Annotated in this window: 114 protein-coding genes, 3 tRNA genes, 1 other RNA gene and 1 pseudogene (1 of these 119 running past the window's edge); 56 read left to right on the forward strand and 63 right to left on the reverse strand. The window is 74.2% G+C overall.

Annotation, left to right across the window (positions count from 1 at the left end; all coding sequences use genetic code 11):
- Window positions 1-91 precede the first annotated feature (91 nt).
- From ACIQVD_RS15840 to ACIQVD_RS15860, 5 genes are all read right to left on the reverse strand, one after another.
- Window positions 92-913 carry an MBL fold metallo-hydrolase gene (locus tag ACIQVD_RS15840; protein ID WP_400683683.1) on the reverse strand — a complete coding sequence of 274 codons (822 nt, stop codon included), beginning with the start codon at window positions 911-913 and terminating at the stop codon, window positions 92-94.
- Between the two features lie 49 nt (window positions 914-962).
- Window positions 963-1,154 (reverse strand): hypothetical protein, encoded by a 192-nt coding sequence (locus ACIQVD_RS15845; protein WP_400683681.1) that lies wholly within the window; start codon window positions 1,152-1,154, stop codon window positions 963-965.
- A gap of 122 nt (window positions 1,155-1,276) precedes the next feature.
- Window positions 1,277-2,119, reverse strand: coding sequence for an NUDIX hydrolase (locus ACIQVD_RS15850; protein ID WP_400683679.1), 843 nt, complete (start codon window positions 2,117-2,119; stop codon window positions 1,277-1,279).
- A 151-nt stretch (window positions 2,120-2,270) separates the two neighbouring features.
- Window positions 2,271-2,735: a RidA family protein gene (locus tag ACIQVD_RS15855; protein WP_100837500.1), complete on the reverse strand. Its 465-nt coding sequence runs from the start codon at window positions 2,733-2,735 to the stop codon at window positions 2,271-2,273.
- A 2-nt stretch (window positions 2,736-2,737) separates the two neighbouring features.
- On the reverse strand, window positions 2,738-2,893 hold the full coding sequence (locus ACIQVD_RS15860; protein ID WP_014136749.1) for a DUF4177 domain-containing protein: 156 nt from the start codon (window positions 2,891-2,893) through the stop codon (window positions 2,738-2,740).
- A gap of 258 nt (window positions 2,894-3,151) precedes the next feature.
- Between ACIQVD_RS15860 and ACIQVD_RS15865 the strand changes: the two genes are divergently transcribed.
- Window positions 3,152-4,162 (forward strand): ArsA-related P-loop ATPase, encoded by a 1,011-nt coding sequence (locus tag ACIQVD_RS15865; RefSeq protein WP_282206540.1) that lies wholly within the window; start codon window positions 3,152-3,154, stop codon window positions 4,160-4,162.
- A gap of 121 nt (window positions 4,163-4,283) precedes the next feature.
- Window positions 4,284-5,480 carry an ArsA family ATPase gene (locus tag ACIQVD_RS15870; protein ID WP_400683675.1) on the forward strand — a complete coding sequence of 399 codons (1,197 nt, stop codon included), beginning with the start codon at window positions 4,284-4,286 and terminating at the stop codon, window positions 5,478-5,480.
- A 76-nt stretch (window positions 5,481-5,556) separates the two neighbouring features.
- Here the strand turns inward: ACIQVD_RS15870 and ACIQVD_RS15875 are convergent, their stop codons facing one another.
- Window positions 5,557-5,880, reverse strand: coding sequence for a WhiB family transcriptional regulator (locus ACIQVD_RS15875; protein WP_030919726.1), 324 nt, complete (start codon window positions 5,878-5,880; stop codon window positions 5,557-5,559).
- A gap of 400 nt (window positions 5,881-6,280) precedes the next feature.
- On the opposite strand from ACIQVD_RS15875, the gene ACIQVD_RS15880 reads away from it, so the two are divergent.
- Complete coding sequence (locus tag ACIQVD_RS15880; RefSeq protein ID WP_400683672.1) at window positions 6,281-8,542, forward strand: transglycosylase domain-containing protein; 2,262 nt, start codon at window positions 6,281-6,283, stop codon at window positions 8,540-8,542.
- Between the two features lie 164 nt (window positions 8,543-8,706).
- Here the strand turns inward: ACIQVD_RS15880 and ACIQVD_RS15885 are convergent, their stop codons facing one another.
- Window positions 8,707-9,162: a GatB/YqeY domain-containing protein gene (locus ACIQVD_RS15885; protein ID WP_402289541.1), complete on the reverse strand. Its 456-nt coding sequence runs from the start codon at window positions 9,160-9,162 to the stop codon at window positions 8,707-8,709.
- Between the two features lie 131 nt (window positions 9,163-9,293).
- Here ACIQVD_RS15885 and ACIQVD_RS15890 point away from each other — a divergent pair, with 131 nt between their 5' ends.
- The gene (locus tag ACIQVD_RS15890) at window positions 9,294-10,238 is read left to right on the forward strand and encodes a metallophosphoesterase (RefSeq protein ID WP_400683668.1); all 945 of its coding nucleotides are present in this window, start codon (window positions 9,294-9,296) and stop codon (window positions 10,236-10,238) included.
- 88 nt (window positions 10,239-10,326) lie between these two features.
- Window positions 10,327-10,400 (forward strand) — tRNA-Pro (locus tag ACIQVD_RS15895).
- A 77-nt stretch (window positions 10,401-10,477) separates the two neighbouring features.
- On the opposite strand, the gene ACIQVD_RS15900 is transcribed toward ACIQVD_RS15895, so the two are convergent.
- From ACIQVD_RS15900 to ACIQVD_RS15955, 12 genes are all read right to left on the reverse strand, one after another.
- Window positions 10,478-11,635, reverse strand: coding sequence for a tyrosine-type recombinase/integrase (locus tag ACIQVD_RS15900; protein WP_402289544.1), 1,158 nt, complete (start codon window positions 11,633-11,635; stop codon window positions 10,478-10,480).
- Entirely contained in the window at window positions 11,632-11,835 is a 204-nt protein-coding gene (locus ACIQVD_RS15905) for a helix-turn-helix domain-containing protein (RefSeq protein ID WP_402289546.1), read from the reverse strand. Before ACIQVD_RS15905 ends, ACIQVD_RS15900 begins: the two co-directional genes overlap by 4 nt.
- Window positions 11,832-13,238 (reverse strand): replication initiator protein RepSA, encoded by a 1,407-nt coding sequence (repSA, locus tag ACIQVD_RS15910; RefSeq protein ID WP_402289548.1) that lies wholly within the window; start codon window positions 13,236-13,238, stop codon window positions 11,832-11,834. The genes ACIQVD_RS15905 and repSA overlap by 4 nt, the downstream gene beginning before the upstream one ends.
- A gap of 75 nt (window positions 13,239-13,313) precedes the next feature.
- Complete coding sequence (locus ACIQVD_RS15915) at window positions 13,314-13,496, reverse strand: hypothetical protein (protein WP_402289551.1); 183 nt, start codon at window positions 13,494-13,496, stop codon at window positions 13,314-13,316.
- A gap of 101 nt (window positions 13,497-13,597) precedes the next feature.
- Complete coding sequence (locus ACIQVD_RS15920; protein ID WP_402289554.1) at window positions 13,598-14,137, reverse strand: GGDEF domain-containing protein; 540 nt, start codon at window positions 14,135-14,137, stop codon at window positions 13,598-13,600.
- Window positions 14,138-14,215: 78 nt separating this feature from the next.
- Entirely contained in the window at window positions 14,216-14,752 is a 537-nt protein-coding gene (locus ACIQVD_RS15925) for a hypothetical protein (RefSeq protein WP_402289556.1), read from the reverse strand.
- An 11-nt stretch (window positions 14,753-14,763) separates the two neighbouring features.
- Entirely contained in the window at window positions 14,764-14,961 is a 198-nt protein-coding gene (locus ACIQVD_RS15930) for a hypothetical protein (RefSeq protein WP_030919755.1), read from the reverse strand.
- A 13-nt stretch (window positions 14,962-14,974) separates the two neighbouring features.
- The gene (locus tag ACIQVD_RS15935) at window positions 14,975-15,166 is read right to left on the reverse strand and encodes a mobile element transfer protein (protein WP_376053250.1); all 192 of its coding nucleotides are present in this window, start codon (window positions 15,164-15,166) and stop codon (window positions 14,975-14,977) included.
- 11 nt (window positions 15,167-15,177) lie between these two features.
- Window positions 15,178-15,864 (reverse strand): DUF2637 domain-containing protein, encoded by a 687-nt coding sequence (locus ACIQVD_RS15940; RefSeq protein ID WP_402289560.1) that lies wholly within the window; start codon window positions 15,862-15,864, stop codon window positions 15,178-15,180.
- A gap of 97 nt (window positions 15,865-15,961) precedes the next feature.
- Window positions 15,962-17,350: an FtsK/SpoIIIE domain-containing protein gene (locus ACIQVD_RS15945; RefSeq protein WP_402289563.1), complete on the reverse strand. Its 1,389-nt coding sequence runs from the start codon at window positions 17,348-17,350 to the stop codon at window positions 15,962-15,964.
- 4 nt (window positions 17,351-17,354) lie between these two features.
- Window positions 17,355-17,696 carry a hypothetical protein gene (locus ACIQVD_RS15950; RefSeq protein WP_030919767.1) on the reverse strand — a complete coding sequence of 114 codons (342 nt, stop codon included), beginning with the start codon at window positions 17,694-17,696 and terminating at the stop codon, window positions 17,355-17,357.
- Between the two features lie 137 nt (window positions 17,697-17,833).
- Window positions 17,834-18,616, reverse strand: coding sequence for a GntR family transcriptional regulator (locus tag ACIQVD_RS15955; RefSeq protein WP_402289566.1), 783 nt, complete (start codon window positions 18,614-18,616; stop codon window positions 17,834-17,836).
- Between the two features lie 17 nt (window positions 18,617-18,633).
- Between ACIQVD_RS15955 and ACIQVD_RS15960 the strand changes: the two genes are divergently transcribed.
- The 8 genes from ACIQVD_RS15960 to ACIQVD_RS15995 all read left to right on the forward strand — a co-directional run bounded on the left by ACIQVD_RS15960 (window position 18,634) and on the right by ACIQVD_RS15995 (window position 27,027).
- Window positions 18,634-19,116, forward strand: coding sequence for an NUDIX hydrolase (locus ACIQVD_RS15960; RefSeq protein WP_402290067.1), 483 nt, complete (start codon window positions 18,634-18,636; stop codon window positions 19,114-19,116).
- Between the two features lie 634 nt (window positions 19,117-19,750).
- Window positions 19,751-20,110, forward strand: a complete 360-nt coding sequence (locus ACIQVD_RS15965; RefSeq protein WP_402289569.1) for a type II toxin-antitoxin system RelE/ParE family toxin — start codon at window positions 19,751-19,753, stop codon at window positions 20,108-20,110.
- Window positions 20,107-20,568 carry a helix-turn-helix domain-containing protein gene (locus ACIQVD_RS15970; RefSeq protein WP_402289571.1) on the forward strand — a complete coding sequence of 154 codons (462 nt, stop codon included), beginning with the start codon at window positions 20,107-20,109 and terminating at the stop codon, window positions 20,566-20,568. Before ACIQVD_RS15965 ends, ACIQVD_RS15970 begins: the two co-directional genes overlap by 4 nt.
- 933 nt (window positions 20,569-21,501) lie before the next feature.
- Window positions 21,502-22,332: a hypothetical protein gene (locus ACIQVD_RS15975; RefSeq protein WP_400683624.1), complete on the forward strand. Its 831-nt coding sequence runs from the start codon at window positions 21,502-21,504 to the stop codon at window positions 22,330-22,332.
- Window positions 22,333-22,493: 161 nt separating this feature from the next.
- Window positions 22,494-23,969, forward strand: coding sequence for an APC family permease (locus ACIQVD_RS15980; RefSeq protein WP_282206198.1), 1,476 nt, complete (start codon window positions 22,494-22,496; stop codon window positions 23,967-23,969).
- Window positions 23,970-24,018: 49 nt separating this feature from the next.
- A complete protein-coding gene (locus ACIQVD_RS15985; RefSeq protein WP_400683622.1) occupies window positions 24,019-24,453 on the forward strand; it encodes a hypothetical protein in 435 nt (144 codons plus the stop codon).
- 10 nt (window positions 24,454-24,463) lie between these two features.
- A complete protein-coding gene (locus ACIQVD_RS15990) occupies window positions 24,464-25,822 on the forward strand; it encodes a dipeptidase (protein WP_400683620.1) in 1,359 nt (452 codons plus the stop codon).
- An 86-nt stretch (window positions 25,823-25,908) separates the two neighbouring features.
- Window positions 25,909-27,027: an aminopeptidase P family protein gene (locus ACIQVD_RS15995; RefSeq protein WP_402289574.1), complete on the forward strand. Its 1,119-nt coding sequence runs from the start codon at window positions 25,909-25,911 to the stop codon at window positions 27,025-27,027.
- Between the two features lie 46 nt (window positions 27,028-27,073).
- On the opposite strand, the gene ACIQVD_RS16000 is transcribed toward ACIQVD_RS15995, so the two are convergent.
- Window positions 27,074-27,961, reverse strand: a complete 888-nt coding sequence (locus ACIQVD_RS16000) for a LysR family transcriptional regulator (RefSeq protein WP_400683616.1) — start codon at window positions 27,959-27,961, stop codon at window positions 27,074-27,076.
- A 134-nt stretch (window positions 27,962-28,095) separates the two neighbouring features.
- On the opposite strand from ACIQVD_RS16000, the gene ACIQVD_RS16005 reads away from it, so the two are divergent.
- Both ACIQVD_RS16005 and ACIQVD_RS16010 read left to right on the forward strand, forming a co-directional pair.
- Entirely contained in the window at window positions 28,096-28,452 is a 357-nt protein-coding gene (locus ACIQVD_RS16005; RefSeq protein ID WP_400684177.1) for a YybH family protein, read from the forward strand.
- A 162-nt stretch (window positions 28,453-28,614) separates the two neighbouring features.
- Window positions 28,615-29,832 carry an Ig-like domain-containing protein gene (locus ACIQVD_RS16010; RefSeq protein WP_402289578.1) on the forward strand — a complete coding sequence of 406 codons (1,218 nt, stop codon included), beginning with the start codon at window positions 28,615-28,617 and terminating at the stop codon, window positions 29,830-29,832.
- 95 nt (window positions 29,833-29,927) lie between these two features.
- Here the strand turns inward: ACIQVD_RS16010 and ACIQVD_RS16015 are convergent, their stop codons facing one another.
- The 3 genes from ACIQVD_RS16015 to ACIQVD_RS16025 all read right to left on the reverse strand — a co-directional run bounded on the left by ACIQVD_RS16015 (window position 29,928) and on the right by ACIQVD_RS16025 (window position 32,105).
- Window positions 29,928-30,857 carry a GlxA family transcriptional regulator gene (locus ACIQVD_RS16015; protein WP_402289580.1) on the reverse strand — a complete coding sequence of 310 codons (930 nt, stop codon included), beginning with the start codon at window positions 30,855-30,857 and terminating at the stop codon, window positions 29,928-29,930.
- Between the two features lie 124 nt (window positions 30,858-30,981).
- On the reverse strand, window positions 30,982-31,533 hold the full coding sequence (locus ACIQVD_RS16020; protein WP_402289583.1) for a GNAT family N-acetyltransferase: 552 nt from the start codon (window positions 31,531-31,533) through the stop codon (window positions 30,982-30,984).
- Window positions 31,530-32,105: a helix-turn-helix domain-containing protein gene (locus tag ACIQVD_RS16025; RefSeq protein ID WP_282206206.1), complete on the reverse strand. Its 576-nt coding sequence runs from the start codon at window positions 32,103-32,105 to the stop codon at window positions 31,530-31,532. Before ACIQVD_RS16025 ends, ACIQVD_RS16020 begins: the two co-directional genes overlap by 4 nt.
- Before the next feature lie 580 nt (window positions 32,106-32,685).
- Here ACIQVD_RS16025 and ACIQVD_RS16030 point away from each other — a divergent pair.
- Window positions 32,686-33,468 carry an SURF1 family protein gene (locus ACIQVD_RS16030; RefSeq protein WP_400683607.1) on the forward strand — a complete coding sequence of 261 codons (783 nt, stop codon included), beginning with the start codon at window positions 32,686-32,688 and terminating at the stop codon, window positions 33,466-33,468.
- A 22-nt stretch (window positions 33,469-33,490) separates the two neighbouring features.
- Here ACIQVD_RS16030 and ACIQVD_RS16035 read toward each other — a convergent pair whose 3' ends face one another.
- Complete coding sequence (locus tag ACIQVD_RS16035; RefSeq protein ID WP_400683605.1) at window positions 33,491-34,144, reverse strand: hypothetical protein; 654 nt, start codon at window positions 34,142-34,144, stop codon at window positions 33,491-33,493.
- A 31-nt stretch (window positions 34,145-34,175) separates the two neighbouring features.
- Complete coding sequence (locus ACIQVD_RS16040) at window positions 34,176-35,999, reverse strand: prolyl oligopeptidase family serine peptidase (RefSeq protein ID WP_400683603.1); 1,824 nt, start codon at window positions 35,997-35,999, stop codon at window positions 34,176-34,178.
- A gap of 152 nt (window positions 36,000-36,151) precedes the next feature.
- On the opposite strand from ACIQVD_RS16040, the gene ACIQVD_RS16045 reads away from it, so the two are divergent.
- Window positions 36,152-36,727: a hypothetical protein gene (locus ACIQVD_RS16045; RefSeq protein WP_402289586.1), complete on the forward strand. Its 576-nt coding sequence runs from the start codon at window positions 36,152-36,154 to the stop codon at window positions 36,725-36,727.
- Window positions 36,728-36,793: 66 nt separating this feature from the next.
- Here the strand turns inward: ACIQVD_RS16045 and ACIQVD_RS16050 are convergent, their stop codons facing one another.
- Complete coding sequence (locus tag ACIQVD_RS16050; protein ID WP_402289589.1) at window positions 36,794-37,627, reverse strand: helix-turn-helix transcriptional regulator; 834 nt, start codon at window positions 37,625-37,627, stop codon at window positions 36,794-36,796.
- Window positions 37,628-37,842: 215 nt separating this feature from the next.
- On the opposite strand from ACIQVD_RS16050, the gene ACIQVD_RS16055 reads away from it, so the two are divergent.
- Window positions 37,843-38,601, forward strand: coding sequence for an SDR family oxidoreductase (locus ACIQVD_RS16055; RefSeq protein WP_402289592.1), 759 nt, complete (start codon window positions 37,843-37,845; stop codon window positions 38,599-38,601).
- A 50-nt stretch (window positions 38,602-38,651) separates the two neighbouring features.
- Here the strand turns inward: ACIQVD_RS16055 and ACIQVD_RS16060 are convergent, their stop codons facing one another.
- The 8 genes from ACIQVD_RS16060 to ffs all read right to left on the reverse strand — a co-directional run bounded on the left by ACIQVD_RS16060 (window position 38,652) and on the right by ffs (window position 46,559).
- Window positions 38,652-39,782, reverse strand: a complete 1,131-nt coding sequence (locus tag ACIQVD_RS16060) for a hypothetical protein (RefSeq protein ID WP_402289595.1) — start codon at window positions 39,780-39,782, stop codon at window positions 38,652-38,654.
- Window positions 39,775-40,302 (reverse strand): SigE family RNA polymerase sigma factor, encoded by a 528-nt coding sequence (locus ACIQVD_RS16065; protein ID WP_199847139.1) that lies wholly within the window; start codon window positions 40,300-40,302, stop codon window positions 39,775-39,777. The genes ACIQVD_RS16060 and ACIQVD_RS16065 overlap by 8 nt, the downstream gene beginning before the upstream one ends.
- A 269-nt stretch (window positions 40,303-40,571) precedes the next feature.
- The gene (locus ACIQVD_RS16070; protein WP_400683592.1) at window positions 40,572-41,855 is read right to left on the reverse strand and encodes an aspartate kinase; all 1,284 of its coding nucleotides are present in this window, start codon (window positions 41,853-41,855) and stop codon (window positions 40,572-40,574) included.
- A 251-nt stretch (window positions 41,856-42,106) separates the two neighbouring features.
- A complete protein-coding gene (locus tag ACIQVD_RS16075) occupies window positions 42,107-42,778 on the reverse strand; it encodes a DUF5063 domain-containing protein (RefSeq protein WP_111553729.1) in 672 nt (223 codons plus the stop codon).
- Entirely contained in the window at window positions 42,771-43,370 is a 600-nt protein-coding gene (recR, locus tag ACIQVD_RS16080; protein ID WP_100838613.1) for a recombination mediator RecR, read from the reverse strand. The genes ACIQVD_RS16075 and recR overlap by 8 nt, the downstream gene beginning before the upstream one ends.
- 325 nt (window positions 43,371-43,695) lie before the next feature.
- Window positions 43,696-44,010 (reverse strand): YbaB/EbfC family nucleoid-associated protein, encoded by a 315-nt coding sequence (locus ACIQVD_RS16085; protein WP_370447598.1) that lies wholly within the window; start codon window positions 44,008-44,010, stop codon window positions 43,696-43,698.
- Between the two features lie 205 nt (window positions 44,011-44,215).
- Complete coding sequence (locus ACIQVD_RS16090; protein ID WP_402289598.1) at window positions 44,216-46,402, reverse strand: DNA polymerase III subunit gamma and tau; 2,187 nt, start codon at window positions 46,400-46,402, stop codon at window positions 44,216-44,218.
- A gap of 66 nt (window positions 46,403-46,468) precedes the next feature.
- Window positions 46,469-46,559, reverse strand: an RNA gene (ffs, locus tag ACIQVD_RS16095) — signal recognition particle sRNA small type.
- A 132-nt stretch (window positions 46,560-46,691) separates the two neighbouring features.
- Here ffs and ACIQVD_RS16100 point away from each other — a divergent pair.
- The 4 genes from ACIQVD_RS16100 (at window position 46,692) to ACIQVD_RS16115 (ending at window position 49,951) form a co-directional block, all read left to right on the forward strand.
- Window positions 46,692-46,776, forward strand: a tRNA-Ser gene (locus ACIQVD_RS16100).
- Between the two features lie 94 nt (window positions 46,777-46,870).
- Window positions 46,871-47,149, forward strand: coding sequence for a CopG family transcriptional regulator (locus ACIQVD_RS16105; RefSeq protein WP_402289600.1), 279 nt, complete (start codon window positions 46,871-46,873; stop codon window positions 47,147-47,149).
- The gene (locus tag ACIQVD_RS16110) at window positions 47,146-47,565 is read left to right on the forward strand and encodes a hypothetical protein (RefSeq protein WP_402289602.1); all 420 of its coding nucleotides are present in this window, start codon (window positions 47,146-47,148) and stop codon (window positions 47,563-47,565) included. Before ACIQVD_RS16105 ends, ACIQVD_RS16110 begins: the two co-directional genes overlap by 4 nt.
- Window positions 47,566-47,863: 298 nt before the next feature.
- Window positions 47,864-49,951 carry a histidine kinase gene (locus ACIQVD_RS16115; protein ID WP_402289604.1) on the forward strand — a complete coding sequence of 696 codons (2,088 nt, stop codon included), beginning with the start codon at window positions 47,864-47,866 and terminating at the stop codon, window positions 49,949-49,951.
- A gap of 20 nt (window positions 49,952-49,971) precedes the next feature.
- Here the strand turns inward: ACIQVD_RS16115 and ACIQVD_RS16120 are convergent, their stop codons facing one another.
- Window positions 49,972-50,580, reverse strand: coding sequence for a DNA-binding response regulator (locus ACIQVD_RS16120; protein ID WP_402289607.1), 609 nt, complete (start codon window positions 50,578-50,580; stop codon window positions 49,972-49,974).
- A gap of 85 nt (window positions 50,581-50,665) precedes the next feature.
- On the opposite strand from ACIQVD_RS16120, the gene ACIQVD_RS16125 reads away from it, so the two are divergent.
- A complete protein-coding gene (locus tag ACIQVD_RS16125; protein WP_402289609.1) occupies window positions 50,666-51,400 on the forward strand; it encodes an ABC transporter ATP-binding protein in 735 nt (244 codons plus the stop codon).
- Window positions 51,400-53,856: an FtsX-like permease family protein gene (locus ACIQVD_RS16130; RefSeq protein ID WP_402289612.1), complete on the forward strand. Its 2,457-nt coding sequence runs from the start codon at window positions 51,400-51,402 to the stop codon at window positions 53,854-53,856. The genes ACIQVD_RS16125 and ACIQVD_RS16130 overlap by 1 nt, the downstream gene beginning before the upstream one ends.
- Before the next feature lie 338 nt (window positions 53,857-54,194).
- Here the strand turns inward: ACIQVD_RS16130 and ACIQVD_RS16135 are convergent, their stop codons facing one another.
- A complete protein-coding gene (locus ACIQVD_RS16135; RefSeq protein WP_402289614.1) occupies window positions 54,195-55,487 on the reverse strand; it encodes a TerD family protein in 1,293 nt (430 codons plus the stop codon).
- A 303-nt stretch (window positions 55,488-55,790) separates the two neighbouring features.
- Between ACIQVD_RS16135 and ACIQVD_RS16140 the strand changes: the two genes are divergently transcribed.
- Window positions 55,791-58,244 (forward strand): helicase C-terminal domain-containing protein, encoded by a 2,454-nt coding sequence (locus tag ACIQVD_RS16140; RefSeq protein WP_402289616.1) that lies wholly within the window; start codon window positions 55,791-55,793, stop codon window positions 58,242-58,244.
- 45 nt (window positions 58,245-58,289) lie between these two features.
- On the opposite strand, the gene ACIQVD_RS16145 is transcribed toward ACIQVD_RS16140, so the two are convergent.
- Window positions 58,290-58,667, reverse strand: a complete 378-nt coding sequence (locus tag ACIQVD_RS16145) for a MerR family transcriptional regulator (RefSeq protein ID WP_400684173.1) — start codon at window positions 58,665-58,667, stop codon at window positions 58,290-58,292.
- 147 nt (window positions 58,668-58,814) lie between these two features.
- On the opposite strand from ACIQVD_RS16145, the gene ACIQVD_RS16150 reads away from it, so the two are divergent.
- Window positions 58,815-59,480 (forward strand): class II aldolase/adducin family protein, encoded by a 666-nt coding sequence (locus ACIQVD_RS16150; protein ID WP_402289618.1) that lies wholly within the window; start codon window positions 58,815-58,817, stop codon window positions 59,478-59,480.
- Window positions 59,477-59,887 carry a carboxymuconolactone decarboxylase family protein gene (locus tag ACIQVD_RS16155; RefSeq protein ID WP_400683563.1) on the forward strand — a complete coding sequence of 137 codons (411 nt, stop codon included), beginning with the start codon at window positions 59,477-59,479 and terminating at the stop codon, window positions 59,885-59,887. Before ACIQVD_RS16150 ends, ACIQVD_RS16155 begins: the two co-directional genes overlap by 4 nt.
- Before the next feature lie 10 nt (window positions 59,888-59,897).
- Here ACIQVD_RS16155 and ACIQVD_RS16160 read toward each other — a convergent pair whose 3' ends face one another.
- A complete protein-coding gene (locus tag ACIQVD_RS16160; protein ID WP_402289620.1) occupies window positions 59,898-60,584 on the reverse strand; it encodes a hypothetical protein in 687 nt (228 codons plus the stop codon).
- 108 nt (window positions 60,585-60,692) lie between these two features.
- Between ACIQVD_RS16160 and ACIQVD_RS16165 the strand changes: the two genes are divergently transcribed.
- A complete protein-coding gene (locus ACIQVD_RS16165; protein WP_402289623.1) occupies window positions 60,693-61,328 on the forward strand; it encodes a TetR/AcrR family transcriptional regulator in 636 nt (211 codons plus the stop codon).
- A gap of 307 nt (window positions 61,329-61,635) precedes the next feature.
- Here ACIQVD_RS16165 and ACIQVD_RS16170 read toward each other — a convergent pair whose 3' ends face one another.
- Window positions 61,636-61,857, reverse strand: coding sequence for a hypothetical protein (locus ACIQVD_RS16170; RefSeq protein ID WP_400683551.1), 222 nt, complete (start codon window positions 61,855-61,857; stop codon window positions 61,636-61,638).
- 450 nt (window positions 61,858-62,307) lie between these two features.
- On the opposite strand from ACIQVD_RS16170, the gene ACIQVD_RS16175 reads away from it, so the two are divergent.
- Both ACIQVD_RS16175 and ACIQVD_RS16180 read left to right on the forward strand, forming a co-directional pair.
- The gene (locus tag ACIQVD_RS16175) at window positions 62,308-62,511 is read left to right on the forward strand and encodes a cold-shock protein (protein ID WP_030918248.1); all 204 of its coding nucleotides are present in this window, start codon (window positions 62,308-62,310) and stop codon (window positions 62,509-62,511) included.
- A 305-nt stretch (window positions 62,512-62,816) separates the two neighbouring features.
- Window positions 62,817-64,235, forward strand: coding sequence for a DEAD/DEAH box helicase (locus ACIQVD_RS16180; protein ID WP_402289626.1), 1,419 nt, complete (start codon window positions 62,817-62,819; stop codon window positions 64,233-64,235).
- 62 nt (window positions 64,236-64,297) lie between these two features.
- On the opposite strand, the pseudogene ACIQVD_RS16185 reads toward ACIQVD_RS16180, so the two are convergent.
- Both ACIQVD_RS16185 and ACIQVD_RS16190 read right to left on the reverse strand, forming a co-directional pair.
- Window positions 64,298-64,504: pseudogene (locus ACIQVD_RS16185) on the reverse strand (SpoIIE family protein phosphatase); the annotation flags it as partial.
- 162 nt (window positions 64,505-64,666) lie between these two features.
- A complete protein-coding gene (locus ACIQVD_RS16190; RefSeq protein ID WP_400683545.1) occupies window positions 64,667-65,548 on the reverse strand; it encodes a ketopantoate reductase family protein in 882 nt (293 codons plus the stop codon).
- A 209-nt stretch (window positions 65,549-65,757) separates the two neighbouring features.
- On the opposite strand from ACIQVD_RS16190, the gene ACIQVD_RS16195 reads away from it, so the two are divergent.
- The 3 genes from ACIQVD_RS16195 to ACIQVD_RS16205 all read left to right on the forward strand — a co-directional run bounded on the left by ACIQVD_RS16195 (window position 65,758) and on the right by ACIQVD_RS16205 (window position 69,387).
- The gene (locus ACIQVD_RS16195; protein ID WP_400683541.1) at window positions 65,758-66,702 is read left to right on the forward strand and encodes a LysR family transcriptional regulator; all 945 of its coding nucleotides are present in this window, start codon (window positions 65,758-65,760) and stop codon (window positions 66,700-66,702) included.
- A gap of 44 nt (window positions 66,703-66,746) precedes the next feature.
- The gene (locus tag ACIQVD_RS16200; RefSeq protein WP_402289628.1) at window positions 66,747-67,970 is read left to right on the forward strand and encodes a hypothetical protein; all 1,224 of its coding nucleotides are present in this window, start codon (window positions 66,747-66,749) and stop codon (window positions 67,968-67,970) included.
- Between the two features lie 166 nt (window positions 67,971-68,136).
- Window positions 68,137-69,387, forward strand: coding sequence for a metallophosphoesterase (locus tag ACIQVD_RS16205; protein WP_402289630.1), 1,251 nt, complete (start codon window positions 68,137-68,139; stop codon window positions 69,385-69,387).
- Window positions 69,388-69,394: 7 nt separating this feature from the next.
- Here the strand turns inward: ACIQVD_RS16205 and ACIQVD_RS16210 are convergent, their stop codons facing one another.
- Window positions 69,395-70,321: a LysR family transcriptional regulator gene (locus ACIQVD_RS16210; protein ID WP_402289632.1), complete on the reverse strand. Its 927-nt coding sequence runs from the start codon at window positions 70,319-70,321 to the stop codon at window positions 69,395-69,397.
- A 299-nt stretch (window positions 70,322-70,620) separates the two neighbouring features.
- Here ACIQVD_RS16210 and ACIQVD_RS16215 point away from each other — a divergent pair, with 299 nt between their 5' ends.
- Window positions 70,621-72,555, forward strand: a complete 1,935-nt coding sequence (locus tag ACIQVD_RS16215; RefSeq protein WP_402289634.1) for a lamin tail domain-containing protein — start codon at window positions 70,621-70,623, stop codon at window positions 72,553-72,555.
- A gap of 143 nt (window positions 72,556-72,698) precedes the next feature.
- A complete protein-coding gene (locus ACIQVD_RS16220) occupies window positions 72,699-73,391 on the forward strand; it encodes a DUF6882 domain-containing protein (protein ID WP_402289637.1) in 693 nt (230 codons plus the stop codon).
- Window positions 73,392-73,395: 4 nt separating this feature from the next.
- On the opposite strand, the gene ACIQVD_RS16225 is transcribed toward ACIQVD_RS16220, so the two are convergent.
- Window positions 73,396-74,190: a helix-turn-helix domain-containing protein gene (locus ACIQVD_RS16225; protein WP_402289639.1), complete on the reverse strand. Its 795-nt coding sequence runs from the start codon at window positions 74,188-74,190 to the stop codon at window positions 73,396-73,398.
- A 254-nt stretch (window positions 74,191-74,444) separates the two neighbouring features.
- Here ACIQVD_RS16225 and ACIQVD_RS16230 point away from each other — a divergent pair, with 254 nt between their 5' ends.
- From ACIQVD_RS16230 to ACIQVD_RS16240, 3 genes are all read left to right on the forward strand, one after another.
- Window positions 74,445-75,113 (forward strand): DUF4097 family beta strand repeat-containing protein, encoded by a 669-nt coding sequence (locus tag ACIQVD_RS16230; protein ID WP_400683521.1) that lies wholly within the window; start codon window positions 74,445-74,447, stop codon window positions 75,111-75,113.
- Between the two features lie 92 nt (window positions 75,114-75,205).
- Complete coding sequence (locus ACIQVD_RS16235; RefSeq protein ID WP_402289641.1) at window positions 75,206-76,210, forward strand: ATP-binding cassette domain-containing protein; 1,005 nt, start codon at window positions 75,206-75,208, stop codon at window positions 76,208-76,210.
- Window positions 76,207-76,983: an ABC transporter permease gene (locus ACIQVD_RS16240; RefSeq protein WP_100837418.1), complete on the forward strand. Its 777-nt coding sequence runs from the start codon at window positions 76,207-76,209 to the stop codon at window positions 76,981-76,983. The genes ACIQVD_RS16235 and ACIQVD_RS16240 overlap by 4 nt, the downstream gene beginning before the upstream one ends.
- Window positions 76,984-77,474: 491 nt before the next feature.
- On the opposite strand, the gene ACIQVD_RS16245 is transcribed toward ACIQVD_RS16240, so the two are convergent.
- Both ACIQVD_RS16245 and ACIQVD_RS16250 read right to left on the reverse strand, forming a co-directional pair.
- Window positions 77,475-78,311, reverse strand: coding sequence for a hypothetical protein (locus tag ACIQVD_RS16245; RefSeq protein ID WP_402289644.1), 837 nt, complete (start codon window positions 78,309-78,311; stop codon window positions 77,475-77,477).
- Window positions 78,308-78,886 (reverse strand): SigE family RNA polymerase sigma factor, encoded by a 579-nt coding sequence (locus ACIQVD_RS16250; RefSeq protein WP_402289646.1) that lies wholly within the window; start codon window positions 78,884-78,886, stop codon window positions 78,308-78,310. Before ACIQVD_RS16250 ends, ACIQVD_RS16245 begins: the two co-directional genes overlap by 4 nt.
- A gap of 214 nt (window positions 78,887-79,100) precedes the next feature.
- On the opposite strand from ACIQVD_RS16250, the gene ACIQVD_RS16255 reads away from it, so the two are divergent.
- Window positions 79,101-80,339 (forward strand): serine hydrolase domain-containing protein, encoded by a 1,239-nt coding sequence (locus ACIQVD_RS16255; RefSeq protein WP_402289649.1) that lies wholly within the window; start codon window positions 79,101-79,103, stop codon window positions 80,337-80,339.
- Window positions 80,340-80,469: 130 nt separating this feature from the next.
- Here ACIQVD_RS16255 and gap read toward each other — a convergent pair whose 3' ends face one another.
- The 5 genes from gap to ACIQVD_RS16280 all read right to left on the reverse strand — a co-directional run bounded on the left by gap (window position 80,470) and on the right by ACIQVD_RS16280 (window position 85,073).
- Entirely contained in the window at window positions 80,470-81,468 is a 999-nt protein-coding gene (gene gap, locus ACIQVD_RS16260; protein ID WP_400683504.1) for a type I glyceraldehyde-3-phosphate dehydrogenase, read from the reverse strand.
- A gap of 138 nt (window positions 81,469-81,606) precedes the next feature.
- Window positions 81,607-82,563 carry a GlxA family transcriptional regulator gene (locus ACIQVD_RS16265; protein ID WP_111553706.1) on the reverse strand — a complete coding sequence of 319 codons (957 nt, stop codon included), beginning with the start codon at window positions 82,561-82,563 and terminating at the stop codon, window positions 81,607-81,609.
- Window positions 82,564-82,700: 137 nt separating this feature from the next.
- Complete coding sequence (locus tag ACIQVD_RS16270; RefSeq protein WP_402289653.1) at window positions 82,701-83,372, reverse strand: NAD(P)-dependent oxidoreductase; 672 nt, start codon at window positions 83,370-83,372, stop codon at window positions 82,701-82,703.
- Window positions 83,373-83,408: 36 nt separating this feature from the next.
- A complete protein-coding gene (locus tag ACIQVD_RS16275) occupies window positions 83,409-84,311 on the reverse strand; it encodes a sigma-70 family RNA polymerase sigma factor (protein ID WP_402289655.1) in 903 nt (300 codons plus the stop codon).
- A 165-nt stretch (window positions 84,312-84,476) separates the two neighbouring features.
- Window positions 84,477-85,073 carry a DinB family protein gene (locus ACIQVD_RS16280; protein WP_402289658.1) on the reverse strand — a complete coding sequence of 199 codons (597 nt, stop codon included), beginning with the start codon at window positions 85,071-85,073 and terminating at the stop codon, window positions 84,477-84,479.
- Window positions 85,074-85,235: 162 nt separating this feature from the next.
- On the opposite strand from ACIQVD_RS16280, the gene ACIQVD_RS16285 reads away from it, so the two are divergent.
- Together ACIQVD_RS16285 and ACIQVD_RS16290 are read left to right on the forward strand one after the other, a co-directional pair.
- Entirely contained in the window at window positions 85,236-86,222 is a 987-nt protein-coding gene (locus ACIQVD_RS16285; protein ID WP_400683492.1) for a helix-turn-helix transcriptional regulator, read from the forward strand.
- The gene (locus tag ACIQVD_RS16290; protein WP_100837408.1) at window positions 86,219-86,599 is read left to right on the forward strand and encodes a MerR family transcriptional regulator; all 381 of its coding nucleotides are present in this window, start codon (window positions 86,219-86,221) and stop codon (window positions 86,597-86,599) included. The genes ACIQVD_RS16285 and ACIQVD_RS16290 overlap by 4 nt, the downstream gene beginning before the upstream one ends.
- A 22-nt stretch (window positions 86,600-86,621) precedes the next feature.
- Here the strand turns inward: ACIQVD_RS16290 and ACIQVD_RS16295 are convergent, their stop codons facing one another.
- Window positions 86,622-87,197, reverse strand: a complete 576-nt coding sequence (locus ACIQVD_RS16295; RefSeq protein WP_402289661.1) for a TetR/AcrR family transcriptional regulator — start codon at window positions 87,195-87,197, stop codon at window positions 86,622-86,624.
- A 106-nt stretch (window positions 87,198-87,303) separates the two neighbouring features.
- Here ACIQVD_RS16295 and ACIQVD_RS16300 point away from each other — a divergent pair, with 106 nt between their 5' ends.
- The gene (locus ACIQVD_RS16300; RefSeq protein WP_402289663.1) at window positions 87,304-88,278 is read left to right on the forward strand and encodes an NADP-dependent oxidoreductase; all 975 of its coding nucleotides are present in this window, start codon (window positions 87,304-87,306) and stop codon (window positions 88,276-88,278) included.
- Window positions 88,279-88,306: 28 nt separating this feature from the next.
- On the opposite strand, the gene ACIQVD_RS16305 is transcribed toward ACIQVD_RS16300, so the two are convergent.
- The 5 genes from ACIQVD_RS16305 to ACIQVD_RS16325 are packed head-to-tail and all read right to left on the reverse strand — an operon-like array spanning window position 88,307 to window position 91,575.
- The gene (locus ACIQVD_RS16305) at window positions 88,307-89,446 is read right to left on the reverse strand and encodes a hypothetical protein (RefSeq protein ID WP_402289666.1); all 1,140 of its coding nucleotides are present in this window, start codon (window positions 89,444-89,446) and stop codon (window positions 88,307-88,309) included.
- Window positions 89,443-89,736, reverse strand: coding sequence for a helix-turn-helix domain-containing protein (locus tag ACIQVD_RS16310; protein ID WP_199847011.1), 294 nt, complete (start codon window positions 89,734-89,736; stop codon window positions 89,443-89,445). The genes ACIQVD_RS16305 and ACIQVD_RS16310 overlap by 4 nt, the downstream gene beginning before the upstream one ends.
- Entirely contained in the window at window positions 89,733-90,482 is a 750-nt protein-coding gene (locus ACIQVD_RS16315; protein WP_402289668.1) for a hypothetical protein, read from the reverse strand. Before ACIQVD_RS16315 ends, ACIQVD_RS16310 begins: the two co-directional genes overlap by 4 nt.
- Window positions 90,479-90,769, reverse strand: coding sequence for a hypothetical protein (locus ACIQVD_RS16320; protein WP_402289671.1), 291 nt, complete (start codon window positions 90,767-90,769; stop codon window positions 90,479-90,481). Before ACIQVD_RS16320 ends, ACIQVD_RS16315 begins: the two co-directional genes overlap by 4 nt.
- Complete coding sequence (locus tag ACIQVD_RS16325) at window positions 90,766-91,575, reverse strand: hypothetical protein (RefSeq protein ID WP_402289673.1); 810 nt, start codon at window positions 91,573-91,575, stop codon at window positions 90,766-90,768. The genes ACIQVD_RS16320 and ACIQVD_RS16325 overlap by 4 nt, the downstream gene beginning before the upstream one ends.
- A 261-nt stretch (window positions 91,576-91,836) precedes the next feature.
- Here ACIQVD_RS16325 and ACIQVD_RS16330 point away from each other — a divergent pair, with 261 nt between their 5' ends.
- Window positions 91,837-92,523, forward strand: a complete 687-nt coding sequence (locus ACIQVD_RS16330) for a Crp/Fnr family transcriptional regulator (RefSeq protein WP_402289676.1) — start codon at window positions 91,837-91,839, stop codon at window positions 92,521-92,523.
- A gap of 7 nt (window positions 92,524-92,530) precedes the next feature.
- On the opposite strand, the gene ACIQVD_RS16335 is transcribed toward ACIQVD_RS16330, so the two are convergent.
- Complete coding sequence (locus ACIQVD_RS16335) at window positions 92,531-93,007, reverse strand: DUF3307 domain-containing protein (RefSeq protein WP_402289678.1); 477 nt, start codon at window positions 93,005-93,007, stop codon at window positions 92,531-92,533.
- Window positions 93,008-93,202: 195 nt separating this feature from the next.
- Here ACIQVD_RS16335 and ACIQVD_RS16340 point away from each other — a divergent pair, with 195 nt between their 5' ends.
- Both ACIQVD_RS16340 and ACIQVD_RS16345 read left to right on the forward strand, forming a co-directional pair.
- Window positions 93,203-94,702 (forward strand): amidase, encoded by a 1,500-nt coding sequence (locus ACIQVD_RS16340; protein ID WP_402289680.1) that lies wholly within the window; start codon window positions 93,203-93,205, stop codon window positions 94,700-94,702.
- A 242-nt stretch (window positions 94,703-94,944) separates the two neighbouring features.
- Window positions 94,945-96,078, forward strand: coding sequence for a hypothetical protein (locus tag ACIQVD_RS16345; RefSeq protein WP_402289682.1), 1,134 nt, complete (start codon window positions 94,945-94,947; stop codon window positions 96,076-96,078).
- A gap of 229 nt (window positions 96,079-96,307) precedes the next feature.
- Here the strand turns inward: ACIQVD_RS16345 and ACIQVD_RS16350 are convergent, their stop codons facing one another.
- Together ACIQVD_RS16350 and ACIQVD_RS16355 are read right to left on the reverse strand one after the other, a co-directional pair.
- Entirely contained in the window at window positions 96,308-96,901 is a 594-nt protein-coding gene (locus ACIQVD_RS16350) for a hypothetical protein (protein ID WP_402289685.1), read from the reverse strand.
- 27 nt (window positions 96,902-96,928) lie between these two features.
- Window positions 96,929-97,438 carry a SixA phosphatase family protein gene (locus tag ACIQVD_RS16355; RefSeq protein WP_400683471.1) on the reverse strand — a complete coding sequence of 170 codons (510 nt, stop codon included), beginning with the start codon at window positions 97,436-97,438 and terminating at the stop codon, window positions 96,929-96,931.
- 111 nt (window positions 97,439-97,549) lie between these two features.
- Between ACIQVD_RS16355 and ACIQVD_RS16360 the strand changes: the two genes are divergently transcribed.
- Entirely contained in the window at window positions 97,550-98,044 is a 495-nt protein-coding gene (locus tag ACIQVD_RS16360; protein ID WP_402289687.1) for an FBP domain-containing protein, read from the forward strand.
- A 6-nt stretch (window positions 98,045-98,050) separates the two neighbouring features.
- On the opposite strand, the gene ACIQVD_RS16365 is transcribed toward ACIQVD_RS16360, so the two are convergent.
- Window positions 98,051-98,572, reverse strand: a complete 522-nt coding sequence (locus ACIQVD_RS16365; RefSeq protein WP_100837395.1) for a YbhB/YbcL family Raf kinase inhibitor-like protein — start codon at window positions 98,570-98,572, stop codon at window positions 98,051-98,053.
- 150 nt (window positions 98,573-98,722) lie between these two features.
- Window positions 98,723-99,568, reverse strand: coding sequence for an alpha/beta hydrolase (locus ACIQVD_RS16370; RefSeq protein ID WP_400683465.1), 846 nt, complete (start codon window positions 99,566-99,568; stop codon window positions 98,723-98,725).
- 94 nt (window positions 99,569-99,662) lie between these two features.
- On the opposite strand from ACIQVD_RS16370, the gene ACIQVD_RS16375 reads away from it, so the two are divergent.
- From ACIQVD_RS16375 to ACIQVD_RS16385, 3 genes are all read left to right on the forward strand, one after another.
- On the forward strand, window positions 99,663-100,826 hold the full coding sequence (locus ACIQVD_RS16375; RefSeq protein ID WP_402289691.1) for a hypothetical protein: 1,164 nt from the start codon (window positions 99,663-99,665) through the stop codon (window positions 100,824-100,826).
- Window positions 100,827-100,959: 133 nt separating this feature from the next.
- Window positions 100,960-101,256, forward strand: coding sequence for a type II toxin-antitoxin system VapB family antitoxin (locus ACIQVD_RS16380; RefSeq protein ID WP_014136828.1), 297 nt, complete (start codon window positions 100,960-100,962; stop codon window positions 101,254-101,256).
- A gap of 225 nt (window positions 101,257-101,481) precedes the next feature.
- Window positions 101,482-102,189, forward strand: a complete 708-nt coding sequence (locus ACIQVD_RS16385; RefSeq protein ID WP_402289693.1) for a LytR C-terminal domain-containing protein — start codon at window positions 101,482-101,484, stop codon at window positions 102,187-102,189.
- A gap of 112 nt (window positions 102,190-102,301) precedes the next feature.
- Here ACIQVD_RS16385 and upp read toward each other — a convergent pair whose 3' ends face one another.
- Window positions 102,302-102,937 carry a uracil phosphoribosyltransferase gene (upp, locus tag ACIQVD_RS16390; protein ID WP_111553690.1) on the reverse strand — a complete coding sequence of 212 codons (636 nt, stop codon included), beginning with the start codon at window positions 102,935-102,937 and terminating at the stop codon, window positions 102,302-102,304.
- Window positions 102,938-103,625: 688 nt separating this feature from the next.
- On the opposite strand from upp, the gene ACIQVD_RS16395 reads away from it, so the two are divergent.
- From ACIQVD_RS16395 to ACIQVD_RS16425, 7 genes are all read left to right on the forward strand, one after another.
- Entirely contained in the window at window positions 103,626-104,186 is a 561-nt protein-coding gene (locus ACIQVD_RS16395; protein WP_402289695.1) for a hypothetical protein, read from the forward strand.
- 29 nt (window positions 104,187-104,215) lie between these two features.
- Window positions 104,216-104,764, forward strand: a complete 549-nt coding sequence (gene tadA, locus ACIQVD_RS16400) for a tRNA adenosine(34) deaminase TadA (protein ID WP_402289697.1) — start codon at window positions 104,216-104,218, stop codon at window positions 104,762-104,764.
- Window positions 104,765-104,816: 52 nt separating this feature from the next.
- Window positions 104,817-104,906, forward strand: a tRNA-Ser gene (locus ACIQVD_RS16405).
- Between the two features lie 503 nt (window positions 104,907-105,409).
- Window positions 105,410-105,574 (forward strand): hypothetical protein, encoded by a 165-nt coding sequence (locus ACIQVD_RS16410; protein ID WP_199528079.1) that lies wholly within the window; start codon window positions 105,410-105,412, stop codon window positions 105,572-105,574.
- A 76-nt stretch (window positions 105,575-105,650) separates the two neighbouring features.
- On the forward strand, window positions 105,651-105,944 hold the full coding sequence (locus ACIQVD_RS16415; protein ID WP_400683453.1) for a Dabb family protein: 294 nt from the start codon (window positions 105,651-105,653) through the stop codon (window positions 105,942-105,944).
- 203 nt (window positions 105,945-106,147) lie between these two features.
- The gene (locus tag ACIQVD_RS16420; RefSeq protein WP_402289699.1) at window positions 106,148-107,005 is read left to right on the forward strand and encodes an RNA polymerase sigma factor SigF; all 858 of its coding nucleotides are present in this window, start codon (window positions 106,148-106,150) and stop codon (window positions 107,003-107,005) included.
- A 181-nt stretch (window positions 107,006-107,186) separates the two neighbouring features.
- Window positions 107,187-108,020: an RNA polymerase sigma factor SigF gene (locus tag ACIQVD_RS16425; protein ID WP_400684167.1), complete on the forward strand. Its 834-nt coding sequence runs from the start codon at window positions 107,187-107,189 to the stop codon at window positions 108,018-108,020.
- Between the two features lie 81 nt (window positions 108,021-108,101).
- On the opposite strand, the gene ACIQVD_RS16430 is transcribed toward ACIQVD_RS16425, so the two are convergent.
- Window positions 108,102-108,800: the 3' portion of a tyrosine-protein phosphatase gene (locus ACIQVD_RS16430; protein WP_100837370.1), read on the reverse strand. It continues 150 nt past the right edge of the window; 699 of the gene's 849 nt are visible here — the last part of the coding sequence; its start codon lies beyond the right edge, outside the window; the stop codon is at window positions 108,102-108,104.

The following is a 108,800-nucleotide window of genomic DNA, read 5'->3' on the forward strand; positions in this document are numbered from 1 at the left end:
CAACTCACCACGGAGCCGCTCCACATCCCCCAGCTTCACACCCGAAGAATGCCCACCAACAGGCAAGATCACCCAACGTAACGAAGCACTACTAGATCAGGCCCCGGTCCTCCAGGTACGTGAGCTGCGCGCGCACCGACAGCTCCGCCGCGGGCCACAGCGCCGGGTCGACGTCGGCGTACACCCGGGCGACCACCTCGGCCGCCGTGCGGCACCCGTCCTCGACCGCGGTCTCCACCTGGGCGAGCCGGGACGCCCGGTGGGCCAGGTAGTAGTCGACGGCGCCCAGCGCGTCCGCGAGCACCGGGCCGTGGCCGGGCAGCACGGTGCGCACGCCGTGCTCGGCGGCCATCGTGTGCAGGCGGCGCAGCGAGTCGAGGTAGTCGCCCAGGCGCCCGTCGGGGTGGGCGACCATCGTGGTGCCGCGGCCCAGGACGGTGTCGCCGGTGAGGATCGCGCCGTCCGCGGGCAGGTGGAAGGTCAGCGAGTCGGAGGTGTGGCCGGGGGTGGCGACCACCCGCAGGTCGAGGCCGCCGACGTCGAGGCGCTGCCCGCCGTGCAGGCCCTCCTCGCCGAGCCGCAGCGCCGGGTCGAGGGCGCGGACGGCGGTGCCGGTGAGTTCGGCGAACCGCGCGGCGCCCTCGGCGTGGTCGGGGTGGCCGTGGGTGAGCAGGGTGAGCGCGATCCGCTTGCCCTGCCGCTCGGCGGTGTCGACGATCCGGCGCAGGTGGGCCTCGTCGAGCGGGCCGGGGTCGACCACGGCGGCCAGCTCGGAGCCGGGCTCGGAGAGCAGCCAGGTGTTGGTGCCGTCCAGCGTCATCGGGGACGGGTTGGGGGCGAGCACGCACTGGGCGCGCGGGGTGGCGACCCCGCCGACGGTGTCGGCGGGGTCGCCCGGCAGCAGGCCGCTCACGCGGCGTCCTCGGTGGCACGGCGGCCCGGGGCCGCCCGGTGGGGTGCGCTCATACGGCGTCCCTTTCGACGAGGCCGAGCCGGCGCGACGGGAGCGGGCGGTGCAGGGCCCGTCCGGGCAGGTCGCGGGTCAGCAGGCGGGCGGTCTCCGCAGGTGCACCGCCGTCGCGGGCGGCGGCCCGGGGGGTGACGGTGCGGACGGGGGTGGCCGAGGTCCGGCGAGCCACGTCGTTGTGGGCCATCGGAGTCTCCTTCCGAGGTCGGAGCAGTCGGTGCGGTTGCTGGTCGACGGTACGGGCCGACGCGCGGACGGTCCGGAAGCGGTCCTCCCGGCGGGGCCGGTGATCGCTCCGGGGGAAGGTTCTCACGCCGGGAACACGCCGTCGATAGTCAGCTCGTCATACCCGTCCCAGCGCACCGTCATGCGGTCCCCGACCACCTCCGCCCGGCCCAGCACCCGCTCCACCCGGCGCCCCGCCGCCACCGCCGTCGCCTCGGCCGCGGTGCGCAGCGGCAGCAGCTCGCGCAGCACCGTGACGGTCGGCGGCAGCATGCCGAACTCGCCCGCCTCGAACCCGGCCACCGCCTCGGCGGGGGTCAGCCAGGCGACCCGGTCGGCCTCGCCGACGGTGTCCGCGGCGGCCTGCCCGGACGGCAGCGCGGCGACGAAGAACCAGGCGTCGAAGCGGCGCTCCTCGAACTCCGGGGTCACCCAGCGCGCCCAGGGCGCCAGCAGGTCGCTGCGCAGCACCAGCCGGTGCGCGGTCAGGAACTCGGCCAGCGAGACCTCGTGCCGCTCCAGCGCGGCCCGCTCGGCCGCCCAGTCCCGGGGCTCGACCAGCGTCCGCCCGTCCGGCCCGGCCAGCAGCACCCCGGCCTCCTCGAAGGTCTCCCGGACGGCCGCGCACAGCACCGCGCAGGCGGTCGGCCCGTCCACCCCGAGCCGCTCGGCCCACCGCTCGACGGACGGCCCGGCCCACGGCGGGCGCACCTCCCGGTCGCGCGGGTCGACCCCGCCGCCCGGGTAGGCGTACATCCCGCCGGCGAAGGCCATGGTGGCTCGCCGCCGCAGCAGGTACGCCTCCGGCCCGGCCGGGCCCTCGCGCAGCAGCACCACGGTGGCGGCGGCCCGGGCCGGGACGGGGGTGAGCTCCCCGGCGGCCAGGGCGCGGATTCGGGCGGGCCAGGACGGCGGCATCTCCAGCATGTTCACGGATGTTAACCGCCGCCGCCCCGCCCCGGAACAACCCGCCGCCCGGCGCCCGGCGCCCGACACCCCGGCACCCCCCGGCCCGCCGCCCGGCACGCGAAGGGCCCGCCACCGCGGAAGCGGTGACGGGCCCCGGCCCGTGCCCGGATCAGTCCCGGACCCGGACCGTCAGCTCGACCTCGACCGGCGCGTCCAGCGGCAGCACCGCCACGCCGACGGCGCTGCGGGCGTGCACGCCGCGCTCGCCGAAGACCTTGCCCAGCAGCTCGCTGGTGCCGTTGACCACGCCGGGCTGCCCGGTGAAGTCGGGGGCGGAGGCCACGAAGCCGACCACCTTGACCACCTGCTCGACCCGGTCCAGGTCACCGACCACCGACTTGACCGCGGCCAGCGCGTTCAGCGCGCAGACCTGCGCCAGCTCCTTGGCGTCCTCCGCGGTGACCTCGGCGCCGACCTTGCCGGTCAGCGGGAGCTTCCCCGCGACGAACGGCAGCTGCCCGGAGGTCAGCACGTGCACGCCGTCGCGCACCGCCGGGACGTACGCGGCGACCGGGGCGGCGACCTCGGGCAGCGTCAGCCCGAGCTCGGCGAGCCTCTGCTCGACCTGGCCCATGACTACTCCTTCTCGCGCTTGAGGTACGCGACCAGCTGCTCCGGGTTCGGCCCGGGGACGACCTGGACGAGCTCCCAGCCGTCCTGGCCCCAGGTGTCGAGGATCTGCTTGGTGGCGTGCACGAGCAGCGGCACGGTGACGTATTCCCACTTGGTCATGGGGGTGACTCTAGCCGCCCGGACCGGTGTGAGGTGGGACACAAAGGGGGCATGATTCGCCGGGGTGCCCGGGATGCTCCCGGCATCCGGAGCGCTCGCTGGTTACCCTCGCGGTGAGGGGTGCCCCGGGGCCCCGACCGAGAGCGACGGACAGCGACGGACAGCGGCGGACGGAGAGCGGGCGTGGCGGGCACCAGCGGTACGGCGGGGCCGACCGAGCAGGCAGCGCCGCGCGAGCCGGACTGGGAGGGCGTCAGGCTGCACGTGGTCAGCGGCAAGGGCGGCACCGGCAAGACCACGCTGGCCGCCGCGCTGGCCCTCGCCCTGGCCGCCGACGGGCGCCGCACCCTGCTGATCGAGGTGGAGGGCCGGCAGGGCATCGCCGAGCTGTTCCAGATCGCCGCGCTACCGTACGAGGAGCGCCGGGTGGCCACCGTGACGCCCGCCCAGCTCGGCCTGCCCGGCAAGGGCCACGGCGAGGTGCACGCGCTGGCGATCGACACCGAGCAGGCGCTGCTGGAGTACCTGGACATGTTCTACAAGCTGGGCCGGGCCGGGAAGGCCCTGCAGAAGGTCGGCTTCGTGGACTTCGCCACCACCGTCGCCCCGGGCGTGCGCGACGTGCTGCTCACCGGCAAGGCGTGCGAGGCGGCCCGCCGCAAGGGCCCGGACGGCCGCCGCCGCTACGACGCGGTGGTGATGGACGCCCCGCCGACCGGTCGGCTGACCCGTTTCCTGAACGTCAACTCCGAGGTGGCGGGCCTGGCCCGGATAGGGCCGATCCACTCCCAGGCGCAGGCGGTGATGCGGGTGCTGCGCTCCCCCGAGACGGCGGTGCACTTCACCACCCTGCTGGAGGAGATGCCGGTGCAGGAGACCGTGGACGGGATCGCCGACCTGCGCGAGTCCGGCCTGCCGGTCGGCGGCGTGCTGGTCAACATGGTGCGCCCGCCGATACTGGACGCGGCGGCGGTGGCGGCGGCCGACGGCGACCACCGCGAGGAGGTGGCGCTGGCCCTCGGCGAGGTCGGCCTGGGCGGGCGCTCGCGCAAGCCGGAGACCGTCCGGGCGCACGTCGAGCCGCTGCTCGACCCGCTGCTGGAGCAGGCCAGGGAGCACGCCGAGCGGGTCGAACTGGAACGCGCCCAGCGCGCCGACCTCCAGCAACTGCGGCTCCCCACCTACGAGTTGCCGCTGATCGGCGAGGGCATGGACCTGGCCGGGCTGTACCGGCTGGCGGGCGAGCTGAAGCGGCAGGGAGCGGCGTGAGCGCGGCGGACGGCACGAGCACGAGCACGGCGAACGGTGCGAGCACGAGCACGAGCACGAGCACGGCGAACGGCGCGAGCACGAGCACGAGCACGGCGAACGGCGCGAGGCAGGGAGCGGCATGACCGGGCTGGACATCGACACCCTGATCGACGACCCGGAGACCCGGATCGTGGTCTGCTGCGGCTCCGGCGGCGTCGGCAAGACCACCACCGCCGCGGCGATCGGCCTGCGCGCCGCCGAGCGCGGGCGGCGCGTCGTGGTGCTGACCATCGACCCGGCCCGCCGGCTGGCCCAGTCGATGGGCCTGAGCGAGCTGGACAACACCCCGCGGGTGGTCAAGGGCACCCGCGGCGAGGGCGAGCTCCAGGCCATGATGCTGGACATGAAGCGGACCTTCGACGAGGTCGTGCTGGCCCACGCGGAGCCCGAACGCGCCAGGGCGATCATGGAGAACCCGTTCTACCAGTCGCTGTCGGCCGGTTTCGCGGGCACCCAGGAGTACATGGCGATGGAGAAGCTCGGCCAGCTCCGGGCCGAGGACCGCTGGGACCTGATCGTCGTCGACACCCCGCCGTCGCGCTCCGCGCTGGACTTCCTGGACGCCCCGAGCCGGCTCGGCTCCTTCCTGGACGGCCGGGTGATCCGGCTGCTGACCGCCCCCGCCAAGGTCGGCGGCCGCTCCGCGATGAAGTTCCTGAACGTCGGCGTGGGGCTGATCAGCGGCACCCTCGGCAAGATCTTCGGCGCCCAGCTGCTCACCGACATCCAGACCTTCGTCTCCGCGACGGACTCGATGTTCGGCGGCTTCCGGGAGCGCGCCGACCGCACCTACCAGCTGCTCAAAGCCGAGGGGACCGCGTTCCTGGTGGTCGCCGCCCCGGAACGGGACGCGCTGCGCGAGGCCGCCTACTTCGTCGACCGGCTGGCCGCCGACGAGATGCCGCTGGCCGGCCTGGTACTCAACCGGGTGCACTCCACCGGCGCCCCGCAGCTCACTGCCGAACGCGCGCTGGCCGCCGCCGAGGCGCTGGAGGAGAACGGCACGCCGCACGCCACCGTGGCGGCCGAGACGCTGGCCGCCGGGCTGCTGCGGCTGCACGCCGAACGGATGCAGGTCATGACGAGGGAGCGGCGCACCCGCAACCGCTTCGCCTCGGTCTACCCGGACGTGCCGATCGTCGAGGTGGCCGCCCTCCCCGGCGACGTCCACGACCTGGACGGCCTGCGGGCCGTCGGCGAGCTGCTCGGCACCCCCACCGAAGAACCCGCCGAAGCACCCGCCGAACCCGCCGGACCGCGCGAGCCCACCGGGTGAGCCCGGACCGCCGCCCGGACCGTCGAGCCCGCCGGGCGGGTCGACGACCCGCCCGCCACGGCCTCCTGACGGAGCGTCAGACCGCCTGGGCGTAGTCCCGCAGGACCACCCCGGTCGCCAACGACTCCTCGTACTCGGTGCGCGCGGTCTCCAGCAGCCGGCGCCAGGAGTCCACGGTCGGCCGCCGGCGCAGCAGCGCCCGCCGCTCGCGCTCCGTCATCCCGCCCCAGACGCCGAACTCGACCCGGTTGTCGAGCGCGTCCGCGAGACACTCGGTGCGCACGGGGCACCCGCTGCACACCGCCTTGGCGCGGTTCTGCGCCGCCCCCTGCACGAACAGTTCATCCGGATCGCTCGTGCGGCACGCCGCCTGCGCGCTCCAGTCGTCCACCCAGCCCATCCCGGCGCCGTCCTCTCCCGATTCGGGGCTCCCCCACGGCGGCAACGGCATATTCACCGTTGCCAGTTGAGGACGTTACGGAAGAACGGCACAGCGCAACAGCCCCTGTATGCCCAATCTCGAATGACCCAATCGGACTATGGGTGTCCAGCAGCTCACTCGTTGGAGTGATTGCAGGTCGGGGGGCTTGCCGGGGCCGGAAGGGGCGTTTTCGTCACGGTGCGCGACAGCGACCCGCCGCGCATCCGTCCGGATCACGGACAGAACCCCGCGAATCGGACAAAGCTCATCACTCACAAGAGTGATGACGATGGACAGAGCGAAGCTGTCGCAGTTCTGTGACAAGCGTAGGCGAACACCTGCCCCCCTGTACGGGATTCCGGCACGTAGGGTTCTCTCCATGGCACCCACGCGATCCACCGGCTCCCTGATGGACAAGGCAGGCAACGGCGTCAAGTTCCTCGGCGGCTCGATCCTGGCCGGCGTCCTGGTCGCCGGCATGGCGCTGCCCGCCGTCGGAGCGTTCGGCCTGACCGCCAAGGACACCGCCGACTCGTTCGACAACATCCCGGACGACTTCAAGCAGCCCACCCTCTCCCAGGCGTCGATGATCTACGACGCCAAGGGCGGCCTGATCGCCAAGGTGTACGACCGCGACCGCACCATCCTCACCGCCGACCAGATGGCCCCGGTGATGCGCCAGGCCCAGGTCGACATCGAGGACGCCCGGTTCTACGAGCACGGCGCCGTCGACCTCAAGGGCGTGCTCCGCGCGATCACCAAGAACGCCGAGTCCGGCACCACCGCGCAGGGCGCCTCCACGCTCACCCAGCAGTACGTGAAGAACGTCTTCGTCGAGCAGGCCGGCGACGACCAGGCCGCCTTCCTCGAAGCCACCAAGAAGAGCCTGGGCCGCAAGATCCAGGAGCTCAAGTACGCCATCAAGCTGGAAGAGGACCTGAGCAAGGACCAGATCCTCACCAACTACCTGAACATCACGTTCTACGGCCACCAGGCGTACGGCGTCGAGGCCGCCGCCAACCGGTACTTCAGCAAGAGCGCCAAGGACCTCACCGTCCCCGAGGCCGCGATGCTGGCCGGCCTGGTGCAGAACCCCACGGCGTACGACCCGATCGCCCACCCGCAGGCCGCGCAGACCCGCCGCAACACGGTGATCAACAAGCTGCTGGAGTACAAGCACATCACCCCGGAGCAGGCCAAGGCCGCCCTGGACGCGCCGCTCGGCATCAAGTACTCCGAGCCGCAGAACGGCTGCATCACCGCCGACCAGGGCATGGGCTTCTTCTGCGACTACGTGCGCCACGTGGTCAAGCAGGACCCGGCGTTCGGCGCCACCGCGGCGGACCGCCAGAAGCTGTGGTCGCAGGGCGGGTTGAAGATCAACACCACCATCGACCCGGACAAGCAGAAGGCGATGTACAACGCGGTCACCAAGAAGGTCTACGTGACCGACCCGGTGTCCTCGGCCGGCACCATGATCGAACCAGGCACCGGCAAGATCCTCGCCATGGCCCAGACCCGCCCGTACGGCCTGGACACCTCGAAGAACCAGACCGTGTTGAACCTCAACGTCGGCGCGTCCATGGGCGGCGGCAACGGCTTCTCCCCCGGCTCGACCTTCAAGCCGATCGTGGCCGCGGCCGCGCTGGAGTCCGGCGTCCCGATCAGCCAGGAGTACCCCTCGCCCTACAGCATGGAGTACCCCAAGATGACCACCTGCGAGGGCACCACCCACGACCCGCAGACGCTGACCAACGAGTCCACCAGCGAGCACGGCCCGTACAGCCTGCAGATCGCCATGCAGAAGTCGGTCAACACCTACTTCATCCAGCTCGAACAGCAGATCGGCCTGTGCCCGGTGAAGCAGATGACCGACAAGCTCGGCCTCGGCACCCTGGCCAACGGCAGCAAGATCCAGCAGGTCGCCTCGATGACGCTCGGCACCCAGGAGGTCAGCCCGCTGCAGATGGCCACCGCCTACGCCGCGTTCGCCGCCCGGGGGCTCTACTGCTCCCCGGTCGCGATCACCTCGGTGACCAACGGCGAGGGCAAGCAACTCGGCGTCCCCGGCGCCAACTGCACCCAGGCGATGTCCCAGACCACCGCGGACGGCATCAACACCCTGCTGCTCGGCGTGACCGAGAAGGGCACCGGCTCCGCCCTCGGCCTCGACGACGGCCGCCAGATCGCCGGCAAGACCGGCACCACCGACAACCGCTACGCGGCCTGGTTCACCGGCTACACCCCGAACCTGTCCACCTCGGTCTGGCTCGGCGGCGTCGGCGGCAACGTCTCGATGCGCAACATGCACATCGGCGGCCACCCCTTCAGCGCGGTCTACGGCTCCGACGGCCCCGGCCCGATCTGGCAGATGGCCATGAACGACGCCCTGGACGGCAGCCCGGTGTCCAGCTTCCAGAAGGTCGACATCCCGCAGCCCAGCCAGCCGTCGACCACCCCCAGCGACACCCCCTCCGCCCCCTCCGGCGACAACGCTACCCAGACCGGCAACACCACCCCCAACACCGGCAACACCAACACCAACCTCCCCGGCTGGCCCACCGGCGGCGCCACCAACGGCGGCATCAGCCTCCCGCCGGGCATCATCGGGGGGAACACCGGCAAGCCCGGCCGCCACTAGCCGCGGCGGCCCCCGGAACGCACTGCCGCCGGAACGCGCGAACCGCCCGCGAGGAATCTCCTCGCGGGCGGTTCGGCGTTCACGGCTCCCGTCAGCCCTTCAGCTCTTCGGGCTCCTCTTCAGGTCGCTCCCCCAGGCCACTCCCCCAGGCCACTCCCCGGCGCTCAACCGGCCAGGGCGGCCTTCACGGCGGCGGCCACCCGGCCGCCGTCCGCCTTGCCCTCCACCTGCGGGCGCACCAGCTTCATCACGGCGCCCATGCCCTGCGGGCCGCTCACCCCGGACTCCGCCACGGCGGCGGCCACCACGGCCGCCAGCTCCTCGTCCGTCAGCTGCTTCGGCAGGAACTCGGCCAGCACCTCGCCCTCGGCCCGCTCCCGCGCCGCCTGCTCGACCCGGCCGGCACCCTCGAAGGCGGTCGCCGCCTCCCGGCGCTTCTTCGCCTCCCGGCCGATCACCTGCTGCACCTCGTCGTCGGACAGCGTGCGCTTCTCCTCGCCCGCCACCTCCGCGCCGGTGATCGCGGACAGCGTCAGCCGGAGGGTGGACGAGCGCAGCTCGTCCCGTGCCTTGATCGCAGCCGTGAGGTCCTCCTGCAGCTGCTCCTTGAGCGTCGTCATGCCGTCGATTCTGGCACCTGCCCCGCCCCGCCGCCGCTCCTTTACCGTCCGCCCCGGCCCTGACGACCCGTCGGACCGCCCCACCCCCGGGTGCCCGTCGGCCCGTTCGGCCCGTCTGCGACCATGGACCGATGCGACCGCTGTACTCCGTCCCGCTCGGTGTCGCCGCCACCGGCGCCGCCTGTCTCGTCTACGCCGCCGGGTACGAGGTCCGCTCGTTCCGCCTGCGCCGCGTCGAGGTCCCGATCCTGCCCGCCGGCGCCCGGCCGGTCCGGATCCTCCAGGTCTCCGACATCCACATGGTCAACGGCCAGGCCAAGAAGCAGCGCTGGCTGAAGAGCCTGGCCGGCCTCCACCCCGACCTGGTCGTCAACACCGGGGACAACCTCTCCGACCCGCTCGCGGTCCCCGCCGCCCTGGACGCCCTCGGCCCGCTGATGGACTTCCCCGGCGTCTACGTCTTCGGCTCCAACGACTACTACGGCCCCACCCCCAAGAGCCCCACCCGCTACCTCAAGGCCCTCCGCAGCGGCGTCCACGGCCTCAACAACCCCGACGGCAGCGGCCGCCGCGGCATCAGCGGCGCCGTCCACAACCCCTGGCAGAAGCTCCGCGACGGCTTCGACCAGGCCGGCTGGCTCAACCTCAACAACGCCCGCGGCCGCCTCACCGTCGCCGGCCTCGACATCGAGTTCACCGGCCTCGACGACCCGCACATCCGCCACGACCGCTACGCCGCCGTCGCCGGCGGCCCCTCCCCCGACGCCGACCTCTCCCTCGCCGTCGTCCACGCCCCCTACCTCCGCTCCCTCGACGCCTTCACCGCCGACGGCTACCCCCTGATCCTGGCCGGCCACACCCACGGCGGCCAGCTCTGCATCCCCTTCTACGGCGCCCTGGTCACCAACTGCGACCTCGACACCGACCGCGTGAAGGGCCTCTCCACCCACACCACCCCCCACCACCGCTCCTACCTCCACGTCTCCGCCGGCTGCGGCACCAACCGCTACACCCCCCTCCGCTTCGCCTGCCCCCCCGAAGCCACCCTCCTCACCCTCACCCCCGCCCCCCGCTGACCAGCCCCGAAACCGGATTTCGTCTCTGGCCCCACCTCCTGTAGAGTTCTACTCGTTGCGCCGGACACGGAAGGCAACACCGCAGGACCGGGGTATAGCGCAGCTTGGTAGCGCGCTTCGTTCGGGACGAAGAGGCCGTGGGTTCAAATCCCGCTACCCCGACTTCGTAGGAGTAGGCAAGGGCCCTGCCGGAGAGATCCGGCAGGGCCCTTCCTCGTTGTGCGGGTCTATCTGAGTGACTACCTCTCCGGCGCGTGTCCGAAGACGTCGTCCATGACGGTCGCACCGGTCTGGATCACCGGGCGGATCTGCTTCCGGTAGACCTCCTCCGTGACGCTGGTGCTGGAGTGGCCGACCAGCCGGGAGATCTCCTCCAGCGGGACGCCCCGGTCGGACAGGATCGACACGGAGCTGTGCCGCAGCTCCCGGGGCGTCCAGTCCGCGGCGTTGATCCCCTCCGCCTTGGCGATGGCCGTCCGGAAGGCGCGGCGGACGTGCGACGGGTCCAGCGCGGTGCCCACGGCGGAGTGGAAGACGAGGCCGTTCTCCTGACAGTCGTCGCCTGCGGCGAGCCGGTCCCAGCCCTGATTCACCCAGTGGTCCAGCAGGGCTTCGACGCACCGGGCAGGCAGCGCGAGAGTGCGCCGGGACTTCCGGGTCTTGGTGTCGCCCCCGGCCCGGACCGAGCGCCAGACCGCGATGTGCGGCGGGACGCCGGCCGGGGTGCCCTTGAGGAAGGCGTGGTCCCAGGTGAGCGCCCGCAGCTCCTCGGTCCGGGCGCCGGTCAGCAGCGAGACCACGATGTAGGCGTACATGCCGGTCTTCTCGGCCGCCTTGAGGACCGCCTCCGCCTGAGCCAGCGTCAGCGCCTTGGAGGGCCGTCCAGGGCGGCCGGTGGGCACCGTGCAGAGCTCCACCACGTTGCGCTTCACCTTGTCCCGGGCCATCGCCCGCTTCACCGCCCGGTTGAGGCAGGAGTGGAGCGCCTGGAGGGTACGGGTGCTCAGCTCCTTGGCCTTGGCCGCCAACCAGCGGTCGATGTCCTCCGCGCCCAGGTCGCGGAGCTTGCGGGCGCCCAGCGCCGGGATCACGTGAGTGCGGCAGAGGGTGGTGCAGGTTTCGACGGTCCCGGCATCTCGGCCAGCCAGCCCGTAGGTCAGCCAGTCGTTCACCGCGTTGCCCACGGTGTAGTTGGTCGGCGCGATGGCGAGGCCGTCCTCGTGGTCGCGGAGGATCTCCTTGAGCTTGGCCTTCGCCTCGGTCTTGGTCCGGCCGCTCCCCCGCTTGACGATGCGCTTCCCGGCCGGGTCGAACCCGAGGCTCGCGCTGGCGATCCAGCGCTGGCGCTTCTCGTCCCAGTGGAGGCCGCCGTCCCCGCGGCTGCGGCGGGTGGTCACTGCTGCCCCCTGGCTTCGCGTTCCAGGAGCGCTACGTAGTCGTTGATGGCGGAGGCCGGGACCAGGCGCGAGCGCCCTTCCTTGACCGTGCGGAGGCGGCCGGCGCGGATCAGGTCGTAGACCACGGTGCGGCTCAGTCTCAGCAGCTGCACTACGTCGTCCACCCGGTAGAGCACCTGCAGCTCGGTAGCGGTGGTCATCGGTCCTCCCCTTCGGCCGCGAGCTGGGCCAGCAGTTCCTGTCGGTCGTTGGTGCGGCGGTCGTGCAGCTCGCGTGCGACGGCGGCGGCGAGCATGGACTCGCCGGGGCTGTTGCCTGCCCCGGCGAAGGACCAGTGGGCGACGACGAGGGTTTCGGCGTCGGCCAGGTCGTCGAGGTCGGGAAGGCCGGCGGCGAGAAGGCGTGCGCGGAGGTCGTCGCGGGCCTGCTCGGCGCGGAAGTCGGCGCGGACCTGGCGGAGCGCGCCGAGGGTGGTGGAGTAGCCGGGCGACTTGGACGAGAAGTGGCCGCGGAAGCCGAGCGTGTGCGACCAGTGCGCGAGGAGCCGTTGCGGGTAGAGCGGATCGAGGTCCCAGCAGGCTTCGATCAGGCGGCGGGTGTGGTCCGGGAGGTCGTGGCGGTCGAGTTCGTGGCGCTCCAGGACGCGGCGGTCGACGGTCCCGGTGGTCTCGGCGCTCTTGGTGGCGTACTTGGCGACGTACGAGGCGACGGCCTGTTCGCTGATCTCGCCGGAGCCGAACGCGCCGATCGGCCGGACGTCGAGCTGCTTGCCCCAGCGCAGCACCCGGGCGGGAAGGTCACCGGCGGCGGCCAGAGGGACGCCGACGCGGCGGGCGGCGGCCCGGATGGCGTCGTCCAGCAGCGGGACGGTGGCCCAGGAGGGCGGGGCGGTGTCGGCGCCCTCGGGCCCGTCGAGGCGGATCACTGCGTGGAAGTGGACCGCGCCCCGGCGCTGGTACTCGGCGACCTTGCCGAACGAGACCTTGGCCGTCTCGCGGAACTCACCGAGCGTCAGGCCGGCGCGGCGGACGACTTCGCGGCGCAGGTAGATGGTGAAGCGCCGCCACAGGTCGGGGGCGTGGTTGTTCCAGAGCACGGCGTGCGCGTAGTCGTAGGCGTCCGGGTCGAGCGGGCTGCCGAGGACGGGTGAGCCCGCCGGGTGGGCAGTGCCGCAGCGGCAGTGGCCGTGGTCGGGGCGGTTGTGGACGGGGCCGAACGAGGGGGCGGTGAGGGTGGCGAAGACGCGGGGGTGCGAGCGCACCGTCTCCGGGACGCCCTTGGTGTCGTCTCCGGCGAGTCCGGCGCGGATCAGGTGGTAGGTGTCGGCCGAGTAGGTGCGGGCGCACGCGGGGCAGCAGGAGGCCCGGCGGTTGCCGCAGGCGACCTTGAGGCGGTGGCCGGGCTCGTGGTCGGTGGAGTAGCGGTGCCACACGGCCTTCGTCGGGGCGTGCAGGAGGGTGCGGAAGCCCTTGAGGTGGATCGGGTGGGCGCACCCGCCGGTCCGACGGATCTGGTCTTCGAGCTGGGGCAGGTCGCCGCGAGCGGCGAGCCGGGCGAGGTCGAGGAGAGCGAGGTCGGGTCGCTCGGTGAGCTGGTTCTTCACGGGCACCTCCCTTGGCGGGGAAGGCCCGGGGCCGGCGGAGTGTGCCAGCCCCGGGCGCAGGTCGATGGGGGCTGGTCAGCTCTGGATGGCGGTGAGTGCGGCCCGGCGGGCGGTGCCGCTGCCCTGGCAGGCCGGGCAGGTAACCGGGGCGGTGGTGCGGCTGCCGTCCGGGCGGCGGGTGCCGGTGGCGATGGCGACGCGGGGGAAGCCGTCGCAGTTCGGGCAGATGCGGCCATGGGCGTGGCGGTGCTGCGTCATGATGGTGGTCTCCTTCGCGGACTTCGGTTCGGGGAGGGTTGAGGTGCCCGGCGCGGCGGGATGCTTGGCGGCTTGCTGCCGTGCCGGGGACCGGTTTACGTTCAGCGGCGGCGTGCGGTGCGGTCGCCGGGCTTGGCGGCGTACATCTGGCGGTCGGCAGTCGAGAGCGCCTCGGTGAGCAGCAGCGTTGCCGGGTGCGAGGTGCCAACGGAGGCGCCGACGGTCAGCAGCTCGGTGCCGAACGGGACCGGGTGGTGGAGCTGGTCGTTCAGGTCGGGGAAGCGGTGTTCGGCGTCCAGGACGACGGCCGCGAACTCGTCTCCGCCGAGGCGGGCGGCGATGCCGTCGGTGCCGCACCAGGCGGTCAGGCGGCGGGCGGTGGCGGCGAGGACGGCGTCTCCGGCGGCGTGGCCGTGGGTGTCGTTGACGGCCTTGAAGTCGTCCAGGTCGATCAGCAGGACGGTGGTGCGCTCGGGGTGGCGGCGGATGAGGCGTTCGGCGCGGGTGGTGAAGCCGTCGCGGGTCAGGAGCCCGGTGAGCGGGTCGCGGCGAGCGGTGGCCAGGCGGCGGGCAAGAACGGTGCTGTGGGTGGTCCAGCCGAGCAACGGGACGCCGGCGGCGAGGAGCGGGGCGAGTTCCATGGCGGTCCTTCCGGAGCGGGTCGAGGTCTCCGGGGCGGCGGGATGGCTTGGCGGCTTGCTACCGCCCCGGGGACCGGTTCAGATGCCGAGGGAGAGCGCGCGGGCCGAGGCCCGGTCGAGCAGGCGGTGCACGTCGGCCTGTCGGGTGCCGGGAGCGTCGTTGAAGGCGTCCGGGGAGGCGACAGGCCGTCCGCTGGTGTGCAGGACTTCCATCACCTGGGTGCGGGCGCGACGGACGGTGTACGGGGTGCCGTAGCCGTTGAGCAGGACGGCGGCTTGGGCGCCGAGGAGGCAGACGCGGCCGGCGGAGTTCCACAGGGCGCCCTGCACCCAGCCGACTTCGGCGAGGTAGCGGGAGGTCAGCCGCAGGTGGTCCGCGACGCTGACGGCGACCGGTCGGGCGGGGCGGTGAGCGAGCCGGTCCAGCACGGACAGCCGCGACTGCGGAAAGCCCGCGTTCCACCGCTGGGCGGTGCTGCCGTAGTCGCAGATCAACGGCATGACCGCGCGGGCCTGGACGGGCAGCGTGGCGAGGTACGCCTCGATCTCCGCGACCAGGGCCGAGCCTTCGGGGGTGAGCGACAGCGAGTCCGGCAGCAGGAGGGTGGCGTTCACGGTCGCCCCCGTCACTTCTGCTGGGTGGTGTTGATGACGTCGACGCCGGAGCGGGTGGTGCCGTCGATGACCGGGGCGAGGAAGGTGTTCGCCAGGTAGAAGCCGAACAGGCCGATGACGACGGCGACCCAGATGCGGATGTTGAGGAAACGGACGACGGCCCAGGCACCGACGCCGAGGACGAACACGAGCGGAAGGGTGACGTTCATGGCAGGTCTCCTGTCAGCGGACGGTGCAGCGGTGGGTGCGGGCGGCGATCTCGGCGGCGGCGCGGCTGTCGTAGTCGGCGGAGAAGCCGCAGCGCGGGGCGGTGCAGGCGGCGGTGTGCTTCTCGCGGCCGCGGTTGTCGAAGTACGTGCCGACCTGGACGGGGCCGATGCGGATCACGTTGCGCAGGCGGATCGGGCGGGGCATGAGGTGTCCTCTCAGGTGAGCTGGGCGGCGATGGCGGTGGCGAAGTGCGGCGGGACGCCGAGCCGGACGCGCAGGGTCTCGGTGTCGATCGGCTCGCCGGTCCGGGCCCGGTGGTCGTCGGCGACCTTGCGGGCGTGGTCGACCAGCGCGGCCGGGACGGCGACGGCGGGCGTGGGTGCCGGGGCGGGAGCGGCCGGCAGTGCGGCGGGGGCCGGAGGCGCTTCGACGGCTTCGGGCTCGGGTTCGGCGTCCGGGAGATCGGCCAGCTGATCGGGCTCGTACACCGGCAACTCGACTTCTTTCGTGGCGAGTTCGGGCTCTGTCGCCGTGCTGTTTCCGTGGGCGAGCAGGGTGCCGCCGAAGAACGCGAGGGCGGGCCAACCGGCGACCAGGATGCGGAGCCAGGCCGGGACGTGGGCGAGGTCAAGCAGTCCGGCGGTGGCGACGTTCGCGCCGAGTGAGGCGGCGAGCGCGATCCCGAACCAGGTCCAGGCCGAACCCACCGGCTCCCCGACGGACTTGAGGTGGCGCATCCGCCGCCAGGCCGCGACCAACAGCAGGTCGACGGAGACGGGGTACGCCCACGCCTTCCAGTCGTGCTGGCCGGCGGCTTCGGCGACGTCGTGCAGGTGGGCGAAGGACAGCGCACCGGCGATGGCGGCTTGGATGAGTACAGCGTCCGGGCGCGGGAGACGCATCGTCCTTTCCTCCGTTCGCAGTTGGGCCCGGCTTCGGGCATGGCGGGGGTAGGGACCTGGCGCGGAGCGGTCGCGCCGACCGTGGGGTGCGGGCGGGTTACTCGGTGACCGGCGAGGCCGAGAAGCGCGGCGGGAAGGACGGCTTCGGCGGGACGACAGCCGCAGGCGGAACGTAGGGGCGGAACCGTTCCAACTGGTCGATCACGGGAGTCCGGTGGGCGTTCGTCCGGCAGACGGCAGCCGCTTCGGCGAGCGTCAGGTGCGGGGTGCGGATGCGGGACCAGCCGCCGGAGGAGTCACCGGCGACCGCGACGCCGGGCAGGTCCGGCGGGATCTGAGTGGCGGCGAAGACGGCGTCCGGCGAGACGTCGCCGAGCCCCATCTCGGCCGTGGCCTTGTCGTTGACGCGGTGCACGACCCGGCCGGTGAGCTGGGCCCTGAGCATGGTCGCTCCCTTGCCCAGCTCGGCCCCGAAGCGTTGGCCGCAGGCTTCGACGTACATGTGCGCGGCCCGTCCGAGCTGGGCGAGGCGGATCAGCTGGGTGACCATCCGGTCCCGTCGTTCCTCGTCCTTGCGGGTGGCGATCAGGAACAGCTCGGCCACCTCGTCCACCAGCAGGACGACCGGCACCGGCCGGAGCTCGGCCGGAAGCCCCCAGACGTCCGAGGTGATCTCCTCTGACGGGACCCCGGACGGGATGCTCTGGTACGAGCGGATCAGATCGTAGCGCTCCTCCATCAGCTCAACGAGCTTGTCCAGGAGGTCACTTGCCGTCATTGGGTCGGTCGCCAGCGCCGTCAGCCGGGAGGCGAACGGAGCCTGTTCGACGCCGCGCTTGCAGTCGATTCCGACCAACGCGAATTCGGTGCGGGCGAGCTGGGCGACCAGGTTCCGCAGGTACATCGACTTGCCGGACAGCGTGGCCCCGAGCGTCAGCGCGTGCGGCACCGCCCGGTAGTCGCGGACGAAGGCCGTACCGTCCTCACGCAGGGCCACGGGGACGACCAGCTCACCGGTCGGCGAGGTGCGCGGCATCCGCACCTTGCGGAGCACGTCGTACCCGGTCATCCGCAGTTCGACGACGCCGGGCTTGACCACCGCAACGTGGACGCTGTGGACACCCCAGGCGTGCCGCAGCCGCTCGGCTGAGGTCAGCAGGTCCGCCGGTTCCTGGCCGGGAGCCAGCCGGAGCCTGATTTTGAGGCCGGTGGTCGTCGGCCGGATGCGGCGAATCCGGGGCGGTACCGGCCGGATCTCCCGCCGGGTGGTCGCCCGGGTGATGGCGATCCGCAGCGGGGACGGGGCGACGGTCAGGCCGCAGGCGTCCATGGTGCTGCCGTACGTCACGGAGAAGCGTGCAGTGGCGATCGGGAGGCCGATGGCCGACCAGTACAGCGCCGGAGCCTTGACCCGGGCGTACGCGGCTCCGCCCCCGAGAGCGGCGAGCGGGACGCCCACCTCGGCGAGTGCCAGAACCCCCGACACGACGTCAGCCCTGGACCGGGACGAGCGAGGTGACGGCCGCCGCGCGGAACGAGATCCCGTGCCGCTTCTGCCCGTTGAACTCGTTCTCCCAGTCCCGCGCCTTGAGGCCGGTGAGGGCTACCGGCATCCCGACCGCCAGCGACTCCGAGAGGCCGGTCTCCGGCACCGAGACGGTGTAGAGGTTCGCCTCGCCCTCGTCGGCGATGGTCAGCCCGACGGTCATCATCTTCGCGCCGGTCTCCCGGTCGACGGCGATCTCGCCGGTCTGGCGGTTCACGACCTTCGGGGCGGGCGGGACGGCGACGAACACGAAGGCGGTGGAGGTGTCGACCTTGAACACAGCCATGGCTGCATCTCCTCTAGATAAGGTGATCTCCTGCACTCATGTACAGGAGTTACGAGTAGAAGAGTGCCCGACTCCTATACATAAGTAAACCCGCCGCGAGAAGAAACCCGCGACGGGTTGCGGAACTTGAGCCTCCGTCAGTCGGTGGCGGCGAACCGGTAGTCCAGAACGAACTGGTCAGCGGCCATGAGGGTGTCGCAGACCTCCACCACGCGGCCAGCGGTCGTGACTGCCTCCCGCACCAGATGGATCACCGCCGCACCCGGGCTCAGCGCCAGCGCGACCGCCTCAGCCTTGGTCGCCAGCCGGGCCCGGACGGTCTCGCCGTACTCGGCGAGCGTGAAGCCGTGGTCCTCCAGCCGCTGGTAGATCCCGCCGCCGCCCGGGTTCTCCGCGAACAGCTCCGGGATGTCCTTCGCCACGTCCCACGGCAGGTACGAGGTCGCCTCCTCGGTCGGTACGCCGTCCCGGAAGTACCGACGCCGCCGGGCGAGAACCTGGGTGCCCGCGGGGACCTGGAGCCGCTCGGCGATGTCGGTCGGCGCTTCGGTCGGCCCGATGAACAGCACCGTGACGGAGGGCTTGCTGCCGGACGCCTCGGTCTCGGCGATGTACGCCGCCTTGCCCACCTTGCGGTGGGCCCGCCGGAAGCGGTCCGACGACTTGCGCTGCACCGGGGGACGGGAGCGGACGAAGGAGCCCTTCCCGTGCCGGGTCTCGATGAGCTGTGCCGTCCGCAGCTCGGCGATAGCGTTGCGCACGGTGCCGGAGGCGACCCCGTAACGCTCCATCAGGTCGGCTTCACTCGGCACCGAGTCACCCGGCCGAAGGGTACCTGCCTTGATCTCTGCGGCCAGGTCATCGGCGATCTGCAAGTACTTCTTCGCCTTCGCCGACCCCGCCAGCTCACTACTCGCCATAGTCCTTCAGGGCTCCTATTCTCCTGTACATGAGTAACAGCGCCCCGAAGCCGCAGTCAACGCCCCTCCACTCCGTGTCCGTTGCCGGAGCCGTGGTGCGCGAAGACGGCCGGGTGCTGGCGATCCGCCGCGCAGACAACGGCACCTGGGAGCCCCCCGGTGGCGTCCTGGAGCTGACGGAGACCGTCGAAGACGGCGTGCGCCGCGAGATCTACGAGGAGACCGGCCTCAAGGTCAGCGTCGAACGGCTCACCGGCGTCTACAAGAACGTCACCCGCGGCGTGGTCGCCCTGGTCTTCCGATGCCACCTCGAAGGCGGGAACGAGCAGCTGTCCGACGAGTCCACCGCGATCGAGTGGCTGACGCCGGCCGAGGTCTCCGACCGCATGGCCGAGGTGTTCGCCGTCCGAGTCCTGGACGCGCTCAACGACGAGGTGGCCCCGAGCATCCGCACCCACGACGGCCGACAGTGGCTCACCGAGCACGCGGCAGCGAGCTGACCAGGCCCATCGGCACCGTTAAAACTTAACGGTGGTCACCCATCGGCATGCCTCCCTCCGGCGCCAAACTCCGTCGGGGTGAGTGAGGTGGGGGGATGGGGTGTTACGAGTTTCGCTACTTCATCAAGGCGCGCACAGCGCGCCAGCGCGCGGCCCTGGCCGCTCGCCTCCGCTCCTGTCTTCGCCCCGCGCCGGCGGCGGCCCAGCCGCGCACGCGGCAAGCCCGAGAGCGAGGGCAGAGGCCCCGAACCCCGCCGTGGCTGGGGGCGGGCGGCTCCACGGTTTTACCCACCTGTCAGGACCGGGCCCCGCGTCGAGCAAGAACGGGGGGCCACTCGGCCACATTGCGGTCAGGCCCAAAAGCCCTGACCGAGTCGCAACAGCTTACGGCCCCCCGATCATGCTCGACCCCAGACCAGACAGGACACCGGCCAAAACCGCTCCACCGCCCGCACGAGTGCGCATGCCCAGCTAGGGGGTTCGAGCCATCACCTTGGCGTTTGCCCTACGACACCGGTGAGAGTCCGCTAACGTGCGTCACACTCGGCGAAGGTTTGGGGAGGCCAGTACAGTGGAAACTGTACAGCGGGCGAGCTGTGTGGACTGTGATCGGATCAGCTATGAACAAGGGATAGTGCTGCTGATCGAGGCGGCACGAACACGGGAGGGGGCCGCCGAGGCTGACACGTTCATTGCCGATCTAGAGCAGAACTGGAAGAAAAGGGACAACCTGCGCCGACTGGCCGATATAGCCATACGCTTGGAGGAGTTCGCAGATACTGGCAAATTGAGAGTACCCATGCAGCTCAATTTCCTAACTGCAGAACTTCACGAAATAAAGGCTGGCGATGTGCGACTTCCATTCTTCTATTGTACGCATCGCACAAAAAAGACGGCACGGCTAACGCATGGTTTCATCAAGAAATCCCAAAAGACCCCAAGGAAAGAGATAAGCAAGGGGCTTTGGGTGATGAAGGAGGACGGCTTGTCATGAGGTCGCTATATGACCGGCTCGAAGCCAGCGAAGAAGGATCGCGGGCTCTAGCGGCCGCCAGGCTTCGCTATGAGGTGCTCGCTCAAATCCACGATGCACTTGCTGAAACCGGCGTGACCCAGGCAGAGCTGGCCCGAAGGCTGGACATCCGCAGATCGGCCGTGAATCAGACATTCAACGGTGATGGAAATGTGCGTGTTTCAACTCTAGCGGAGTACCTGCATGCGCTTGGCTGGGAACTGAAACTCGGGCGCGTCCAACGTGGCGCGATCCGCCAAGAGGCCGTCAGCGCTCGCCCTGTTGATCCCTGCGGAGCCGACGAGCCCAACGAGCCGCACCCTCCCGTTGCCATGACCCACCAGGAGTGGGGAGCCGCGCCAGAGGACTTCGCATGGTACGACTACGGCACCGAGGAGCATGACGACAAGTTCTATGTTTTGAGTGGCGGCGCAGCATGAATAAGCCCTCCATTCAAGGAAATTGGCTCGAAGAAAACGCGTCGCTTTGCGGAGTCTCAACTAGGCGATTCTCTGTGGACAGAAAAGGTCCCGGCAGGCCATCCGACATTGACATCGGGGTGCGGAAATCATACTCCGTCACCGAAGACCACATTCACTTCACATGGTCCTGTCGGATTAATGTCAAGGCCAAGGACGACAGAGACCTTGGATTCATTGAGGTGAAGCTCTACGCCGACTACAATATCGGCGACAATCACCCGGAGATTGAACCGTCGGATGCAATGAGATTTGGTGACAAATTTGCATCGCGCGACATGTATCCATACCTTCGCCAGAGCGTTGATTTCCTTGCATCTCAAGCAGGTTTCGAGAGAATCAGAATAGCTCCGCTAGATTTCTTCACAATGCGACAGGAAAGCGGATACGACGGGGAGCTAAGACTTTCAAATCGAAAGCCAATTTCAGCCGGGTCGTCCGAAACTCGTACGACCAAGAGTAAATCGCGCCGGTTGCCAGCCCCGCCATCCTCGACTTCAGGCGACACGTAAGCCACCAATTGAGGGACTAACTGCGTTACAACGGGCACGTACTTCGGCGGACAACCACAGACGTTCAGGCACTGTATACACAGGTCAGCCGCAGTCTGATGCCAGGCCGGATGGGTATCCAGGTTGCTTCGGGACGAAGAGGCCGTGGGTTCAAATCCCGCTACCCCGACTTCGTAGGAGTAGGCAAGGGCCCTGCCGGAGAGATCCGGCAGGGCCCTTCCTCGTTGTGCGGGTGGTGGGCCTGCAGGGTGGGTGTGGAGGCGTCACCCGAGGGGGGCTTCGGGGGCGTTGTGGTGGGCATGAACGTGTACGCGATGGCGCAGGTGTTTTCGGATGCGCAGGAGCAGACGAGCGTTCCTTCTGCCTGGACCGGGACCGGAGCGTGTGGCACGTCCAGTTGTTCGGGGTCGAGTGCATCGACGGGAACCAGACCCTCGGGGTGGCCGAGCGGCACGCGCCGGACCTGTCGCCCGAGCACCTGGCCCGGGCGGTGGTGGACGTGCGGATCGTCACCGGCGAGGCGCGGGAGCGGGCCCGGGCCGCGCACGACCGGGCGCACCTGTTCCAGAACCCGGCGACGCCGCAGGACCTGTTGGTGCGCAACCCCGTGATGCGCGGGTTGGCGGACGGGTTCGCCCGCCGGGGCGTCCTCTTCCGGTTGCGGCGGGGGGCGGTGTGGAGCGGGCCGGTCCGGGAGTCCTACTCGGTGGGGGAGGCCACCACCGCGCTGGCGCTGCTCGTCCGGGAGGCCGGGCCGGAGCTGGGGTTCCTCGCGTTGGACCGGACGGGCCGGAACGAGGTGTGGCGGGACCAGTCGAGCCGTGAGTTCAGGTCGCTGTTCGACGAGCGGACCCGGGTCGACGGGGTCCGGACCGCGATCGCGGTCCGGCGGGCGGTGCTGGACGAGGTGGAGGCGATGAGCCGGGTCCGGTCGAAGGCCCACTGGCACCTGCTGGCCGACGCTCCCGACCTGGTGGTGTGGGCGGTCGGCCGTGAGCTGCCGGTCGAACTGCTGCACCGGGAGGAGCCGGAGGTCCACGCGGCGAGGTGGGAGGGGATCATCCGCCACGACGTGCCGCTGCTGACCCGGCGGAAGGCCGACCGGCTGGTCGCCGGCTACGAGCGGCTCCGGCCGCGGAAGGTGCACGACTCGAAGGAGGTCGGGCGGCTGGAGTGGTGGAACAGGATCCTGCGGGCGGCCGGCGAACTCTAGCGATCCGCACCCGGTCCCGACGGCCCGTCAGGGCGGGCCGTTGGGCCGTTCCGGTGAGGGGGGAGGGGGTGGTGACGGGTTATCGGATGCGGGGCGGGGGCGGGGGACCGAGGGTGGGGGGGCGGGCTCCGGTGGGCGGGGTCGGCGGGAGGAGGCGGTGGATGAGCGCGGCGGATGTGCCGAGTCCGGAGGGGGCGGCGGCGGTTGCGGGGAGGCGGGTGAAGGCGGTGGCGGCGCCCAGGATGACCTGGGTGACGTTGGCGCTGATGACGACCAGTTCGGTGGCGAGCCTGCGGTCGTCGCCGACGATGGCGGTGTACGGGCTGGCGTGCGTGTTCCTGTACGTGGTGCCGGCGATCGTGTTCCTGCTGCCGACGGCGCTGGTCTCGGCGGAGCTGGCGTCGGGCTGGGAGGGCGGGGTCTACAACTGGGTGGCCCAGGGGCTGTCGAAGCCGTTGGGGTTCCTGGCGGTGTGGTGCCAGTTCGCGATGACGATCTTCTACTACCCGAGCCTGCTGGCGTACGTGGCCAGCACGATCGCGTACGTGGTGGACCCGAGCCTGGCCAGCAACGGGCTGTACACCGCGATCGTGATCATGGTGCTGTACTGGACCGGCGTGTGGGTGTCCTCGCGCGGGACGGACGCGGTGGCGGGCCTGGCGTCCTGGGGGCTGATCATCGGGACGCTGATCCCGGGCGCGCTGCTGGTGGTGCTGGGCTTCGTGTTCCTGGGGCAGGGCAACGGCTCGGCGGCGCCGATGTCGGCGGACCACCTGCTGCCGGCCTGGACGGGCCTGGCGAGCCTGGTGCTGATCGTCAACAACTTCCTGAGCTACTCGGGCATGGAGATGAACGCGGTGCACGTCTCCTCGCTGAAGAACCCGGGCAGGGAGTTCCCGCGCTCGATGTTCCTGGCGGTCGGCCTGGTGCTGCTGATCTTCATCCTGCCCGCGCTGGCGATCAGCTGGGTGGTGCCGGCCGACCAGCTGTCGCTGACGGCGGGCGTGATGCAGGCGTTCGACGCGTTCTTCCAGTACTTCCACATCGGCTGGCTGACGCCGCTGATCGCGGTCGGCCTGGTCGCGGCCTCGCTGGGCGGCATGCTGACCTGGCTGGCCGGCCCGTCGAAGGGCCTGCTGATGATCTCCCGGCAGGAGGGCTACCTGCCGCCCTCGCTGCAGAAGCTGAACAGCCACGGGGTGCAGCAGAACATCCTGGTCGCGCAGGGCGTGGTGACCACGGCCATCGCGCTGATGTACGCGCTGATCCCGAACGTCTCCAGCGTGTACTGGATCTTCTCGGTGATCACCACGCAGGTGTACCTGATCGTCTACCTGCTGATGTTCCTCGCGGCGATGCGGCTGCGCCGGCTCCAGCCGGACCACCCGCGCGGCTACCGCGCCCCGGCGCTGGGGGTGCTGTGCGTGGTGGGCCTGCTGGCCTCGGCGGCGGCGATGGTGATCGGGTTCGTGCCGTCCTCGCAGTTCGGCGGCGGCAGTGTCTGGGCGTACATCGGGATCGTCGGCGGCGGTCTGCTGCTGCTGGGCGTGATCGTCCCGTTCGGCTTCCTGAAGGCCAGCAAGCCCGAGTGGCGCGACCCGGCGGCGGCCGCGGCCATCGAGGAGGAGGCGGCGTGAGCGGGCCGAACGGACGGAGCGGACGGAGCGGACGGAGCGAGGTGGGCGGATGAGCACCCGGATGGCTTCCGAGCACAGGTGGATCTACGTCGGCGCGATCGTGGTGCTGGTCGCGATGGTGGTGATCGGCCTGGTCACGTTCACCCAGCAGCACGCCACCAACGAGTCGTACCGGAAGGCGGACGAGCTGATCACGAAGCTCCAGGAGAACGGCTACCCGACGCCGGACCGCGGCCAGGTCGCCCGCACCCTGGGGACCGACGGCGGCGCGGTGTGCCAGGACCCGGCGAGTTCGCTGAAGACCGGCCTCAAGCGGTTGCAGATGTCGAACGGGGCCGACGGGCCCGGGCAGCGGCCGGTCATCGTCGCCGCCCGGACGGTGCAGGCGGAGGCGCTGGTGCTGAGCGTCTACTGCCCGGACCAGTTGGACGGCTACCAGGAGAAGATCAAGGACATCAAGACCGATGACACGGTCCGGAACTGAGGGGGAGCAGATGAGCACCGACACCGAACTCGCCGCCCGGATCGCGGCGTTGATGCCGCGGGCGAAGCGGGACCTGGCCGAGCTGGTCGCCATCCCCTCAGTCGCCGACCCGCGGCAGCAGCCGCCGGAGAAGTGCCGGGAGGCCGCCGAGTGGGTGGCCGCCGCGTTCACCGAGGCCGGCCTGCGGGACGTCCGGCTGGCGGAGACCCCGGACGGCAGCCACGCCGTCCTCGGGCACCGCCCGCCGCCGCCCGGCGCGCCGACCGTGCTGCTGTACTGCCACTACGACGTGCAGCCGCCGCTGGACGACTCCGCCTGGACCACGCCCCCGTTCGAGCTGACCGAGCGGGACGGGCGCTGGTACGGGCGCGGCACCGCGGACTGCAAGGGCAACATCGTCATGCACCTCACCGCGCTGCGGGCGCTCGGCGACGACCTGCCGGTCGGGATCAAGCTGGTCGCGGAGGGCTCGGAGGAGCAGGGCACCGGCGGCCTGGAGGCGTACGTCCCGCAGCACCCGGAGGACCTGCACGCGGACGTGCTGCTGGTGTGCGACACCGGCAACGCGGCGGTCGGGGTGCCGACCGCGACCACCTCGCTGCGCGGCCTGGCGAACGTCGTGGTGACGGTGCGGACGCTGGCGTCGGACATGCACTCCGGGATGTTCGGCGGCCCCGCCCCGGACGCGCTGGCCGCGCTGGTCCGGATCCTCGACTCGCTGCGCGACGCCGAGGGCGGCACCCGGATCGACGGGCTGGAGAACGGCGGGACCTGGGAGGGCGTCGGCTACGACGAGCAGCAGTTCCGCGCGGACGCGGGCGTGCTGGAGGGCGTCGGCCTGACCGGCTCCGGAACGGTCGCGGACCGGCTGTGGGCCCGCCCGGCGGTGACGGTGCTGGGCATCGACTGCGCGCCGGTGGTCGGCTCGGCGGCGGCGATCCCCGGCACCGCCCGGGCCCGGGTCAGCCTGCGGGTGCCGCCCGGCATGGACCCGGGCGCCGCGCAGGACGCGCTGACCGCCCACCTGGTGGCGGCGGCGCCGTGGGGCGCGCGGGTCACGGTGGAGCCGGAGTCGAAGGGCTCGCCGTTCAAGGCCGCCACCGACGGCGCGGCGTACGGGGCGCTCGACCGGGCCGCCCGGGAGGTCTACGGGAAGCCGCTGTCCTTCCTCGGGCAGGGCGGGTCGATCCCGCTGTGCAACGTGCTGGCGGCGCAGTACCCGGAGTCGGAGCTCATCCTGATGGGCGTGGAGGAGCCGCGCTGCCTGATCCACGCGCCGAACGAGAGCGTGGACCCGTCCGAGATCGAGCACATGGCCCGGGTGGAGGCGCTGTTCCTGCGCCACTACGCGGCCGCCGCCCACCGCTGACCGCCCGCCACCGACCGCCCGCCCGCCCGCCCGCCCGCCACTGACCGTCCACCGCTGACCGCCCGCCGCTGATCGAGAGGGAGCACATGCCCGAGCCGTTCACCACCGCCGACTTCCAGGCCCGGATGGCCCGCGCCGCCACCGCCGCCGCGGACGCCGGGCTGGCCGGACTGGTCGTCACCCCCGGCCCCGACCTGGCCTACCTGACCGGCTACCGGCCCACCGCGACGACCGAGCGGCTGACCGCCCTGGTGATCGCGGCCGGGGCCGAACCGGTGCTACTGGTACCGAAGTTGGAGCGCCCGGACGCCGAGGCGGCGCCGGGCGCGGAGGCCGTCCGGATGGCCGACTGGACGGACGGCTCCGACCCGTACGCGGCGCTCGCGCCGAACCTGGACGGCCGCGGCCGGTACGGGATCTCCGACAACGCCTGGGCGATGCACCTGCTCGGACTGCAGCAGGCGCTGCCGGGCAGCTCGTACGCGGCGCTGACCGACGTGCTGCCGATGCTGCGGGCGGTGAAGGACCACGACGAGCTGGAGCGGCTGGCCGCGGCCGGGGCGGCGGCCGACCTGGCGTACGGGGAGATCCTCGGGGCGGACTTCGCCGGGCGGACCGAGAACCAGGTGGCCGCCGACCTGGCCGCGCTGCTGGTCAAGCACGGACACAGCCAGGTCGACTTCACCGTGGTCGGCTCCGGTCCGAACGGGGCGAACCCGCACCACGAGGCCGGGGAGCGGGTGATCCGGCGCGGCGACACCGTGGTGCTGGACTTCGGCGGGCTGAAGGACGGCTACGGCTCCGACACCACCCGCACCGTCTTCGTCGGCACCGAGCCGCCCGCGGAGGTGCTCGCCGTCCACGACCTGGTGCGGCGCGCCCAGCAGGCGGCGTTCGACGCCGTCGCGCCCGGGATGACCTGCCAGGACATCGACCGGGTGGCCCGCAAGGTGATCACCGACGGCGGGTACGGCGAGCACTTCATCCACCGGGTCGGCCACGGCATCGGGCTCACCACCCACGAGCCGCCGTACCTGGTCGAGGGCGAGACCCAGCCGCTGGTGCCCGGGATGTGCTTCTCGATCGAGCCGGGGGTCTACCTGCCGGGGAAGTTCGGCGTCCGGATCGAGGACATCGTGACCGTCACCGAGGACGGCGGGCTGCGGTTCAACGGCACGCCGCACGAACTGGCCTTCGTGAACTGAGGGGTGGGAGGGGACGGGCCGCCGGAGCGCCTCCGGCGGCCCGTCGTCACGCCGGGAGGTGGAAGGCGCGGCGCAGCGCGGAGAGCAGGGCGCGCAGGGCCGGGGGCGGGGACGGGCGGTTGACCAGGGCGAGCAGCGCCGGGGTGGTCAGGCCGCGGACCGGGACGGGGACCAGGGCCGGGAAGGCCGCGGCCATCGAGCGGCTGAGCACGGCCACGCCCAGGCCCCGGACGGCCAGGTCGGCGATCGCGGTGGCGGCGCCGGCCTCCAGGGCGATTCGGGGGGTCAGGCCGCGGGCGGCACAGTCCCGGTCCAGGACGGCGCGCAGGCCGGTGCCCCGGGGCATGCAGACCAGCGGGTGGGCGAGCAGCTCGGCGAGGGTGGGACCGTCCCCGTCCCCGTCCAGCAGGGGGTGGCCGGGCGGGACGGCGGCGACCAGGGGTTCGCTGACCACCACGTGCGCGTCCAGGCCGTCGGGCGCGGGCGCGGGGCGGCCGATCAGGGCGAGGTCGAGGGCACCGGAGCGGACGGCCTCGGTGAGGTGCTCGGAGTCGTCCTCCAGCAGGGCGAGTTCGACGCCGGGGTGGGCCCGGTGGAAGGCGGCCAGGCCGTCGAAGAGCGGGGTGAGGGTGCAGCCCGCGACCATGCCCAGGCGCAGGCTGCCGCGGACCAGGTCGGTGACCTCGCCGACCGCCTGCCCCACCGCGCGGGCCGCGGCCAGCGCCTGCCGGGCGTGCTCCAGCGCCGCCTTGCCCGCCACCGTGAGCGTCACCACCCGGGCCGAGCGGTCGAACAGCTCGGCGCCCAACTCCCGTTCCAGCTGCCGGATCTGGGCACTCACCCCGGACTGGCTGATGTGCACCCGCTCGGCGGCCCGGGTGAAGTTGCGCTCCTCGGCGACCGCGACGAAGTACTCCAGCTGCCTCAGCTCCATGCGTACTGATTCTAGGCGTACTGGTTCTAGTAATGAGCAGAACCAGCTGTTGGACTTCCGGTACGGGCGGCGGAAGGCTGGAGGCACCGCAGGACGACGACCAGGAGGCAGCGGTGAACGCGTACGAGAAGGCGATGCGGCCCGAGGACCTGACCCGGCTGTTCGTGGAGCGCTCCAACGCGGGCGACGCCGCCGGGGTGGCCGCGCTGTACGAGGAGGACGCGGTGATGGCCTACCCGCCCGGGCAGTTGACGGTCGGCCGGGCCGCGATCCAGGCGCTCTGGGAGCGGGTCCTCGCCCACCGGCCGCGGTTCACGCCCGAACCGCCGCTGCCCACCCTGGCCGCGGACGGCATCGCGCTGACCGCCACCCCGCCCAAGGACGGCGCCGGGGCCCGCGCCCAGGTGGTGCGGCGGCAGCCGGACGGCAGTTGGCTGCGGCTGCTGGACCAGCCGGAGTTCCAGCGTCCGGACGGCGAGGGCGAGGGCTGACGGCGGGTGGCGAGGGCTGACGGCGGGCGTACGGGCGGGCGGGCGGCCGTGCGGCCGTGCGGAATCGTGACACTTCTCGGGGCCGGCGGCCGAAACCCGGGCCTCCCTCGGCGCGTGTACCTCTTCCGGAAGACCGGATGGACCGGTTGGAGGGGGGCCGTCGTGCGACGGGTTTCGATGATGGGCGCGGTGCTGAGCGGGGTGCTGCTGCTGGCAGCGTGCAGTGCCGGCGGGAGCGGGGGCGGGGACACCGGTGCCGGGGGTGACTCCGGCGGGGCGGGCCGGGGCGGGGAGAGCGGTTCGGCGCGGGCCGAGGCGTCCGCGGCCGTGCTGTCGATCGAGCCGGGGGACGGCGCGAAGGACGTGGCCCCGGGGGCGGTCAAGGTCTCGGTGGCGACCGGCAAGCTGACCGGCGTCACCGTCACCGACCAGGACGGCAAGCCGGTCGAGGGCGCCCTCGCCCCCGACGGCCTCACCTGGACCCCGGTCACCGGCGGGCTCTCGGTCGGCTCCACCTACCGGGTGAACGCCGAGGCCACCGACGCCGACGGCGTGGCCACCGCCGCCACCAGCACCTTCACCACCCTCGTCCCCAAGAAGACCACCAAGGTCAAGGACAACGTGGTGACCGACCAGGACTTCGGCGTCGGCATGATCATCTCGGTCGACTTCGGCGGCGTGAAGGTCAAGAACAAGGCGGCGGTCGAGCAGGCCATCGTGGTCGAAGCCTCCGACGGCACCCAGGTCAGGGGCCACTGGTTCGAGAACGACACCCGGCTCGACCTGCGCCCCGCCGAGTACTGGAAGCCCGGCACCACCGTCCAGGTCCACCTGCGCACCAAGAGCGTGGAACTGGCACCCGGCGTGTACGGCGCGACCCAGCGCGACGAGCACTTCACCATCGCCCGTTCCCGGATCAGCGAGGTCGACGCGAGCACCCACCGGATGGTGGTCAAGGAGGACGGCAAGCCCGACCAGACCGTCCCGATCGTCGCCGGCACCGACGACAACCCCTCCTGGAACGGCACCATGGTCATCTCGGCCAAGAGCCGGATGGAGAGGATGACCTCCGAGGGGCAGGTCGGTCTCAAGGGCCCCGGCTACGACACGGTGGACCCGCACGCGATGCGCCTGACCTCCTCCGGCACCTACCTGCACGGCAACCCGGAAGCCTGGGGGGTGGCCGGCCACGGGAACATCAGCCACGGCTGCATCGGCATCCCCGACACCCCGGAGGGCGACGAGAACTCCCCCGCCGGCAAGGTCTACGCCGCCTCGAAGATCGGCGACGTCGTGATCGTCCGGAACTCCGTCAAGAAGCAGCCGCTCGACCCGGCGAACGGCCTCAGCGGCTGGACCCTGCCCTGGTCGCAGTGGTGACCCCGCCCCCGGTGCAGCGGCTTGGCGGCGGTAGGCGCCAGCGGGTGCAGCGGCGGTAGTCGGCGGTGGACGCCGGCGGTAGGCGGCGGTAAGCGTCAGCGGGTGCGGCGGCGGTAGTCGGCCGGGGTGGTGGCCAGGGTGCGGGCGAAGGCCCGGCGCATCGCCTCGGCCGAGCCGTAGCCGCAGGCCCGGGCGATCTGCTCGACGCCGTCCCGGGTGTCCTCCAGGCGGCGGCGGGCCGCCTCCAGCCGGGCGCCGGCCACGTAGCGGCCGGGGGTGACGCCGACGTCCGCGGTGAAGACCCGGGCGAACTGGCGCGGCGACAGCGAGGCGCGGCGGGCCAGCGACTCCACCGACAGGTCCGCCTCCGGGTGCTCGGTGATCCAGCGCTGCACCTCGCGCACCGGGTCCCGTTCGGAGAGCTGCGCCGACAACTGGACCGAGAACTGGGCCTGGCCCCCGGGGCGGCGCAGGAACACCACCAGCTCCCGGGCCACCGCCAGCGCGACCTCCCGGCCGAGGTCCTCCTCGACCAGGTGCAGTGCCAGGTCGATGCCCGCGGTGACCCCCGCCGAGGACAGGAAGCGCCCGTCCCGGAGGTAGATCGGCTCCGGGTCGACGGTCAGCTCGGGGTGGCGGGCGGCCAGCGTCGCGCAGTGCCGCCAGTGGGTGGTGACCCGGCGGCCCGCCAGCAGGCCGGCCGCGGCGAGCAGGAAGGTGCCGGTGCAGACCGAGACCACCCGCCGGGCGTCGGCGGCGAGGGCGGCGATCCGGGCGGACAGCTCGGGCGCGACCTCGCCGCGGGCGCCGGCCCCGCCGGGGACCAGCAGGGTGTGCGCAGGGGCAGCCAGGTCGAGGTCGGTGTCGGGCAGCAGGGTGAGACCGCTGCTGGTGCGCACCGGACGGCCGCCCGGCGAGGCGGTGGTGACGTGGTAGCCACCGCCGTGGAACACCTCCAACGGGCCGCTGACGTCGAGGCTCTGCACCCCGTCGAACAGGACGAGCAGCACACTGCGGGTCGGCATGGCCCCATGCTGGCGGGCGGGGGCGGTGGCAGCAAGGACACGTACCCCACCTTTTCTGCCATCGGGCGGCGGGCGCGGGGTTCGGGGCGCTGGGCGCGGGTGCGGGTGCGGGTGCGGGTGCGGGTCAGTGGCCGGCGGGGTGGTCGAGGCGCTTGTAGTAGTAGGTGGTGTCGGCGAGCGTTCCGTCCGGGGTGGCGGCGTGGTCCGGGACGGTGCCGAAGGCGGTCCAGCCGGCGGTGCGGTAGAGGTGTTCGGCGGGGCTGCCGGTCTGGGTGTCGAGCAGGAGCAGGGTGGTGCCGGTGTCGCGGGCGGCCCGCTCGGCGTGGGCCAGCAGGCGGCGGCCGAGACCCGCGCCGCGGGCGGTGCGGTGGACCAGGAGCTTGGCGATCTCGGCGCGGTGGCGGCCGTTCGGCTTCTCCTCGCGGATCAGCGAGACGGTGCCCAGGGCCCGCCCGGCGGCGTCCTCGACCACCCAGAGCAGCCGGGTGCCGGCGGCGACGGACGGACGCAGGCCGTCCCACCAGGCGGCGGCCTCGTGGTGGGCGGTGTGGTCCAGGAAGCCGACCGAGGCGCCGCCGGCCACCGCGTCCAGCAGCAGGTCGGCGAGGGCGTCGCGGCGGGCGTCCAGGGCCTCGGGGGTGAGCAGCAGCGGGGTCGGGGTCGAGGTCGGGGTCATGGCAGCACCAGGGCGATCAGGTAGCGGACGGGGTGGGGGCCGGGGCAGTGGAAACCGGAGGTGCCGTGCAGGCGGTAGCGGAGGCAGTCACCCGCGGCGAGGTGGTGCACGGTGCCGTCCAACTCCAGGTGCAGCTCTCCGTCCAGCACCCACAGGTGCTGCTCCAGACCGGGGACGGGCGGGGCGTCGTAGGAGATGACCGCACCCGGCGGGAGGGTGCCCTCGACCAGCTCGGCGCGCAGCCCCGGGTGCGGCGGCGAGACGGAACGCCGGACGAACCCGGTGGCCGGGTCGTGCCAACGCGGCTGGTCGACGGCGCGCAGCAGACCGGGCGGCTCGGCCTCCACCTCGGCCAGCAGCCGGGAGACGGTACGGCCGTACGCGGCACAGAGCCGACCGAGCTGGGCGGCCGTGGGGCTGAGCTCGGCGCGCTCCAGCCGGGACAGCGTGGAACGGCTGACGCCACTGCGCCGGGCGAGCTCGTCCAACGACCAGCCCCGGTCGGCGCGCAGGGCGGCGAGACGGGCGGCCAGGCGGTGGTCCTCTTCGCCCGGGAGGTCTTCGTTTCTCACATCAGGGAGGATATCCCGAATGGGAGAGGGGGGGTGGGGAGGGGTACGCCTGAGGACCGGCCACAGGTCGGCGCGGGGCAGGGCGGTGGGCCGGAACAGGGGGCTGGGGGCGGACGGTCGGCCGAGGCAGGCAGCACCGGGGTGGTCGGACCGCCGACGGAGGCCCGCACCGGGAAGGCTGCGGCCGCCGGGTGGCCGGGCCCGGCCGCGCCGAGGCCCTGGGCGGCGGGCTGTGCGGCAGTGGTGCAAGGCAGGCACGCGGGCCAGCGCGCAGGTCCGGGCTGGGGGTCCGGCGGCAGGGCGGTGGTTCGCCCCTCCCGGAGACGCCGCCCGGGGAAGGGCATGCGGCAGCGGACGGCACGGCGTAGTCGTGGTGCGGGCCCAGGCCGGGACGTCAGACGGCAGGAGGATGACTCTCCCACCCCGGCAGGGGCCCCGGCGGCAGGCAGCAGGGGCCGTGGTGAGGGCCGGGGCGTCCGGCGGCAGGGCGGCGGCTCTCCCCCCCTTCCGGGGCGTCGCGGCGGAGGGGTGGTGGTGACCCGCGAGCGGGGGAGATGTCAGGAGTGGTTACCGTGGTGGGGTGTACCGGTTCCTGCTCAGCCCGCGGTGGCTCGTCGGCACGGTCGTCGCGGTGGCGGCGATCGTGGTCTGCCTGATGCTGGGCACCTGGCAGCTGGACCGCTTCGAGTCCCGGGTCTCGACCCATCAGGAGAACGACCGGGCGGCGGCCGCCTCCGCGCGGGCCGACGTGGAGCCGCTGGCTGCGGTGCTGCCGGACGGGGCGGCGAAGGTCGGCACCGACACGGTGGGCCGGGCGGTGCGGGTCACCGGCGCGTACGACGGCGCGCACCAACTGCTCGTTCCGGACCGGACGGTGGACGGGCGGCAGGGCTACTACGTGCTGACGCCGCTGGTCACCGACGGGGGCCGGGCGGTGGCGGTGGTGCGCGGCTGGGTGGCGGGCGATCCGGGGGCGGTGCCGGCGGCGCCGGGCGGGCAGGTCAGTGTGACCGGCCGGTTGCAGGCCCCGGAGAACAGCGGCAGCGGTGGCGCGGTGGCGGGCGGTCTGCCCGCCGGGCAGCTCGGCACGATCAGCCCGGCCACCCTGGTGAACGTGCTGCCCTACCCCGTGTACGACGGCTGGGTCGCGGCGGACGACGTCCAGGCCGGGCTGACGGCGGTGCCCACGGTGCAGCCGCAGGGCGGGGACGGGCTGAGCCTGCGGGCGTTCCAGAACCTGGGCTACACCCTGGAGTGGTTCGTCTTCGCCGGGTTCGTGGTGTTCATGTGGTTCCGGCTGGTGCGCCGCGAGGCGGAGGCCGCCCAGGACCGGGCCCTCGGACTGGACCCGGTCCTGGACTGACCCGCCGCCGGTCGGTGCCCCGTCAGCGGGACTTCGACGGCGACGGTGCCGCGGCCGGGGACGGGGGCTTCGACGGCGGCCCGGTCGGCAGCCCCGTCGCGGGGGCGCTCGCGCCCGGGGTGCCGCACGGCACCGGCGGGGCCGCGGCGACCGCCCCGGTGCCGGTGGGCGCGGGCGAGGGCGTGCCGGTGACCGGGGTGGCGCAGTCGTCCTCGAAGTCGCCGCCCACGATGCCCGGCGCGGGCGACGGGTTGCCGCAGTCGTCGACGTAGTCGTCGGTGCGGGTGGAGCCCGTGGTGCGGTGGTGGTAGTGGTGCACCACCGTGCTGCCGCCGCCGCTGTAGTGGGTGACGCCGGAGCCGCTGGAGCCGGTGGTCTTCTTGGAGCCGGAGCTCTTGGAGCCCTTCGAGCCGCGGCTGCTGGAGCCGCCCTTGGAACTGCGGCTGCCACCACCGCTCTTGGCCAGCACGACGCTGCCGGTGTCGGCACCGGCGAGCACCGGCCCGCGAGCAGCGGCGTTGCCGCTGCCCGTGCCCGCGAGCGTGAGCCCGGTGTCGGCGGTGACGGCTCCCGCGGCCTGGACGCAGTCGTGGCTCCCGCTGTTCGACGAGCAGCCGGCCGCGGTCAGCAGGACGGCGCCGACCGCGACGACGGCCAGCGCGGCGCGTCCACCCATCAGTTGTCCCCCTTGTCCACCGGGCCGCAGCTCACCGGACGGCGCCGGGCGCCAGGTGGCGCCGGACGAAGTCGATCTCCAGCCGGAGCTGCTTGATCCGCTCGTCGACGACCAGCGAACCGTGCCCGGCATCGTAGCGGTACACCTCGTGGACCTTGCCGAGCTCCTCCAGCCTCCGCACGTAGTTGTCGATCTGCCGGATCGGGCAGCGCGGGTCGTTGAGGCCGGCCGAGATGTAGACCGGGGCCTTGACCTGCTCGACGTAGGTCAGCGGGGAGGAGGCCCGCCAGCGCTCCGGGACCTCCTCGGGGGTGCCGCCGAACAGCGTCCGGTCCAGGGACTTGAGCGCCTCCATCTCGTCGTCGTACGCGGTGAGGTAGTCGGCGACCGGGACGGCGGCCAGGCCGAGCGTCCAGTGGTCGGGCTGGGTGCCGAGGCCGAGCAGGGTGAGGTAGCCGCCCCAGGAGCCGCCGGAGAGCACCAGCCGGTCCGGGTCGGCCAGGCCGGAGGCGACCGCCCAGTCGCGGACCGCGCCGATGTCCTCCAGCTCGATCAGGCCGACGCGCTCGGTGAGGGCGTCGGTCCAGGCCTGCCCGTAGCCGGTGGAGCCGCGGTAGTTGACCCGGACGACGGCGAAGCCGTGGTCGAGCCAGGCGGCGGGCCCGGCGGCGAAGGAGTCGCTGTCGTGGTGGGTCGGGCCGCCGTGCACCTCGAACACCGTGGGGTGCGGACCCGGGCCGGACGGGCGCTGCACCAGGGCGTGCACCCGGCCGCCGGGGCCGTCCACCCAGACGTCCTCGACCGGCACCGAGCCGGGCGGGACCGGGCCGGGGGCCCGCAGCACCACCGCGCCGGAGGTGGAGCGCACCGCGGACGGCTCGGCGGCCGAGGACCAGAGGAACTCCACCGTGCCGTCGGGGCGGGCGGTGGCCCCGGCGACGGTGCCGCGCGGGGTGTCCAGCCTGGTCAGCTCGCCGGCCGCCAGGTCGTACGAGAACAGCTCCGAGCGGGCCTCGTACTCGTGCTCGATCAGCAGCGAGCGGGCGTCCGGCCGCCACTGCGCGGACAGGTCGCCGGGGAACGGGCGGCCCCGCTCGTCGCGGAGCCGCAGCTCGGTCTCGGTGCCGGCCGCGACGTCCCACAGCATCGGCTCCCAGCGGCCGGTGCGCTGGTGGGCGACCAGCAGCCGGGTGTCGCCGGGAGCGGGCGCGAAGCCCAGGCAGGCGACGCCGCGCGGCTCGGCCCGGCCGGTGACCTCGTCGAGCTCGGCGACGGTGGCGCCGTCCGCCAGGCGCAGCACCCGGATCGCCGAGTGCATCGCGTCGCCGTGCTCGGTGTGGTCGACGGCCAGCAGGGTGCTGTCGTGCGAGAGGTCGCCGACGCCGCCGTACTCGGCGTGGTGGTAGACCACCTCGGGCTCGGCGGCGCCCGGGCGGCGCAGGTACAGGGTGGTGCCCTCGTCGTCGGTGGAGGTGCCGACCACCACGGTGCCGTCGCGGCCGAGCGCCAGGCCCGCCGAGTACGCGGCGGGCACGCCCGGGACCGCCTCCTGGTCGGGGCCGCCCGCGAAGGGCTGGCGGCGCCAGACCCCGAACTCGTCGCCGTCGGTGTCGTCGAACCACCAGATCCACTGCCCGTCGGGGGCGAGTTCGGCGTCGGTGGTGCCGTTGGGCCGGTCGGTGACCCGGCGGTGCTCGTCGGTGGAGCGGTCCCACGCGTACACCTCGTAGGTGCCGGTCGCGTTGGACACGTACAGCGCCCGGTCGGGTGCCTCGTCCGCCCAGTCGGGCAGGGAGACCCGCGCCGCCCGGAACCGCTGCTCCCACTCCGGAACGACGTTCGTCTGCTCGTTCATGTCCTCATCCAACCCGATGCCGGGGGGTGATCGGAACGGATCGGCGCAGCGGAGGGGATCGGTTCGGACACGGAGCTGGTGCGGTGCGGGGACTGACGGGCTATCAACGGTACCGTGACAAACACGGACATATCGACCGGAGGAGTCTCCCCGTGACCGTCCCCGCGCCCCCGCTCGACCGGCTCGACGCGCGCGAACTCGCGCGGGAGCTGGGCCTGGTCGAGGAGATCGAGCAGTACCTGGCCGGGCTGCCCGGCCGGTCCGGACCGGCCGTCCCGCCGGGCCCCGGGCCGGCCGTCCCGGCGCCGTACCCGCCCGGCGCGCACGGCAGCGTCCGGCAGCCCTGGAACCACGGGCACCCGCTGCCCCGCCGCTCGCTGCTGGACCTGCTGGCCCGCCGCCCGGCCCGCCCGGCCGAGGTCACCGTCGCCGGGCACCTGCGGCTGACCTCCCGCTACCTCGCGGAGGCGGGCTGGACGCAGGGCGCGCTGTGGGACGACCGGGGCCGGGTCTGCCTGCTGGGCGCGCAGACCGCCGTCCTGGCGCACGGCTACGGCACCGCGTACACGGTGCGCCGGGCCCGCGCCCAGGTGATGGAGGTGCTGCACGCCACCGGCCGCCCCGTGCCCTCCCCCGACGTGTGGAACGACCGCCCGGGCCGCCGCCAGGCCGAGGTGCACGCCCTGCTGGAGCGGGCCCGGGCCCGCGCGCACGCCCTCGGGATCTGACCGGCCGCGGCGGGCGCCGCCGACGGCCGCGCGGTCAGCGGGCCGGGCCGGACGGTACGGCCTCAATCAGCGGCCCGGGCCCGGGCCCGACGGCACGGCCGCGGTGAGCGCCGCCAGCCGCTCGGCGGTCACCGAGCCCGGCTCGACGGTGTAGACGACCAGCAGCAGCCCCGGCTCGCCGGGCGGGGCCAGCGTCTCGTACCCGAAGTCCAGCTCCCCGGCCCGCGGGTGGCGCAGCAGCTTGCGCCCGGACGCCTTCTCCCGGACGCCGTGCCGGGCCCACAGCTCGGCGAACAGCGGGCTCCCGGCGGCCAGTTCGGCCAGCAGCGCGGCCAGGTCGGGGTCGTCGGGGTGCCGGGCCGCGTCCAGCCGCAGGTGGGCGACGGTCTCGGCGGCGACCCGCTCGAAGTCCCGGTAGAGCCGCCCGCCGGCCTCGGTGAGGAAGGCGTGCCGGGCCATGTTGCGTTCTCCGGGCGGCAGTTCGGAGAACCCGATCACCGCGTCGGCCGGGGCGTTCCAAGCCGGGACGTCCATGCAGCGGCCGAGCACGAACGCCGGGGTCGCCAGCGCGTCCAGCACCAGCCGCAGCCCCGGCCGGACCTGCCGGGGCGGGCGCCGGGACGCCCCGCGCGGCGGGTGCGCCAGGGCGTGCAGGTGGCCGCGCTCGGTGCCGTCCAGCCGCAGCACCCGGGCCACCGCGTCCAGCACCTCCGCGGAGACGCCGCCGCCCCGGCCCTGTTCGAGCCGCACGTAGTAGTCGACGCTCACCCCCGCCAGCTGTGCGACCTCCTCGCGGCGCAGCCCCGGCACCCGGCGGCGCCGCCCCAGCTCCGGCAGGCCCACGTCGGACGGCCTGATCCGGCCCCGGCGCTGCCGCAGGAACTCCCCCAGTTCGCTCATGCCCCGACGATACGTCCGGGGCGCCGGCCGCCGCGAAGGTGGTTCTCCCGGACCCAGGAAAAACAGCGCCCTGGGTGGCCCCGCCGTCCGCGACCAGACTCGTCCCGTCGGCAGGACGACGCAGTCCGCGGCCCTGAACGCCGCGCACAGGCACACCGGCACGCACGGGCACACCGGCACGCAGGCACGGACTCGATTCGAGGAGAGCGATTCCCATGGGTTACCCCGCACTGAACGGTCGGACCGCGGTCGTCACCGGCGCCGCCAGCGGCATCGGCGAGGCGATCGCCCGGCAGCTGGCCGCGGACGGCGTCCGGGTCGCGCTGCTGGCCCGCCGGGCCGACCGGCTGGCCGCGCTGGCCGCCGAACTCGGGCCGCGGGTGCTCGCGGTGGCCGCCGACGTCACCGACCAGGGCTCGGTCGACGCGGCGCGGCGGCTCGTCCACGACGCCTTCGGTCGGGTCGACCTGCTGGTCAACGCGGCCGGCGTGATGCTGCCGAACCCGATCGGCGACGGCCGGGTCGACGAGTGGTCCCGCATGATCGACACCAACCTGACCGGCGCGCTGCGGATGATCCGCGCCTTCGGCCCCGACCTGGTCGCCGCCGCGGCGGCCGGGGCCACCGCCGACCTGGTCGACATCTCCTCGATCGGCGCGGACGTGGTCTTCCCCCACTACGCGGTCTACGGCGCCACCAAGGCCGCGCTGACCCAGCTCTCGGCCGCCCTGCGCAGCGAGTACGGCCCGCGCGACGTGCGGGTCACCAACGTCGAGCCCGGGCTGACCGACACCGAGCTGGGCACCCACATCGACAACCCGGGGCTGGGCCCGGACGGCCAGCTCGGCGAGATGTTCGACGCGATCGGCACGCTCGCCGCCGCGGACGTCGCCGACCTGGTCGCCTACGCGGCCAGCCGCCCCCGGCACGTGAACCTGCGCCAGCTGGTGGTGCTGCCCACCCGGCAGGCGTGACCGCAGCACACCGGGACGGCCCGGGCGCGCACCGGGACGGCCCCGGCGCCTCAGGGCGTGGCGCTCGGCGAGGGCTGGCCGGCGGGGCCGGGGGCGGGCTCCGGGCCGGTCCAGTAGACCGTGCCGCCGCAGCCCGCCGGCAGCGTGGTGCCGACGGGGCGGCCCGCGGCGGCGGTGATCGGATCGGGGGTGTAGCCGAGCGCGAAGGCGGCGTCCGGCGGGGGGCCGGCGGTCGCGCCGGAACTCGGGTCGGCGGTCGGGGTCGGGTCGGCCGCGACGGCGGCCTGGGTCGGCCCGGGGGCCGGGTCGGCGGCGGCGACGGCGGTGTCGGTGCCGCCGCCGGGCAGCGCGCCGCCGCTGGCGGCCGGGGTGGGCTGCGGCGGCCCGGCCGGGCCGGTGGGCGAGTCGGAGGCGGTGGGGCAGCGGGTGGGCACCCAGGCGAAGCGCACCAGGTACGAGCCGCCCGCGCCGAGCAGGACGTCGGCGGGCAGCGCCGCCGGGTCGGGCAGCGAGCCGGCCGGGTCGCCGACGCTGTGCGCGAGCAGGCGGACGCCGCTCGCCCCGGTGCCCAGGGCGAGCGTGCCGGGGCCGGGGAGCCGGCAGGTGCGGGTGCCGGTGTTGGTCAGCCGGAACCAGCCGTACACCTTGCCGCTGACCGGATCGGCGGCGGCCTGCTGGACGTCGGCCCGGCCGAGGTCGGTGCCGGTGCAGGCCGGTGCGGCGGCGGGCGAGCTGCCGGGCCCGGCGGCGGCGGACGGGTCGGCGGAGGCCCCGGGGCCGGTCGCGGCCGGGTCGGTGGGGGGCAGGGCGACGGTGGTGTGCGGGTGGCCGGGCTGGCTGCCGGGCGTCCTGGTCGGGCTGCTGCCGGGGCCGGGCGCGGCCGGCCCGCCGGTGGAGTCCCCGGACAGGCTGAACGGCTGGGTGGCGTTCACCACCGGCAGCGCGGCGATGGCGGCGGCCAGCACCACGGCCCCGCCCACCGCGCGTCGGCGCACGGCGCGGCGGCGCGGTACGGCGGCGCGCAGCCGGGGCAGCGCGCCGGGTTCGGGTTCGACGGCGGCGACGGCCCGGTGCAGCCGCTCGCGGAGCCGGTCCTCGGTCAGGCCCTCGCTCGGCGCGCCCCCGCCCGGCGCGCCCCCGGGGAGGGCTCCCTCGGGGAGGGCGGGCCCGTCCTCAGTCATCGCCCTGCTCCATCCGCACCCGCAGGGCGGCGAGCCCGCGCGACCCGTACGCCTTCACCGAGCCGATGGAAATGCCGAGCACCTCCGCGACCTGAGCCTCCGTCAGGTCCGCGTAGTAGCGCAGCACCAGTACCTCCCGCTGACGGCGTTGCAACCCCCGGAGCGCGGCCTTGAGTTCGTCGCGCTCCAGCGCATCGTAAGCCCCCTCTTCTGCACTGGCCATGTCAGGCATGGGCTTGGGCAGCAGCCGGAGGCCGAGCAGGCGGCGGCGCAGGGTCGACCGGGACAGGTTGACCACGGTCTGCCGCAGGTAGGCGAGCGTCTTCTCGGGGTCGCGGACCCGGCGCCGGGCGGCGTGCACCCGGATGAACGCCTCCTGCACGACGTCCTCGCAGGAGGACAGGTCGTCCAGCAGCAGCGCGGCGAGCCTCAGCAGGGAGCGGTAGTGGGCCCGGTAGGTGTCGGTGAGCTGGTCGACGCTGGCCCCGGTCGCGTCCGCTGCCGCCGCGGCAAAGCCCATCCGACTACCGCCCCGCCGGGCCGCCCCGGGCAGGGCGGCCGCCACCGCCGCCCCGGTCACGTTCATCACGATGGTTGGACACACGATCCCCTGTCCTGGTTGCCCCGGCCCGGGGGCATTCTTGCGGGAAGAGGAATCCCCCTCCCGAGCGCACTGGCTCCGAAGGGGGATTCTGGCAGACCCGGCGGACGGGCCGGGTCCGCTTCACCCGTCCCGCACACAACCGTTGCGGTGTGGGTATCCGGCGAACCCGGACGGGCCGCGCCGTCTCAGCGGCCGGTGCCGCCGTAGACGACCGCCTCGTCGCTCTCGCTGTCCAGGCCGAACGCGGTGTGCACGGCGCGGACCGCCTCCGGCACGTCCTCCGCGCGGGTGACCACCGAGATCCGGATCTCCGAGGTGGAGATCAGCTCGATGTTCACGCCCGCCTCGGAGAGCGCCTCGAAGAACGTCGCCGTGACGCCCGGGTTGGAGCGCATGCCGGCGCCGACCAGCGAGATCTTGCCGATCGCGTCGTCGAAGCGCAGCGACTCGTAGCCGATGCCCTCCTTGACCCGGTTCAGCGCCTCGATGGCCTTCTGCCCCTCGTGGGTGGGCAGCGTGAAGGAGATGTCGGTCAGGCCGGTGGCCGCGGCCGACACGTTCTGCACGACCATGTCGATGTTGACCTCGGCGTCCGCGATCGCGCGGAAGATCCGGGCCGCCTCGCCCGGCTTGTCGGGCACGCCGACGACGGTGACCTTGGCCTCCGACGTGTCGTGGGCGACTCCGGAGATGATGGCCTGCTCCATCTCGCCCCCTTCGGGCTTCTTGTTCGGGTTGGTGCCGCTGACGATCGTCCCCGGGAGACCGGAGAACGACGATCGTACGTGAATCGGGATGTTGTAGCGCCGCGCGTACTCCACGCAGCGGTCGAGCAGCACCTTCGAGCCGGACGAGGCCAGCTCCAGCATGTCCTCGAAGGCGATCCAGTCGATCTTGCGGGCCTTCTTGACCACCCGCGGGTCGGCGGTGAACACGCCGTCCACGTCGGTGTAGATCTCGCAGACCTCGGCGCCCAGCGCGGCCGCCAGCGCCACCGCGGTGGTGTCCGAGCCGCCGCGGCCCAGCGTGGTGATGTCCTTGGAGACCTGCGACACGCCCTGGAAGCCCGCCACGATCGCGATGTTGCCCTCGTCCAGGGCGGCCCGGATCCGGCCCGGCGTCACGTCGATGATGCGCGCCTTGTTGTGGGTCGAGTCGGTGATCACGCCGGCCTGGCTGCCGGTGAACGACTGGGCGTCGAAGCCCAGCGTCCGGATCGCCATGGCCAGCAGCGCCATCGAGATGCGCTCTCCGGCGGTCAGCAGCATGTCGAACTCGCGGCCGGACGGAATAGGGGTCACCTGTTCCGCGAGCTCGATGAGTTCGTCCGTGGTGTCACCCATCGCGGAGACCACGACGACGACCTCGTGGCCGGCCTTCCTGGTGTCCACGATGCGGCGGGCGACGCGCTTGATGCCTTCGGCATCCGCGACGGATGAGCCGCCGTACTTCTGCACGACAAGGCCCACGGGGGCTCCTCGACTTGGGGTGGTAGGTCGCGGTCAGTCTAACGAGCAGGGGTTCTCCGGCCGACGCTTTCCACATCGTGAGATGCGGATATCGAACTCTGGTCACCGCCGACCGGCAGGTCTGCGGGCCCCGGCCGCCCGTCCCGAAGAATCGCCGCCCGGGCAGCGCCCGCCACCCGGAATCTTCGCCTCCGGGATGCCGATGACAGATGCGTCACACCCGGAGGCGGGCCCCTGCGGACCGCGTGGGCCTACAGCCCGAGTTCGGCCGCCATCAGGTCGCCGGCCTGCTGCTCCAGCTGCTCGTCCGTCAGCCCGTCGTCGTCGGTGTCCGCGCCGTCCGGCACCGCGCCCAGCGGCGAGTCCAGCCGGACGTGCGCGACCAGCGACTGCAGCGCGCGCAGCACCGCCGAGCAGGTCGAGCCCCAGTTGGACAGGTAGGAGAACTGCCACCACCACAGCGCCTCCGAGACCCGGCCCTCGCGGTAGTGCGTCAGCCCGTGCCGCAGCTCGCTGACCACGCCCGCCAGGTCGTCCGAGATCCGGAACGCGCTCGGCTTCTCCGGCGGACCGTACGGGTCGAACACCTCGTGGTAGACGTCGATCGGCGCCAGCAGCTCGGCGAGCCGCTCGCGCAGCTCCACCCCGTCCGGCTCCGGACCGGTGTCCGGCTCGAAGCGGTCCTCGGGCAGCACGTCCTCGATCGCGCCCAGCCGGCCGCCCGCCAGCAGCAGCTGGGAGACCTCCAGCAGCAGCAGCGAGATCGCACTGCCCGGCTCGTCGCCCTTGGCGACCTCGGTGACGGCCAGCACGAAGCTCTCCACCGAGTCCGCGATCTGCACCGCGAAGTCGTCCGGGGCCTCGGTCCGGCCCAGCGGGCCCGGCAGTCCGGACAGTTCAGAGGTGTCGGTTCGGTCAGACATCGAGCAGTCGTCTCCCTTCGAACGCCCGGCCGAGGGTGACCTCGTCGGCGTACTCCAAGTCCCCGCCGACGGGCAGTCCGCTCGCCAGCCGGGTGACCTTGAGGCCCATCGGCTTGCACAGCCGGGCCAGGTAGGTCGCGGTCGCCTCCCCCTCCAGGTTGGGGTCGGTGGCCAGGATCAGCTCGGTGACCGTGCCGTCCGCGAGCCGGGTCATCAGCTCGCGGATCCGCAGGTCGTCCGGACCGACCCCCTCGATCGGGCTGATCGCCCCGCCCAGCACGTGGTAGCGACCGCGGAACTCGCGCGTCCGCTCGATCGCCACCACGTCCTTGGGCTCCTCCACCACGCAGATCACCGCGAGGTCGCGGCGCGGGTCCAGGCAGACCCGGCACCGCTCGGACTCCGCGACGTTGCCGCAGACCGCGCAGAACCGGACCTTCTCCTTGACCTGCTGCAGCGCGTGCGCCAGCCGGCGCACGTCCACCGGATCGGCCTGGAGGATGTGGAAGGCGATCCGCTGGGCGCTCTTCGGACCGACTCCGGGCAGTCTGCCCAGCTCGTCGATCAGGTCCTGCACCACGCCCTCGTACACCGTCACGCCTTCCTTCGACCGGGGTCCGGGGTTCGCACTCCGGTGCCTTCTCCGGTGCCATCATCCAACGAATCGGGCACCGGACACACCGCCCGACGCCCTACTGGCCCATAAATCACACAACCCGTTACCGGGGGTTCCCGGTCGTGCGCCCGGCGTGTACGCCCCGGTGGATCCGCGGGTCTGCGGGTCTACGGGTTGCAGGTCTGCGGGTCTGCGGGTCCGCGGGGAGGGGTGGTTGCGGGGCGGGTGCCCCGTCGGCGGCAGACGGATACCCTCCGGGACGGACCGAATGCCGCCCGGGGACGAGCAGATGCCCCCGGTGTCAGAACGGCAGGCCGGGGATGCCGCCGCCGCCTAGGCCCTGGGTCAGCGGGCCCATCCGCTCGGCCTGCAGCTTCTGCGCCGCCGCGGCGGCGTCGCGCACCGCGGCCACCACCAGGTCGGCCAGGGTCTCGGTGTCCTCCGGGTCAACCGCCGCCGGGGAGATGGTCAGCGCGACCAGCTCGCCCGCACCGGTCGCCGTCGCCTCCACCAGGCCGCCGCCCGCGGAACCGGACACCCTCGCCTCGGCCAGCTCCTGCTGCGCCCGGGCGAGGTCCTCCTGCATCTTCTGCGCCTGCTTCAACAGCTGCTGCATGTTCGGCTGCCCACCAGGGAACACGGGACTCTCCTCGATCCGTCGACACTGCACACACCGGCGCGCACCCGGCCGAAACCGCCCGCACCGGCACCTCGCCCCCGAGCCTACGCGGCCGTCCGTCGGCCCCACGTCAGTTCCTGCCCGCTGTCTTGCCTGACGCGGGGCGACGGTCAGTTCGGGCAGTGGTCAGTTCGGGCGGTGGTCAGTTCGGGCGGTGGTGGATCTCCTCCAGCACCGTCGCGCCCAGCTCGCGGACGATCAGCTCCTGGGCGGAGAAGACGTCCTCGTTCAAGTCCGGGTCGTCCTCCTCCGGGACGTCGTCCTCCGGCGCCACGGCGGGCGGGGCCTGCACCGGCTGCGACCGCTGCTGCTGCGGCTGCGGCTGTTGCCGCTGCGGCGACGGCGGCTGCGCGGGCGGGGCCGGCACGGGGGCGGGCGCCTGCTGGACCGGGGCGGCCGGGGCCGGAGCCGGGGCCTGCGGGGCGGGGGCCGACCACTGCTGCTGCGGCTGCGGTGGCTGCGGCTGGGCGGCCGGGCGCGGGGCCGGGGCGCCCCAGCCGCCGGCTGCGGGGGCGGGCGGGGCCGCGGGCTGCCCGGCCGGCGGGTTCGTCGCGCCCGACGGGTCGACGATGCACTCCACCCGCCAGTCGACGCCCAGCGCGTCCGTCAGCGCCTGCCGCAGCACCTCGTCGCTGTGGCTGCCGACGAAGCTGTCCCGGGCGCCCGCGTTCACGAACGACACCTGGAGGGTGCTGCCGTCGAACCCGGCCACCTGGCCGTTCTGGCTCAGCAGGATCCAGGTGAACCGGCGGCGGTTCTTCACCGCCTCCAGGATCTGCGGCCACATCTGCCGGATCTGGCCCGCGCCCTGCTGCGCCGCCACCGAGGGCTGCACGCCGATCGGCGGCTGGACGGGCGCGGGGGCAGGAACCGGGGCGGGTGCGGGGGCGGGTACAGGTGCCGCCGGAGCCGGGGCCTGGGCCGTCGGGGCCGGGGCGGCCGCCTGCTGCTGCGGTTGCTCACCGGGCGAGAAGCTGCGCGGGATCGGCCAGGCGCCCGGAGCGGGACCGGCCGGCGCGGGGGCCTGCGGGGTCTGCGGAGCCGGCGCGGGCTGGACGGCTGCGGGCGCCGGGGCCTGCTGCTGCGGCTGCTGCTGGGGCTGTTGCTGCGGCTGGGGCTCCGGCGCGGCGGCCATCGGCTGGAACGCCACCGGGGCGGCGAAACCGCCCGTCGCGGCGCGGCGCTCCAGCTTGTCCAGCCGGGCCTGCACCGAGAGCTCGTCCCCGTACGCGCCGGGCAGCATCACCCGGGCGCAGATCAGCTCCAACTGCAGCCTGGGCGCGGCGTTCCCGCGCATCTCGGTCAGACCGGTGTTCACCAGGTCCGCGGCGCGGCTCAGCTCGGCCGGGCCGAAGCGGTCGGCCTGCGCCTGCATGATCGCGATCCGGTCGGCCGGGGCGTCGATCAGGCTCTTCTCCCCCGCGTCCGGCACCGTGGCCAGGATCACCAGGTCGCGCAGCCGCTCCAGCAGGTCCGTCACGAACCGCCGCGGGTCGTGCCCGCCCTCGACCACCCGGTCGACCACCTGGAACACCGTCGCGCCGTCCTGCGCCGCGAAGGCGTCCACCACCTCGTCCAGCAGCGCCGCGTCCGTGTAGCCCAGCAGCGACGTCGCCATCTGGTACGTCACACCGGCCTCGCCGGCGCCCGCCAGCAGCTGGTCCATCACCGACATCGAGTCGCGCACCGACCCGGCGCCGGCCCGCACCACCAGCGGGAACACCGCGTCCTCGACCTCGATGGCCTCCCGCCCGCACACCTGCGCCAGGTAGTCGCGCAGCGTGCCCGGCGGCACCAGGCGGAACGGGTAGTGGTGGGTGCGGGACCGGATCGTCCCGATCACCTTCTCCGGCTCGGTGGTCGCGAAGATGAACTTCAGGTGCTCCGGCGGCTCCTCCACCACCTTCAGCAGCGCGTTGAAGCCGGCCGAGGTCACCATGTGCGCCTCGTCCAGGATGAAGATCTTGTAGCGGCTGTGCACCGGCGCGAAGAACGCCCGCTCCCGCAGCTCGCGCGCGTCGTCCACACCACCGTGCGAGGCGGCGTCGATCTCGATCACGTCGATCGAACCCGGCCCGCCCGTCGCCAGGTCCTGGCAGGACTGGCACTCCCCGCACGGCTCCGGGGTCGGCCCCCGCTCGCAGTTCAGACAGCGGGCCAGGATGCGGGCGCTCGTCGTCTTCCCGCACCCGCGCGGCCCGCTGAACAGGTACGCGTGGTTGACCCGGTTGTTGCGCAGGGCCTGCTGGAGGGGGGAGGTCACGTGCTCCTGCCCGATGACCTCCGCGAAGGTCTCGGGGCGGTAGCGGCGGTACAGGGCTAGGGACACACCCCCGAAGATATCGGGACCAACCGACAAACGCCGCCGCCCACCCGCCAACACCCCACGAAACGCAAGGACCCCTCGCGCACCCGCCAGAGCCCTCCTACCCTTGCTGCCTTCCGGCCCTGGGGGAGTTCAGAGAGATAGCGCCACGCGAGGGGCTGCCCCAAGAGTAGCGGATCCCGACCCCCACTCCCCCCACCCACCCCCAACTCCGATCCCCAGGCCCACCCCCACCACCCACCTGCGAGACCGTGGTCGCAACCACCCCTCCACGTGTACTAAGCTCTCCCACGGAGGATTCGCCTAGAGGCCTAGGGCGCACGCTTGGAAAGCGTGTTGGGGGCAACCCCTCACGAGTTCGAATCTCGTATCCTCCGCCTGATCGAAGGCCCGGACCGCTCAGCGGTCCGGGCCTTCGGCGTTTCCCGGGAAGTCGGGCCAGCCTGTCGTATGGCGAGTATGGTGACGTGTATGGCATCCAAGAAGGTCACTGTCACCCTCCCCGAGGAACTGCTGGACGAGATCCGCGCGGACAGCGCCGATCGCGGCCTCTCCGCCTACGTCGCCGACGCCCTCCGGGCCAAGCGCGACCGCGACCGCCTGCAGGAGTTGGTCGTGTGGCTGGAGGAGGAGCACGGGCCGGTCGGCAGTGACGAACGGGCTGCCGCCTACGCAGAACTGGACGACCTCGACGCGGAGCACGACCGGCGCCGCGCGGCCCGCGGCAAGAGCAGCGGGGCGGCCGCGTGAAGAAGCGCGCCGAGGAAGCCCGGCGGCTGCGCGTCTTCGTGCTGGACAGCGAGGCGCTGTCGCTCGCGGTCCGCGGCGACCGGATGATGATCGCCCGCCTCGACCTCGCCGCCCGCGGCGAGGCGGAGGCCGTCACCTCGCCGATGACCCTGGTCGAGGCGCACGACGCACGGACCACCGAGCAGCGCTGGGACTGGGTACTGTCACGGGTGAACGTCGCCGAACTCGGCAAGGACGAGGCCCGACAGGCACGTCGGCTGCTGGCGGATGCCGGCCTGCACGGGCACAAGTACGCGATCGACGCCGTGCTCTCGGTGGTGGCGCTGCGGCAACGGGGCCAGGTGACGGTCTTCACCTCCGACCCGGAGGACCTGGAGAGACTGCTGCCGAACCACGTCGTGGTGATGAAGGTCTGACCTGTCCGCACAAGCGGGAAGAACCTGAACTGGCCAGGATGAACGTCGAAAGGCGGAGCCTGGTCGCAGTTTTGGTCTCATTCACCCCCGTCCGGCCGGGTTCAGCCGCCGCCCAGCGGTTCGTTCCGCCGCAGGTCAGGACGGGCGTGAACCCCGGCGGACAGTGCCGCGGAGAATGGGAAAGCGTGTTGGGGGCAACCCCTCACGAGTTCGCATCTCGTATCCTCCGCCGGCAGAAGGCCCGGACCGTTTCGACGGTCCGGGCCTTCGTCGTTCCGGGCCGCGTACGATGCGCCGGGTGGAGGGGGAACGCGGGCTGGTGGGGCGGCGGTTGGTGGTGGCGGTGGCCGTGGCGCTGGTGCTGGCCCACCTGCTGAAGGGGGTCGGGCGGGCCGCTGCGGAGCCGGTGGTGGGGGCGGTGGTGGTGGGGGTCTGCCTCGTGCTGGTGGGGTTGCAGTCGCGGCACACCCGGAAACTTCCCGGGTGGGCCGGGTGGGCGGCCGTGGAGGTGGGGGCCGGGTTCCTCGCGGTGGGGCCGCTCGGGGTCTCGGTGGGTCTGCTGTGCCTGCCGGTGGCTTCGTCGCTGTTGGAGCGGCGTCGGGTGCTGCTGGTCCTGTTGGCGGCGGGGGCCGTGCTGGTGGAGGCGGTCCGGGCCCCGGGAGTGCGGGAGGCCGTCGACCTGCTGCTGACGGTCGCCCTGGGCGGCAGCATGCTCTACGCCGTGACCACGCTGGCCCTGCTGGCGGGCCGGGTCCACGACACGCGGCTGGAACTCGCGGCCTCCGCGGTCACCGGCGAGCGGCTGCGCATCGCGTCCGCGATGGGGAAGGGGTTGGACCCGGGCATGGCCGCGATCCGGGAGGCGGCGGAGCGCCGGGATCCGGCGGAGCTGGACGGGTTGATCGGCGTGGCCCGCCGGACGCTGGCGGCGGTCCGGGCCGCCGCCGCCGAGCTGCGCAGCCTCTCGCTGGCGCCGGAGGCGGCGAGCGCCCGCGCCCTGCTGGGTTCGGCGGGCGTCGCGGCCGAGCTGCGGATCGGGCACCGCGAGCCGCTGGGCCCGGCCGGGACGGTGCTGGCGACGGTGCTGCGGGAGGCGGTCACCGCGGTGGTGCGGGTCGGGGACGCCCGGCGGTGCGAGGTCTCGACCGAGGAACGGGCCGGGCGGGTAGTGCTGCGGGTGGTCAGCGACGGCGTGCCGACGGCGGCGCTCGGCGCGGACCTGCTCGACGACCTGGCGGGGCGGGTGCGCGCGGTCGGCGGCCGGCTGGCGGCGGGGCTGGAGGCCGACGGGCGCTTCGCGGTGGAGGCGTCGGTGCCCGTGACGCCGGCCTCGCCCGCCGTGGACCCGCCGGAGCTGCGGACCGCCCTCGGCCTGTACTGGTTCGTGCTCGCCGTGTTCTGCGCCAGGGCGTTGATGTTCGTCCCCGGCCCCCGGCTGGTCCTCGGGGTGGGGTGCGCGGCGGTCTTCTGCGCCTTCCAGGTCCGCTTCTCGATCCGGGACGCGACGCGGCACGCCCGCGCCGCGCTGCTCGCCTCCGCGGTGCTGGCGCTGCTGCCGCTCCCCTGGCTGGGTCGGAACTGGATCGGCGCGGCCGGCATCCTGGCCGGTTCGCTGCTGATCGCCCTGCCGCTGCGCGCGGGCGCGGCGCTGGCCGCCGCGGTGGCGGTGTCCGCCGGGGTCATCGGTGGCGGCGGCGCGGCCGCGGTGCCGCTGACCGCCGTGAGCGTGCTGATCACCTGCGTGGTGGTGTACGCGGTGCTTCGTCTGGTCCGGCTGGTGCGGGAGCTGGAGCGGACGGCGGACGGGCGGGCCCGGGCCGCCGTCGTCGCCGAACGGCTGCGCGCCGCCCGGGACCTGCACGACCTGCTCGGGCACGGTCTGACCGCGATCCTGCTCAAGGCCGAGCTGGCCCGGCGGCTGGCGGGCACCGATCCGGTCCGCTGCCGGGCCGAGCTGGCGGACATCGTGCGGCTGGCCGAGCGCGGCCGGGCCGAGCTGGGGACGGTGGCCGCCGACGGCCCCCGGCTGTCCTTCGCCGCCGAACTGGCTTCGGCGGCGGCGGTGCTGGAGGCCGCCGGGATCACCGTGGAGCTGGAGGAGGGGCCGGTACCGGACGCGGCGGGGGCCGTGCTGTCCGTGGTGCTGCGCGAGGCCGTCACCAACGTCCTGCGGCACAGCCGGGCCCGGTACGTGCGGATCGCCGTCTCGGCGGCCGGGGAGGCGGTGCGGCTGGAGGTGGAGAACGACGGCGTCGGGGCGGACGTCACCGCGCCCGGCTCCGGGATCGGCGGGCTGACGGTCCGGCTGGCCGGGGCGGGCGGCACCCTGGCCGCCGGGCCGGAGGACGGCTGGTACCTGCTGCGGGCCGAGGTGCCGCCGCGTTGAGCCGCGGGGGCCGGCGGCGGTCAGAGCCAGCCGGCCTCGCGGGCGATCCGGACGGCGTCCGTGCGGTTGCGGGCGTTCAGCTTGCCGACGACCGCGGTCAGGACGTTGCGCACCGTGCCGGTGGACAGGTGCAGGCGGGCGGCGATCTCGGGCGGCTCGGCGCCGCCGGCCAGTTCGCGCAGGACGTCGTTCTCGCGGGGGGTGAGCGGGTTGTCCGCCAGGTCCCAGGCGGCGACGGCCAGGGCCGGGTCCAGCACCCTTCCTCCGGCCGCCACCCGGCGGATGGCCGCGACCAGTTCGGCGGGCGGTGCGGTCTTCAGCAGGAAGCCGTCGACCTTCGCGTCCAGGGCCCGGCGGAGCAGCCCGGGGCGGCCCAGCGAGGTCAGCACCAACGTCCGGCAGGCCGGCAGCTTCTCCTTCAGCGCGGCGGCCGCCTGCAGGCCGTCCGTCCGGCCCGGCATCTCGATGTCCAGGACCGCCACGTCGGGGTGGAAGACCAGGGCCCGGGGCAGCACGTCGTCCGCCGAGTCCGTCTCCGCGACGACCTCCAGGTCGGGTTCCAGCCCGAGGAGGGCCACCAGTGCCCCGCGCACCACGTGCTGGTCCTCGGCCAGCAGGAGTCTGATCATGGCCCGACCCTACCCGTGACGACGTCACGGGTGCCGCGTGATCCCTTCCCTGGGAAGGGAGTTCGCGGGCCGGGAGGCTGGAGGCATGAGCGAAGCGATCACGTTGGACGCCGTGAGCAAGGTCCACGGCAAGGGGCGGGGCGCGGTCGCCGCGCTGCGGGAGGTGACGGTGCGGCTGCCGAAGGGCGGTTTCACCGCGGTGATGGGGCCGTCCGGTTCGGGCAAGAGCACCTTCCTGCACTGCGCGGCGGGCCTGGACCGCCCGACCGCCGGGACCGTCCGGCTCGGCGGCACCGACCTGTCCCGGCTGAGCGAGAAGGAGCTGACCGAACTGCGGCGCGAGCGCGCGGGGTTCGTGTTCCAGTCGTTCAACCTGGTCTCCGCGCTGACGGTCGAGCAGAACGTCACGCTGCCGCTGCGGCTGGCCGGGCGCCGGGCCGACGCCGGGCGGCTGGCGGAACTCGTCCGCCGGGTGGGCCTGCAGGAGCGCACCGGCCACCGGCCGGGCCAGCTGTCCGGCGGCCAGCAGCAGCGGGTGGCGATCGCCCGGGCGCTGGTCTCGGACCCCGAGGTGGTGTTCGCCGACGAACCCACCGGCGCGCTGGACACGATGACGGCCCGTGAGGTGCTGGTCCTGCTGCGGCAGACCGTCGACGAGTTCGGCCAGACCCTCGTCATGGTCACCCACGACCCGGTCGCCGCGTCCTACGCCGACGAGGTGCTGTTCCTGGCCGACGGGCGGGTCGTCGACACCATGGCCGGACCGACCGCCGCCAAGGTCGCCGACCGGATGATCCGGCTGGGGGCGTGGAACCGGTGATGCTGGGACTCGCGCTCGCCACCCTCCGGCACCGCCGGGCCGGGTTCGCCGGCGCCTTCGTCGCCCTGTTCTGCGCCGCGGCCCTGGTCTGCGGCTGCGGGACGCTGCTGGTCACCGGCCTGGTCGGCGCCGTCCGGCCGGAGCGCTACGCGGCGGCGCCGATCGTGGTGTCCGGCGACCAGGAGGTGCACGCGGTCGTGGACAAGGGGAAGGGGAAGGTCAAGGAGAAGGCCAAGCCGATCGCGAACCGCGCCTGGGTGCCGGCCGCCCTCGCGGAGCGCGTCGCGGCGCTGCCGTCGGTGCGGGCCGTCGCCACCGAGGTGACCTTCCCGGCGCTGCTGCCCGGCGGCCCGGACCGCGGTTCGTGGGGCCACGGCTGGGAGTCCGCGCCGTTGGCCGGTCTCGCCCTGGCCGCCGGCCGCGCGCCCGCCGCCGACGACGAGGTGGTCGTCGACGCGGGCACCGCGGCCCGGGCGCACCTGTCGCCCGGCTCCGCCACGGTCGTCCGGGCTCCCTCGGGGACGCTGGGCGTGCGGGTGGTCGGGGTCACCGCGCGGGGCTTCGACAGCCAGGCCGCGGTCTTCTTCAGCACCGGCCGGGCCCGTACGCTCGCCGGCCACGACGGGCTGGTCAGCGCGATCGGCGTCTTCCCGTCCGCGCCGTCGGCCGCCGCCGACGTCCGGGCGCTGCTGGCCGGCGCCCCGGGCGCGCTGGTGCGCACCGGCGACGACCGGGGGCGGGCGGAATTCCCGGACGCCGCCGGGGCCGGGGTGCGCCTGGTCAGCACGGGCGCCGTGCTGGCCGGCACCTCGCTGCTGGTCGCCCTGCTGATCGTGGTCGGCACCTTCGGCCTGTCGATCCGGCAGCGGCAACGGGAGATCGCGGTGTTGCGGGCGGTGGCCGCGACCGGGCGGCAGGTCCGGAAGATGATCGGCGGCGAGGCGCTGGTGCTCGGCCTGTCCGCCGGGATTCCGGGTGCCGCCGCCGGTCTGCCGCTGGGCGGTTGGCTGGACGGCCGGTTCGTCGCCCTCGGCGTCGTCCCGGCCAACCTGCCCGTGGTGTTCTCGCCCTTCCCGGCGCTGGCCGCCGCGGCGGTCACGCTGCTGGCCGGCTGGGTGGCGGCCCGGGTCTCGGCGCGGCGGGCGACCGCGATCAGGCCGGTCGAGGCGCTCGGCGAGGCGGAGTCGAAGCCGCCGCGCCTGGCTCCGGCCCGGATCGGCTTCGGGGTGCTGGCCACGGCCGGCGCGACCGTGCTGACCGCCCTGCTGACCGTCCTGCACTCCGACCAGGCGTCGACGCCGGTCTGCTTCCTCGCCGTGCTGCTGTGGTGCACGGCGCTCTCGCTGCTCGGCCCGCCGGTGGCCGGAGCCGGGACGGCCGTGCTGTCCCTGCCGCTGCGGGCGTCCCGGACCGGCGGCTGGCTCGCCGTCCGGCACCTGCGGGCCGGGGCGCACCGGCTGGCGTCGGTGGTCGTGCCGCTGACCCTGCTGATCGCGATGGCCTGCACCATCCTGTTCACCCAGGCCACCACCGAGCACGCGGCCGCCGCCCAGCGCGAGCACGGCAGCACCGCCGACTTCGTGGTCGGCCCGCACGCTCCGGCCTCCGCCGCCGAGGCGCTCGCCGCGGTGCCGGGCGTCCGGACGGTGACCCGGGTCCTGCACAGTCAGGTCCGGGACGGGCTCACCAGGCGCGGCGTGCAGGCCGTCACCCCCGAGCGGCTGGCCGACACGCTGGACCTCGGCGTCACCGCCGGTGACCTCGACCGGCTGGCGGACGACACGGCGGCGGCCGCGGACGGGCTGGGCTACCGGCTCGGCCAGCGCATCCGGCTGACCCTCGCCGACGGCACCCCGGCGGAGGTGACGGTGGTCGCGCTCTACGGCCGCGGCCTCGGCTTCGGCGACCTGACCCTCGCGCACCACCTGGTCGCCGCCCACGTCGACGTGCCGCTGGACGACGAACTGCTGGTCCGCGGCGACGGCCTGACCCGGCGGTCGCTCACCGCCGCCCTGCGCGGCGACCCCGGGCTCGGGGTGCTCGACCGGGCCTCCGCCGCCGCGACGGACCGGTCCGGCGCGCAGATCGGCTACGTCACGCTCGGGCTGATCATCACCTTCGTGGCCATCGCCGTCGTCAACACCCTGGCCATGGGCATCGCCGACCGCCGCCACGAGTTCACCGCGCTGGCCCTGGCCGGTGCCACCCGGCGCCAGATCCGGCGGATGCTCGGCTGGGAGACCACGGTCGCCGTCACCCTCGCCACCGCCCTCGGCCTGGCCGTCGCCCTCACGGTGCTCGGCACCTACGCCGAGGGCATCACCCGCGGCACCGCCGGGGCGGCCGTCCCCGTCCCCGAACTCGCCCTGGTCCTCCTCGGCGCGGCCTCCCTCGCCGCCCTCGGCACCTGGCTCCCCGCCCGCACCACCCTGCGCCGACCGCACCGCCGGCCCTGAGGGGACCCGACCGGGCAGCACGAGCCGGTTCGCGGGGCTGGCCCCTGGCCCGGGCCCCGGTCTCGTTCGGTGCGGTCCGGCGGAGTCCGGCCGCTGCGGGGGGACGTCTCCAGCAGCGGTCAGGGCGGGGGTGGACCCCGGCGGACGGAGCCGAGGAGACGTGGAGGGCCGGTGGGGGACGACCCCTCACGAGTTCGAATCCCGCGTCCTCCGCCTGATCGAAGGCCCGGACCGCACCTGCGGCCCGGGATCAGGCAACGCGCTCGGGGCTTCCGGAATCCGTCGCCGTGGAGCTCGGTGGGTTCCGAGGGTGGGGGGCGGTGGGACTCGCGCGCAACTCACTCGGTCTTGAATTCGACCGGCCCGGTGCTCATCCGGAAGTTGCCGTTGGAGTACAGCACGGGGCGGGCCTCCTGGTGGTTTCCGCTGTACTTCTCGACGTGGCGGATCTCGATACCGCCGGGGACGGTGAAGTCGATGAGGGCGATGGCGACCCAGTAGGACAGGTTGCGGTTGTTGTACAGCGGGGCGGTGACGGTGGAGCCGCGGCCGTCCGTGACGACGGCTCGGGCGCCGTAGGACTTGAAGGAGCCGGTGCCGTTCTCGACCGCGCTGTAGGCGCAGATGAGGACGTAGCCCTGGAGGTCCGGCCGACGAATGGTGACGGTCTCCCGTCCGGGGTTGCGGGCGTCGCCGTCGAGGGCGATGTACGGGGGTTCGACCGGAGATCCGAGGTGCCGGTAGTAGATGACCTGCTCGGACTTGGTCGGCCTGGGGCCTTTGGGGGTGACGGCGCTGCGGGGTACGTGGAGGGCGTAGAGATCCAGGTCTGCGCCGGCTCGGCGCCGTGCCCTACTGCCACCGTCCCATTCCAGGCTGGCGGTGACGACGAGGTGGGGGTCGTCCTTGCGCATGTCGATCGTGGCCTGACCGCCCTTGCCGAGGGCGACTCTGCCGAGGGGTCGGGCGGGCCGGAGAAGGGCGGGCGAACCCGGCGCGGAGGTGGGCAGAGCGTGTCCGGGCGGCTGCGGCGGGTCGGCCGGGGCCGCCCGATCGGCACGGATGCGCGGTTGGGGCGCGCCGCCCGTCGCCGCTGGCGGGGGCGCGGGCTCCGCCGAAGGGGCGGCCACGGGCCCGGGCTCGTCCACGGCGATGCCGAAGTCCGCCGCCAGACCTGCCAACCCGCTGGACCACCCCTGTCCGACAGCCCGCACCTTCCACTTGCCCCCGCGCCGGTAGAGCTCGACGAGAACCGTCACGGTCTCTCCGCCGTCCATCGGCGGCGGAACGAAGACGAATCGCGAGGAACCGCACTCGATGCCGGCGCTGGGTGTGCTCTCCGTGCCGAAGCGGCCCTGGGGGAGGTCGATGTCGACGCTGACCACCACGGCGATGCGCTCCACCGAGGGCGGGACGCGGCCGAGGTCCGCCGTGACGGTGGGGCCGGCCGCGGTGACGCCGTCCTGGGACGGGTGGTTGTAGAACACCAGATCGTGATCGCCACGGACCTTGCCACCGGGGCCGAGGAGAACCGCGGAGACGTCGACGGGCAGGCCGGAAGCGACGACGGTCACCCGGCAGCGGGAGTCGGCCAGAAGCGCGTTCTCCCCCTTGGAGAGCGTGATGGACATGTGAACCTCCGGTGGCGATCCGCCCATGGTGGCGGCAACGACTCGGCCGCGCAGGAGAAATGGCGAGATTCCGGTGGCACGCGCGCGCGGCGTGGAGCGAGTGGGACCGGGACGGAGGCACGACACGGGCCGGGGCGTCGGTGCGCTGCGGGCCGGGCGGAAGCGACCGGGCCGCGGTGGTGGTTTTCGGGGCTTCGTCGCACCCCGCTCGCGGTGGTGCGCCATGCTTGGGGTCACGGGCGGGTCCGGGAGGGTGGGGCGGCCCGGTGGGTGTGGTGTTCCGTCGGTGGGGAGGGTGGGCTGGTGCTGGCCGGGTGGTTGTACGGGCTGGGGGCGGCCGGGTTGGAGCGGGTGCTGGTGGCGCGGCCGGATGCCGCGGTGGCGCCGGAGCCGCGGTCGGTGGGGGAGCTGGCGGAGCGCCTTGAGCGTCCGGCGTCGGTGGCGTCGGCGTTGGCGCGGCTGACGTTGCCCGGTCTGCAGGTGGCGGAGGCCGTCGTCGCGCTGGCGTCCGGGTCGCGCGGGGAGTTGGCCGGGCTGCTGGACGCGGTGGACGGCGACCGCGCCCGCGGGTTGGACGCGGTGCTGGAGGAGTTGGCCGACCACGCCCTGGTGTGGCCCGCCGGTGAGGGGCTGTTGCGGACGGCGGCGGCGCTGCGGAACGCGTGGGGTTCGCCCCTGGGGCTCGACGCGCCGCTCGGGCGGCTGTTCGCGGGCGCGGGCTCCGACGAGCTGGGCCGCGTGCTGACGAGGCTCGGCGTCCGGCCCTCGGCCGGTCGGAAGGCGGCGCGGCTGGCGGCGCTGGTCGACCACCACAGCGATCCGGCCCGGGTCGTCGCGCTGGTGGCCGGGGCGCCCCCGGCGACCCGGGAACTGCTCCGGCGGCGGGCGCACGAGGCCGCGGACCGGTCGGGCGCCGTCCTGTTCGGGGGCCCGCCGCCCGGTGCCCGGCCCGGTGAGCGGTGGGCGGTGGAGCGGGGACTGCTGGTCGAGGACCGCCACCGCTACGGGCCGGCCCGGATGCCCGCGGAGGTGGCGCTCGCGCTGCGCGGCGCCGACTGGCACGCCCCGTTCACTCCCGTCCCGCCCGAGGTGCGGTCGGCGCCGGTCACCGGCTCCGGCGTCGAACGGGAGGCCTCCGCCGCCGCGATGGCGTTCACGGCCGGTGCCGTGGCCGTACTCGGGACGTGCGCCACCGCGCCGCCGGCCCGGCTCAAGTCCGGTGGGATCGGCGCGCGCGAGCTGTCCCGGATCGGCAGGGCGGCGCGGTGCGACGAGATCGTGGTGCGCCTCGTGCTGGAGGCGGCGGGCGCGGCCGGCCTGCTGGCCCCGGACGGCGACCGGGTGGCGGCGACCGCGTCCTACGACGCCTGGGCCGAGCAGGACCCGGCCGGCCAACTCGCCGTGCTGCTCCGGGCGTGGTGGGCGCTCCCGCGGACCCCCGGCGGGAGCCGCGACGAGGACGGGAAGTCCCTGCCGGCGCTTGCCGGAGCACCGCCCTGCCAGGGCTGCGTCCAGGCCCGGCACGGGCTGCTCGCGGCCGCGGCGCGGCTCCCGGCCGACGAAGGCGCGGTGCACCCGGCGGACCTGGGGGAACTGCTCGGGTGGCTGCGCCCGCTCGCCGACGGACTCCCCGGGGACTCCACGCCGTTCGCCACCCTGATCCGGGAGGCGGAGCTGCTCGGCGTGCTCGCGCTCGGAGCGGTGTCCCCGCTCGGGGCGGCCCTGCTCGCCGTCACTCCCGGCGATTCCGAAGTCCTCGACGCCGCCGGAGCCCTCGACGCCGCCGACGCCCTGGCCGACGCCTGCCGGCGGCTGCTGCCCGCCGCCAGCGCGACCGCCCGCTTCGGCAGCGACCTGACGGCCGTGGTCGCCGGCACCCCGACGGCGCGCCTCCGTGCGCTGCTGGACTCCGCCGCGGACCGGGAGAGCTCCGGCGCGGCGTCCGTGTGGCGGTTCAGCACCGGGAGCGTCCGCCGGGCCCTCGACGCCGGTCTCACCGCCGACGTCCTCGTCGCCGACCTGGCCGCCGCCGCCGGCGGGCCGCTCCCCCAGCCCCTCTCGTACCTGGTGCACGACACCGCGCGCGGCCACGGCCGGGTCCGCGTCGTCTCCGCCGCCTGCGTGGTCCACGGCGCGGAGCCCGCCCTGCTGGCGGAACTGGCCGCGCACCGCGGGCTCTCCCGGCTCGGCCTGCGGCAGCTGGCGCCCACGGTGCTGCTCGGCCGGACCCCGCCGGACGAGACGCTCGCGGCCCTGCGCGCCGCGGGCTACGCCCCCACCGCCGAGGAGCCCGACGGGTCCGTCCGCATCGAGCGGGCCCGGCGGCAGCGGGCGACGAGCCCCGTTCCGTCCCCGCGCCCGCCCGGCGGCAGGCCCCGCACCCGGCGTGCGGCCGTCCCCGCCGCGGGCGGCCGGACGGGCGTCGACCTGCCGGCCCTGGCCGCCCGGCTCATGGACGCCCCGCAGGACGTTCCGGAGCCCGATCCCTGGGACGGCCGTCCGTACCACAGCGACACCGAGGAGATCATCGCCGGGACCGCCCGGAACCTGTCCTTCACCGACGCCCGCCAGCTGGCCCACGCCGTGGACGAAGGGCGGCGGATCACCGTCGAGTACACCGCCACCTCGGGCAGCACGACCGTCCGCACCCTCAGCCGGCTCGAACTCGACGCGCCCTACCTCCGGGCCTGGTGCCACCTGCGGGACGCCGAGCGGGTGTTCACCCTCTCCCGCATCCACGGCGTGATGCCCGGATAGGCCGGGTGGCCCGGGTGGCCCGGGGCGAGGTGGCCGGGGTCGGCGTCAGTCGGGCCGGTTCCGGGCCGTCAGCTGCTCGCGGAAGGTGGGGCAGGTGACGATGTCGGTCCGGCCGCACTGGAGGGCGTGGGTCAGGAGTCGGTGGGCGTGGTCGAGGTCGACCACGCGCTGTTCGATCTCGGTGAGCTTGGCGCGGATCATCGCCTGCCGGCGCGGCTGGTCCTGCTGGAACTCCCGGACCTCGGCCAGGCTCAGGCCGGCCTGCTGGAACTTGCGCAGCAGGACGATCCGTTCGGCGGCCTGCGGCGGGTAGCGGCGCTGGCCGTTGCGGCGTTCGGGGGCGGGGAGCAGGCCGTGGCGCTCCCAGAACCGGATGGCCGACGCGGGGACGCCGGTGAGCTCGGCAAGCCGGCCGATCGTCATCTCCACGGTCCGCGGTTCCTCCTCCGTCCGCCCGCTCCGGCGGGCCGGGGCGGCGCTTGACTTGAACCTTAGTTCACGTCGCAGAGTGGCCGTCACGCGCAGCGGGGGCGAACCGGCCGCCGCCGGAACGGAATGGGAGACGCAGGGATGACCAGCACGCCCGAGGTGAAGAACCGGGCCCACCAGCTCGTCGAGGCCGCCCGGCAGCTCTTCGTGGCCGGGGTGATGTCGCACTCCGGCCACGCCAACCTGAGTGTCAGGCTCGACGCCGACCGCTTCCTGCTGACCCCGGGGTTCGTCCGCGACCTGGAGCCGGACCAGTTGGCGACCGTCGGGCTGGACGGGCGGGTCCTGGAGGGAGAACTGCGCTCCGTCAGCGCCGAGATCATCACCATGCACAGCGCCGTCTACCGGGCCCGCCCGCAGGCGGGCGCGGTCATCCACACCCACTCGCCCGCCGCGACCGCCTTCGCGGTGGCCCACCGGCCGCTGCCGTGCCGCACCGAGCCGATGCTCCGCTTCGGGCAGCCGGAGGAGGTGCCGGTGGTGCCCTGGGGGCCGCGCGGATCGGACGTCTCGGTGCGGGGCGTCGCCGAGGTCCTGGAGCGGCGGCCGACGACGTCCGCGGTCCTGCTGGCCAACCACGGGCTGCTGGTGTTCGGCCCGGACGCGGCGGCTGCCGCGCACCTGGTGGTGGCGGTCGAGGAGAGCGCCGAGGCCGAGATCGCCGCCGCGGCGATCGGCGGGGCCGTGGACTTCCCGGCGGGCGCCCTGGCGGCCGTCCGGGCCTCGATCGCGCGGGTCGCGGCATGACCGACCGCACCTTCGCAGAGCGTTCCGAAGCGCTGCGGGAGCGCTACCGCACGACGCTCGGAGCCGTCCCGCCCGCCGTGGAGGACCGGCTGCGGCTGGCCCGGGACTTCGGGCGGCTCCCCACGGAGGAGGCGTTCACGGCGCTGCGCCACCTCGTCCTGGCTGACAGCCCGCTCGGCGACCGCGTCCAACAGCTGGTCCACTTCGGCCAGTTGCTGGCCCTCTGCCGGGCGGAACCGGCCCGGATCCACGCCCGGGGCGCACTCCACGCGGGCGCCGGGATCGCCGACCTGATCGGGGTCGCGGAGACGGCGCTGATCACCTCGGGCACGCCGTCCTACGCGCTCGGCCTGGAGATCGTCGCCGAACTCCGGCCGGACGACGACGACCACGGGCCGGCCCGCTGACCGTCGCAGCTCAGGGCTGGTGCGGACCGGGACGGGCGGCGGTCGGGCGGGCCGTGCGGAGCAGGTGGCGGACGGCCCGGATCGCTGCGGCGAGGGCGAAGCCGTAGACGGAGACCAGGCCGTGGCCGTTGTCCTGGGCGAGCCACATCGCGAGGCCGAGCACCGGGACGCCGGCGGCCAGGGCGATCTCCTTGGGGAGGCGGGTGCGGGTGAGGAGGGCGAGGGCCAGGGTGGCGCCCAGGAAGTAGGTGGCGCCGGAGCTGCCCGCGAAGTTGCGGGGGTCGGCGCTGGGGCCGTCGCCGAGGCCGAGCAGGGTGTCGACGCGGCCGGGCAGCAGGACGCCCGCGAGGAAGAGGGCGAGGGTGAGCGGGCCGCCCCAGTACCACTGGGCGAGCGCGGCGACGGCGGCCAGGGTGAGGAGGTTCCACAGGCCGCCGAACAGGCCGCCGTTCTGCATGAACACCGAGGTGAGTTCGCGCCACCAGCCGGACTTCGCGGGGTCGGCGTCGAGCGCGTCCATCGCCCCGGACCACGCCAGTTGGAGCAGGACCCCGGCGACGGCGGTCGCGGTGAGGGCGATCGCCGCCCAGGGGAGCGGCCGTCCGCGCAGGGTGTCGCGGCCGAGCACCGCGAGGCCGCAGTTGACCATCATGACCATCAGCGCGGCCGTGGTGACGTTGAAGACGATCGCCCCCATGTCCCGTTCCTCCCCCTGTCACGGTGTTTCCAACACCGTTCGAAAACCTGGTGGCGCAAAACTAGCACAGTTTTCGAACGGTGTTGGAAAACCTTGTACGGTGGGCCCATGAAGCTCACCAAGGAGCGCATCGTCGACGCGGGCATGGCCGTCTTCGCCGAGGTCGGCTACCAGAACCTGTCCATGCGCCAGGTCGCCGACCGCCTGGACGCCCACGCGGGCAGCCTCTACTACCACGTGCGCGGGAAGGAGGAACTACTCGCCCTGATGGCCGACCGGGTCTGCCGCTCCGCCTACGACGCCGGCAGCGCGGCCCTCGCCGCCCTCCCGCCCGCCGCCGACTGGCAGGACCGGGTCGCGACCCAGGCCACCGCCCTGCGGCTGAGCATCAAGCAGCACCCCGGCGGCGCCCAGCTCCTCGCCGAGAGTCCCGGCACGCTCAGCACCGGCGCCCTCGCCCTGATGGAACGCCTGCTGCGCACCCTCCTCGACGCCGGACTGCCCGCCGACCACTGCGCCGTCTGCGCCGACACGCTGCTCAGCCACGTCACCGGCTTCGTGCTCCAGGAGCAGAACCAGCCCGCCGCGCCGCCGTCCGTCACCGCCGAGCGCTACGCCGAGCTGCGCGAGCGGTTCCCGCTGCTCATGGGCCCGTCGATGCCGCGCCTGGGCCAGGACGAGAAGTTCACCCGGAGCGTGCGGCTGCTCTGCGCCGGTTTCGCCGCACCCGTTCGGGAGGGGTGAAGCCGGGCGGGGTGAAGCCGGGCGGCATGAAACCCGGGCGGCGGGAGAGAAGCCCGGGCGGCGGGAGATCCGGGCGGCGGGAAGCGCGGGCCGTCCCGCGGACCGTCAACTCCGGTGCCCGGGAAGGTTCGTGGCACGCCTGCGCGTCGGCACCGGTGGTGCTCGGTGCCGACGGTCGGCAGGTGACACCGGGGCCGTCTGGCTGCTCAACCGGCTCCGGCGTCACCGGGCGCCTGCCCGTGCCGCGGCGGCCCAACCACGGCCGCCGCGAGGCGGACGGGCGGGCGGACGGCGCGGGGGTGCCGGGTCAGAGGTTGAACATGCCGGTGTACGGCTGGACGACGCGCTCCTGTCGTGATCCGAAGTCGACCAGCACCGCGGTGTCGCCCTCGACGCCGATGACCCGGCCGAGGCCGTAGGCGTCGTGGGTGACGCGGTCGCCGACGGCGAAGTGCTTGCGCGGTGCTTCGGTCCTGGCTTTGAAGGGGCTGGTGGGCAGGTGCCGGCGGACTGCTTCAGATTTTTTCATCCACTCCAGTATGCGCCGCGGGGAACGGGGTTGGGCCTCCTCGGGCCACCCGAATTCTGCGGAGCCCAAAATTCCGGGTGTGTCGGACGACACGCCCGGGTGGTCCGGGCCCGGGAGCCGGCCGCCGGGGAGCGCCGCCGGGCCGCCCGGCGGCCTGTAGTCTTCGCAACTCGACTCGGAGGCAGTCCAGTTGACCGGATCGGCGGTCCGGGGGCGGTGGCCCCGGGCGACCCGCCGAAAAATTGGCATGGAGATTTCCGCCCGCTGCGGCCCCCGGGCTGCTACAGTCGAGGTAGTTGCAGTAGTGGTTCCCATGAACTTTGTGTGCGCCTGCTCGTGTAGCGGGCGCATTTTTGTTTTCCGGCGTTTTTTCCGGGCGGGCGCTCATCGCGGTGACTCGGCTTCCGTAACGTGCGGATGCCGGAAAGTCCCTTGAAGGAGATTTTTTACATGGCTAATGGCACCGTGAAGTGGTTCAACGCGGAAAAGGGCTTCGGCTTCATCGAGCAGGAGGGTGGCGGCCCGGACGTCTTCGCCCACTACTCGAACATCAACGCCAACGGCTTCCGCGAGCTGCTCGAGGGCCAGAAGGTCGAGTTCGACGTCACGCAGGGCCAGAAGGGCCCGCAGGCGGAGAACATTCGCCCGCTGTAGTTCCTACTGCCGCGGCACCCGCCCGGCGGCGAGGGCCCGCACCGTGTGCATCACGCCCGGTGCGGGCCCTCGCGCGTTTTCCACCACCCACCTCCGGCTGTTCCGGCCCGCTCCTGGCCGCCGACGGCCCTCCCGCGCGAACGCGCGGCGCCGTGTCCGAACCGGTGCCGCGTCCGAGCCGGTACCGGGCCCCGCGGTCCGGGGTTCACCGGGCCCCTGTGGTCCGGGGTCCGAGGTCTTCCGCTCCCGCCCGTTCGGTGAGCGCCGACCGCACGTCAGGCGCCGTCCAGAGGAAGGCCTCCCGCATGAACCGTTCGACCCGTCCCAGCCGCCCGCCGTTCCAGAACTCCGGCTCCCGGCCCGCCGCGGCGGGTGGTGCCGGACGTGCCGGGCGCGAGTTCGCGATGCCGGTGAGCACCACCCCGGCGCTGCCGCCCGTCGAGTCCTTCGACCAGCTGGACCTGCCGAAGGAGCTGCTGTCGGTGCTGGCCCGGCGGGGCGTCACGGCGCCGTTCCCGATCCAGGGCGCGACGCTGCCGAACGCGCTGGCCGGCCGCGACGTGCTGGGCCGGGGCCGGACCGGCTCCGGCAAGACGCTGGCCTTCGGCCTGGCCGTGCTGGCCCGGACCGCCGGGCGGCAGGCCGAGCCGCGCAGCCCGCTGGCCCTGGTCCTGGTGCCCACCCGCGAACTCGCCCAGCAGGTCACCGAGGCGCTCACCCCGTACGCCCAGGCGGTGCGGCTGCGGCTGGCCACCGTGGTCGGCGGGGTGCCGGTCCGCCGGCAGGCGCAGGTGCTGAACCGGGGGGCGGAGATCGTGGTGGCCACGCCCGGCCGGCTGGGGGACCTGATCGAGCGCCGGCTCTGCCGGTTGGACGCGGTCGAGGCCACCGTGCTGGACGAGGCCGACCAGATGGCCGACATGGGCTTCCTGCCGCAGGTCACCGAGTTCCTGGAGCAGGTCGCCGAGGGCGGCCAGACCCTGCTGTTCTCCGCCACCCTGGACCGCAACGTCGACCGCCTGGTGCGGCGCTTCCTGAAGGACCCGGTCACCCACGCGGTGGACCCGTCCGCGGGGGCGGTCAGCACCATGGAGCACCACGTGCTGCACGTGCAGAACGCCGACAAGAACGCCACGATCGCGCACATCGCCGCCCGCGACGGCCGGGTGATCATGTTCATCGACACCAAGCACGGCGCGGACCGCCTGGTCGAGACGCTGCTGGCGAGCGGCGTCAAGGCCGCGGCGCTGCACGGCGGCAAGTCCCAGCCGCAGCGCACCCGGACCCTGGAGCAGTTCCGGTCCGGGCAGGTGGCCGCGCTCGTCGCGACCGACGTCGCCGCCCGCGGCATCCACGTCGACGGCCTCGACCTGGTGGTCAACCTGGACCCGCCCGCCGACCACAAGGACTACCTGCACCGCGGCGGACGCACCGCCCGGGCCGGCGAGTCCGGCACCGTCGTCACCCTGGTGCTGCCCAACCAGCGCCGCGGGACGGCCCGGATGATGAGCACGGCCGGCATCACCCCCGTCACCACCAGGGTCCGGGCCGGTGACGAGGAACTCACCCGGATCACCGGCGCCCGCGTCCCCACCGGCGTGCCGGTCGCGATCCCCGACCCCGTGATCGAACGGCCCCGCCACAACCGGTCGACCGGCCGCAACCGCTACGGGCGTCCCGCCGGCGGAGCGCGCGGCGCCTCGCCCCGGCCGTACAGCGGGTGAGACCCGGCGGCGCCCGCCACGTGGCGCCCGGGTGGCCGCTCAGCGCCGCCCGATGCGGGAACTCAGCGCCACGCGAACAGGGACGGCGTGGCGTCGTCGCTGGTGTGCCCGCCCCGGCGGGCCTTCAGTGCGTGCGAGAGGGCGCGCACCGCGGCCCGCACGCCGGAGCGTGAGCCCTCGATGCGGTCGACCCGGTCGATCAGCCGTTGCTCGCCGAACTGCCGTCCGCTCGCGCCCCGTTCCGCGACCAGGCCGTCGGTGAAGCACCGCGCCCGCCTCCCCGCACCGTCACCGGCCCCGCGCCCGGCCCGCCGGGCCCGGTCCCTCCCGTCACATCCGAGATCGGCCCGGCCCGCCCCCGGCCGTGGTGCGTCCCGGCGGCGCGGGGGGCCGGGCGGGGTGCAGGGCCGAGGGCAGGGCCGGGTGGTGGTCTAGGAGAGGGCGGCGACCAGCTGGGCGGTGGCCGGAGTGGGGACGTGATGGGTGGCTCCGGCGCGGAGGACGGCTCCGCCGATGGCGTCGAGTTCGAGGGGGCGGCCGGCCTCGGCGTCGCGCTGCATGGAGGACCTCATCGTCGCCGGGAAGCGGTCGAAGAGGGCGAGCAGGTCCTCGGCGTCCGCCGGTGCCCCGGCCGCGCGGGCGACCGCGGCGACCTCGTCGAGGACGGTGAGCAGTTCGGGGCGGTGCCGGTCGCGGACGGTGCCGACGTCGGTGCGGTGCCGGGTGGTCAGCAGGGCGAACGGGGCGAGGAAGGAGAGCTTGTTCCAGAGCACCGTGCTCTCGTCCGGGCCGAGGGCGACACCCGGTCCGGCCGCGCGCAGCGCCTGCGCGAACGGTTCGAGCCGCTGGTCGGGGTCGGCGAGGACCAGGTTGGCGAACGGGCTGGTGTGGGCGATGCGGCCGGGGGCGGTGCGGGTGGCCTCGATCTGGATGGTGCCCGCGACGACCTCGGCGGCCGGGAAGCGGGCCCGGAGCACCGCGAGGTGGTCGACGCCGTTGAGGAGCGGGACCACGACCGCCGAACCGAGCAGGTCGGCCGGGACTCGGTCGAGTGCCTCGGCGAGCGAGGTCTGCTTGACCGTCACGAAGAGGGCGTCGACCGGCTCGCGCAGCACGGTGTCGGCCGCCACCGCCGCGGTGAACTCCCCGTACTGCTCGCTGTCGACGTGCAGTCCGTCCGCGCGCAGGACGGCGGCGGTCCGGTCTCCGGCCAGGCAGACGACGCGGTGTCCGGCGCGGGCGAGCAGGGCGGCGAGCAGGCCGCCGACTCCGCCCGGACCGAGGACGGCGACGGTCGGCTTGCTGGTGCTCATGGGTGCTCCTGGAAGTGCGGGAAGGACGAGCGGTGGGGCAGCAGTGGGGCAGGGGCGGCGGGTCGACACCCGCCCGTGCCGGGCGCGTCCGGAGCGCGCGGTGGCAGCGGGCGGGTTGCCGCCCTGGGCCCGGAACGATCGTCAAACTTCCGGCGGTGCAAGTCAATCCATGGGTTTGCTGGGAGAGGGGCAAGCCTAGGCTTGGGGCCGTGACTCTTGATGATCTGCGGGTGTTCGGCGCGGTCTGCCGGAGCGGCTCGCTCAGCGGGGCCGCGCGTGACCTGGGGTGCACGCAGTCGGCGGTGAGCCAGCACGTGAAGCGGCTGGAGCGGGAGCTGGGCCTCAGCCTGTTCGAGCGGCAGCCGCGGGGGGTGGCGCCGACCCCGGCGGGGCGGCTGCTGCGGGGCGCGGTGACCGAGGGGCTGGGGCTGATCGACCAGGCGGTGCGGCGGATCGAGGAACTCGCCCGGGCCGAGGGCGGGTCGGTGCGGGTCACCACCGGGGCGACGACCGTGCGGCACTTCATGGCCGCGGCGGTGGTGGACTTCCGGCGCCGGTTCCCGCGGGCCAGCCTGGAGTTCCAGACCGAGACGTCCAGCCGCGGCTGTTTCGACGCGCTCGCCGCCGGGGCGGTCGACCTGGCCTGGATCACCCTGCGGCCGGCCGGCGGGGACGTGGAGCAGCGCGCCGTCGTCCACCTGCCCTGGTCGCTGGCGGTGGCGGCCGGGGACCCGCTGGCGGACCGGGCCCTGGTCGAGCCCGCCGACCTGCAGGACGTCCGGCTGATCGGGCTGCCCGAGAACTCGACCGCGCGCACCCAGCTCGGCGGGTGGCTGGCCGGGTCGGGCATCCGGCCGGTCTTCGACACCAGCGTCACGGACTGGGACACCGCGATCCTGCTGGCCGGACTCGGGCTCGGCCGGGCGGTCGTCCCCACCCTGCCCGAGTGGACCGGCCCGGGCCACCCCGACCTGCGGCTGGTCCCGATCCCGGCGCTGCCCCCGCTCACGGCGGGCTGGGCGGTCCGCCGCTGGGACGCCCTCTCCCCGCTGGCCCGGGCCTTCGCGGACACCGTCGCCGAGCACTGCGCCCGCCGGGACGGCCGGACGACGGAATGGGACGTACCCGTTGCGAACCCGTCGGCGCGCGCCTAGCGTGAGGGGCCGTTGATCCGTCCACGGGGGAGAGAAACGACCTGATGGTCATTCAAGTCCGAAACACCGCAAGAGCATTGATCGCGGCCGGCCTGCTGTTCACCGGCGTGCTCACCGCCGCGCCGCCGGCCACCGCCGCCGGCACCCTGACCGCGCTGACCACGGTCCCGGCGTCCGACTTCACCCTCACCGCGGACTACCACCAGTACGAAGCGCTCGACGCGGCGCTGGTCTCGACGCTCGGGACGAGCGCCGTGCACACGGTGATGGACAACGCGAACCACGACCGGCAGGGGCTGGCGTCCTCCTTCTCGGTCGCCGGGCTGTCCACCGGCTTCCGGTTCGACGACGGCGACGACGGCGACTGCCAGAGCCTCCCGCAGGGCATCACCACCAGCCGGGACGCGGTGGGCACCGCGAACGGCGGCAACTACGACGGGCACCAGCTGGTGCTGGTCAGCTGGTACACGGCGGACGCCTGCAAGGGCAAGCACCAGCGCAGCCGGATCACCCTGGTCGACTGGGACGCCACCTACCCCAACAAGTACCGCAAGGTCCTGCTGGTCGAGCCGACCGGCACCCCGGCCGCGCCCAGCTTCAAGGACATCCCGATCCACGCCGGCGGGGTCTCCTGGTACGGCGACTACCTGTACGTCGCCGACACCGCGGTCGGCATGCGGGTCTTCGACATGCGCAAGATCCTGAACACCGACACCGGCGGCACCGCCGACCAGATCGGCCGCCAGTCCGGGTCGGTCTACTACGCGCACAACTACGCCTACGTGCTGCCCCAGGTCGGCACGGTCACGGCGCACACGTCGTCCTCCGTCACCGCGCTGGCGTGGTCGTCGATCTCGCTGGACCGGGTCAGCAAGTCGATCGTGACGACGGAGTACACCTGCCCGACCACCACGCCCTGCCCGGACTTCCCCGAGCGCGAGCCGCGCGCCGTCCGCTTCCCGTTCGCCCCGGGGGCCACCACCTTCGCCGCGTCGACCACCGCGAGCCAGGCGCTCCGGCTGCCCTGGTACCACCTCAACGGCGTGGCCTCGCACAACGGCCGGTGGTGGTTCAACTCCTCGGGCGAGAAGAAGCTCTCCTACTGGACGCCGACCGCCGGGTCCTCCACCTTCGCCTGGGTGGGCGGCGGCGAGAGCCTCTCCTACTGGGAGGACACCACCGGGCCCGACCTGCTCTGGTCCCTCCAGGAGACCACCGGCAACCGCAACGTCTTCGCCGTCACCCAGGCCACCTACGGCGGCGGCTGAGCCTCCCCCGGCCCCCGCGCCGTCCGGCCGCCGCCCGTCACCGCGCCACGGGCTACCGCCTCCCCCGCGCGTGCGCGAGACTCGGCATCACCCTCCCGCACGGAGCCCGCCCGGATCGTCTGCTGACCGGGCACGTGCCGGAGGGGCACGCACAGGAGGCGGCACGGTGGCGGAGAGCGGGACCCTGGACGGGACGGACACGGCGGGCGGGACGGACAGCGCGGGGAGTGGCGGGCGGGCCCGGCGGGCGGGGGTGCGGCGGCTGGGCGTGCTGGTGCTCGTCCTGGTGCTGCTCTGCCTGCCGCCGTGGTGGACGCTGCTGGCCGCCGGAGCCGACTGGCCGCTGCCGGTGGTGCTGGTGGGTACGGCGGTGCTGCTGGCCTGGATGGTCGGCTTCCCGTTCCTGATGGTCGCGGGCCACCGCTCGCGGGCGCGCGACGACCGGGCGGCCCGGATCGCGGACACCAGCCTGGGCGTGGTGTGGGTGCTGTTCACCTGGTCGGTGCTGGGCGGCCTGGCGGACCTGCTGCTGGCCGGGTTCGGCGTCGGCGGCACCGGCCGGGCCCGGGTGGTCGCGGCGGCCGTCGTCCTGGTGTCGGCCGGGCTGCTGGCCTGGGGGCACCACGAGGCGATGCGGGTGCCCCGGGTGCGGCGGCTGGACGTCCGCCTGCCGCGGCTCGGCGCCGGGCTGGACGGGACCAGGGTGGTGGTACTGGCCGACACCCACTACGGGCCGATCGACCGGGCGGCCTGGTCGGCGAAGGTCACCGGGGCGGTCAACGCGCTGGCGGCGGACGTGGTGGTGCACGCCGGGGACATCGCGGACGGCACGCCCGCCCAGCGCCGGGAGCAGTCCGCGCCGCTGGGCGCGGTCCGGGCCGCGCTGGCCCGGGTGTACGTGACGGGCAACCACGAGTACGGCGGCGAGGCGCAGGGCTGGCTGGACCGGATGGCGGAGCTGGGCTGGGAGGCGCTGCACAACCGCCACGTGGTGGTGGAGCGCGGCGGGGACGCCCTGGTGCTGGCGGGGGTGGACGACGTCACCGCGGCGTCCTCCGGCGAGGACGGGCACCGGGCCGACCTGTCCGGCGCGCTGGCCGGGGCGGACCCCCGGCTGCCGGTGCTGCTGGTCGCGCACCAGCCCAAGTACGTGCCGCAGGCGGTGGCCGCCGGCGTCGACCTCCAGGTCTCCGGGCACACCCACGGCGGCCAGATCTGGCCGTTCCGGTACCTGGTCCGGCTGGACCAGCCGGTGGTGCAGGGCCTGAGCCGGCACGGGGAGCGGACCCAGCTCTACACCAGCCGGGGCACCGGTTTCTGGGGGCCGCCGTTCCGGGTGTTCGCGCCGAGCGAGATCACCCTGCTGACGCTGCGCGCGGGCGAGGGCACCGGCGGGGCTGGCGGGGCCGCCGGGTGACGGCGGTTCAGCGGGCCCAGGACGGGACCCAGGCGCCGGCCGGGGCGGCCGTCGCGGCGGCGGCGAGGTGGGCGCGCAGCGCCGGGAGCGCGGGGTGCGGATCGTCCCGGTGGTGCAGCAGGGAGTGCGGGTAGACGGGGACGGGGTCGGTCACCGGGATGCGGCGCAGGCCGTGCCCGGTGGGCCAGACCAGCCGGGTGTCCTCGCCCATGAAGGTGGCCAGGGCGGGGGTGTCGGCGATGGTGTCGAGCAGCGCGTCGGAGCCGAAGTTGGGGCCGGTCGACTCGATGGTCAGCCCGAACTCGCCCGCCAGGGAGTCGTAGTAGGCGCCCCACTCGCTGCCGGGGAGGAGGCCGGGCATCCAGATCCGGTGCCCGGCCAGGTCGGCGAGCGGCACCGCGCGGGCGGCGGCGAGGGCGTGCCCGGGGCCGGTGAGCAGGTGCAGCGGCTCGTCGACGACCCGGACGGCGGTCAGGTCCTCGGGCAGCGGCCGGCCGGGCATGGCGACGGCCCGGAAGGAGGCGTCGACGCTGCCGGAGCGGATCGCGGCGACGGCGCTCTCGATGTCGAGCAGCATCACGATGTCCAACTCGACGTCCGGGTGGGCGCGGTGGAAGTCCCGCATCAGCCGGGAGGCCGCGCCGCGCGAGTTGATCACGTCGACGCGCAGCGGGCGGCGGCCGGTGCGGACGGAGGCGGCGGCCCGGTCGGCGGCCCGCAGCAGTGCGCGGGCGTGCGGCAGGAACGCCTGGCCGTCGATGGTGGGTTCGGCGCCGCGCGGGGTGCGGGTGAACAGCCGGACGCCCAGGTCGCGTTCGAGCCCGGCGATCCGCTTGGAGACGGCCTGCTGGGTGATCGCCAGGTCGGTGGCGGCCTTCTGGAACTGGCCCGCCTCCGCGACGGCGACGTAGGTGCGCACGGCTTCGAGGTCCACGGCGGGCCACCCTACCGAACAACGGACGGTTGTGGGCCGGTCGGCCTCCGATGGTCCGGGCGGGGGTGACGCGGCGGCGGGATCAACCGTCGTCTGTGCGGTGGACGGCCGGGTGCCGGCACCGGGGCCGGGTGCCGCCGCCGGAGCCGGTGGCCGGTTCCGGGCGGTCCGGCCGCTCCCGAACCTGGCGTTCCGGCGGGGAGCGTCCGGGATTCAGCCGCCGTACACGCTGTCTCCACGTCGGGTCGCCAGAGTTCCGGCCCGTGCCTAACTCACACTCGCGTGTCGGCGTCGCCTCCGTGTGCGCCGCGTCCCTGACGTTCTCCGGGCTGATCGTCACCGGACTGCTCGTCGCGCAGCCCGCCGCGGCGGCCGACCCGTCCGGCTACCAGAACGTGCGCATCAACGAGGTCACCTCCGCCGGCAACGACACGGTGGAGCTCTACAACGGCGGCCCGGCGGCGGTGAGCATCAGCGGCTGGAAGATGTCCGACGACGGCTTCTCCCCGCAGTCCTTCAGCCCGTCCGCGAGCAGCATCCCGGCCGGCGGCTTCGTCACCTTCAACTCGCCCAAGGGGCTGGGCGACTCCGACAAGGTGGTGCTCTACACGGCCGGCGGCACGGTGGTCGACCGGGTCGACTGGGCCACCGACAAGGCCAAGCCCGCGATCGCCCGCTGCGGCGACGGCACCGGCGGGTGGGTCACCGCCACCACCGCGGCCACCTTCGGCTCCGCGAACGCCGCGGGCTGCCCGGCCTCCGTGCCCGCCGCGAGCCGGGTCCGGATCAACGAGGTCGGCTCGGACGGCTCGGACACCGTCGAGCTGTACAACGGCGGCACCAGCGCCGTCAGCATCGGCTCGTGGAAGTACGTCGACGGCGACACCTCGCACTCCGCCGCCCCGATCTCGTCCTCCTCGCCGAGCGCGACCAGCATCCCCGCGGGCGGCTACGTCACGTTCGCCTCCACCATCGGGCTGGGCGACAACGACGCGTTGTTCCTGCTCGACGGCAGCGGCAACACCGTCGACTCGGTCACCTGGGCGACCGGCGGCGCCAAGCCCTCCGACGAGCGCTGCGCCACCGGCTTCCAGACCTCCGCGAACGCGACCTTCGGCGCCGTGAACTCCTGCGCGGGCAGCACCCCCGGCGGCGGCACCGGCGGCACCCCCACCGGCCGGCTGCTCGGCGGCGGCGGCTCGCTCACCAGCGGCTGCGCCCCCGAGGCGCCCGGCGGCACCGGCGCCAAGCCCGCCGGCACGCCGGCCTGGCCCGGCGGCCCGGACGTCACCATCGCCGACAACGTCTGCGCGTTCACCACCTCCACCGGCCCCGAGGGCCGGGACGTCAGCGGCCTGGCCTTCGACCCGGCCAACCCGTCCGTGCTGTGGGCCGCCAAGAACAAGAACTGGCTGTACAAGCTGGTCAAGAGCAACGGCAAGTGGGTCCCGGACGCCACCTGGAGCGCCACCGGCAAGCAGATCCGCTTCGCGGGCGGCACCGGCGAGCCGGACTCCGAGGGCCTGACCGTCGGCCCCGACGGCCACCTCTACGTGACCTCCGAGCGCGACAACACCAAGAACACCGCGCCCAAGGACACCGTCCTGGAGTTCGACCCGAACGCCACCGGCAGCACCCTGACCCCGCTCCACCAGTGGGACATGACCTCGCAGTTCCCGCAGCTCGACACCGGCAGCAAGGACGACGCCAACCTCGGCTTCGAGGGCGTCGGCTACGTCCCGGACAGCTGGCTGACCGCCAACGGCTGGACCGACCCGCTCACCGGCTCCGCCTACAACCCGGCGAACTACCCGCTGCACGGCGCCGGCCTGTTCTTCGCCGGGCTGGAGTACGACGGCACCCTGCACGTCTACGGCCTCAACTCGAACGGCAGCTTCACCACCTTCGGCACCGTCTCCACCGGCAAGCCGGGCGTGATGGACGTGACCTTCGACGCCGGCACCCAGCGGATCGTCGCCACCTGCGACAACACCTGCGGCGAGACCCACACCTTCCTGAAGGTCAACGCGAGCGGCGCGATCGTGCCGGACGTGACCTACACCAACCCCGCCGTCATGCCGGTCGACAACCTGGAGGGCTTCGCCCTCGCGCCGACCTCCACCTGCGCCAACGGCTTCCGCGAGGCGGTCTGGAGCGACGACGGCATCTACGGCTTCGGCTCCGGCACCTCCTCCTACGGGCACGCGCTCTACAGCGGCACCTTCCCCTGCTGAGCACCCCGCCTCCCGAGCGCACCGCCTCCTGAGCGCACCGCCTTCCGAGCACACCGGGCCCCGACCGCGCAGCACGCCGCGGCCGGGGCCCGCCGCCCGCGACCAGGGCCCGCCGCCCGGGACCGGGTCACTGGGGTGTCCGGATGGCCACGACCTTCACCGAGTCCTTCCTGCGCGCCGCCGAGCCGCACGCCGCCTGGGGCGCCGAGCAGTCGGAGGCGCTGGAACGGGCGCTGCCGGCCGCGCCGTGGACGGCCGACCTGACCGAGTGCGCCTACGAGAGCGGCGGCCGGACGCTGCGGGTGGGCCTGCTCGGGACGTACGACCCCGCGGGGCGGTCCTGGCTGTGGGGCTGGGCCGATCCGGGTTTCGGCGGGGCGCCCGTGACGGCCGCCTCCGCCCGGGTCGCGGAGTTCGGACGGGCGTACGGCGTACCGGAGTCGGCCGAACCCGAGGTCGACCTGTCCGGTTTCGCCGACCCGCGGCACGCGGCGGAGGCGCTGGCCTTCACCGGCATGGGCGTGCTCGGCGCGCCCGGCTGCATCGGGCAGGAGGCCGGGCCGCAGACCCGGGTGTACTTCGTGCCGGAGGACCCGTCACTGCCGCCGGCGCCGCTCGACCCGGTCACGGTGCCGCGCTTCCTGCTGACCGGCGCGGGGCTGTTCGGGCACGACGCCCGGGCCGTGGTGCGCGGCTACTTCGGGCACCACGGCGTGCCGGTGGCGGAGGGCCCCGACCTGATCACCGCCCGGCTGCCCGACGGGCGCGGCCTCCGGGTGTCGTTCGACCCGCTGGGCCGGATCGCCTCCGTCGAGGGCTCGGCGGGCGGGCGCTGACGGCTCAACTCCGGCTGTCCGAAGGGCCGTTCGCCGAGCCGTTCGCCGGATCGTCCGCGGGGCCGCCGGCCGGGCCGTCCGGTTCCCGGACGGGCTTGGTGAACAGCACGTCGCGGCCCTGGTCGGCGGCGCGCAGCAGCATCTCGGAGAGGTGGTCGAGGAACCGGGCGATGTTCTCCAGCCGCGTCCCGGCCGGGCTGGTCGAGCCGAGCACGACGACGCCCTGCCGGGCGGTGGCGGCCACCGCGGCGTTGGCGTGGGCGCTGGCCACCGCGGACTGGTACCAGATCTCGTCGTCCACCACGTAGCGCTCGCGGCGGCGCTCGTCGCGCTCCCGGCGGATCATCGACTGCTCGTCCAGGAAGGCCACCGCCTTGGAGACGGACGCCGGGCTGACCTGGAGGCGCCGGGCGAGTTCGGTGGCGGTCAGGCTGCCGGAGTCGGTGAGCAGCAGCGCGGCCAGCACCCGGGCGGGCATCCGGCTCAGGCCGGACTGCATGAAGACGGTGGTGATCGCCTCCTCGAAGGCGTCCACCGCGCCGGGGTCGCGCCCGTCGTCGGGGCGGTCGGCCAGGTGCGGGTCGCGGGGCGGCGCGGCCCGGCGGTGGGTGCGGTGCTCGGTGGCCCGTTGGGCGAGGTCGGCCCGGTAGCCGGCCGGGCCGCCGTTGCGCATGACCTCCCGGGTGACGGTCGAGGTCGGACGGTCGAGCCGGCGGGCGATCTCCGCGTAGGCCAGGTCGTCGGCCAGCCCCAGCGCGATCTGCTGGCGCTCCTGCTGGGTGAGCCTGCCTCCCGGCATCGGGGGCCTCCTTCTGCGGTGCGTGACGTTGCCGCGCCCAGCATAGCGTTCACCGTCATTTCATTGCAACGAATGCCACTCCTGACGTTGCGTTATCTCCAGGATCATTGCAACGATTTTCCTGCTTCTACCTGTGCTTATGGCATTTGATTGCAACAAGCTTGTTGCCCGATCCATGAACGCAACGTAGCGTTTCCAATGTCAGAAACGAAGCGGCGCCGCACCGGCACCGCACCGCGAACAGGGAGCACACCATGCAGAAGTTCGACACCGCCGCCCCGGTCACCGTCGTCCTGGACGTCCCGGCCGGTCTGGTCCGGTTCATCGCCGCCGACCGCACCGACACCGTGGTCGAGCTGCGCCCCGCCGACCCGGCCAAGGGCCGTGACGCGAAGGCCGTCGAGCACACCGAGGTCGGCTACGCCGACGGCGTGCTGCGGATCGTCACCGACTCCGCCGCGCACCGCCTGCTCGGCCCGTCCGGCGCGCTGGAGGTCACCGTGCAACTGCCCTCCGGCTCCACGGTCGAGGCGAAGAGCGCGGACGCCCGGCTCCGCGGCGTCGGCCGGCTCGGCGCGGTCACCTTCGAGAGCGCCCGGGGCTCGGTCAAGCTCGACGAGGCGTCCGCCGCCCGACTCACCCTCCAGGACGGCGACATCGAGGTCGGCCGCCTCACCGGCCCCGCCGCGTTCAGCACCCAGCGCGGCGACCTGACCGTCGCCGAGGCGGTGCGCGGCGCGCTCGAACTGACCACCCGGTCCGGCTCGATCGCGGTCGGCGTGGCCCGCGGCGTCTCCGCCTCGCTGGACGCCGGCACCGGCCACGGCCGCATCGACAACGCGCTGCGCAACGCCGACGACGTCCCGGCGGTCACCATCCGCGCCACCACCGCGCACGGCGACATCTCCGCCCGCACCCTCTGACCCGCCGCCGCCGCCCCACTCAGCCCGGCCCGGCCCGACCCAGTCCAGCACCGCCGTCCCCGCACCGACCCCCACACCCCCAGGAGCACCCCATGACCGGCCTGGCCATCGCGGCGAACGGGCTGCGCAAGTCCTACGGCGACAAGAGCGTCCTGAAGGGCGTCGACCTCGCCGTCCCCACCGGAACGGTCTTCGCCCTGCTCGGCCCGAACGGGGCCGGCAAGACCACCGCCGTCAAGATCCTCTCCACCCTGGTCACCCCCGACGCCGGGGAGATCAGCGTCGGCGGCCACGACCTGGCCACCGAGGCCCAGCAGGTGCGCGCCGCGATCGGCGTCACCGGCCAGTTCTCCGCCGTCGACGGCCTGATCACCGGCCGGGAGAACATGCTGCTGATGGCCGACCTGCACCGCCTGCCCAAGGCCGAGGGCCGCCGGGTGGCCACCGAGCTGCTGGCCCGCTTCGACCTCACCGACGCCGCCGACAAGCCCGCCTCCACCTACTCCGGCGGCATGAAGCGCCGCCTGGACATCGCGATGACCCTGGTCGGCGACCCCCGGATCATCTTCCTCGACGAGCCCACCACCGGGCTCGACCCGCGCAGCCGCCACGGCATGTGGCAGATCATCCGGGAACTGGTCGCCGGCGGCACCACCATCCTGCTCACCACCCAGTACCTGGAGGAGGCCGACCAACTCGCCGACCGGATCGCCGTCCTGCACGACGGCGTGATCGCGGCCGAGGGCACCGCCGAGGAGCTCAAGCGCCTGGTCCCCGGCGGCCACGTCCGGCTCCGGTTCACCGACCCCGCCGCCCACCGCGCCGCGGCCGACGCACTCGCCGAGGCCGCCCGCGACGACGAGGCGCTCGCCCTGCGCGTGCCCAGCGACGGCAGCCAGCGCGCCCTGCGCTCGGTCCTCGACCGGCTGGACGCCGCCGGCGTCGCGGCCGACGAACTCACCGTCCACACCCCCGACCTGGACGACGTCTTCTTCGCCCTGACCGGCGCCCCCGCCCTCCCGGCCCAGACCGCCGCCCCCGCCACCCAGGCCGCTTCTGCCGCTTCCGCCGCTTCCGCCAAGGAGAACGCACGATGAGCCAGCTCGCCCTCGCCGTCCGCGACTCGTCCACCATGCTGCGGCGCAACCTGCTGCACGCCCGGCGCTACCCGTCGCTCACCCTGAACCTGCTGCTCACCCCGGTGATGCTGCTCCTGCTGTTCGTCTACGTCTTCGGCGGCGCGATGAGCGGCGGCCTGGGCCGCTCCGCCTACGTCACCTACCTGGTGCCCGGCATCCTGATGATGACCATCGGCTCGACCGTGATCGGCACCGCCGTCTCGATGGCGACCGACATGAACGAGGGCATCGTCGCCCGGTTCCGCACCATGGCGATCCACCGCGGCTCGGTGCTGTTCGGCCGGGTGGCCGGCAGCGTGCTCCAGTCGGTGGCCAGCGTGGTGCTGGTCGGCGCGGTCGGGGTGGCGATCGGCTTCCGCTCGCACGACGCGAACCTGCTGGAGTGGCTGGCCGCGTTCGGCCTGCTCGCCCTGGTCGCCCTGGCGCTCACCTGGATCGCCGTCGGCATGGGCCTGGGCAGCCCCAACGCGGAGGCCGCCAGCAACGCCGCGATGCCGCTGATCCTGCTGCCGATGATCTCCAGTGCCTTCGTCCCGCTGCACTCGATGCCCGGCTGGTTCCAGCCGGTCGCCCAGTACCAGCCGTTCACCCCGGCCATTGAGACCCTGCGCGGCCTGCTGCTGGGCACCGGCATCGGCAACAACTGGTGGATCGCCCTGCTGTGGTGCGCGGCCCTCACCGTCCTCGGCTACCGCTGGTCCCGCGCCCAGTTCGACCGCGACCCGCGGTAACCACCGTCCGCACCGCACCCTCGGGGCCCTTCCGACGGCACGTCGAACCACCCGCACGGCAACGCGGTCGCCGCGGCGCGGGAAGGTGGATGACGAGCCGTCGGAAGGGCCGTTCCGCGTGCGCGCCCCGCACGCCTGCGGGCCCGTGACCGCCACCGTCACAGCCGCTGCCGCGGACGTGCGGGGGAACGGTGGGAGGCGGGTGGCGCGGAGGGCGCTGCGGCGCCGGGGGTCGACCGCCCGGACGCCGGGGGTCCGCGGATCGCGGCGCTGCCGCGCGGTGCGGCTGTGGCCGCCGCCGTTCCGGACCCGGTGCGAACCGCGAGGGAACGAACCGCACGAGCTGCGCGGGCCTCGTGTGGTGCGGGTGCCGGCCGGTCCTCAGTGGCCGGCCGGGGCGTCGGACGTCGTCGCCCGCCACCGCCGGCATCCGCTCCCGGCCGGTGGCCCGCCCCGGGGACGGTGGTCCGCCCCGTTCCGGGTCAGGTGGTTCAGTGTCCGGCGGCCCCCTGCGTCCAGACCGGGTCGAGGACGAGGGCGGTGAGCGCCTCGCCGTTCAGCACCGGCGGCCCGGCGTACAGGTCCTGGCCGTGCCCGGGGAGCGGGACGTTGCCGGACTCGGCCGTGATGACGGTGCCGTCGGTGCGGTACAGGTCGGCCCGCCACACCTGCGGGAGGTCCGCCGGCGCCGGCGGGAGGGAGAGCACCAGGGCGCTGCCGTCCGGCTGCCGGGTGGCGGAGCAGCCCGGCCGGTTGTTGCACGGGTCGGCCGGCTGTCCGGTCCCGTTCGGCAGGTGCTCGACGCTGAGCTGCACGGTGCCGGTCTTCGTGCCGTTGGTGACGGTGTACCCCGCGCCGATCGTCTCCGGCAGGGGTCGGCTCGGCGCCGGGGTCCCGCCCTGGAGCTCGGCCAGCCTCTTCCGCTCCTCCGCGTCGGCGCCCGTGCTCCGGCTGTCGACCAGCGTCGGCCGGCCGTCCGCGTGGTACCCGGTCGGGAAGCGGCTGCTGAGCAGGTCGGCGATCTCCGCGGGCGTGGTCGGCCCGGTACGGACGGTCGACGCGGAGAGGGAGGCGGACACGGAAGCCGTGCCCTGGCCGGCCGGGCCCACCGCGACGGTGCGCGACGGGCCGCCCGCGAGGGCGGTCGCGCCGAACACCGCGACCGCGGCCACCGCGGCGGCGCTGCCCGTGACGGCGGCGAGCCGCAGCCCCCGGCGGCGGCGGCCGCGGTGCACCAGCTCGGCCACCGGGGCCGGTCCGGCGGTGCCGTGACGGTCCGCCAGGTCCCGCAGCGCGCGGGACATCTCCTGGTCTTCGATGTCGTTCATCGCGTGATGTTCTCCTGGTTCTTCGACTGGATCAGCTGGGTCGCCCGGACCGGCGCCCAGTCCGACGGCCGGTCCGACGGGCGGTCCACCGGGCGGTCCTTCGACAGGGCGGTGCGCAGCCGGGCCACCGCCCGGAAGTGCTGGCTCTTGACGGTGCCGACCGAGCAGCCGAGGATCGCGGCGGTGTCCTTCTCCGACAGGTCCTCGAAGTGCCGCAGTACGACCACCGCCCTCTGGCGGGGCGGTAGTTCGCGCAGCGCCCGGTACAGCTCGTCCGAAGCCTCCGGCGCCGTCGGGCCCCCGGTGGGGGCGTCCGGCGGTTCGGCGATGAGCAGTTCCCTACGACGTCGCCGCCACCAGCTGATGTGGTTGTTGACCAGCATCCGCCGCAGGTAGGCGTGCGGGTCGTCGGTCCGCGTCCGGCGCCAGCGCACGTACAGCTTGACCAGGCAGTCCTGGAGGAGTTCCTCCCCCCGGTGCCGGTCACCCGCGATCAGCGTCGCGGTGCGCAGGTGCCGGGGCCAGGCGGTCCCGACGAAATCGGCGTAGGCGTCGTCCTCGGTTTCTCGGCTCACACCGACCAGACGCCCGGGCCCGGCGGAAAGGTTGTCAGCCCCGCCGACGACCTGCGGCCCGGGCCGCCACCGCCCCGGGGTCCACCCCCAGGGCCCGGCTCGGGGCCGGTTCGGGGTCGGTTCGGGGTCCGCCCCGGATGGCCCGGCGCGGCCCGAGCGGAAGACTCTTCCACGTCAGCGGGCAAGCGGCGCAGGGAAGTCGGGGAGGCCGGGGATGAGCACGAGGATGATGGGACGCGAGCTGGCGGGCACGGCCGCGATCAGCGCGCTGGTGGTGGCGCTCGGCGAGGCCGACCCGTCCGGCGCCGGTGAGCCCGGTGCCGGGGCGTTCGGCGCCGGGGCGTTCGGCGCCGGTCCGGCCGGGCTGGACGCCGCCGCGCTGCGGGCCTCGATCGCCGACCCGTCCGGCGCCGGGCTCACCAGCGCCGTGGTGCGGGTCGGCGGCACCGGCGGCCACTGGACGGGCACCGCGGGGACGGGCGACCCGGCCACCGGGCGGCCGGTGCGGGCGGACGGCCGGTTCCGGATCGGCAGCATCTCCAAGGTGTTCACCGCCACCGTGCTCCTGCAACTCGCCGCCGAGCGGCGGATCGACCTGGACGGCACCGTCCAGCGCCATCTCCCGGTGGCGCTGCCGGTCGGCCACCCGCCAGTGACGGTGCGCCAGCTCCTGAACCACACCAGCGGGCTGCCCGGCGGCAGCGAGCTCGGCGACGACGACGGCAGCGCCGCCTGGTTCGTCGCGCACGCCGCCGACCGCCGGACCCCGCAGCAGGTGCTCGACTCGCTGGCCGGCCGACCGGCGCAGTTCGCCCCCGGCACCGCCCAGCAGTACAACGGCGTCAACTACTTCCTGGCGGGCCTGCTGATCGAGCGGGTCACCGGCCGGAGCTTCGCCCGGGAGGTCACCGACCGGGTGCTGCGCCCGTTGGGCCTGCACCGCACCTCGGTGCCCGACGCCGCCGACACCTCGCTGCCGGACCCGAGCGCGCACGCCGTGCTGGCCGTGCCCCGGCCGGACGGCGGCACCGACCTGGCGGACGTCACCCGGCAGAGCCCGTGGCCGTGGGCCGAGGGCGGCATGGTCTCCACCGCGCCCGATCTGGAGCGCTTCCTCACCGCGCTGCTCGGCGGCCGTCTGCTGCCGCCCGCCCAGCAGGCCGAGCTGTTCACCGTCCCGGACGTGCCGAACTTCCGGGGCCCGGGCCCCGACCTCGGCCCGGCCGCCGGCCGGGCCTGCCTCAGCGCCGGCCTGATGCGCCTCTCCCCCGCGCCCGGCCTGGTGCTGTGGGGCAAGACCGGCAGCCGTCCGGGCTGGACCAGCGGCGTGTTCGCCACCCGGGACGCCGCCCGGACCCTGGTGTACTCCTTCACCCCGACCTCCCGCCGGGGCGCCCCGTTCACCGCCCAGTACCGGGTCGCCGCCGCCGCGTTCGGCCTGCCCGGGCTGTGAACGGGCGCCCGGCGGGCGGAGCACCCGGCGGACGGGAACGGCGGACGGGAACGGCGGACGGGAACGGCGGACGGGGCCCGCGCCGCCGTCGCGGCGGTACGGGCCCCGTCCGGGGCGGTCAGCGGGCCGGTCAGCCCGCGGCGAGCAGTTCCAGGGTGTCGATCACCCGGTTGGAGAAGCCCCACTCGTTGTCGTACCAGGCGACCACCTTGACGTGGCGGCCGTCGACCCGGGTGAGCGCCGAGTCGAAGATCGAGGAGGCCGGGTTGCCGGTGATGTCGGAGGAGACCAGCGGGTCCTCCGAGTACTCCAGGACGCCCGCCAGCTTGCCCCCGGCGGCCTCGCGGTAGGCGGCGAGCACCTCCTCGCGGGTGACGTCGCGGGCGACGGTGGTGTTCAGCTCGACGATCGAGCCGACCGGGACCGGCACCCGGATCGAGTCGCCGGACAGCTTGCCGTCCAACTGCGGCAGCACCAGGCCGATCGCCTTGGCGGCGCCGGTGGTGGTCGGGACGATGTTGACGGCGGCGGCGCGGGCCCGGCGCGGGTCGCGGTGCGGGCCGTCCTGGAGGTTCTGCTCCTGGGTGTAGGCGTGCACGGTGGTCATGAACCCGTGCTCGATGCCCGCGAGTTCGTCGAGGACGGCGGCCAGCGGGGCCAGCGCGTTGGTGGTGCAGGAGGCGTTGGAGACGATGGTGTGCGCGGCCGGGTCGTAGGCCCCGGTGTTGACGCCGTAGGCGAGCGTGACGTCGGCGCCGTCGGACGGGGCGGAGACCAGCACCTTCTTGGCCCCGGCGGTCAGGTGGGCGCGGGCGGCCTCGGCGGAGGTGAAGCGGCCGGTGGCCTCCAGCACGATGTCGACGCCGAGTTCGGCCCAGGGCAGGTCGGCCGGGTCGCGCTCGGCGAGGACCTTGATCCGGCGGCCGTCGACCACCAGGGTGTCGCCCTCGACGGTGACCGGGCGGCCGAGCCGGCCCGAGGTGGTGTCGTAGGCGAGCAGGCGGCCGAGCGCGGTGGGCTCGGTCAGGTCGTTGACGGCGACGACCTCCAGCTTGCTGTCGCGCTCCAGCAGGGCGCGCAGCACGTTGCGACCGATGCGGCCGAATCCGTTGACGGCGATGCGGGTCATGGGGTGGTGCCCTTCTCTGCGGCTCTCGCCCGCTGTTCCGGCGGGGCTGACCACTCCACTGTCGCTCGCCGGGAGGGGAGGCGGTAGTGGCACCCGTGCCACGGTGCGCAAGGATCGCGCCACGCCGGGCCGGGGTGCTCACTCGCCCTTGGCGAAGGTCCGCCGGTAGTCGCTGGGCGTGGTCCCGAGGATCTGCTGGAAGTGCGCGCGCAGGTTCGCGCCGGTGCCCAGGCCGGTCTCGGCGGCGATCCGCTCGACCCCGTAGTCGGAGCGTTCCAGCAGCTCACGGGCCAGGTCGACGCGGGCCCGCAGCACCCACTGCATCGGCGTGTAGCCGGTGTCCTCGACGAAGCGGCGGGAGAAGGTGCGCGGCGAGACGGCGGCGTGCCGGGCCAGCGCCCGCACGGTCAGCGGCCCGCCCAGCCGGTGCAGCGCCCACTCCCGGGTGGCCGCGAACCGCTCGCCGACCGGCTCGGGCACGCTGCGCGGCACGTACTGGGCCTGGCCGCCGCTGCGGTACGGCGCGGCGACCAGCCGGCGCGCGGTGTGGTTGGACGCGGCCACCCCGAGGTCGCTGCGCAGCACGTGCAGGCACAGGTCGATGCCGGACGCGGCGCCCGCCGAGGTGAGCACGCTGCCCTCGTCGACGAACAGCACGTTCTCGTCCACCCGCACCCCGGGGTACTTGGCGGCCAGCGCCCGGGTGTAGTGCCAGTGCGTGGTGGCCCGGCGGCCGTCCAGCAGGCCGGTCGCGGCCAGTGCGAACGCCCCGGTGGAGATCGCCGCCAGCCGGGCGCCGCGGGCGTGCGCGGCGCGCAGCGCGGCCACCACGGCGGGCGGCGGGTCGTCCCGGTCGGGGTGCCGGTAGCCGGGCACGAACACCGACTCGGCCCACTCCAGCGCCTCCAGCCCGTGCGCCACGTGGTACGAGAGCCCGTCCCCGCCCGCGACCAGCCCGGGCGCCGCCCCGCACACCCGCACCTCGTACGGCATGCTGCCGCGGGTGGAGAACACCTGCGCCGGGATTCCGACGTCGAGCGGTTTGGCACCGTCCAGGACCAGCACGGCCACCCGGCGCAGACGAGGAGTCGACACCCGCCCAGGGTAGGCGCGTCCCGGCGTCGGCACGGCGGCGTCCGGCAGCGTGGGCGGGGCGTGGCGGCGGTACGGCAGGGTCCCGGCGGCGGCGCGGGCGCGTCGCGGTGCCTCCCGGCGGGCCGGGAGGCGTCCGGTCAGTCGGCGATCCCGAGGACGCGTCCGGCGGTGTCGGGGTCGTCGATGCTGCGCAGCATGCAGTGCGCGACGTCGGCCCGGGAGATCTTCGACCCGCCGCGCAGGTTCCGCCCGTAGGCGATCCGGTAGTCGCGGGTGAGCGGCTTGTCGGTGAGCTGGGGCGGGCGGACCACCGTCCAGTCCAGGCCGCTGGCCAGCACCACGTCCTCCATCCGGGCCAGGTCCGCGTAGTGCGCCCGCAGCACCCGCTTGACCAGCGGCGTCAGCACGTACCGCATCATCGGGCCCTCGCCCGGGTCGTGCCGGGGCGGGTGCGGGCGGCCCGGTGAGGGCACCGTCCCGACCGGTGCGGCGCTCACCACCAGCAGCCGCCGCGCCCCGGTCTCCCGCATCGCGCCGACCAGCGCCCGCGTCCCGCTCTCGGCGACCCCGACGCCGGCCTTCCCCACCGCGCCGAGCCCCGACAGCACCGCGTCCGCGCCCGCCACCGCGTCCCGCAGCTCCGGCGCCCCGGCCGTCGCCAGGTCCGCCCGCACCACCCGCACCCCGGGCCGCTCGCCCAGTTTGGCCGGATCGCGCACCACCGCCGTCACCTCGTGCCCGGCCTCCAGCGCCTGCGCCAGCAGGTGCCGCCCGATCCCGCCGGTGGCGGCCACCACAGTCAGCCTCATCGCCCTCTCCACCTTCCCGATCATCATGACGTTCCGTCAATTTCCTTCTGCAACACCGGAGTTGGCACTTCCCAGCTTGTCCGGGTTGGTCACGAAGTAGATGTCCGTGACCTGCTCGCCGTCCGCCGACAGGTCCAGCACGAGCACCGCGAACGGCGCCTCCCCGACGAACAGCACCGCCGACGGGTCCCCGTTGGCGGTGGCCCACCGGACCCGGATGCCCTGCGGGGCCCGCGCCGAGCCGCCCACCAGCAGCCGGGCGACCTGCCCCCGGCCGCGCACCGGGCGCGGCCCGGCCGCGGTCGCCTTGCCGCCGCCGTCCGCCCAGAGCGTGACGTCGGGGGCGAGCAGCCGCAGCAGCCCGTCCAGGTCCCCGCCGCCGACCGCGGCCGCGAACCGCTCGGTGGCCTGCCGCCGCAGCGCCGCGTCCGCCCGGTACCGGGGCCGCCGGGCCCGGACGTGCTCGCGGGCCCGGTGGGCGAGCTGGCGGACGGCGGCGGGGCTGCGCCCGAGGATCTCGGCGGTCTCCGGGTGGCCGTAGCCGAACACCTCGTGCAGCACGAACACCGCCCGCTCCAGCGGGGTCAGCGTCTCCAGCACCACCAGCAGCGCGATCGACACCGCCTCGGCCCGCTCCCCCGGGTCCTCCTGCGCCGGGGCGATCAGCGGCTCGGGCAGCCAGGGCCCGAAGTAGCTCTCCCGGCGCCGGCTGATCTCGGCCCGCCGGGCGAGCGCGGTGTTCACGGCGGTGCGCACCAGGTACGCCCGCGGGTGGACCACCGGCCCGGCCTCGGCGGACCGGTACCGGCCGGACCAGGCCAGCCAGGTCTCCTGGAGGACGTCCTCGGTGTCGGCGACCGTCCCCAGCAGGTTGTAGACCATCGAGAACAGCAGCTCCCGGTGCCTGGTGAACACCTCGGTGGCCTCGTCCGTCGTCACGCCCGTCTCCTCTCCGCGGCTGCATCCCGAGAGTGTCAGCACGGCCCGGGTGTGACACGGAACCGGAGGAGAACCGGAACGAGTCCGGGGACGGGGACGGCCCGCGCCCTGACGTGGTGCCGTCAGCGGCGCGGGCCGTCCCCGCGGCGGAGCCCCGGCGAGGGGTCAGCCCATGCTCTTCTGCCCGTCCAGTGCCTCCCGGATGATGTCGGCGTGCCCGGCGTGCTGCGCGGTCTCGGCGATGACGTGCAGCACGGTGCGCCGGGCCGACCAGCTCGTGCCGGGGGCGAACCAGGGCGCCGCGGGCAGCGGGTGCGAGACGCCCAGGTCGGCCAGCCCGGCCAGCATCTCGTCGGTGCCGCGGGCCACCGCCTCGTACGCGGTGAGCACGCCGTGCAGGGTCTCGCCGGGCAGCAGCCGGAACTCGTCCGTGCGGGCCTGGACGTCGGCCTCGGTGAAGGAGCTGAAGTCCGGCATCGCCGAGGTGCCCCGGACGATGAACGCGGCCCACTGCCGCTCCACCGAGGTGACGTGCTTGATCAGGCCGCCGATGGTCAGTTCGCTGACGGTGGTGCGGCGGGACGCCTGCTCGTCGTCGAGGCCGCGGGCGGTCAGCCGCAGGAAGTGCCGGATGGCGCGCAGCTCCGCGATCAGGTCGGCGTGCTCGCCGGTCGGGCCCTCGGCGGTGGCGGCGGGGTACTGGCCGACCGCGGTCTCGACGGCCTCGGTGGTCTCGGTGGTCTGCGCGGTCTCGGTGCTCATGGTGGTCGCCTCTCCGAAGTGCGGTGCTGTCGCGGTGCGGTGCCGACGGGGTACGCCCGGACGCCTCGGGCCGGCTGCCCGGCGCGGTCCCCCTCGCTCCGTGTTCCACGCTACGGACCATTGCGGCCACCTTCCGTCCGCAATTGCCGGAGGATGGGACCCATGGCCGACACCAGTGCCCGCACCCTGCGCCTGCTCACCCTGCTCCAGTCCCACCGCTACTGGCCGGGCGGGGAGCTCTCCGCCCGGCTCGGCGTCTCCGCCCGCACCCTGCGCCGCGACGTCGACCGGCTGCGCGAGCTCGGCTACCCGGTGGAGGCCCGGCGCGGCGTCGACGGCGGCTACCAGCTGGCCGCGGGCGCCGCGCTGCCCCCGCTGGTGATCGACGACGAGGAGGCGGTCGCGCTGGCCGTCGGCCTGCAGGCGGCGGCGGACGGCGCGGTGGAGGGCATCGCGGAGGCTTCGGTACGGGCGCTGGCCAAGGTGGTCCAGGTGATGCCGGCCCGGCTGCGCCGCCGGGTGGAGGCCCTGCGGGCCGTGACCGTCCCGGCGAACTGGCGCGCCGACACCACCGCCCCGATCGACCCGGACGTCCTCACCGCCGTCGCCCTGGCCTGCCGGGACACCGAACGGCTGCGCTTCGGCTACCGGGCCGCCGACGGCACCCCCACCGAACGGCACGCCGAGCCGTACGGCCTGGTCCGGCTCGGCCGCCGCTGGTACCTGGTCGCCTACGACCTCACCCGCCAGGCGTGGCGCACCTTCCGCCTCGACCGCCTCTCCGCCCCCGCCGCCACCGGCGCCCGCTTCCTGCCGCGCACCCTCCCGGCCGACGACGCCGCCGAGTTCGTCCGGGCCGGGCTGCAGGGCCAGCCCCGCCCGCACCGGGTCGAGGCGGTGGTGGACGCCCCCGCGGCGACGGTCCGGCAGAAGCTCGGCGCCTGGGCCGAGACCGAGGAGGTGGACGCCGGGCGCAGCCGGGTGCGGATGGACGCCGACGCCCTGGAGTGGCCCGCGATGGCCCTCGGCTCGCTGGGGGTCGACTTCCGGGTGGTCTCCCCGCCCGAGCTGTCCGCGCTGCTGGCCGCCTGGGGCGAGCGCTTCACCCGCTGCACCGGCGGCAACGAACAGGCAGAATCGGGGCGGTGACGACACAGCAGCTGCTCACTCCCGCCGAGGCCGCCGAACGCTCGGGGTTCAGCCTGGACACCCTGCGCTACTACGAGCGGATCGGCCTGCTCACCTCCATCACCCGCGCCACCAGCGGCCACCGCCGTTTCAGCCCCGACGACATGGGCTGGCTGGGCATCCTGCGCTGCCTGCGCGACACCGGCATGCCGATCGCCGACATGCGCCGGTACGCCGAACTCGCCCGCGCCGAGGGCCCGGACGGCCTGCGCGGCCGGATCGAACTGCTGGAACGGCACGACACCGCCGTCCACGACCAGATCGCCCTGCTGGAGCGCCAGCGCACCCACCTCCGCGACAAGATCGACTACTACCGCAGCGTCCTCGCCGCCGACTGACGCCCGCGCCGGACCCCTCCCCTCAGACCCGGAGCCCGTCCACCACCAGCCCGAACAGGTGCTCGCTCCGCTCGGCCAGCACCGGCGCCTGGTCGGCGATCCAGCTGACGGCGTTGGCCAGCGCGAACAGGTCGGTGCCGGTGACGTCCGCCCGGATCCGCCCGGCCCGCTGGGCGGCGGCCAGCAGCCCGCCCCCGGCCTCCCGCATCGCCGTGCAGCTCGCGTGCAGCGGCGAGGCCGGGTCCCGGAGGGTGGCCAGCAGCGTGCCCGGCAGGTCCCGGTAGGCGCCCGCGCCCGCGCAGAACTCCCGCAGCCAGCCGACCAGCGCCGCCTCCGGATCGTCCTGTTCGGCCGCCAACTCACCGGCCCGGCACGCCAGTTCCTCGAAGCGACGGGCGAGCAGCGCCTCCAGCAGCGCCTCCCGGTTGGGGAAGTGCCGGTAGAGCGTGCCCAGTCCGACCTCGGCCCGCCGGGCGACGTCGCGCAGCGAGGCCCCGGCGCCCTGTTCGGCGAGCACCTGCGCGCCGGCCTCCAGCAGCCGGTCCCGGTTGCGCCTGGCGTCCGCGCGCGGCGCCCGGGCGGTCTGCTCAACAGACATGCCACATCCCGTCGTTGACATTCGGAGCGCCGCTCCGTTTAACTTTCCGGAGCAGCGCTCCGCATTCTACGGCAGCGCTCTGCGACCTGCGGAGGGGGAGACACCCATGACGATCGACAGCATGTGGGCGGTACGGCTGCACGCCTTCGGCGAGCCCGAGGTACTGGTCCGCGAACGGGTGCCGCGGCCGGTGCCCGGCCCCGGCGAGGCGCTGGTCCGGGTGCACGCGGCGGGCGTCAACCCGCCCGACTGGTACGCCCGCAGGAACTTCGACAACATCCCGGCCGAGCTGCGTCCGCCGCTCACCCTCCCGCTGATCCCGGGCAGCGACATCTCCGGCACGGTCGCCGCCACCGGCCCGGGCTCCGTCCGGCAGGTCGGCGAACGCGTCCACGGACTGGTCAACTTCCCCGGCCGGGGCGCCGGTTACGCCGAGTACGCGACCGCCCCGGACGCCCACCTGGCCCGCCTGCCCGACGCCCTGGACCACCCGACCGGCGCCGCCCTCCCGATGGCCGGCCTGACCGCCTACCAGTACCTCACCCAGCTGCTGCGCCCCGCGCCGGGCATCACCGCCGTGGTCAACGGCGCGGCCGGCGGCGTCGGCCACCTCGCCCTGCAACTCCTCCGGGCGGGCGGCGCCGGCCGGCTGATCGCGGTCGCCTCCGGCCGCCACCGGGACTTCCTGCACGAGCTGGGCGCCGACCGCTTCGTCGACTACACCGCCGGGCCGGTCGCGGACACCGTCCGGGACGCCGACCTGCTCCTCGACACCGTAGGCGGCCCGGACGCCCACCGCCTGCTCCCGGTCCTGCGCCGGGGCGGCCGGGTCGCCCCGGTCTTCCTCGGCGACTACCGCCGCGAGCACGCCACCACCGAACTCGGCCTGACCTTCAACGACCGCTTCTGGCAGGTCCGTTCCAGCGGCGAGGACCTCACCGCCCTGGACGCCCTGGTGACGGCCGGCACCGTCCGGGTCGCCGTCACCGCCGTCTTCCCCCTCGCCGACGCCGCCGCCGCCCACCGCCGCGCCGAACAGGGCCACCTGCGCGGCAAACTGGTCCTGCACGTCGCCGACTGACGCCCCGCCCCGGCCCGCCGCAGGCCGGCTACGCGGTCCGGGCGTCCCGCTCCCGGACCGTCGCGGCGCCCCGGCGCTCCCAACCCTCCGCCCGGACCACCACCTCCCCGATCCGGTCGATCGCCCGGGCGATCTCCTGCGCCGGGTGCCGGAGCGGCGCGCTCATCCCGGCCAGCGCGGCCAGCAGCGCCCGGAACTGCTCCAGCCCGGCCAGCCCTTCGCGGATCGCCCCGGCCAGGCCCAGCAGCTCGCCGAGGAACGCGTCCGCACCCGACACCTCCCCCCGCACCTGCCCCGGCGTCGACGCGGTTCGGAGCAGGTCCAGCACGGAGCCCACCGCCCGGTCGATCCGCTCCACGTGGACGGCGAACCGGTCCGCCCGCTCCCGCAGTTCGCCCGCCGGTGCGGCCAGCGCCGCCGCCATCCGCCCGGTCACCGCGCGACCGACGGCCCCGGGCGCGCCCGGGCTCCACGCCTGCCCGACCTGCGGGCCGAACCGCTCCATCACCTCCGCCAGGTCGTTGATCGAGCGGGTCAGCGCGTTCACGTCCTCGCCCACCACCCCCATGTCCGCCCCCACCGCGGCGAACCGCCCGACCGGCCCGGGGCTGTCCGGACCGGCCGAACCGCCCGGATCGAGCCAGCCGTCCCCGCCGAGCCCCCGGGCCGGGACCGGGGCCGGGATCCCGAACCCGGCCCGCAGCCCGGCGCGCAGCGCCCGCTCCAACTCCTCGCGCGCGTCGGCCAGTCCGCTCCGGCTGCGCTCGAACCGGATGGTCCGGATCAGCACGAGGTCGAACGGCGTCCGCCCGTGCTCGCCGAGTTGGCCGGTCGGCCGCCCCAGCAGGCATCGGATGCCCAGCTCGTCCATGACGTGCAGGTCCCCGTCGGTGACGTCGGCGATCACCACGTCGGCGTGCATGACGTACCGGCAGACCTGCCCGGTGGTCTCACCGGGTCGGGCGGTCAGGTCGACCCGGGTCGACCGCAGGCCGACGCCGTTGCAGGCGGGCAGCACGACCTGCTCGTAGACCTCCAGCGCCTGCTCGTGGGCGAGGCGCTCCAGGCTCCCGTCCTCCTGGTCGCGGTCGCCGACCGGGCCGATGACGAGGCAGCTCAACGCGGCTGCCCCGGCCCGGACGGGCTGGGCGGGGCCGGTGACGGTCATCCGCGCCCCTCCGGGTCGGCGTCCCGGGCGGCCGCGTACTGCGCGCCGCGCCGCAGGTCGTCGGCGTGGACCGGGACCTCCTCGATGCCCAGCGCCCGGAGCAGGCCGGCCGTGGGGATGCGGTACTGCCGTCCCGGCCGCAGCACCGGGCAGGGGAAGTCCTGCTCCCTGAGGCGGCGGTACACCGTGGCCGGGCAGAGCCCGAGGACGCGGGCCGCGGTGCGCACGTCGATCGTCAGCGGGAGGTCGAACACCTCGCTGAACCGCATGCCGCCCTGGACACCGCTCATCGCACCGCTCCGGCCGGGCGCAGCGAGAGGGTGCCGACCACGGGACCGCGCGGCCTGCGGGCCCGCCCCGCCACCTCGGCCAGGCCCATCCGCTGGGCCAGCGCACCGAGCCGTTCCCCCTCCCGCACGGCGGCCGAGGCGGTGAACCTGAGCTGCGCCGCCGGCCCGTCCGGCCGGTCGGGCGAGCCGATCGCCAACTCCCTTCCAGGTTGCCATGGTTGTGCGTCGGCCGATGTCCCGTCGCGCAGCGCGTGCCGGTCGGCGATCGCCGCCGCGTCCCGGCTCGGACGTTCCGGCCGGGCCGATTTCGCGGCGGCCCAGGCCCGGCCGGCGGCCCGGCCGAGCAGTCGGCGGGACGCCTCGGGGTGGTCGGGGTCGACGTCCGGGACGGCTTCCAGCAGGCCGGCGACGGCTTCGGCCTCGATGTCCCTGCGGTCCGCGGCGAGCCGGTCGGAGACCTTCCGGACGGTGCGCCGCAGGGCCGGCGAGAGCAGCCAGACCAGGTAGGTTGACCACTCCCCCTCCGGCCGCTGGGAGCGTTGGGCGAGCCGGATCGCCCGGGCCCACACCGCGCGGCCCTCCTCCGGGCCGGGCCGGTAGGCGAGGTCGCGGGCGGCGGCCGGGTCGAGCAGCCTCCGGTCCCCGGCCGGGCCGGGGACCTCCAGCCGGAGCCGGCGGTCCGGGTCGGGGTGGAGCACCCGGTGGTGGATGCTGTCGAGCAGGCCGGTGAAGGCGAGGGTCGTCATGGGTCGGTTCCTTTCGCTGTGGGCTCGTCGGTCGGACGGCCCGGTGGGAGCACGTGTCGGTCGAGGAGGTCGGCGGTGGCCCGGGTCACCCGGGCCAGCCGGCCCGCCGCCTCGCCCAGCCCGATCCGCACCAGGGCGCCGAGGCCGGGGAGCACCCGCACCTGCCCGATGTAGACGTGCACTTCGCCGATGTCCCCGCCGACCGCGAGGCCGCTGCCGACCTGCTGGTGCCCGCAGTTGACGCAGGCGCCGGCGGGTTCGTACGCCGATCCGGGACCGTCAGTCACGGGCGGTGGACGATGGTGAGTCCGCCGTACACGTCCCCGGCGACGGCGGTGCCGTTCCCGACGGTCTGGCTGAGCCGCGCCCGGCGGGGGAAGTGCCACGGGCCGTCCGGACCCCCGCCGGCCCCCGCCACGGTCACCGCCCCGGTCCCGGTCACGGCCCAGGTCCGGGCGCCGGGCCCGCCGCCCGGCCCGCCGCCCGGCCCGCCGCCCGAGGGCGAGGGGACGTACAGCCAGGCCGTCTGCCGGAACGCCGCCTTCCCGTTGACCGTGGCCTCCACCCGGGTGCACGCCCCCGGCCGCAGCTTGCTGTAGCCGCCGACCAGGACGTCCTGGTACACCCGGTCGGAGAGGACCGCGACCAGGTGGGTGACCGCGGGGTCGGACTCGTCCATCGCCCGTTTGAGCGGTTCGCTGTCCAGCAGCCGGTGCAGGTCGTTGCGGGCGGTGCCGTTGGCGTCGGGCGGGGTGCCGTCGATGGTGACCGGCCCGAGGTGCAGGCTCATCCGCAGCCGCACCGGCGCGGTGCGGCAGCGGGCGTTGTAGGTGGCGGCCGCCCGGTCCAGGGCGGGGACGAACCAGTCGATCACGGCCGGGAGGTGCCCCGGTGGGAAGCCCATCGCGAGCCCGTCCCCGCGCGGGGCCAGGAACGACCGCTCGTCGAGCACCTGCCGGAGCCCGGCCTCGACGAAGCTCTCGTCGACGAGTTCGGCGATCAGCCGGCTCGCCCCGGGCTGGGCCAGGGACGGCAGTTCGGAGAACCCCTTCGCGTCGAACGCCGCCATCCCCTGGGCATCGGGCATCGGCACGGTGGCGTTTCCGGGGGCGGGTGGTGGGGTCGGCACTGGCACTCTCCTCTGGTCGGCGGAGCGGGGCTCCACACGAGGATGTGCGGCGGGTGCCCCGGCCGTCCGTTCCCGGGATCGAAAAATCCGTGACGCAGGTCACGAATCGCTCGGATGACCACATATCGGACGCCTGTCCGGTTGCCGGTCAAGCCGCGATCCGGCCCTTAGCCCGTTCGGAAACTCGCGCGCACGGATCGCCCGGCGCCCCATAACCTCCCCCGCATGCACCGGACGCCACCGCCCTCTCCCTCCTTCGAATTCGGCCCCTGGCGTGCGCTGATCGGCGAACCGGCCTGGCAGGCCGTGACGACGAGGTTCGAACAGGTCCGCAGCCTGCCGGGCCGCCGGCTGCTGACCCAGGGCGAGCCCGGACCCCACCTCGTGGTGCTGCTGGAGGGCCTGGTCTGGGTCGAGCAGGGCACCCGGCGCGGCGTGCTGTCCTGCCACCTGCGCGGGCCGGGCGACCTGCTCGGCGAGGCCTCGCTGTTCAGCGAACCGCGCACGGCCACGGCCGTGACGCTGACGGAGTGCCGGCTGATCCGGGTCCGGAGCGCCGACCTGTACCGCCTCCTGCACCGCCCCCGGCTCGACACCTCGGTCGCCGCCCTGCTCCACCAGCGCCAGCGGATCGACCAGTTGATGCGGCAGTTCGAGGACCCGCTGACCCGCCTGGCGGTCGGGGTGCACCCGGCGGTGCGGGTGGTCGACGACGCCCGCCGGGAGTTCCGGGCGACCAGGCTGACGCTGAGCACCGCGAAGACCAGCCGCTGGTTGGGAGTCCGGCAGGCGTCACTCGTCCAGGCCCGCAGCAGGAGCGAGTTCACCCAGAACTTCGCCAGCCACCGCGGGGCGCTGGAGGTCCTGCGCCGGGACTGGATCCTGCGGACCGCGTCCCTGGTGTGCCGCTGACCCGCGCTCACAGCCGGGTGACCAGGACCGCCGCGACCAGCAGCGCGGCCTTGTGCAGCGCCTGGTCCGCCAGGTACATCCCGTTCAGCCCGGCCGTCCGCAGCTCGGCGAAGGCCGCCGAGCCGACGTGCCGCAGCAGCCAGCGCACCGGCCAACGGCGGTCCAGCCAGGCGTGGGTGGTCATCGACCAGGCGAGGGCGGCGGCGGTCCCGGTGGGCGACAGCGGCAGCGGGACGAACAGCCGCACCAGCGCCAGCACGGCCGCCATCACCAGGTGGTACTGGACGACGTGGGCCAGGCAGGCCCGCCACCCCCGGCGGGGGTCCGCACCCGCGGCGACCTCCGCCGGGGTCGGCGCGGCCTTGTGCGCCGCCTGGTGGTCGGTCTGCCCGAGGACGTGGTCGGCGAGGGCGTGGCCGGCCGAGAGGACCGCCCACACCGCGCCGAAGACCGCCACCGTCCCGAGCTGCGCGGTCCCGTTCACCGGGCACCGCCACGGCCCCCGCGGGCGGGCGCGCCCGCGGCGGTGTCCCGGACGTCGCGCCCTGCCGTGTCGCGCCCTGTCATGTCGTCTCCTGTCATCTCGTCTCCCGGTGTCGGGGTCCGGCACCGGGGTCCGGTGTCGGGGTCTGGGCAGCGGAGCTACTCGGCGGTAGGGTCACCGGCACGCTCGGGCTGGGTGATCTCGGAGGTTGCGGTGGAGTACGGCGAGTACCGGCGGCACGACGCGGTGGGGCTGGCCGCGCTGGTGGCGGGCGGGGAGGTGAGCGCCGGGGAGCTGCTGGAGGTGGCGATCGGGCGGGCCGAGCAGGTCGGCGGGCGGCTGAACGCGATCGTGCGGCCGATGCACGAGGTGGCCCGGGAGCGGGCGGCGGGGCCGCTGGTCGGGCCATTCGCGGGGGTGCCGTTCCTGATCAAGGACCTGATCCAGGACTACGCGGGCCTGCCCACCGGCAGCGGCTGCCGGGCGCTCCAGGACACCCCGGCGACCGCGCACAGCGAGTCGGTGCGGCGCTGGCTGGACGCCGGGCTGGTGGTGTTCGGGAAGACCAACACGCCGGAGTTCGGCAGCAAGGGCGTCACCGAGCCGGCGGCCACCGGCCCGGCCCGCAACCCGTGGGACACCGGGCGGACCCCGGGCGGCTCCTCCGGCGGCTCGGCCGCCGCCGTCGCCGCGGGCGTCGTCCCGGTGGCGGGCGCCAACGACGGCGGCGGGTCGATCCGGATACCGGCGGCCTGCTGCGGCCTGTTCGGCCTCAAGCCGGGCCGCGGCGTCGTCCCGGCCGGGCCCGCCGCCGCCGAGCACCTGCACGGCGCCGCCACCGACGGGGTGCTCTCGCGCAGCGTCCGGGACAGCGCCGCGATGCTGGACGTGCTGGCCGGCGCCCCCGACCCGGCCGGCCCGTACCTGCCGCACCGCCCGACGACCCCGTACGCCGAACTGGCCCGCCGCACCCCGGGCCCGCTGCGGATCGGCTTCACCACCCGCTCCCCGCTGGGCACCGCGGTGCACCCGGAGGCGGTCGCCGCCGTCGCGGACGCTGCGGCCCTGCTGGAGGGGCTCGGCCACCACGTCGAGGAGGCCGACACCGGCATCGACGAACGCGGCCTGGCCCTGGACTTCCTGGCCATGTGGGCCACCGAGACCGCCGCCACGGTGGACGCCGTCAAGCGGCTCACGGGTGCCGGGAACGCGGGCTTCGAGCTCGACACCCACGTGTTGGCCGCCGCCGGCCGCCGGATGCGCGCTCCCGCCTACTACGCGGCCCACCAGCGCTGGAACCTGTACAACCGCCAGCTCGCCGCGTTCCACACCCGGTACGACCTGCTGCTTACCCCCACCCTGGCCCAACCGCCGGTCCGCATCGGCGAGTTGGACACCCCCGCGGCCGTCCGGGCGCTGGCCCGGCTGCTGCTGCCGCTCGGCCTGCTGGGCCTGCTCAGCCGGACCGGGGCGTACGAGGAGGCGGTGATCACCAACCTGGCACCGGTCCCGTTCACCCAGCTCGCCAACATCACCGGCCGCCCCGCCGCCAGCGTCCCGCTGCACCGCACCCCGGACGGCCTGCCGCTGGGCGTGCAGTTCGTGGCGCCGCTGGGCGGCGAGGGCAGCCTGCTCGCCCTCGCCGCCCAACTGGAGTCGGCCCGCCCCTGGGCCCACCTGGAGCCCGCGCTGTGACCGGCCGGGGAGCGGAACGGCCGGGGAGAGACGGCCGGGGAGCGAGACGGCCGGGCGGCGGAACGCCCGGCGGTGCACTCGGACGTGTCCGAACGCCTGTTGCCCCGCGGTGACAATTCGCGCACCCCGCGAGGTCATTGGGCGGTGAGACTTGAGTCATCGCCCCGGACGACGGAACGGAAGAACCGGCGGGGGCCGACCCACCGATCATCACCGACCACCGTTCCTGGGGGGAACCATCCATGTCCGTGCGCGCCCGCCTCCGCCGCTCCTCCGCCGTCGCCCTGGTCTCCGCGATCACCGCCGGCTCCGCCCTGCTGCTGACCGCCTGCGACCCGTCCGACGACAGCACCGGCGCGCAGCCCGCCGGCGCCGCCCCGGCCCGCACCGCCTCGGCCGCCCCGACCACCCCGGCCGGCACCGCGAGCGCCACCCCGACCACCCCGACCACCCCGGGCACCGCCACCGCCACCGCCTCCGCCACCCCGTCGGCCCCGGCGAGCGCCACCGCGTCCTCCCCCGCCCGGCAGCAGCCGTCCGCCACCCCGACCAAGGCCGCCGCCGTCAACCGCACCAAGGGCACCGGGCTGACCGTCAGCAACGGCACCCGCTACGTCGTGATGGACGGCCGGGTGGTCGACTTCGGCACCGTGGTCCGCGACCTGGCCTGGTCGCCCGACGGCAAGCGCGCCGCCTTCATCGACGGCAACGGCAACCTGGAGACCTCCGACCCGGACGGCGGCCACCAGGTCCTGGTCGCCAGGGCCCCGTCCGGCGTCACCTGGTCCCACCCGACCTGGCAGGTGTTCGTCCCCAGCGAGAACGACGCCGCCATGTACCTGCAGCCCAAGAACAACCTGCAGTTCACCGCCGAGGACCACGGCACCCTGCGGCTGCTCACCGTCCCCGCCAACGGCGGCGCCCCGCAGCAGCTCGGCCTGGGCAACTTCAGCGACGACGACGCCAAGCCGCTCCCGGACACCGGCAACCTGTGGCCGAACGGCGCCGGGCGCTACGGCTCCTCGACCTACGCCAACCGCAACGACGGCCAGGTGTACCTCCGCGACGACTACCTGCGCCAGCAGGGCGGCGCCGTCACCAAGGGCTCCCAGCCCGACCTGTCCGACGAGGGCGACCTGGTGTTCGTCCGCTCCGTCGACGGCCACGACCACCTGTTCACCAAGACCGGCGGCTACGACGGCCCGGAGCGCGACCTCACCCCGCAGGCCACCGCGGACTACACCGAGCCGGTCTTCTCCCCCGACGGCAAGACCGTCGCCTTCCGCGCCCCCGACGGCATCTACACCGTCCCGGCCAAGGGCGGCGCCCCGGTCAAGATCTCCGACACCGCCGGCCTGCCCGCCTACCGCGGCTGAGCCGCCCCCGCCGCTCCCCACCGGCTCCCCGGCACCGGGGGCGCCACCGAGCCGTCCCGGTTCACGAATTCAGGGTCCGCGAACCGGGACCCCGCGAGACAGCCCGGACGGCCCCGCCGCCCGGGCTGCCGCACACCGCTACCCGCTACCCGCTACCGGCTACCGGCTACCGGCTACCGGCTACCGGCTACCGGCTACCGGCTACCGGCTACCGGCTACCGGCTACCGGCTACCGGGCGAGCCTGGCCAACTCCTCCTGAAGGTTCGGCAGTTGCTGGTCCGCGTCGTCGTGCGGCAGCCACTCGACCGGGTCGAGGAAGCGGAACACCACCCGGCTCGGGGTGATCGCGTACTCGTACTCGGCGAAGCCGACCACCGCGCCCGTCCCGCCCCGCGCGACCCCCCGCAGCACGTGCGCGGTGAGCTCGTCCGGGGCGTCGCCCCGGACGGCCGACACCCGGCGGCGGGCGTTCGAGCGGGCCAGGTACGGGCAGACCATCGAGGCGTACAGCATGCACGCCCGGTGGCCGGGGCCCTCCGTGGTGGGCGCCGTGTTCCGGTAGGGCCGGTCGGCCGCCAGCGCCTCGCCGATCGCCGCCGCCTCGGCCCCGCCGACCACCCGCCACACCGTCCCGCGCGGCATCAGCGTGTTGCACACCGAGCACAGCCGCTCCCGGGCGCAGGCCGCGGACCGCTCGTAGTCGGTCAGCGCGAACTGCGGCGTCCCGTCCTCCCACGGGGTGATCGCGGGCACCGGGTAGCCCCGCTCGTCACGCGGGCGGGCCGCCACCGCGGGCGGCTTGGGAACGAGGTCGAAGCGCATGGCCCCATCCCTATCACGCCCCCGAGTTCACCCGCGGGGCACCGCGTACTCGACCAACTCGGCACCGCCGGGTTCGAGTTGCCCCCACTCCCCGGGCACGTCCAGCACCGCGACCCCGGCCGTGGAGAACTTCTCCCGCACCCGCTCCAGCGCCTCGCCCCCCGGCTCCGCGGCCAGCGCCAGCACCAGCTCCCGCACCTCGGGCCGGTGCCCGACCAGCATCACCGTCCGCACCACCGGGGGCAACTCCCGCAGCAGATCCACGAGTTCACCCACCTCGGCGCGGTACGCCCGCGGTTCCAGGACGAGTTCGGGCGCGCCGCCGAGCTCCGGCTCGGCCAGCTCCCAGGTCTGCCGGGTGCGCACCGCGGTGGAGCACAGCACCCGGTCCGGCACCAACTCGTGCTCCGCCAGCCACCGTCCGGCCGCCGCCGCGTCGGCCCGGCCGCGCTCGGCCAGCGGCCGCAGCTCGTCCGGGACGTCCGGCCAGTCCGCCTTGGCGTGCCGCAGCACGATCAACCGCCGCTGTTCCGTCATCCCCCCAGTGTGACCCGATCCACGAAGCACACTCCACCGGACGCGCGGGCCGGCCCGGTGCCGGCGGAAAACCGGGCGACACCCCGGCCCCGTGCGGCTAGCGTCGGGGGCATGCGTGCCCTGACCGAGCCCGAGATCCGGGCGTCCTTCGTCAACTGCTCCAAGGGCGAGGCCAAGCGGCTCCCCGTCCCGCGGGGCTTGGCCGAGCTGCGCTGGGACGACCTGGACTTCCTCGGCTGGCGCGACCTCGGTGCCCCCGACCGGGCCTACCTGGTCGCCGAACTCGACGGCCGGCCGGTCGGCGTCACCCTCCGCTCGCCGAACGTGAGGCGCAGCCTGACCCGCACCAACGTCTGCTCGGTCTGCATCACCGCGCACGCGGGCAGCGGCGTCTCCCTGCTCACCGCCCCCCGCGCGGGCGCCGTCGGCCGGGACGGCAACTCGGTCGGCACCTACCTCTGCGCCGACCTGGCCTGCTCGCTCTACGTCCGCGGCCTGCGCCGCCCGGCGACGGTCAGCCGCCCGGACGAGTCGCTCCCCCTGGAGGAGCAGATCGCCCGGACGACCGCCAACCTGACGGCGTTCCTCCGCCAGATCCTGGCCTGACCGGCCTCACGGCGCCGACTGGTACTCCACCGTCAGCACGCCCCGCCCGAGCGCGTGCGCGGTCAGGTGGAACCCCACCTGCGCGGCCGGCGTGTCCGGCCCGACCCCCAGCGTCGGCACGTCCAGCGCGTGCACCACGAACACGTACCGGTGCGCCGGCCCGGGCGGCGGCGCCGCCCCGTCGTACCGGTGCCCCGGGAAGTCGTTGCGGACGTGGAACGCCCCGCCGGGCAGCCCCCCGTCGTCCGCCCCCGCGCCCCGCGCCAGCCCCGTGGTCCCCGCCGGCAGGTCCACCGCCAGCCAGTGCCACCAGCCCGCCGCGGTCGGCGCGTCCGGGTCGTAGCACGTCACCGCGAACGACCGCGTCCCCTCCGGAGCCCCCTCCCAGGACAACTCCGGCGAAACGTTCCCCGCCGCGTGCACGTGCGCGTCCGGCATGACCCCACCGTCCACCAGATCCGCACTGCGCAGCTCGAACGCCGGCACCGGCGGCAGGAAGTCGTACGGAAGCGGAATGCGCCCGGTCATCGTTCACCGTCCTCATCGAAGGTGTGGAAACTCCTCCGGCAGTCTACGGAGCCCCGCCCCGCCACGGGTGACACCACCTCAGCCCGCCCCGGGCACTCCACCACGACGCCTCGACCGCCGCCGCCGCACCGTCCCCGTCCCCTCAGCCCCTCAACTCCGCCACAACGCCTCGACCGCCGCCCCCAGCACCGTCTCCACCTTCCCCAGGTCGAAGACCAGGTCGAAGTGGTTGCGCCCCCCGACCAGCAGCTCGTGCACCGGCACCCCGTTCTCCCGGGCCGTCTCCGCGAACTCCGCCTGCTGCCGCCCGAACTCCCCCGTCTCGTGCTCCCCCAGCGCGAGCAGCACCGGCGGCAGCGCCGCCAGCGCGTCCGGCGCGGCGTACAGCGGGCTGAGCCGGCGGGCCCGGTCGAGGTCCAGGCCGAGCGGCTGGTTGACGTAGCTGAGGGTGACGGGCTCCAGGTCGTAGACGCCGCTGAGCAGGGCCGCGCCGCGGATCCGCCCGCGCAGTCTGGGGTCGAGCAGGGCGCTCGCCGCCAGGTGCGCTCCCGCGGAGCTGCCGCTGAGCACGACGCGTGCGGGGTCGGTGCCGAGTTCCGCCGCGTGCTCGACCAGCCAGAGCACCGCGGTGGTGACCTGTTCGGTGATCTGCTCGACCGTCCACTGCGGGGCGAGGCCGTAGCCGACGGCGGCGAACGCGGTGCCGTGCGGGACGAGGTCGAGCGCGGGGAAGACCGAGTCCTCCTTGCCGAGCTCCTGCCAGAAGCCGCCGTGCACGAAGACGTGCAGCGGCGCGCCGGGGCCGGCCGGGAAGAAGTCGAGCCGTTCGGGCCCGGCGGTGCCGTAGCGCAGCTCCCGGTGCCCGGCGAGTTCCTGGTAGGCCCGGCGGCTCTGCGCCGCGTACGCCGCGAGTTCGGCGTCGAAGTCCGCGGCCTTGGTGCTGGGCGAGTACTCCCGGTCGAGTTCCCGCTGGTCGAAGCCCCGGTAGACCGTCATGCCGCCGCTCTCCTCACCCAACCAGGTATAGACCAATACGGGAGCGCGCGGTTAGCGTGGTCACTCCCTGTACTTCCTTCTCCGGAGTTGCCCCGTGGAGACGTCCGTCCTCGCCTTCGCCACCGACCTGCTCGACGAAGGGGCCGACACCTTCTTCGGCAACCTTACCGACCGGGCGGGCGTCGGCGGCGTCACGCTGGCCTCGGTCTACCACGAGGCCCGCGACGTCTTCCCGCACAACCCGCGCCGGGTGCTGCGCTACCTGGAGCCCGGTGCCGCGTACTTCCGCCCGGACCCGGCCCGCTGGGCCGGCCGCCGGCTCTCCCCGCTGCCGTCCACCGCGATCGGCGCCCGCGACCCGTTCGCCGAGGCCGCCGAGGAGACCCGCCGCCGCGGCCTGAAGCTGCACGCCTGGACGGTCTTCTGCCACAACGACCGGCTCGGCTTCGCGCACCCCGACTGCGCCCCGGCCAACGCCTTCGGCGACCGCCACCTGACCGAGCTGTGCCCGGCCAACCCGGAGGTCCGCGAGTACTGCCGCACCGTGGTCGAGGAGCTGGCCCGGTACGGCGTGGACGCGATCCGGGCCGAGTCGCTGCACTTCCACGGCCTGGCGCACGGCTACCACCACGAGCGCTACTTCGAGGAGCTCGGCCCGGTCACCGAGGCGCTGCTGTCGGTCTGCTTCTGCCCGCACTGCCTGGCCGCCGCGAACGCCGCGGGCGTCCCCGCCGAACACGTCCGCGACACCGTCCGCACCGAGCTGCGGGCCCGCCTCGCCGACGAGTCGCGCGCCCTGGCGCCCGCCCCGCTGGACGAGCTGGCCGGCGGCGCCTTCGCCGCCTACGTGGACGCCTCCGCCCGCACCGTCACCTCGCTCGCCGCCGAGCTGGCCGCCACCGCCGCCGCGCACGGCATGCGGCTGACCTTCATGGACGGCGGCGGCCCCGGCACCGGCTGGCTGTCCGGCATCGACCTGCCCGCCCTCACGGGCGCCGCCCACCAGATCGAGACGCTCGGCTACGCGAGGACCCCGGAGGAGGTCCGCGAGAAGGTCGCCGCCTTCGCCCTGCACGGCGTCCGCCCGCAGGACATGGCGGTCATCCTGCGCCCGATGGCCTCCGACTGCGACGGGCCGGCCAACCTCGCCGCCAAGATCGCCGCGCTGCGCGAACTCGGGGTCCCCGAGGTCGAGTTCTACAACTACGGCCTGATGCGGCTGTCCTCGCTGGACCGCATCGGCCAGGCCCTGCGATGAGGTCCGGCCGCCGCGCCGGACGACCGGAATGCGCCGTTCGCACGGATAGGGACCGTTCCGTCCCCCGGCCCGGTCAACGCACCGTTAGCCCCGCCTGCTGCGCCCGGAGCGTCCCGAACGGTAGGCTTTCCGTGTGATCTTCAAGCGCATCGGCAACGGGCGGCCGTACCCGGATCACGGCCGGACCAGCACCCGCCAGTGGGCGGACGTCGCGCCGCGTCCGGTGCGGCTGGACCAGCTGGTGACCACCAAGGGCCAGTTGGACCTGGAGACCCTCCTCGCGGAGGACTCCACGTTCTACGGGGACTTGTTCGCCCACGTGGTGAAGTGGCGCGGCGACCTGTACCTGGAGGACGGCCTGCACCGCGCCGTCCGGGCCGCCCTCCAGCAGCGGCAGGTCCTGCACGCCCGCGTGCTGGAGATGGACTGACCGCACGCCGTCCGGGAACATCCGGAACCGTCCCGGGGCGTGGCGCAACCGGTGCCGGTACCGGTACGTCCTTTCGAGTGCCGTCATCCCCCGGATGATGATCATCTAGTACCTGCGCACCCGTTGTCGGATTAGTCTGCTGACTACAGCGGTTCCGCGGTCCGTTCCCACGGCCGCCCCGCGGTCACCGGCACCCCACCCTGGCACCTATGGGGGAGACAGACCATGAGCATGTTGACTCCCCGGGGTTTGAAGGGGAAGCAGTACCGCGTCACCGGAAACGCCTACCCCAGGCTCAGCCGGCCCCCGCGCCGCGGCCGGAAGGTCGCCGTCGCGCTGGGCGGCGTCCTCGCACTGGGCCTGGTCTCGGTCGGCGGCGTCCAGCTCTACGACGTCTTCACCGGCAAGAACGCCAAGGACGCCGCCGCCCAGGCGTGCGCCACCTCCTCCGGCAAGCCGCTGGCCGCCCCGGAGGGCTCCCCGTCGGCCGCCGCTCCCGCCGCGGCGGCCGCGGCCGCCGCCGTCTCCGGCGCCCCGGCGCCCGTCCCGAGCAACACCGCGGTGCCGCAGCCCGCCGCCGTCACGGTGAACGTCTACAACGCCACCGACAAGGCCGGCCTGGCCGCCCGCACCGCCGACGAGCTCCGCAAGCGCGGCTTCGTGGTCGACAAGGTGGGCAACGCGCCCGCCGCGCTCGACAAGAAGGTCCCCGGCACCGCGCAGATCGTCAGCGGCCCCGGCGGCCTCGGCGCGGCCACCCTGCTGTCCTCCCAGGTCGCCACCGCGACCGCCACCGAGGACACCCGGGCCGACGCCACCGTCGACTTCGTCATCGGCGACACCTTCAGCGCGCTCGCCGACCCGGCCCAGGCCGCCGCCGCCCTCGCCGAACTCACCAAGCCCTCCCCCACCCCGGAGCCCGGCCACTGCTGAGCCCCGGCGCTCCCGCGGCAGCACGACGAAGGTCCGGCCGGAGGCGGAACCACCGCCCCGGCCGGACCTCCGCCGTTCCTACCGTCCTACCGTCCTACTGCCCGTACCGTCCTCAGCCGGCCGTGCCGTACAGCCGGTCGCCCGCGTCGCCCAGCCCCGGCACGATGTACCCGTGCTCGTTGAGCCGCTCGTCGACCGCCGCGGTGACCACCGTGACCGGCCGCCCCGCCAGCTCGCGCTCCATCAGCGCGACGCCCTCGGGCGCGGCCAGCAGCACCACGGCGGTGACGTCGGTGGCGCCCCGGTCGAGCAGCATCCGGATCGCCGCGACCAGGGTGCCGCCGGTGGCGAGCATCGGGTCGAGGACGTAGATCTGCCGCCCGGAGAGGTCGTCCGGCATCCGGGTCGCGTAGGTCGACGCCTCCAGCGTCTCCTCGTTGCGCACCATCCCGAGGAAGCCGACCTCGGCGGTGGGCAGCAGCCGGGTCATGCCGTCGAGCATGCCGAGGCCGGCCCGGAGGATCGGGACGACCAGCGGGCGCGGGTAGGAGAGCCGGGTGCCCCGGGTGACGGCGACCGGGGTGGTGATCTCGACCGTGTCGGTACGGACGTCCCTGGTCGCCTCGTACGCGAGCAGGGTCACCAGCTCGTCGGTGAGCCGCCGGAAGGTCGGCGAGTCCGTGCGCTCGTCGCGCAGGGTGGACAGCTTGTGGGCGACCAGCGGGTGGTCGACGACGTGGAGACGCATGACACCAACGGTAACGGGCGCGGGTACGTGTGTACGACTCCGTACGAACCGGGACGACCGGGATGACCCGCCGGATGCGCCGCGGTCCGTCCGCGATCACGGAACTCGGGCCGCTCCTGTGGTATCGGCGGGGCCGATCTGGGAAAGTCGGAACCTATGAAGAGCAACCCGACGCGGGCATCCACCGCCGGCGCGGGCGGGTCAGGCTCGACAGACGAGTCCCGTCCGGAGTCAGAGAACGGCGCGCAGCGCGCCGCGGAGACCGACGCGGAACGGCGCAAGCGCCGGGCCGTGTTCCTCCGCGAGTTGGCCGAGGCCCGGGAGTTGCGGGCCCGGGTGCAGCCGAGACGGACCAAGGAGCGCCGGATGCGCGAGGCGCTGCGGATGCGCACCTTCCGGACCTGACCGCCGGGGGCCGCGCCCCGCACCGGAGTTGCGCCCCGCGGGGCCCCGGACGCCCCCTCCGCGAGGGGCCGGGCGGTCAGGATCCGCGCCCCGAGCGGCCGGAAGCCGACCATTCCGACACGACCTGCGAAGACGCGCTGCCGAACACTCCCCGCAGCGGCGGGCTTTCTGTCACGATGCGGTGGGACGGTCCGAACAGCGGACCTCCTTCTGGCGCGGGGGCGGCCGGACCGCACCCGCCCGAGATCGCCGACAGCCGAGACCAATCTTGGGAGTGTCCCTGGTGGCGTACTTCGCTGCAGTGCTTGCTCGCACCGGTGCCGGGTGGGATGTGAGCGAGACGGAACTCGACGACGTAGAGACCCTGGCCGACCTGACCGACCTGGCCCGCGAAGCGGCCGAGGACGACGACACCGTGCTGGTCTTCATCGAGCAGGAGGACGCGTGGTTCGCGGTCCTGCGCATCGACGGTGAGGACGACCCGCGGATCTTCGTCTCCGACGCGGCGGCCGCGGCGCGCAGTTCGTACGGCGCGGTGCTCACCGACGAGTTGATCGAACAGGACGGGGAGGCCGACTTCGACGACCTCGACGGTCTCGTCGCCGGGCTCGACGACGAGGACGCCGAGGACGGCGCGGTCGCCGAGGACGAGGACGAGGAGCCGGTCGGCGGGCGGGGCGCGAGCCCGATCGGGCCGATCGGCGACTCCGAGCTGCTGACCGAGTTCGGGATGACCGCGGCCGACCTGCTGGAGCTGGCCGGCGAGGGGGCCGCGCCCGGCGACGCGCTGGGCGAGATCGCCGAGGCGCTGGGCTGCGGCGAGGTCCTGGAGGCCGTTCGGTAGCGGCGGGCCCGGTGCCCGACACTGGGTCCATGCAGCCCGTTCCCGCCCCCCTCACCGACCCCGCCGACCCGGGCGAACGGCCGCGGATCGCCCCGCTGCCCGCCCCCGAACGCCCCGACCCGGTCCGCGACCGGTGGCAGGACCGGATGCGCCTCGCGATCGAGGAGGCCGCACTGGCCACCGTCACCGGTGACGTCCCGGTCGGGGCGTTCGTCCTCGGACCGGACGGCACCGTGCTCGGCCGCGGCCACAACGTCCGCGAGGCGGTGGGCGACCCCACCGGCCACGCCGAGGTGGTGGCGATCCGGCAGGCCGCCCGAACCGTCGGGGAGTGGCGCCTGACCGGCTGCACCCTGGTCGTCACCCTGGAGCCCTGCACCATGTGCGCGGGCGCGATCGTCCTCTCCCGCCTCGCCCGCGTCGTCTTCGGCGCCCACGACCCGAAGGCCGGCGCGGCCGGCTCCCTCTTCGACGTGGTCCGCGACAACCGCCTCAACCACCGCCCCGAGGTGGTCGGCGGCGTCCTCGCCGACGAGTGCACCGCCCAACTGCTGGCCTTCTTCGACACCCGGCGCTGAGCCCCCGACAACGGATTTCGCCCCGCCTCGCCGATCCGGTAGAGTTCCCCTCGGTAGCGTGTCCGAGCGGCCAAAGGAGCACGCCTCGAAAGCGTGTGTGGGGGCAACTCCACCGTGGGTTCGAATCCCACCGCTACCGCCACTGAGCAGGACGAACGAAGGGCCCGACCGGCTTCCGGTCGGGCCCTTCGCCGTGCCGGGACCGCTTCCGGCCCGAGGGGAGGCGGGCGGAGCGGCGAGAGGCTCCGCACTCCCGGGCGGTTGACCACCGTGCCCATCGGGAGTGCGGAGCCTGGACGGACCTCGCGGTCCGCGGTGGGGGCAGCAGCTCCGGGGGGACGAGCCGCTGCCCCTGGCGGAGGTCCCACAACCGGGTCCGCGTCGGGGGAAGCCGCGGGGCCCGGTCCCACAGCGGGGACCTCCGGATCGCCGTACCGGGGATTCCTGCCAGATCCTCGGTACATCAACCATCCTGCCGCGCCGCCCCGCTGGGGACATCCGGAGAAAGCCCCGTCCGCGCGGGACCTTCGTCCCCGCGGGTGAACACGTCCCTCACCCGTTGCGCCGTCCGGTGGATAAGCTGCCGGGTGGCAGGGCCGTGCGGGGAGAGGACGGCGGCCCGACTCAGGGAGGCAGGCCCGTTCGATGGCTCAGGCGAAGAAGGTGGCCATGTGGATCCTGGTCGTCTTCGTCATCTACACGATCATCACCTCACCGGAGCGCTCGGCGGACCTGGTGAAGTCCGGGTTCGTGGGCATCTCGGACGCCGCCAGGGCGGTCGGCTCGTTCATGACCGGACTGGTGCGCTAGTACCGTTGCGGGGTCCGTCCGTCGGGGGCGCGCCCGCGACCGGGCGCGCCCCCTCCCACCCGCGAGGAGCGGCATCGTGATCCGGCACCTGGTCCTGTTCAAGCTGAACGAAGGCGTCACCAAGGAGGACCCGCGGGCCGTCGCGGGCGCCGCGGCGTTCGCCGAGCTCGGCGCGCTGATCCCCGAGCTGCGCGAGTGGGAGTGCGGCTGGAACTTCGCCGAGCGGGACATCGCCCAGGACTTCGCCGTCAACAGCCTGGTCGCGGACCGCGAGGCGCTGGCCGCCTACCTGGGCCACCCGGCCCATCAGGCCGCCGCCGCGCAGTGGCGCGAGTTCGCCACCTGGGTGATCGCCGACCTGGAGGTCTGACCCTCCCCCGCCATCCGTCGCACACGCACGACCCGGCGGCCCCCGCCCTCCGCCCGCGGACGGGGGCCGCAGCACACTCCGCCGAATGCTGGACGGTCCGTCAACACGCCTCCATCGGGTGCTTGCCCGGCCACAGAGCGACTTGTGATGCTATGACCGGTTTTGCCGGAAATTGGCGAGGTGGTTGACGAGGGAGGGGTGACGTGTCCGTACGGACGCAGCAGGGCAGTGCTCCGGAGGACCGGACCGAGGACGGGCCGGACCCCGTCGAGCTGGCCTCCCGCCGCCCCGGCACCCGCGGCGCGGTGGACGTCCGCACCCTCACCCGGATCCTGTTCGAACGGCTCGCCGAACTCCCGGCCGACGCCCCCGAGCGCGCCCGGGTCCGCTCCGCCCTGATCGAGATCAACATCCCGCTGGTCCGCTACGCCGCCACCCGCTTCCGCAGCCGCAGCGAGCCGATGGAGGACATCGTCCAGGTCGGCACCATCGGCCTGATCAACGCCATCGACCGCTTCGACCCCGAGCGCGGCGTCCAGTTCCCCACCTACGCACTGCCCACCATCCTCGGTGAGATCAAGCGCTACTTCCGCGACAACGTCCGCACCATGCACGTCCCGCGCCGGCTCCAGGAGCTCTGGGTGCAGGTCAGCGGCGCCATGGAGGAGCTGACCGTCACCCACGGACGGGCCCCCAAGGTCCCCGAGATCGCCGCCAACCTGCGCATCCCCGAGGAGGACGTCCGGGCCTGCCTGGACGCCGGCCGCGCCTACAACGCCGCCTCCCTGGAGGCCGCCCAGGAGCACGAGGGCGGCCTCGCCCTGCTCGACCGGCTCGGCTACGAGGACTCCGCCCTCACCGACGTCGAGCACCGCGACATGGTCCGCCACCTGCTGGTGCAGCTCCCCGAGCGGGAGCGCCGGATCATCATGCTGCGGTTCTTCGCCAACCTCACCCAGTCGCAGATCTCCACCGAACTCGGCATGTCCCAGATGCACGTCTCCCGGCTGCTGTCCCGGATCCTCTCCCGGCTGCGCACCGGCAACTCCTGGGAGGAGTGAGTCGTCCCTGTTGCCGCGTGTCACCGGCGGGTGACGAGTCGCGACGAACGGGTTTGCCGGGGCCGGTGGGCCGGTATTGAGCAGTCAGACCCGTCAGCCGGGAACCACTGCGCGGTGGCGACCGTTCGACAGCCAGTCACAAGGGGGTGGGCGCGTGTTCACAGAACCGGGCAGTGCGGTCATCGAAGTCGAGGCCGAAGCCGTCGTCGTACCGATCCCGGCCCAGGCCGGTCCCGCCGAGGCCCCCGACCGGGCCCTCGACACCCGTACGCTCTCCCGCACGCTGTTCCGCCGGCTCGCCGGGCTGACGGCCGGCAGCGCGGAGCACACCTACGTCCGGGACACCCTGATCGAGCTCAACCTGCCGCTGGTCCGGTACGCGTCCGCGCGCTTCCGCAGCCGCAACGAGCCGATGGAGGACATCGTCCAGGTCGGCACCATCGGCCTGATCAAGGCCATCGACCGCTTCGACCCGGACCGCGGCGTCGAGTTCCCGACCTTCGCCATGCCCACCGTGGTCGGCGAGATCAAGCGCTTCTTCCGGGACACCAGCTGGTCCGTGCGCGTCCCGCGCCGCCTCCAGGAGCTGCGCCTGGCCCTCACCAAGGCCGGCGACGAGCTCTCCCAGCGCCTGGACCGCTCCCCCACCGTCCCCGAACTCGCCGCCTACCTCGGCGTCTCCGAGGACGATGTGGTCGAGGGCCTCGCCGTCGGCAACGCGTACACCGCCAGCTCGCTCGACTCCACCCCCGCCGAGGACGACGGCGGCGACGGCCCGCTCGCCGACCGCCTCGGCTACGAGGACCTCGCCCTCGAAGGCGTCGAGTACCGCGAGTCGCTCAAGCCGCTGCTCGCCAAGCTCCCGCCGCGCGAGCGCCGCATCATCATGCTCCGCTTCTTCGGCAACCTGACGCAGTCCCAGATCGGCGAGGAGATCGGCATCTCCCAGATGCACGTCTCCCGGCTGCTCACCAAGACGCTGGCCCACCTCCGCGAGGGCCTCACCGCCGAATAGGCACCCGGCAGTCCCTGTCCGGTCGGTCCTGCCGGATCGGCGCGCGGCGTCGCGCGCCCGACAGGACCGGCCGGACAGAGCTTAGACGGTGCAGGCGGCCCGGAGGGCGGCGAGGTGCCGTTCGGTGAGCCCCAGCCCGTCCTGCCAGAAGTGCTCGAAGCCGGACCAGCCCAGGGCCAGTTCCTCGAAGGCCGCCTCCAGGTAGACCGCCTCCGCGCGGGCCAGCGGCTGCATCAGCGGGTCGACCCGGGCGATCAGGGCCGCCGAGCGGTCATTGGTGAGCAGGTAGTCCGCGAGGACGGTCTCGCGGTCGACGCCGAGCGCGGTGAGCAGCAGCGCCGCCGTCCAGCCGGTGCGGTCCTTGCCGGCGGTGCAGTGGAAGAGCACCGGCGCGCCGTCCGCCTCGGTGATCAGCCGCAGCACGGTGGCGAAGCGGGAGCGGGCGACGGCGTCGGTGACGAACCAGCGGTACATCGAGGTCATCATCGCGGTGCCCCGCCCGTCCCCGAGGACGGCGTGCATCGCCGTCGGGTCGCCGGTGCCCAGCGCCCGGCGCAGTTCCACGTACAGGTCGAAGTCCGCGGAGAACACCGGCAGGTGGTGCAGGGTCGGCCCGAGTCCGTCGGCCGACGGCACGCTCAGGGTGGCCGCGGCGTCCACCGGCAGCACGGCCTCGGCCAGGCCGGGGACGAGGTCGGCGCCCAGGTGGCGGACCTCGTCGAGGCTGCGCAGGTCGATGACGTGCCGCAGCCCGATCGCGCCGAGCAGCGCCCGGTCGGC

This window comes from Kitasatospora sp. NPDC090308 (assembly GCF_044769485.1).
In the GTDB taxonomy this organism is placed as follows: Bacteria; Actinomycetota; Actinomycetes; order Streptomycetales; family Streptomycetaceae; genus Kitasatospora; species Kitasatospora fiedleri.

Bases quoted from the DNA above. Each gene is read 5' to 3' on its own strand.
- ACIQVD_RS15845 (WP_400683681.1), bottom strand. From the start codon at position 1,154: ATGGCCCACAACGACGTGGCTCGCCGGACCTCGGCCACCCCCGTCCGC.
- ACIQVD_RS15850 (WP_400683679.1), bottom strand. From the start codon at position 2,119: ATGCTGGAGATGCCGCCGTCCTGGCCCGCCCGAATCCGCGCCCTGGCC.
- ACIQVD_RS15855 (WP_100837500.1), bottom strand. From the start codon at position 2,735: ATGGGCCAGGTCGAGCAGAGGCTCGCCGAGCTCGGGCTGACGCTGCCC.
- ACIQVD_RS15860 (WP_014136749.1), bottom strand. From the start codon at position 2,893: ATGACCAAGTGGGAATACGTCACCGTGCCGCTGCTCGTGCACGCCACC.
- ACIQVD_RS15870 (WP_400683675.1), top strand. From the start codon at position 4,284: ATGACCGGGCTGGACATCGACACCCTGATCGACGACCCGGAGACCCGG.
- ACIQVD_RS15875 (WP_030919726.1), bottom strand. From the start codon at position 5,880: ATGGGCTGGGTGGACGACTGGAGCGCGCAGGCGGCGTGCCGCACGAGC.
- ACIQVD_RS15880 (WP_400683672.1), top strand. From the start codon at position 6,281: ATGGCACCCACGCGATCCACCGGCTCCCTGATGGACAAGGCAGGCAAC.
- ACIQVD_RS15885 (WP_402289541.1), bottom strand. From the start codon at position 9,162: ATGACGACGCTCAAGGAGCAGCTGCAGGAGGACCTCACGGCTGCGATC.
- ACIQVD_RS15890 (WP_400683668.1), top strand. From the start codon at position 9,294: ATGCGACCGCTGTACTCCGTCCCGCTCGGTGTCGCCGCCACCGGCGCC.
- ACIQVD_RS15905 (WP_402289546.1), bottom strand. From the start codon at position 11,835: ATGACCACCGCTACCGAGCTGCAGGTGCTCTACCGGGTGGACGACGTA.
- ACIQVD_RS15915 (WP_402289551.1), bottom strand. From the start codon at position 13,496: ATGACGCAGCACCGCCACGCCCATGGCCGCATCTGCCCGAACTGCGAC.
- ACIQVD_RS15920 (WP_402289554.1), bottom strand. From the start codon at position 14,137: ATGGAACTCGCCCCGCTCCTCGCCGCCGGCGTCCCGTTGCTCGGCTGG.
- ACIQVD_RS15930 (WP_030919755.1), bottom strand. From the start codon at position 14,961: ATGAACGTCACCCTTCCGCTCGTGTTCGTCCTCGGCGTCGGTGCCTGG.
- ACIQVD_RS15935 (WP_376053250.1), bottom strand. From the start codon at position 15,166: ATGCCCCGCCCGATCCGCCTGCGCAACGTGATCCGCATCGGCCCCGTC.
- ACIQVD_RS15940 (WP_402289560.1), bottom strand. From the start codon at position 15,864: ATGCGTCTCCCGCGCCCGGACGCTGTACTCATCCAAGCCGCCATCGCC.
- ACIQVD_RS15950 (WP_030919767.1), bottom strand. From the start codon at position 17,696: ATGGCTGTGTTCAAGGTCGACACCTCCACCGCCTTCGTGTTCGTCGCC.
- ACIQVD_RS15955 (WP_402289566.1), bottom strand. From the start codon at position 18,616: ATGGCGAGTAGTGAGCTGGCGGGGTCGGCGAAGGCGAAGAAGTACTTG.
- ACIQVD_RS15970 (WP_402289571.1), top strand. From the start codon at position 20,107: ATGAGGTCGCTATATGACCGGCTCGAAGCCAGCGAAGAAGGATCGCGG.
- ACIQVD_RS15980 (WP_282206198.1), top strand. From the start codon at position 22,494: ATGAGCGCGGCGGATGTGCCGAGTCCGGAGGGGGCGGCGGCGGTTGCG.
- ACIQVD_RS15985 (WP_400683622.1), top strand. From the start codon at position 24,019: ATGAGCACCCGGATGGCTTCCGAGCACAGGTGGATCTACGTCGGCGCG.
- ACIQVD_RS15990 (WP_400683620.1), top strand. From the start codon at position 24,464: ATGAGCACCGACACCGAACTCGCCGCCCGGATCGCGGCGTTGATGCCG.
- ACIQVD_RS15995 (WP_402289574.1), top strand. From the start codon at position 25,909: ATGCCCGAGCCGTTCACCACCGCCGACTTCCAGGCCCGGATGGCCCGC.
- ACIQVD_RS16000 (WP_400683616.1), bottom strand. From the start codon at position 27,961: ATGGAGCTGAGGCAGCTGGAGTACTTCGTCGCGGTCGCCGAGGAGCGC.
- ACIQVD_RS16005 (WP_400684177.1), top strand. From the start codon at position 28,096: ATGCGGCCCGAGGACCTGACCCGGCTGTTCGTGGAGCGCTCCAACGCG.
- ACIQVD_RS16015 (WP_402289580.1), bottom strand. From the start codon at position 30,857: ATGCCGACCCGCAGTGTGCTGCTCGTCCTGTTCGACGGGGTGCAGAGC.
- ACIQVD_RS16020 (WP_402289583.1), bottom strand. From the start codon at position 31,533: ATGACCCCGACCTCGACCCCGACCCCGCTGCTGCTCACCCCCGAGGCC.
- ACIQVD_RS16035 (WP_400683605.1), bottom strand. From the start codon at position 34,144: ATGGGTGGACGCGCCGCGCTGGCCGTCGTCGCGGTCGGCGCCGTCCTG.
- ACIQVD_RS16040 (WP_400683603.1), bottom strand. From the start codon at position 35,999: ATGAACGAGCAGACGAACGTCGTTCCGGAGTGGGAGCAGCGGTTCCGG.
- ACIQVD_RS16050 (WP_402289589.1), bottom strand. From the start codon at position 37,627: ATGAGCGAACTGGGGGAGTTCCTGCGGCAGCGCCGGGGCCGGATCAGG.
- ACIQVD_RS16055 (WP_402289592.1), top strand. From the start codon at position 37,843: ATGGGTTACCCCGCACTGAACGGTCGGACCGCGGTCGTCACCGGCGCC.
- ACIQVD_RS16060 (WP_402289595.1), bottom strand. From the start codon at position 39,782: ATGACTGAGGACGGGCCCGCCCTCCCCGAGGGAGCCCTCCCCGGGGGC.
- ACIQVD_RS16065 (WP_199847139.1), bottom strand. From the start codon at position 40,302: ATGGGCTTTGCCGCGGCGGCAGCGGACGCGACCGGGGCCAGCGTCGAC.
- ACIQVD_RS16075 (WP_111553729.1), bottom strand. From the start codon at position 42,778: ATGTCTGACCGAACCGACACCTCTGAACTGTCCGGACTGCCGGGCCCG.
- ACIQVD_RS16085 (WP_370447598.1), bottom strand. From the start codon at position 44,010: ATGCAGCAGCTGTTGAAGCAGGCGCAGAAGATGCAGGAGGACCTCGCC.
- ACIQVD_RS16105 (WP_402289600.1), top strand. From the start codon at position 46,871: ATGGCATCCAAGAAGGTCACTGTCACCCTCCCCGAGGAACTGCTGGAC.
- ACIQVD_RS16120 (WP_402289607.1), bottom strand. From the start codon at position 50,580: ATGATCAGACTCCTGCTGGCCGAGGACCAGCACGTGGTGCGCGGGGCA.
- ACIQVD_RS16125 (WP_402289609.1), top strand. From the start codon at position 50,666: ATGAGCGAAGCGATCACGTTGGACGCCGTGAGCAAGGTCCACGGCAAG.
- ACIQVD_RS16130 (WP_402289612.1), top strand. From the start codon at position 51,400: ATGCTGGGACTCGCGCTCGCCACCCTCCGGCACCGCCGGGCCGGGTTC.
- ACIQVD_RS16135 (WP_402289614.1), bottom strand. From the start codon at position 55,487: ATGTCCATCACGCTCTCCAAGGGGGAGAACGCGCTTCTGGCCGACTCC.
- ACIQVD_RS16145 (WP_400684173.1), bottom strand. From the start codon at position 58,667: ATGACGATCGGCCGGCTTGCCGAGCTCACCGGCGTCCCCGCGTCGGCC.
- ACIQVD_RS16150 (WP_402289618.1), top strand. From the start codon at position 58,815: ATGACCAGCACGCCCGAGGTGAAGAACCGGGCCCACCAGCTCGTCGAG.
- ACIQVD_RS16155 (WP_400683563.1), top strand. From the start codon at position 59,477: ATGACCGACCGCACCTTCGCAGAGCGTTCCGAAGCGCTGCGGGAGCGC.
- ACIQVD_RS16160 (WP_402289620.1), bottom strand. From the start codon at position 60,584: ATGGGGGCGATCGTCTTCAACGTCACCACGGCCGCGCTGATGGTCATG.
- ACIQVD_RS16165 (WP_402289623.1), top strand. From the start codon at position 60,693: ATGAAGCTCACCAAGGAGCGCATCGTCGACGCGGGCATGGCCGTCTTC.
- ACIQVD_RS16170 (WP_400683551.1), bottom strand. From the start codon at position 61,857: ATGAAAAAATCTGAAGCAGTCCGCCGGCACCTGCCCACCAGCCCCTTC.
- ACIQVD_RS16175 (WP_030918248.1), top strand. From the start codon at position 62,308: ATGGCTAATGGCACCGTGAAGTGGTTCAACGCGGAAAAGGGCTTCGGC.
- ACIQVD_RS16180 (WP_402289626.1), top strand. From the start codon at position 62,817: ATGAACCGTTCGACCCGTCCCAGCCGCCCGCCGTTCCAGAACTCCGGC.
- ACIQVD_RS16190 (WP_400683545.1), bottom strand. From the start codon at position 65,548: ATGAGCACCAGCAAGCCGACCGTCGCCGTCCTCGGTCCGGGCGGAGTC.
- ACIQVD_RS16200 (WP_402289628.1), top strand. From the start codon at position 66,747: ATGGTCATTCAAGTCCGAAACACCGCAAGAGCATTGATCGCGGCCGGC.
- ACIQVD_RS16220 (WP_402289637.1), top strand. From the start codon at position 72,699: ATGGCCACGACCTTCACCGAGTCCTTCCTGCGCGCCGCCGAGCCGCAC.
- ACIQVD_RS16225 (WP_402289639.1), bottom strand. From the start codon at position 74,190: ATGCCGGGAGGCAGGCTCACCCAGCAGGAGCGCCAGCAGATCGCGCTG.
- ACIQVD_RS16230 (WP_400683521.1), top strand. From the start codon at position 74,445: ATGCAGAAGTTCGACACCGCCGCCCCGGTCACCGTCGTCCTGGACGTC.
- ACIQVD_RS16235 (WP_402289641.1), top strand. From the start codon at position 75,206: ATGACCGGCCTGGCCATCGCGGCGAACGGGCTGCGCAAGTCCTACGGC.
- ACIQVD_RS16240 (WP_100837418.1), top strand. From the start codon at position 76,207: ATGAGCCAGCTCGCCCTCGCCGTCCGCGACTCGTCCACCATGCTGCGG.
- ACIQVD_RS16245 (WP_402289644.1), bottom strand. From the start codon at position 78,311: ATGAACGACATCGAAGACCAGGAGATGTCCCGCGCGCTGCGGGACCTG.
- ACIQVD_RS16255 (WP_402289649.1), top strand. From the start codon at position 79,101: ATGAGCACGAGGATGATGGGACGCGAGCTGGCGGGCACGGCCGCGATC.
- gap (WP_400683504.1), bottom strand. From the start codon at position 81,468: ATGACCCGCATCGCCGTCAACGGATTCGGCCGCATCGGTCGCAACGTG.
- ACIQVD_RS16270 (WP_402289653.1), bottom strand. From the start codon at position 83,372: ATGAGGCTGACTGTGGTGGCCGCCACCGGCGGGATCGGGCGGCACCTG.
- ACIQVD_RS16280 (WP_402289658.1), bottom strand. From the start codon at position 85,073: ATGAGCACCGAGACCGCGCAGACCACCGAGACCACCGAGGCCGTCGAG.
- ACIQVD_RS16285 (WP_400683492.1), top strand. From the start codon at position 85,236: ATGGCCGACACCAGTGCCCGCACCCTGCGCCTGCTCACCCTGCTCCAG.
- ACIQVD_RS16295 (WP_402289661.1), bottom strand. From the start codon at position 87,197: ATGTCTGTTGAGCAGACCGCCCGGGCGCCGCGCGCGGACGCCAGGCGC.
- ACIQVD_RS16300 (WP_402289663.1), top strand. From the start codon at position 87,304: ATGACGATCGACAGCATGTGGGCGGTACGGCTGCACGCCTTCGGCGAG.
- ACIQVD_RS16305 (WP_402289666.1), bottom strand. From the start codon at position 89,446: ATGACCGTCACCGGCCCCGCCCAGCCCGTCCGGGCCGGGGCAGCCGCG.
- ACIQVD_RS16310 (WP_199847011.1), bottom strand. From the start codon at position 89,736: ATGAGCGGTGTCCAGGGCGGCATGCGGTTCAGCGAGGTGTTCGACCTC.
- ACIQVD_RS16315 (WP_402289668.1), bottom strand. From the start codon at position 90,482: ATGACGACCCTCGCCTTCACCGGCCTGCTCGACAGCATCCACCACCGG.
- ACIQVD_RS16330 (WP_402289676.1), top strand. From the start codon at position 91,837: ATGCACCGGACGCCACCGCCCTCTCCCTCCTTCGAATTCGGCCCCTGG.
- ACIQVD_RS16345 (WP_402289682.1), top strand. From the start codon at position 94,945: ATGTCCGTGCGCGCCCGCCTCCGCCGCTCCTCCGCCGTCGCCCTGGTC.
- ACIQVD_RS16350 (WP_402289685.1), bottom strand. From the start codon at position 96,901: ATGCGCTTCGACCTCGTTCCCAAGCCGCCCGCGGTGGCGGCCCGCCCG.
- ACIQVD_RS16355 (WP_400683471.1), bottom strand. From the start codon at position 97,438: ATGACGGAACAGCGGCGGTTGATCGTGCTGCGGCACGCCAAGGCGGAC.
- ACIQVD_RS16360 (WP_402289687.1), top strand. From the start codon at position 97,550: ATGCGTGCCCTGACCGAGCCCGAGATCCGGGCGTCCTTCGTCAACTGC.
- ACIQVD_RS16365 (WP_100837395.1), bottom strand. From the start codon at position 98,572: ATGACCGGGCGCATTCCGCTTCCGTACGACTTCCTGCCGCCGGTGCCG.
- ACIQVD_RS16370 (WP_400683465.1), bottom strand. From the start codon at position 99,568: ATGACGGTCTACCGGGGCTTCGACCAGCGGGAACTCGACCGGGAGTAC.
- ACIQVD_RS16385 (WP_402289693.1), top strand. From the start codon at position 101,482: ATGAGCATGTTGACTCCCCGGGGTTTGAAGGGGAAGCAGTACCGCGTC.
- upp (WP_111553690.1), bottom strand. From the start codon at position 102,937: ATGCGTCTCCACGTCGTCGACCACCCGCTGGTCGCCCACAAGCTGTCC.
- tadA (WP_402289697.1), top strand. From the start codon at position 104,216: ATGCAGCCCGTTCCCGCCCCCCTCACCGACCCCGCCGACCCGGGCGAA.
- ACIQVD_RS16410 (WP_199528079.1), top strand. From the start codon at position 105,410: ATGGCTCAGGCGAAGAAGGTGGCCATGTGGATCCTGGTCGTCTTCGTC.